The sequence below is a fragment of the Streptomyces sp. cg40 genome (genome assembly GCF_050320165.1).
In the GTDB taxonomy this organism is placed as follows: Bacteria; Actinomycetota; Actinomycetes; order Streptomycetales; family Streptomycetaceae; genus Streptomyces; species Streptomyces hokutonensis.
Map to the genome: position 1 here is coordinate 7609991 of NZ_CP190128.1, position 113840 is coordinate 7723830.

General features: G+C 70.6%; 108 protein-coding genes and 1 riboswitch (2 of these 109 running past the window's edge). Of the genes, 51 read left to right on the plus strand and 57 right to left on the minus strand.

Features of this window, described 5'->3' with window-relative positions:
- From pulA to ACQHII_RS34245, 3 genes are all read left to right on the plus strand, one after another.
- Positions 1–3133, plus strand: partial view of a pullulanase-type alpha-1,6-glucosidase gene (pulA, locus tag ACQHII_RS34235; RefSeq protein ID WP_427922907.1) — the 3' portion only. Its footprint begins 2273 nt before the window's first position; only the last 3133 of its 5406 coding nucleotides appear in the window; its start codon lies beyond the left edge, outside the window; the stop codon is at positions 3131–3133.
- Between the two features lie 75 nt (positions 3134–3208).
- Positions 3209–4831: a SpoIIE family protein phosphatase gene (locus ACQHII_RS34240; protein ID WP_427922908.1), complete on the plus strand. Its 1623-nt coding sequence runs from the start codon at positions 3209–3211 to the stop codon at positions 4829–4831.
- A 34-nt stretch (positions 4832–4865) separates the two neighbouring features.
- Positions 4866–5222, plus strand: a complete 357-nt coding sequence (locus ACQHII_RS34245; RefSeq protein ID WP_093625919.1) for a 5-carboxymethyl-2-hydroxymuconate Delta-isomerase — start codon at positions 4866–4868, stop codon at positions 5220–5222.
- Between the two features lie 13 nt (positions 5223–5235).
- On the opposite strand, the gene ACQHII_RS34250 is transcribed toward ACQHII_RS34245, so the two are convergent.
- The 5 genes from ACQHII_RS34250 to ACQHII_RS34270 all read right to left on the minus strand — a co-directional run bounded on the left by ACQHII_RS34250 (position 5236) and on the right by ACQHII_RS34270 (position 10451).
- Positions 5236–5925 carry a TetR/AcrR family transcriptional regulator gene (locus ACQHII_RS34250; RefSeq protein ID WP_427922909.1) on the minus strand — a complete coding sequence of 230 codons (690 nt, stop codon included), beginning with the start codon at positions 5923–5925 and terminating at the stop codon, positions 5236–5238.
- A 69-nt stretch (positions 5926–5994) separates the two neighbouring features.
- A complete protein-coding gene (locus ACQHII_RS34255; protein ID WP_427922910.1) occupies positions 5995–7023 on the minus strand; it encodes a PDR/VanB family oxidoreductase in 1029 nt (342 codons plus the stop codon).
- Positions 7023–7892: a metal-dependent hydrolase gene (locus ACQHII_RS34260; RefSeq protein ID WP_427922911.1), complete on the minus strand. Its 870-nt coding sequence runs from the start codon at positions 7890–7892 to the stop codon at positions 7023–7025. Before ACQHII_RS34260 ends, ACQHII_RS34255 begins: the two co-directional genes overlap by 1 nt.
- Before the next feature lie 89 nt (positions 7893–7981).
- Positions 7982–9901 carry a hypothetical protein gene (locus tag ACQHII_RS34265; RefSeq protein WP_427922912.1) on the minus strand — a complete coding sequence of 640 codons (1920 nt, stop codon included), beginning with the start codon at positions 9899–9901 and terminating at the stop codon, positions 7982–7984.
- A 49-nt stretch (positions 9902–9950) separates the two neighbouring features.
- On the minus strand, positions 9951–10451 hold the full coding sequence (locus tag ACQHII_RS34270; protein ID WP_427922913.1) for a tetratricopeptide repeat protein: 501 nt from the start codon (positions 10449–10451) through the stop codon (positions 9951–9953).
- Positions 10452–10590: 139 nt separating this feature from the next.
- On the opposite strand from ACQHII_RS34270, the gene ACQHII_RS34275 reads away from it, so the two are divergent.
- Positions 10591–10992, plus strand: a complete 402-nt coding sequence (locus ACQHII_RS34275) for a hypothetical protein (RefSeq protein WP_427922914.1) — start codon at positions 10591–10593, stop codon at positions 10990–10992.
- A gap of 125 nt (positions 10993–11117) precedes the next feature.
- Here ACQHII_RS34275 and ACQHII_RS34280 read toward each other — a convergent pair whose 3' ends face one another.
- The 8 genes from ACQHII_RS34280 to ACQHII_RS34315 all read right to left on the minus strand — a co-directional run bounded on the left by ACQHII_RS34280 (position 11118) and on the right by ACQHII_RS34315 (position 19309).
- Positions 11118–12668, minus strand: coding sequence for a DUF1996 domain-containing protein (locus ACQHII_RS34280; RefSeq protein WP_427922915.1), 1551 nt, complete (start codon positions 12666–12668; stop codon positions 11118–11120).
- 183 nt (positions 12669–12851) lie between these two features.
- Positions 12852–13505 (minus strand): response regulator transcription factor, encoded by a 654-nt coding sequence (locus tag ACQHII_RS34285; RefSeq protein ID WP_359616215.1) that lies wholly within the window; start codon positions 13503–13505, stop codon positions 12852–12854.
- Entirely contained in the window at positions 13490–14707 is a 1218-nt protein-coding gene (locus ACQHII_RS34290) for a histidine kinase (protein ID WP_427922916.1), read from the minus strand. The genes ACQHII_RS34285 and ACQHII_RS34290 overlap by 16 nt, the downstream gene beginning before the upstream one ends.
- A 173-nt stretch (positions 14708–14880) precedes the next feature.
- Positions 14881–15879, minus strand: a complete 999-nt coding sequence (locus tag ACQHII_RS34295; protein ID WP_427922917.1) for an NAD-dependent epimerase/dehydratase family protein — start codon at positions 15877–15879, stop codon at positions 14881–14883.
- Positions 15880–15939: 60 nt separating this feature from the next.
- Complete coding sequence (locus tag ACQHII_RS34300; protein WP_427922918.1) at positions 15940–16557, minus strand: winged helix-turn-helix domain-containing protein; 618 nt, start codon at positions 16555–16557, stop codon at positions 15940–15942.
- 293 nt (positions 16558–16850) lie between these two features.
- A complete protein-coding gene (locus tag ACQHII_RS34305; protein ID WP_427922919.1) occupies positions 16851–17792 on the minus strand; it encodes a DUF6891 domain-containing protein in 942 nt (313 codons plus the stop codon).
- 85 nt (positions 17793–17877) lie between these two features.
- Positions 17878–18906, minus strand: coding sequence for a glutamine synthetase (glnII, locus tag ACQHII_RS34310; protein ID WP_399116841.1), 1029 nt, complete (start codon positions 18904–18906; stop codon positions 17878–17880).
- A gap of 235 nt (positions 18907–19141) precedes the next feature.
- On the minus strand, positions 19142–19309 hold the full coding sequence (locus tag ACQHII_RS34315; RefSeq protein ID WP_427922920.1) for a hypothetical protein: 168 nt from the start codon (positions 19307–19309) through the stop codon (positions 19142–19144).
- Between the two features lie 96 nt (positions 19310–19405).
- Here ACQHII_RS34315 and ACQHII_RS34320 point away from each other — a divergent pair, with 96 nt between their 5' ends.
- Positions 19406–20293 (plus strand): alpha/beta fold hydrolase, encoded by an 888-nt coding sequence (locus ACQHII_RS34320; RefSeq protein ID WP_427922921.1) that lies wholly within the window; start codon positions 19406–19408, stop codon positions 20291–20293.
- Positions 20294–20296: 3 nt separating this feature from the next.
- On the opposite strand, the gene ACQHII_RS34325 is transcribed toward ACQHII_RS34320, so the two are convergent.
- Together ACQHII_RS34325 and ACQHII_RS34330 are read right to left on the minus strand one after the other, a co-directional pair.
- Positions 20297–20983, minus strand: coding sequence for a hypothetical protein (locus tag ACQHII_RS34325; RefSeq protein ID WP_427922922.1), 687 nt, complete (start codon positions 20981–20983; stop codon positions 20297–20299).
- A gap of 142 nt (positions 20984–21125) precedes the next feature.
- Positions 21126–21485, minus strand: a complete 360-nt coding sequence (locus ACQHII_RS34330) for an arsenate reductase family protein (RefSeq protein WP_427922923.1) — start codon at positions 21483–21485, stop codon at positions 21126–21128.
- Between the two features lie 164 nt (positions 21486–21649).
- Here ACQHII_RS34330 and ACQHII_RS34335 point away from each other — a divergent pair, with 164 nt between their 5' ends.
- Entirely contained in the window at positions 21650–21964 is a 315-nt protein-coding gene (locus ACQHII_RS34335; protein WP_026179521.1) for a hypothetical protein, read from the plus strand.
- A 68-nt stretch (positions 21965–22032) separates the two neighbouring features.
- On the opposite strand, the gene ACQHII_RS34340 is transcribed toward ACQHII_RS34335, so the two are convergent.
- Positions 22033–23217: a winged helix DNA-binding domain-containing protein gene (locus tag ACQHII_RS34340; RefSeq protein WP_427922924.1), complete on the minus strand. Its 1185-nt coding sequence runs from the start codon at positions 23215–23217 to the stop codon at positions 22033–22035.
- Between the two features lie 182 nt (positions 23218–23399).
- On the opposite strand from ACQHII_RS34340, the gene ACQHII_RS34345 reads away from it, so the two are divergent.
- Entirely contained in the window at positions 23400–24740 is a 1341-nt protein-coding gene (locus ACQHII_RS34345) for a DUF2252 domain-containing protein (protein WP_427922925.1), read from the plus strand.
- Between the two features lie 7 nt (positions 24741–24747).
- On the opposite strand, the gene ACQHII_RS34350 is transcribed toward ACQHII_RS34345, so the two are convergent.
- The gene (locus ACQHII_RS34350) at positions 24748–25254 is read right to left on the minus strand and encodes a DUF1269 domain-containing protein (protein WP_427922926.1); all 507 of its coding nucleotides are present in this window, start codon (positions 25252–25254) and stop codon (positions 24748–24750) included.
- A gap of 262 nt (positions 25255–25516) precedes the next feature.
- Here ACQHII_RS34350 and ACQHII_RS34355 point away from each other — a divergent pair, with 262 nt between their 5' ends.
- Positions 25517–25813 carry a hypothetical protein gene (locus ACQHII_RS34355; protein WP_427922927.1) on the plus strand — a complete coding sequence of 99 codons (297 nt, stop codon included), beginning with the start codon at positions 25517–25519 and terminating at the stop codon, positions 25811–25813.
- A gap of 19 nt (positions 25814–25832) precedes the next feature.
- Here ACQHII_RS34355 and pspAB read toward each other — a convergent pair whose 3' ends face one another.
- From pspAB to glnA, 5 genes are all read right to left on the minus strand, one after another.
- On the minus strand, positions 25833–26417 hold the full coding sequence (pspAB, locus tag ACQHII_RS34360) for a PspA-associated protein PspAB (RefSeq protein ID WP_427922928.1): 585 nt from the start codon (positions 26415–26417) through the stop codon (positions 25833–25835).
- 2 nt (positions 26418–26419) lie between these two features.
- The gene (htpX, locus tag ACQHII_RS34365; protein WP_427922929.1) at positions 26420–27343 is read right to left on the minus strand and encodes a zinc metalloprotease HtpX; all 924 of its coding nucleotides are present in this window, start codon (positions 27341–27343) and stop codon (positions 26420–26422) included.
- 122 nt (positions 27344–27465) lie between these two features.
- Positions 27466–28659, minus strand: coding sequence for a hypothetical protein (locus ACQHII_RS34370; RefSeq protein ID WP_427922930.1), 1194 nt, complete (start codon positions 28657–28659; stop codon positions 27466–27468).
- A 5-nt stretch (positions 28660–28664) separates the two neighbouring features.
- Entirely contained in the window at positions 28665–28919 is a 255-nt protein-coding gene (locus ACQHII_RS34375) for a hypothetical protein (RefSeq protein WP_427922931.1), read from the minus strand.
- 99 nt (positions 28920–29018) lie between these two features.
- The gene (gene glnA / locus ACQHII_RS34380) at positions 29019–30428 is read right to left on the minus strand and encodes a type I glutamate--ammonia ligase (RefSeq protein ID WP_200715351.1); all 1410 of its coding nucleotides are present in this window, start codon (positions 30426–30428) and stop codon (positions 29019–29021) included.
- A 198-nt stretch (positions 30429–30626) separates the two neighbouring features.
- Between glnA and ACQHII_RS34385 the strand changes: the two genes are divergently transcribed.
- From ACQHII_RS34385 to ACQHII_RS34395, 3 genes are all read left to right on the plus strand, one after another.
- Entirely contained in the window at positions 30627–31097 is a 471-nt protein-coding gene (locus ACQHII_RS34385; RefSeq protein WP_427922932.1) for an RDD family protein, read from the plus strand.
- Positions 31098–31255: 158 nt separating this feature from the next.
- Positions 31256–32425 (plus strand): acyl-CoA dehydrogenase family protein, encoded by a 1170-nt coding sequence (locus ACQHII_RS34390; protein WP_427922933.1) that lies wholly within the window; start codon positions 31256–31258, stop codon positions 32423–32425.
- A gap of 164 nt (positions 32426–32589) precedes the next feature.
- Positions 32590–33096, plus strand: a complete 507-nt coding sequence (locus ACQHII_RS34395) for a flavin reductase family protein (protein ID WP_427922934.1) — start codon at positions 32590–32592, stop codon at positions 33094–33096.
- Between the two features lie 31 nt (positions 33097–33127).
- On the opposite strand, the gene ACQHII_RS34400 is transcribed toward ACQHII_RS34395, so the two are convergent.
- The 4 genes from ACQHII_RS34400 to lipB all read right to left on the minus strand — a co-directional run bounded on the left by ACQHII_RS34400 (position 33128) and on the right by lipB (position 36201).
- Positions 33128–33832: a DUF4191 domain-containing protein gene (locus tag ACQHII_RS34400; protein ID WP_019075887.1), complete on the minus strand. Its 705-nt coding sequence runs from the start codon at positions 33830–33832 to the stop codon at positions 33128–33130.
- A gap of 59 nt (positions 33833–33891) precedes the next feature.
- A complete protein-coding gene (locus ACQHII_RS34405; RefSeq protein WP_019075886.1) occupies positions 33892–34092 on the minus strand; it encodes a hypothetical protein in 201 nt (66 codons plus the stop codon).
- Between the two features lie 240 nt (positions 34093–34332).
- On the minus strand, positions 34333–35298 hold the full coding sequence (gene lipA / locus ACQHII_RS34410; RefSeq protein ID WP_427922935.1) for a lipoyl synthase: 966 nt from the start codon (positions 35296–35298) through the stop codon (positions 34333–34335).
- A gap of 105 nt (positions 35299–35403) precedes the next feature.
- On the minus strand, positions 35404–36201 hold the full coding sequence (lipB, locus tag ACQHII_RS34415) for a lipoyl(octanoyl) transferase LipB (protein WP_427922936.1): 798 nt from the start codon (positions 36199–36201) through the stop codon (positions 35404–35406).
- 282 nt (positions 36202–36483) lie between these two features.
- On the opposite strand from lipB, the gene ACQHII_RS34420 reads away from it, so the two are divergent.
- On the plus strand, positions 36484–37920 hold the full coding sequence (locus ACQHII_RS34420) for a regulator (protein ID WP_427922937.1): 1437 nt from the start codon (positions 36484–36486) through the stop codon (positions 37918–37920).
- A gap of 105 nt (positions 37921–38025) precedes the next feature.
- Here ACQHII_RS34420 and ACQHII_RS34425 read toward each other — a convergent pair whose 3' ends face one another.
- On the minus strand, positions 38026–39519 hold the full coding sequence (locus ACQHII_RS34425; protein ID WP_427922938.1) for an NAD(P)/FAD-dependent oxidoreductase: 1494 nt from the start codon (positions 39517–39519) through the stop codon (positions 38026–38028).
- Positions 39520–39710: 191 nt separating this feature from the next.
- The gene (locus ACQHII_RS34430) at positions 39711–40607 is read right to left on the minus strand and encodes a TIGR01777 family oxidoreductase (protein WP_427922939.1); all 897 of its coding nucleotides are present in this window, start codon (positions 40605–40607) and stop codon (positions 39711–39713) included.
- A 73-nt stretch (positions 40608–40680) separates the two neighbouring features.
- Between ACQHII_RS34430 and ACQHII_RS34435 the strand changes: the two genes are divergently transcribed.
- Positions 40681–41169, plus strand: a complete 489-nt coding sequence (locus ACQHII_RS34435; RefSeq protein WP_427922940.1) for an N-acetyltransferase family protein — start codon at positions 40681–40683, stop codon at positions 41167–41169.
- Positions 41170–41178: 9 nt separating this feature from the next.
- Here ACQHII_RS34435 and ACQHII_RS34440 read toward each other — a convergent pair whose 3' ends face one another.
- Positions 41179–42363: a MarP family serine protease gene (locus tag ACQHII_RS34440; RefSeq protein WP_427922941.1), complete on the minus strand. Its 1185-nt coding sequence runs from the start codon at positions 42361–42363 to the stop codon at positions 41179–41181.
- 257 nt (positions 42364–42620) lie between these two features.
- On the opposite strand from ACQHII_RS34440, the gene ACQHII_RS34445 reads away from it, so the two are divergent.
- A complete protein-coding gene (locus ACQHII_RS34445; RefSeq protein ID WP_427925473.1) occupies positions 42621–43361 on the plus strand; it encodes a peptidoglycan recognition protein family protein in 741 nt (246 codons plus the stop codon).
- 151 nt (positions 43362–43512) lie between these two features.
- Here ACQHII_RS34445 and ACQHII_RS34450 read toward each other — a convergent pair whose 3' ends face one another.
- The gene (locus tag ACQHII_RS34450; RefSeq protein ID WP_427922942.1) at positions 43513–44643 is read right to left on the minus strand and encodes a lipid II:glycine glycyltransferase FemX; all 1131 of its coding nucleotides are present in this window, start codon (positions 44641–44643) and stop codon (positions 43513–43515) included.
- 190 nt (positions 44644–44833) lie between these two features.
- On the opposite strand from ACQHII_RS34450, the gene ACQHII_RS34455 reads away from it, so the two are divergent.
- Positions 44834–45064 (plus strand): hypothetical protein, encoded by a 231-nt coding sequence (locus ACQHII_RS34455; RefSeq protein WP_019075876.1) that lies wholly within the window; start codon positions 44834–44836, stop codon positions 45062–45064.
- A gap of 24 nt (positions 45065–45088) precedes the next feature.
- On the opposite strand, the gene ACQHII_RS34460 is transcribed toward ACQHII_RS34455, so the two are convergent.
- A complete protein-coding gene (locus ACQHII_RS34460; protein WP_427922943.1) occupies positions 45089–45793 on the minus strand; it encodes an SDR family oxidoreductase in 705 nt (234 codons plus the stop codon).
- Between ACQHII_RS34460 and ACQHII_RS34465 the strand changes: the two genes are divergently transcribed.
- A complete protein-coding gene (locus tag ACQHII_RS34465; RefSeq protein ID WP_427922944.1) occupies positions 45792–46598 on the plus strand; it encodes a helix-turn-helix transcriptional regulator in 807 nt (268 codons plus the stop codon). The genes ACQHII_RS34460 and ACQHII_RS34465 overlap by 2 nt on opposite strands.
- Positions 46599–46694: 96 nt before the next feature.
- Here the strand turns inward: ACQHII_RS34465 and ACQHII_RS34470 are convergent, their stop codons facing one another.
- From ACQHII_RS34470 to ACQHII_RS34505, 8 genes are all read right to left on the minus strand, one after another.
- Positions 46695–47147 (minus strand): carboxymuconolactone decarboxylase family protein, encoded by a 453-nt coding sequence (locus tag ACQHII_RS34470; protein ID WP_427922945.1) that lies wholly within the window; start codon positions 47145–47147, stop codon positions 46695–46697.
- Positions 47148–47289: 142 nt separating this feature from the next.
- Positions 47290–47811 carry a DUF4240 domain-containing protein gene (locus tag ACQHII_RS34475; protein WP_200716902.1) on the minus strand — a complete coding sequence of 174 codons (522 nt, stop codon included), beginning with the start codon at positions 47809–47811 and terminating at the stop codon, positions 47290–47292.
- A 185-nt stretch (positions 47812–47996) separates the two neighbouring features.
- Complete coding sequence (locus ACQHII_RS34480) at positions 47997–48983, minus strand: helix-turn-helix transcriptional regulator (RefSeq protein ID WP_427922946.1); 987 nt, start codon at positions 48981–48983, stop codon at positions 47997–47999.
- 191 nt (positions 48984–49174) lie between these two features.
- Positions 49175–51877 (minus strand): pyruvate dehydrogenase (acetyl-transferring), homodimeric type, encoded by a 2703-nt coding sequence (gene aceE, locus ACQHII_RS34485; RefSeq protein ID WP_427922947.1) that lies wholly within the window; start codon positions 51875–51877, stop codon positions 49175–49177.
- 298 nt (positions 51878–52175) lie between these two features.
- On the minus strand, positions 52176–52799 hold the full coding sequence (locus ACQHII_RS34490) for a GntR family transcriptional regulator (protein ID WP_427922948.1): 624 nt from the start codon (positions 52797–52799) through the stop codon (positions 52176–52178).
- Positions 52800–53618: 819 nt separating this feature from the next.
- Positions 53619–55415 (minus strand): 2-oxoglutarate dehydrogenase, E2 component, dihydrolipoamide succinyltransferase, encoded by a 1797-nt coding sequence (sucB, locus tag ACQHII_RS34495; RefSeq protein ID WP_427922949.1) that lies wholly within the window; start codon positions 55413–55415, stop codon positions 53619–53621.
- Between the two features lie 57 nt (positions 55416–55472).
- Positions 55473–56861: a dihydrolipoyl dehydrogenase gene (lpdA, locus tag ACQHII_RS34500; RefSeq protein WP_019075829.1), complete on the minus strand. Its 1389-nt coding sequence runs from the start codon at positions 56859–56861 to the stop codon at positions 55473–55475.
- Between the two features lie 302 nt (positions 56862–57163).
- On the minus strand, positions 57164–58681 hold the full coding sequence (locus ACQHII_RS34505) for a leucyl aminopeptidase (protein WP_427922950.1): 1518 nt from the start codon (positions 58679–58681) through the stop codon (positions 57164–57166).
- A 245-nt stretch (positions 58682–58926) separates the two neighbouring features.
- Between ACQHII_RS34505 and ACQHII_RS34510 the strand changes: the two genes are divergently transcribed.
- On the plus strand, positions 58927–59715 hold the full coding sequence (locus tag ACQHII_RS34510; protein WP_427922951.1) for an endo alpha-1,4 polygalactosaminidase: 789 nt from the start codon (positions 58927–58929) through the stop codon (positions 59713–59715).
- A gap of 90 nt (positions 59716–59805) precedes the next feature.
- Here the strand turns inward: ACQHII_RS34510 and ACQHII_RS34515 are convergent, their stop codons facing one another.
- Positions 59806–60591, minus strand: a complete 786-nt coding sequence (locus ACQHII_RS34515; protein ID WP_427922952.1) for an adenosylcobinamide-GDP ribazoletransferase — start codon at positions 60589–60591, stop codon at positions 59806–59808.
- Between the two features lie 60 nt (positions 60592–60651).
- Between ACQHII_RS34515 and ACQHII_RS34520 the strand changes: the two genes are divergently transcribed.
- A complete protein-coding gene (locus ACQHII_RS34520; protein WP_427922953.1) occupies positions 60652–61419 on the plus strand; it encodes a hypothetical protein in 768 nt (255 codons plus the stop codon).
- A gap of 839 nt (positions 61420–62258) precedes the next feature.
- On the opposite strand, the gene ACQHII_RS34525 is transcribed toward ACQHII_RS34520, so the two are convergent.
- The 3 genes from ACQHII_RS34525 to cobT form a co-directional block, all read right to left on the minus strand.
- Positions 62259–62921, minus strand: coding sequence for a hypothetical protein (locus ACQHII_RS34525; protein WP_427922954.1), 663 nt, complete (start codon positions 62919–62921; stop codon positions 62259–62261).
- A complete protein-coding gene (locus ACQHII_RS34530) occupies positions 62918–64684 on the minus strand; it encodes a phosphatidylglycerol lysyltransferase domain-containing protein (protein WP_427922955.1) in 1767 nt (588 codons plus the stop codon). Before ACQHII_RS34530 ends, ACQHII_RS34525 begins: the two co-directional genes overlap by 4 nt.
- 69 nt (positions 64685–64753) lie before the next feature.
- Positions 64754–65845, minus strand: coding sequence for a nicotinate-nucleotide--dimethylbenzimidazole phosphoribosyltransferase (cobT, locus tag ACQHII_RS34535; RefSeq protein WP_427922956.1), 1092 nt, complete (start codon positions 65843–65845; stop codon positions 64754–64756).
- Positions 65846–65982: 137 nt separating this feature from the next.
- Here cobT and ACQHII_RS34540 point away from each other — a divergent pair, with 137 nt between their 5' ends.
- Complete coding sequence (locus ACQHII_RS34540) at positions 65983–66507, plus strand: methyltransferase domain-containing protein (protein ID WP_427922957.1); 525 nt, start codon at positions 65983–65985, stop codon at positions 66505–66507.
- On the opposite strand, the gene ACQHII_RS34545 is transcribed toward ACQHII_RS34540, so the two are convergent.
- Entirely contained in the window at positions 66496–67698 is a 1203-nt protein-coding gene (locus ACQHII_RS34545) for a bifunctional adenosylcobinamide kinase/adenosylcobinamide-phosphate guanylyltransferase (protein WP_427922958.1), read from the minus strand. The two genes, ACQHII_RS34540 and ACQHII_RS34545, sit on opposite strands and share 12 nt — an antisense overlap.
- Positions 67699–67811: 113 nt before the next feature.
- On the opposite strand from ACQHII_RS34545, the gene ACQHII_RS34550 reads away from it, so the two are divergent.
- Positions 67812–68024, plus strand: coding sequence for a hypothetical protein (locus ACQHII_RS34550; protein ID WP_019075820.1), 213 nt, complete (start codon positions 67812–67814; stop codon positions 68022–68024).
- Positions 68025–68069: 45 nt separating this feature from the next.
- Here ACQHII_RS34550 and ACQHII_RS34555 read toward each other — a convergent pair whose 3' ends face one another.
- The 3 genes from ACQHII_RS34555 to ACQHII_RS34565 all read right to left on the minus strand — a co-directional run bounded on the left by ACQHII_RS34555 (position 68070) and on the right by ACQHII_RS34565 (position 70616).
- Positions 68070–69152, minus strand: a complete 1083-nt coding sequence (locus ACQHII_RS34555) for a S1C family serine protease (protein WP_427922959.1) — start codon at positions 69150–69152, stop codon at positions 68070–68072.
- A gap of 76 nt (positions 69153–69228) precedes the next feature.
- Complete coding sequence (locus ACQHII_RS34560; protein WP_427922960.1) at positions 69229–69930, minus strand: class I SAM-dependent methyltransferase; 702 nt, start codon at positions 69928–69930, stop codon at positions 69229–69231.
- 83 nt (positions 69931–70013) lie between these two features.
- Positions 70014–70616 carry a DUF3043 domain-containing protein gene (locus tag ACQHII_RS34565; protein WP_427922961.1) on the minus strand — a complete coding sequence of 201 codons (603 nt, stop codon included), beginning with the start codon at positions 70614–70616 and terminating at the stop codon, positions 70014–70016.
- A gap of 287 nt (positions 70617–70903) precedes the next feature.
- On the opposite strand from ACQHII_RS34565, the gene ACQHII_RS34570 reads away from it, so the two are divergent.
- The 4 genes from ACQHII_RS34570 (at position 70904) to ACQHII_RS34585 (ending at position 74054) form a co-directional block, all read left to right on the plus strand.
- A complete protein-coding gene (locus tag ACQHII_RS34570) occupies positions 70904–71704 on the plus strand; it encodes a PspA/IM30 family protein (protein ID WP_019075815.1) in 801 nt (266 codons plus the stop codon).
- A gap of 34 nt (positions 71705–71738) precedes the next feature.
- The gene (pspAA, locus tag ACQHII_RS34575; RefSeq protein ID WP_427922962.1) at positions 71739–72017 is read left to right on the plus strand and encodes a PspA-associated protein PspAA; all 279 of its coding nucleotides are present in this window, start codon (positions 71739–71741) and stop codon (positions 72015–72017) included.
- Between the two features lie 136 nt (positions 72018–72153).
- The gene (locus ACQHII_RS34580) at positions 72154–73374 is read left to right on the plus strand and encodes a sensor histidine kinase (RefSeq protein ID WP_427922963.1); all 1221 of its coding nucleotides are present in this window, start codon (positions 72154–72156) and stop codon (positions 73372–73374) included.
- The gene (locus ACQHII_RS34585) at positions 73371–74054 is read left to right on the plus strand and encodes a response regulator (RefSeq protein WP_019075812.1); all 684 of its coding nucleotides are present in this window, start codon (positions 73371–73373) and stop codon (positions 74052–74054) included. The genes ACQHII_RS34580 and ACQHII_RS34585 overlap by 4 nt, the downstream gene beginning before the upstream one ends.
- Before the next feature lie 10 nt (positions 74055–74064).
- On the opposite strand, the gene nadA is transcribed toward ACQHII_RS34585, so the two are convergent.
- Complete coding sequence (gene nadA, locus ACQHII_RS34590; protein WP_093625820.1) at positions 74065–75249, minus strand: quinolinate synthase NadA; 1185 nt, start codon at positions 75247–75249, stop codon at positions 74065–74067.
- A gap of 277 nt (positions 75250–75526) precedes the next feature.
- Between nadA and ACQHII_RS34595 the strand changes: the two genes are divergently transcribed.
- Entirely contained in the window at positions 75527–75883 is a 357-nt protein-coding gene (locus ACQHII_RS34595; protein WP_019075810.1) for an iron-sulfur cluster assembly accessory protein, read from the plus strand.
- An 88-nt stretch (positions 75884–75971) separates the two neighbouring features.
- Here ACQHII_RS34595 and ACQHII_RS34600 read toward each other — a convergent pair whose 3' ends face one another.
- Complete coding sequence (locus tag ACQHII_RS34600) at positions 75972–77798, minus strand: hypothetical protein (RefSeq protein ID WP_427922964.1); 1827 nt, start codon at positions 77796–77798, stop codon at positions 75972–75974.
- Positions 77799–77968: 170 nt separating this feature from the next.
- Entirely contained in the window at positions 77969–78190 is a 222-nt protein-coding gene (locus ACQHII_RS34605) for a hypothetical protein (protein ID WP_427922965.1), read from the minus strand.
- 131 nt (positions 78191–78321) lie between these two features.
- Between ACQHII_RS34605 and ACQHII_RS34610 the strand changes: the two genes are divergently transcribed.
- On the plus strand, positions 78322–79296 hold the full coding sequence (locus ACQHII_RS34610; RefSeq protein WP_427922966.1) for a carbohydrate kinase family protein: 975 nt from the start codon (positions 78322–78324) through the stop codon (positions 79294–79296).
- Between the two features lie 61 nt (positions 79297–79357).
- Here ACQHII_RS34610 and ACQHII_RS34615 read toward each other — a convergent pair whose 3' ends face one another.
- A complete protein-coding gene (locus tag ACQHII_RS34615) occupies positions 79358–80725 on the minus strand; it encodes a cysteine desulfurase/sulfurtransferase TusA family protein (RefSeq protein WP_427922967.1) in 1368 nt (455 codons plus the stop codon).
- Positions 80726–81010: 285 nt separating this feature from the next.
- On the opposite strand from ACQHII_RS34615, the gene coxB reads away from it, so the two are divergent.
- From coxB to ACQHII_RS34635, 4 genes are all read left to right on the plus strand, one after another.
- The gene (coxB, locus tag ACQHII_RS34620; protein WP_019075805.1) at positions 81011–81970 is read left to right on the plus strand and encodes an aa3-type cytochrome oxidase subunit II; all 960 of its coding nucleotides are present in this window, start codon (positions 81011–81013) and stop codon (positions 81968–81970) included.
- A complete protein-coding gene (gene ctaD / locus ACQHII_RS34625) occupies positions 81967–83703 on the plus strand; it encodes an aa3-type cytochrome oxidase subunit I (protein WP_359604843.1) in 1737 nt (578 codons plus the stop codon). Before coxB ends, ctaD begins: the two co-directional genes overlap by 4 nt.
- On the plus strand, positions 83700–84098 hold the full coding sequence (locus tag ACQHII_RS34630; protein ID WP_427922968.1) for a cytochrome c oxidase subunit 4: 399 nt from the start codon (positions 83700–83702) through the stop codon (positions 84096–84098). The genes ctaD and ACQHII_RS34630 overlap by 4 nt, the downstream gene beginning before the upstream one ends.
- 129 nt (positions 84099–84227) lie before the next feature.
- A complete protein-coding gene (locus ACQHII_RS34635; protein WP_427922969.1) occupies positions 84228–85586 on the plus strand; it encodes an Ig-like domain-containing protein in 1359 nt (452 codons plus the stop codon).
- Between the two features lie 107 nt (positions 85587–85693).
- Here ACQHII_RS34635 and ACQHII_RS34640 read toward each other — a convergent pair whose 3' ends face one another.
- On the minus strand, positions 85694–86095 hold the full coding sequence (locus ACQHII_RS34640; RefSeq protein ID WP_427922970.1) for a hypothetical protein: 402 nt from the start codon (positions 86093–86095) through the stop codon (positions 85694–85696).
- Positions 86096–86273: 178 nt separating this feature from the next.
- On the opposite strand from ACQHII_RS34640, the gene ACQHII_RS34645 reads away from it, so the two are divergent.
- The 7 genes from ACQHII_RS34645 to ACQHII_RS34675 all read left to right on the plus strand — a co-directional run bounded on the left by ACQHII_RS34645 (position 86274) and on the right by ACQHII_RS34675 (position 93712).
- On the plus strand, positions 86274–86894 hold the full coding sequence (locus ACQHII_RS34645; protein ID WP_019067823.1) for an aa3-type cytochrome oxidase subunit III: 621 nt from the start codon (positions 86274–86276) through the stop codon (positions 86892–86894).
- Between the two features lie 80 nt (positions 86895–86974).
- The gene (locus ACQHII_RS34650) at positions 86975–87784 is read left to right on the plus strand and encodes a c-type cytochrome (protein WP_427922971.1); all 810 of its coding nucleotides are present in this window, start codon (positions 86975–86977) and stop codon (positions 87782–87784) included.
- Complete coding sequence (locus ACQHII_RS34655) at positions 87781–88836, plus strand: cytochrome bc1 complex Rieske iron-sulfur subunit (RefSeq protein ID WP_026178409.1); 1056 nt, start codon at positions 87781–87783, stop codon at positions 88834–88836. The genes ACQHII_RS34650 and ACQHII_RS34655 overlap by 4 nt, the downstream gene beginning before the upstream one ends.
- Positions 88833–90464 (plus strand): cytochrome b, encoded by a 1632-nt coding sequence (locus ACQHII_RS34660; protein WP_427922972.1) that lies wholly within the window; start codon positions 88833–88835, stop codon positions 90462–90464. Before ACQHII_RS34655 ends, ACQHII_RS34660 begins: the two co-directional genes overlap by 4 nt.
- Positions 90465–90597: 133 nt before the next feature.
- Positions 90598–91662, plus strand: coding sequence for an anthranilate phosphoribosyltransferase (gene trpD, locus ACQHII_RS34665; RefSeq protein WP_427922973.1), 1065 nt, complete (start codon positions 90598–90600; stop codon positions 91660–91662).
- 80 nt (positions 91663–91742) lie between these two features.
- A riboswitch (SAM riboswitch) is annotated at positions 91743–91859 on the plus strand.
- Between the two features lie 166 nt (positions 91860–92025).
- Positions 92026–93387 (plus strand): aminotransferase class V-fold PLP-dependent enzyme, encoded by a 1362-nt coding sequence (locus ACQHII_RS34670; protein ID WP_427922974.1) that lies wholly within the window; start codon positions 92026–92028, stop codon positions 93385–93387.
- Positions 93388–93397: 10 nt separating this feature from the next.
- A complete protein-coding gene (locus tag ACQHII_RS34675; protein ID WP_427922975.1) occupies positions 93398–93712 on the plus strand; it encodes a hypothetical protein in 315 nt (104 codons plus the stop codon).
- A 243-nt stretch (positions 93713–93955) separates the two neighbouring features.
- Here ACQHII_RS34675 and ACQHII_RS34680 read toward each other — a convergent pair whose 3' ends face one another.
- Together ACQHII_RS34680 and ACQHII_RS34685 are read right to left on the minus strand one after the other, a co-directional pair.
- Positions 93956–94237, minus strand: coding sequence for an Lrp/AsnC family transcriptional regulator (locus tag ACQHII_RS34680; RefSeq protein ID WP_019062383.1), 282 nt, complete (start codon positions 94235–94237; stop codon positions 93956–93958).
- Entirely contained in the window at positions 94234–94968 is a 735-nt protein-coding gene (locus tag ACQHII_RS34685) for a rhomboid family intramembrane serine protease (RefSeq protein ID WP_427922976.1), read from the minus strand. Before ACQHII_RS34685 ends, ACQHII_RS34680 begins: the two co-directional genes overlap by 4 nt.
- Positions 94969–95129: 161 nt before the next feature.
- On the opposite strand from ACQHII_RS34685, the gene ACQHII_RS34690 reads away from it, so the two are divergent.
- The 5 genes from ACQHII_RS34690 to ACQHII_RS34710 all read left to right on the plus strand — a co-directional run bounded on the left by ACQHII_RS34690 (position 95130) and on the right by ACQHII_RS34710 (position 100473).
- Entirely contained in the window at positions 95130–95369 is a 240-nt protein-coding gene (locus ACQHII_RS34690; RefSeq protein WP_019067815.1) for a hypothetical protein, read from the plus strand.
- A 37-nt stretch (positions 95370–95406) separates the two neighbouring features.
- The gene (locus ACQHII_RS34695) at positions 95407–96750 is read left to right on the plus strand and encodes an NYN domain-containing protein (protein WP_427922977.1); all 1344 of its coding nucleotides are present in this window, start codon (positions 95407–95409) and stop codon (positions 96748–96750) included.
- Positions 96751–96974: 224 nt separating this feature from the next.
- Positions 96975–98009 carry an NlpC/P60 family protein gene (locus ACQHII_RS34700; protein ID WP_427922978.1) on the plus strand — a complete coding sequence of 345 codons (1035 nt, stop codon included), beginning with the start codon at positions 96975–96977 and terminating at the stop codon, positions 98007–98009.
- A gap of 220 nt (positions 98010–98229) precedes the next feature.
- Positions 98230–99252 (plus strand): NlpC/P60 family protein, encoded by a 1023-nt coding sequence (locus ACQHII_RS34705; RefSeq protein WP_427922979.1) that lies wholly within the window; start codon positions 98230–98232, stop codon positions 99250–99252.
- Positions 99253–99282: 30 nt separating this feature from the next.
- On the plus strand, positions 99283–100473 hold the full coding sequence (locus ACQHII_RS34710) for a hypothetical protein (RefSeq protein ID WP_427922980.1): 1191 nt from the start codon (positions 99283–99285) through the stop codon (positions 100471–100473).
- On the opposite strand, the gene ACQHII_RS34715 is transcribed toward ACQHII_RS34710, so the two are convergent.
- Complete coding sequence (locus tag ACQHII_RS34715; RefSeq protein WP_427922981.1) at positions 100461–100991, minus strand: PadR family transcriptional regulator; 531 nt, start codon at positions 100989–100991, stop codon at positions 100461–100463. The genes ACQHII_RS34710 and ACQHII_RS34715 overlap by 13 nt on opposite strands.
- A 105-nt stretch (positions 100992–101096) precedes the next feature.
- On the opposite strand from ACQHII_RS34715, the gene ACQHII_RS34720 reads away from it, so the two are divergent.
- A complete protein-coding gene (locus ACQHII_RS34720; protein WP_427922982.1) occupies positions 101097–102902 on the plus strand; it encodes an MATE family efflux transporter in 1806 nt (601 codons plus the stop codon).
- 83 nt (positions 102903–102985) lie between these two features.
- Here ACQHII_RS34720 and ACQHII_RS34725 read toward each other — a convergent pair whose 3' ends face one another.
- Positions 102986–104221 carry a glycosyltransferase 87 family protein gene (locus tag ACQHII_RS34725; protein WP_427925474.1) on the minus strand — a complete coding sequence of 412 codons (1236 nt, stop codon included), beginning with the start codon at positions 104219–104221 and terminating at the stop codon, positions 102986–102988.
- A 123-nt stretch (positions 104222–104344) separates the two neighbouring features.
- On the opposite strand from ACQHII_RS34725, the gene ACQHII_RS34730 reads away from it, so the two are divergent.
- The gene (locus ACQHII_RS34730; RefSeq protein WP_427922983.1) at positions 104345–105487 is read left to right on the plus strand and encodes a glycosyltransferase family 4 protein; all 1143 of its coding nucleotides are present in this window, start codon (positions 104345–104347) and stop codon (positions 105485–105487) included.
- A gap of 140 nt (positions 105488–105627) precedes the next feature.
- On the plus strand, positions 105628–107208 hold the full coding sequence (locus ACQHII_RS34735) for a GMC oxidoreductase (protein WP_427925475.1): 1581 nt from the start codon (positions 105628–105630) through the stop codon (positions 107206–107208).
- A gap of 22 nt (positions 107209–107230) precedes the next feature.
- On the opposite strand, the gene ACQHII_RS34740 is transcribed toward ACQHII_RS34735, so the two are convergent.
- Positions 107231–109027: an AMP-dependent synthetase/ligase gene (locus ACQHII_RS34740; protein WP_019067804.1), complete on the minus strand. Its 1797-nt coding sequence runs from the start codon at positions 109025–109027 to the stop codon at positions 107231–107233.
- 338 nt (positions 109028–109365) lie between these two features.
- Between ACQHII_RS34740 and ACQHII_RS34745 the strand changes: the two genes are divergently transcribed.
- From ACQHII_RS34745 to ACQHII_RS34770, 6 genes are all read left to right on the plus strand, one after another.
- The gene (locus ACQHII_RS34745) at positions 109366–110121 is read left to right on the plus strand and encodes a metallophosphoesterase family protein (protein WP_201055725.1); all 756 of its coding nucleotides are present in this window, start codon (positions 109366–109368) and stop codon (positions 110119–110121) included.
- Positions 110122–110242: 121 nt separating this feature from the next.
- Positions 110243–110686, plus strand: a complete 444-nt coding sequence (locus tag ACQHII_RS34750; protein ID WP_427922984.1) for an SRPBCC family protein — start codon at positions 110243–110245, stop codon at positions 110684–110686.
- Between the two features lie 183 nt (positions 110687–110869).
- Positions 110870–112048: an ArsA family ATPase gene (locus ACQHII_RS34755; protein ID WP_427922985.1), complete on the plus strand. Its 1179-nt coding sequence runs from the start codon at positions 110870–110872 to the stop codon at positions 112046–112048.
- A gap of 81 nt (positions 112049–112129) precedes the next feature.
- Positions 112130–112615: a DUF5304 domain-containing protein gene (locus ACQHII_RS34760; RefSeq protein ID WP_427922986.1), complete on the plus strand. Its 486-nt coding sequence runs from the start codon at positions 112130–112132 to the stop codon at positions 112613–112615.
- Positions 112616–112719: 104 nt separating this feature from the next.
- On the plus strand, positions 112720–113673 hold the full coding sequence (locus tag ACQHII_RS34765) for an ROK family glucokinase (protein ID WP_400973498.1): 954 nt from the start codon (positions 112720–112722) through the stop codon (positions 113671–113673).
- Positions 113674–113817: 144 nt separating this feature from the next.
- Positions 113818–113840, plus strand: partial view of an endonuclease/exonuclease/phosphatase family protein gene (locus ACQHII_RS34770; protein ID WP_427922987.1) — the start only. 727 nt of this gene lie beyond the right edge of the window; 23 of the gene's 750 nt are visible here — the first part of the coding sequence; its start codon is at positions 113818–113820; its stop codon lies beyond the right edge, outside the window.

Consider the following 113840-nt stretch of genomic DNA (forward strand, 5'->3'; position numbering starts at 1 on the left):
CGGCGAGGCGACGACCTGGCCGGCCAGTCACCCGTTCGTCGGGCGGGATGCCTACGGCGCCTTCGCCTACGTCAAGTTGAAGCCCGGGGCGACGAACGTCGGCTTCCTGGTGATCGACAAGGACGGCAACAAGGATGTCGCCGCCGACCGTTCGATCGACGTCACCAAGACCGGCGAGGTCTGGATCGAGCAGGGCAAGGAAGCCGTACAGACGGAAAACCCCGACTCTCCGGCGCAGGACACCACCAAGGCCGTCATCCACTACCACCGCGCCGACGGCGACTACAGCGGCTGGGGCCTGCACGTCTGGACGGGTGCCGCGAACCCCACCGACTGGTCGAGCCCGCTCCAGCCGGTGCGGACCGACTCCTACGGCGCCGTCTTCGAGGTGCCGCTCAACTCCGGTGCCACCAGTCTCAGTTACATCATCCACAAGGGCGACGAGAAGGACCTCTCCGCGGACCAGTCGCTCGACCTCAAGTCCAACGGGTACGAGGTGTGGCTGCTGAACGGCCAGGAGAAGTACCTCCTGCCGCAGCCCGCCGGCAGCGCGGCGGCCCTCGACCTGACCACCTCCAAGGCGGTCTGGATCGACCGGAACACGGTCGCCTGGAACGGCTCCGAGGCTGCTGCCTCCACCCAACTCCTGTACTCCCAGGACGGTTCGATCGCCGTGAAGGACGGCACTCTGACGAGCGACGACGAGCGCTGGCTGCGGCTGTCGAAGACCACGCTCACCGATGCGCAGAAGGCCAAGTTCCCCTACCTGAAGGACTACACGGCCTGGTCCGTCGACCCGCGTGACCGGGGCCGGGTGCGGGAGGCCCTGACCGGTCAGCTCGTCGCCTCCCAACGGGCCGTCAACGGGGCCGTGTTGGCTGCGACCGGCGTACAGATCGCCGGTGTCCTCGACGACGTGTACGCCACCGCGACCAAGGCGGACCTCGGTCCGACCTTCCACAAGGGCCGTCCCACGCTGGCCGTTTGGGCCCCGACCGCGCAGAACGTGTCCCTCGACCTCGACGGCTCGCTCAAGCAGATGAGCCGAGACGCCACCACCGGCGTCTGGTCCGTCACCGGTCCGGCCTCCTGGACTGACAAGCCGTACCGGTACGTCGTGAAGGTGTGGGCGCCGACCGTCCGGAAGGTCGTCACCAACCAGGTCACCGACCCCTACTCGGTCGCCCTCACCGCCGACTCCGAGCGCAGCCTCGTCGTCGACCTCGACGCCAAGTCCCTTGCCCCGAGCGGCTGGTCGAGCCTGAAGAAGCCCAAGGCGGTGCCGCTGAAGGACGCCGAGATCCAGGAACTGCACATCCGGGACTTCTCCGTCGCGGACAGGACCGTCCCCGCGCAGGACCAGGGGACGTATCTCGCCTTCACCGACAGGAACAGCGACGGCTCGAAGCACCTGCGCGAACTGGCCAAGTCCGGGACGTCGTACGTGCACTTGCTGCCCGCCTTCGACATCGCCACCATCCCGGAGAAGAAGTCCGAGCAGTCGACCACCGACTGCGACCTCGCCTCCTACCCGGCCGACTCGGAGCAGCAGCAGGCCTGCGTGGCGGCCGTCGCCGCGAAGGACGCCTACAACTGGGGTTACGACCCGTACCACTTCACGGTTCCGGAGGGTTCGTACGCGACCGATCCGGACGGCACCGGCCGCACCGTCGAGTTCCGCAAGATGGTCAAGTCGCTGAACGAGGACGGCCTGCGGGTCGTCATGGACGTGGTCTACAACCACACGGCGGCCAGCGGTCAGGCGGACTACTCGGTGCTCGACAAGATCGTGCCCGGCTACTACCAGCGACTGCTGGCCGACGGCAGCGTGGCCACCTCCACCTGCTGCGCCAACACGGCCACCGAGAACGCCATGATGGGCAAGCTCGTCGTGGACTCCGTGGTCACCTGGGCCAAGGAGTACAAGGTCGACGGCTTCCGCTTCGACCTCATGGGCCACCAGCCGAAGGCCAACATCCTCGCCGTACGCAAGGCGCTGGACGCGCTGACGCTCGCGAAGGACGGCGTCGACGGCAAGAAGATCATCATGTACGGCGAGGGGTGGAACTTCGGCGAGGTCGCCGACGACGCCCGTTTCGTGCAGGCCACGCAGAAGAACATGGCGGGCACGGGCATCGCGACCTTCTCCGACCGGGCCCGGGACGCGGTGCGCGGCGGCAGCCCCTTCGACGCGGACCCGGGTGTGCAGGGCTTCGCGTCCGGGCTGTACACCGACCCCAACTCCTCGACGGCGAACGGCACTTCGGCCGAGCAGAAGGCGCGCCTCCTGCACTACCAGGACCTCATCAAGGTCGGCCTGAGCGGCAACCTCGCCAAGTACCGCTTCACCGACACGGACGGGAAGGAGGTGACCGGCTCCGAGGTCGACTACAACGGCACGGCCGCCGGCTACGCGGACGCGCCCGGCGACGCCCTCGCCTATGTCGACGCGCACGACAACGAGTCGCTGTTCGACGCGCTGACGTACAAGCTGCCCGCCGGGACGAGCGCCGCCGACCGGGCCCGGGCGCAGGTCCTCGCGATGGCCACCGCCGCCCTCTCGCAGGGGCCGTCCCTCTCCCAGGCCGGTACCGATCTGCTGCGCTCCAAGTCCCTGGACCGCAACTCCTTCGACAGCGGGGACTGGTTCAACGCGATCCACTGGAACTGCGCGGACGGCAACGGCTTCGGGCGGGGGCTGCCGATGGCGGCCGACAACGCGTCCAAGTGGCCGTACGCGAAAGGCCTGTTGACGTCGGTGAAGGTCGGCTGCGGGCAGATCGAGGGGGCCTCGGCCGCGTACCAGGATCTGCTGAGGATCCGTACGACGGAGGGTGTCTTCTCGCTCGACACGGCCGGGCAGGTGCAGGCGAAGCTGTCGTTCCCGCTGTCCGGGAAGGACGAGACGCCCGGGGTGATCACCATGGAACTCGGTGATCTTGTCGTCGTGTTCAACGCGACGCCGAGCGGGCAGGAGCAGCGGGTCGAGGCCCTGGCCGGTACCGGCTACCGGCTGCACCCGGTGCAGGCGGCGGGCGCGGACGCCGTCGTGAAGTCCGCCTCCTACGACAAGGGGACCGGCACCTTCGTGGTTCCTGAACGCACTGTGGCGGTATTCACCCGGACATCCTGAAAGCGCATTATCGTGGTGGGGCGGGCTGTGACATCGGCCTGCCCCACCGGTGTGTCAAAGGGCCAGGGCTGACCAATGGACGTCAATGGCAAGCTGACGCACGCGACCGTGCTGCTCGTGGACGACGAGCCCGCGAGCCGGTTCGCGGTCGAGAGTGTGCTGAGCAGGGCCGGTCATCGGGTCCTCGCGGTCGGCAGCGGCGGCGAGGCGCTCGCCGAGCTCGATGTGCGGCTGCGCAAGGGGAATCTGCCCGACGTGGCGCTGATCGACGTGCACCTGCCGGACATGAGCGGGTTCGAGCTGTGCCGGCTGCTCAAGGAACGGCCGCGCATGGCGGGCCTGCCGGTCGTGCACGTCTCCGCCCTGGCCGTCCCGCCGAGCGACCGCTGCCCGGCGCTCGACGCGGGCGACGAGGCCTATCTGACGGTGCCCGCCGAGCCCGAGGAGATCGAGGCGGCCGTCCGGGCCGCGGTGCGGGCGGCCCGGCTGCGCGCCGACGACCAGGCGCTCGTCAAACGGCTGACCCTGCTGTCCGAGATGATCGTCACCATCCAGGCGGCACGCTCCCTCCAGGAACTCGTCGACGTCGCCGCCGACGGCACCGCGCGCCTCACCAACACCCCCGCCGCCGTGTTCGTCCTCGACCGCGACGACGAGTTGTACCGCGGCCTGCCCAGGGACCGCACCTCGGTCGCGCTCCCGGCCCCGGGCGCCGACCGGGCCGTGGCCCGGCTGCTGCGGCGGCTCTCCCAGGGACAGTCCGGCGTGCAGATCACCACCGTGCCCGCGCCGCTGTGGCCCACCGGCTACTTCCGGCCCGGCGTGGAACACGACGCCCGGCTCGCGCTGGTCCTCACCCAGGAGGGCCGGGCCCCGGTCTGCCTCGCCGCCCCCACCCGAGGGCTGCGCCGCGTGGGCCCCGAGGCCGAGGCGCTGCTCGCACAGCTCGCCCAGGCCACCGCGCTCGCCGCCGAGCCCCTCCTCATGTACCAGGTCGAACGGCATGTCGCTCTCACCCTCCAGCGCAGCTTCCTGCCCAAACCGGACCAGCTGCCCGAACTCCCGGGCGTCGACGCCGCCGTACGGTACGTGCCCGCCTCCCAGGACGCCGAGATCGGCGGCGACTTCTACGCCGTCCTGCGGGCGGCCGGCGGGGGAGTGCTCTTCGCCGTCGGTGACGTCGTCGGGCACTCGCTGGAGGCGGCCACCGTCATGGTGGAGATACGGCACGCGCTGCGCGCCTACTGCGTCGACGAGAGCGACCCGAGCGTGCTCGCCGAGCGGCTGGACCGGATGCTGCGGCACTACCACCCCGAGACCACGGCCACCATGTGCCTGGCGCTCGTCGACCCCGACACCGGGCGCACCCTCATCTCCAACTCGGGCCACATCCCGCCGCTGATCGTCCGGGACTCCGGCACCGCGGACTACGCCAAGGCGGCGGGCCCGCTGCTCGGCGTGGGCCTGTCCCACCCGCCGCCCACCGAGCTGTTCCTCGAACCCACCGACCGGCTCCTGATGATCACCGACGGCCTGATCGAGACCCGCGGCACGGACATCTCGGCGTCCATGGAACACCTGCGCGCCGCCGCCTCCGGTGCCCTGCCCGGCCTGGACGCGCTGTGCGACACCCTCCTCGACTGCTTCGGCGTCGACCGGGGAGACGACATCGCGATGCTGGCGCTGCGGCTAGGGTGAGCCCGTCATTGGCTGAGAACAACAGGGGAACCCCATGCCGCAGATCACCGTCGACCACTCCCACACGATCTCCTTCGACCAGGACGGTTTCGCCCGTGCGCTGCACGAGGCGGTGGTCCAGATCGCGGCCGCGAAGCCGGAGGCGTGCAAGACCCAGTTCCGCCCGGCCGAGTACACGGCCTTCGGGTACGAGGGTCTCGACGAGCTGGGACACACCGTCGTCCACGTCACCCTCGGTCTGCTCGCCGGCCGCACCGAGGAGACCAAGGCGAAGCTGACCGAGAAGGTCCTGGAACTCCTCCGCGAGTACATCGACGAGGACGGCTCCGTGCTGCACGCCTCCGCGGAGGTACGCGAACTCGACGCGTCCTACCGGAAGTTCGAGCGCTAGACCCTCTTCTGTCCTACGACGCCAGGGCGACGAGCCGGACGACGAGGTCGGTGAACGGCCCGTCGCCCGGCTCGTTCCTGAGGGACTCGCGCAGCAGCGCGGCCAGTTCGTCGTCGTAGGCCGCGCTCACCGCCGCCAACGCCCCGAAGTCGTGCACGAGTTGGCGTTCCAGGTCGGAGCGCGGGATACGCCGGCCGTCCAGCCAGATCAGTGCCGTCGACTCGACCAGCGAGATCCACGAGCGGATCATCAACTCCAGCCGGGCGGGCGGCTGTTCGACCTTCATGTGGGAGAGGATCTGGAGGTACGCGGCCTGCCGCACCTCGTCCACGAGCGCGTTGGTCGTGGACGAGCCGACCGCCGGACCACCGCGCATCAGCGCCGCGAAACCGGGCCCGTGGTCGTCCACGAAGTCGAAGAACCGGCCCATCGCCCGCAGCAGCCGTCCCCCCAGCGAGCCCTCCTCGGGGACCACGAACCGCCCGGCGAGATCGTCCGAGGCGCGCTGCAACGCGGCCTCGTACAGGCTGAGTTTGCCGGGGAAGTAGTGGTAGACGAGCGGTCGCGAGATGCCCGCGGCGGCGGCTATCTCGTCGATGGAGACCTCGTCGGGCGAGCGATGGCTGAACAGGTCGAGAGCGACGCCGATCAACTGCTGCCGCCGTTCCTCGACTCCCATCCTGCGGCGAACCCCGGTACTCATGCGAACACCTTACCGATCTGATCCGGCCCCGAACGGACCGGACCGACCAGGGTTGCTCACATCACCCCATCACAGATCCAACACCAGACGCACACTTCTGGCCCGGGACACGCAGATCAGCATCGAGTCGGCCCGCTCGGCGTCCGTCAGCAACTCGTCCCGGTGCTCAACTTCCCCTTCCAGTACGCGTTGTTGACAGGTTCCGCAGAATCCCTGCTCGCAGGAGTAGAGGGTGTTCGGCAGCTCTGCGCGGACTGCGGCGAGCGCGGTGGAGTCGGCCGGTACGGTCAACGTCCGTCCGCTGCGCCGGAGTTCGAGCTCGAAGGCGGTGTCGCCGCCCAACGGGGCCTGGGGCGCGAAGCGTTCGAGCCGCACCTCCGGGAAACGCTCCGCGACGGCCGCCATGAGCCCCTCCGGCCCACAGCAGTAGACGACGGTCCCCTCCGGTACGTCCGCCAACTCCCCGTCCAGATCGGGCAGTCCGGCCACGACGGTCACCCGGTCCGCGCCGAACTCCTCGACCTCCGGCAGGAACGGCATCGACTCCCGCGTCCGACCGGCGTACAGCAGCCGCCAGTCGGCACCTTCGGGCAGCGCCCGCAGCATCGACAGGATCGGCGTGATCCCGATCCCGCCGGCCACGAAGACGTACCCGGGCGCCTTGACGAGCGGGAACCTGTTGCGCGGCCCCCGCACCTCCAACTCCGCGCCCACCCGCACCTGTTCGTGCACCTCGCGCGATCCGCCCCGCCCGTCCTCGACCAGTCGCGTGGCGACCGTGTACGACGAGCTGTCCGACGGATCCCCGCACAGCGAGTACTGCCGCACCAGCCCCGAGGGCAGCACCAGATCGATGTGCGCCCCCGGCTCCCAGCCCGGCAAGTCCCGCCCTTCCAGGCGCAGTTGTACGACGCCGTCGGCGACCGTCTCCTTCGCGGCGACCCGCAGCCGCAGTGCCCGGGTGCGCGGCCGGCCGGAGGTGGGCGGGTCCAGCGCGGGCAGCGGCCACAGCGGTGAGTCCCGCACCCGGCGCCGCAGCGCGCGCCGGGTCAGCAGCGCGGCACCGGCCAGCACCGCGACGGTGAGCGGCTTCGGCACTACTCCGCCCTCTTCTCGGCGGCCAGTGCCGCGGGCGAGGAGGCGAGATAGGCGACGGCCTGCTCGGTGCTGCCCTCCTGCGAGGGGTGGTAGGCGCGGCTCAGATAGCGGGGTATGGACCTGAGCATGTCGCCGGTCGCGGGCAGGGTGCCGCGCCGGCCCGCGACGTAGAAGTCCTTGAAGCTCGCGCGGCGGTCGACGAGGGTCGGGTCGTTCGCCATGAAGAAGCGGGCGCCGCGCTGCCACAGGAACATCAGCGCGGCGAACGCGGTGGCCCAGGTGCGGGCGCGCCGCCGGTAGCCGCCGTCGACGTGCATGAAGAGATCGAAGGCGACGGACCGGTGCTCGACCTCCTCGGCGCCGTGCCAGCGCAGCAGGTCCAGCATGGTCGGATCGGCGCCGCGGCGGTCCAGCTCCTCGGCGTTCAGCACCCAGTCGCCGAGGAACGCCGTGTAGTGCTCGATCGCCGCGATGAGGGCGACCCGCTCCAGCAGCCACCACCGGCGGGCCCGGCCCGGGGGCAGGGTGCGGTCGCCGAGCAGCTTCTCGAAGAACCAGTCGACCTGCGCGGTGTACGGGGTCGGGTCGAGCCCCAACTCCCGCAGATGCGGGAGGACTTCGTCGTGGGCCTGGGAGTGCATCGCCTCCTGGCCGATGAACCCGATCACGTCCTCGCGCAGCCGCTCGTCCCGGATGAGGGGCAGCACCTGCTTGTAGACGTGCACGAACCACCGCTCACCGGCGGGCAGCAGCAGATGCAGCACGTTGATCGTGTGCGTGGTGAACGGATCGCCGGGCACCCAGTGCAGCGGGGTGCCCTCCCAGGAGAAGGACACCTTTCGGGCCTTGAGCGGCTGCTTGTTGGACATGGCGTCAATGTACTGACGGGTAAGTCCGGGGGGAACCCTTGTGCGGGGACTTGTTGACGCGAGTGTCAGCTAGCGGGGCCGGGCGGTGGCTAACGGAGGCCGGTGATCGTCCCGCCGTCGGCCAGCGTGCCGTTCAGCTCGGCCTGGGCGCCCTGCTGCGTCTTCACGGCCAGCAGGGCGCCCTGCGCCGAGCCGGTCACCCCGCCGGTCGCCCTGACCGACTTCGTGTCCTTCCCGCCCGCGGCCAGCAGATACCAGGTCCCCGCCGCCGACTTCCACAGCACTCCGGCCAGCACCTGCGGGTCGCGCGCCCCGCACGCGGCCACGTCCTGCGCCTTGGCGGCGACCGCGCCGTAGGTCCCGCCCGGCGTGCGGAACTGGGCCAGCACCCGCTCGCCGCCGCCCCGCCAGGTCTCGGCCCGGGTGCACACCCAGGCCGCCGTGCCGCTCGCGTCGGGCAGCGGCTGCGCGGCGTACTGCCAGGCGTTCACGGACCGTACGCCGAGCGAGCGCATCGCGCCGAGGGAGCAGGCGAAGGGGGCCCAGGCGCGCTGGGTCTCCGCGCCGGACACCTCGTGGGGCGCGCCGGGCCGACCGGTGGTGAGGTGCGCGGGGACCAGCTCGCCGAGGTCGCTCATGAGGCGGGTGCCGGTGTCGTCGGTCAGCTGGAGCACGTTCCACGACGTGCACGCGCCGGTCTCCTGGGCGGGGGACGCGAGCGGCGAGGTGACGCCGTCGGTGAGGGTCATGGGCAGGGCGCCGGCGCTCGGCTTCAGCAGGTCCCGCTCGGCGACCTTCTTCACCCAAGGGGCCGTCAGATAGCGGACGTTGCCGTCGGCCCGGTCCAGGACCACCGCGTTGGCCTCGGTGCCGGTCGCGCCGTCGACCCGCGCGAAGTCCAGCGCCGCGCCCTTGGTGCCGTCCTTCGGCTCGGCGTAGCGGGCGATGCGCAGACCGTCGTAGAGGATCACCACGCGGGCGTTGTCGACCGTTCCCGCGTACAGGAGCTGGGGCGGTCCCGCCGGGCCGCCGGAGGGGGTGCCGGGGGTCGCCGAGACCTGGACGGACTCGCCGGGGCGGGCCCAGACGGCGAGGGCGCGCCGCAGCAGGGCGGTGTCCTTGGTGAGGTCGCCGCGGGCGGGCCAGACGGAGAAGTCCTTACGCGTGGCGGACTCCCAGGCGGTGGGCACGACCCTCGTCAACTTGCCGGGGTCCAGCGCGGCTTGGGCCGCCGGGTTCTCCGCGTACGCGGGTGCGGCGGCGCCGTCCGGGCCCCAGCCGCTGCCCGGCAGCGCGAGCAGCGCACCGCACACGGCGACGGCCGCCGCGGCAGCGAGCGCGGCCCTGCCGTGCTGGCGGCGGCGCATCAGATCGGTGGGCCGCGCGTGCAGCGAACAGGGGTCGAACTCCGGGGAGTCGAGCAGCGGGTACTGCGCGGGCGCCTCGTCGGCCTCGCGCAGCGCCGCGTCCACGTCGTCGACTCCGGCCGCGGCCAGCACCCGGCGTACGTCGCCGTCGGGCAGCTTCTCCAGGCCGCGCAGCGCGTACACCGCGCGGGCCGGGCCCGACAGGGCCGACAGCCGCTGGTCCAGGGCGAGTTCGTCGGCGCCGCCCGAGCGCGGGAAGAGCCGCAGGCCCCACACCTGGGGGAGCAGCGGCGGGAGTTGGGAGCGCTTGGGCCACGCCCGGAACGACAGCGGGAGGCCCGCCTCCAGCGCCGTACGCACGACCTGGAGGCGCACGAAGGCGTAGCCCGGGTCGACGTCCCGCCCTGTCGACTGGGCCGGGATCGCGGACGCCGACGCGCGGCCCCTGGGCAGGGCGCGCTGGGTGAGGGCGTGCGCGGTCAGGACGCGCCGGTTGCGGCCGAGGCTCGGGGGGAGCACCAGATAGGCGAGCCGGACGAGCCGTGGATAGTGCTCGACGAGCGCGGCCTCGGCCTGTTCGACATCGACGACCGGGGCGGTGGGTGAAGCTGCGGGGCGCCCCGCGACATCCTGTGTCTGCACGTTCAGCAAAACGAGCGAATCGTGAGTTGGTCACCGCCACCCGGGCGACTCAGTCCTCCGGTTCGACCAGCGCCCGTGCGTAGTTCGCCATCGACCGCTGGTAGCGCGGCAGATGGGGCGCCAGCGCGCCCAGCACGAGGGACAGGCCTTCGCGGTCGCGGCCCAGGCTGGACAGACACAGGGCGAGACAGCCGCGTACCGCGTCGTCCAACTCGTCCGAGGGACCGTCGAGTTCGGGTGTGAGCAGCTTGACGCCCTCCTCCGCCTGTCCGATGTTCCGCAGCGAACTGGAGAGTTGGATCTTCGCGCGGCGACCCTTGTAGCCGTCCAGCCCACGTGCCAGCGCCTCCCGGTACAGCGGAACGGCCTTCTCCGAGTGCCCGGTCGAGTCCCAGGCGCAGGCCCGCTCGAAGGGGCCGAGCGGGCTGCCGTCCGGCAGCTCGGCGACGAGGGCGTCGATCACGGCCCGGAAGTCGGCGGCTTGTTCCTCCGGATGGTCGTCGAAGGTTGCCCAGGCGGCGGTCACGCGGTCTTCCCAGTCCTTGTTCACGGGCGCCACCTTCGCAGATGTGCACAGCCGGGTGCCAGGGATTTGAGTGCGGGGCCCGTTGTGTCCGTATCGAAGGAGAAGGCCCCTCGTCGGGGCCGTCTGCGGCATGCTGCTGACCGGACTACCGGAGGAACGACAGATGAGGCTGACCCGACCGATGCTCGCGGTGGCCGGCGCCACGGCGGCGCTGGCGCTGGTGGGCTGCGGCGCCGACACCAAGGCCGCGACCATACCTCCGGCGGCCACCGGCAGCCTGGAGAGCCTGGCGGCCAAGGTGAAGTGCACGCCCGACATCCAGACCGACGCCGACGAACTCCGGCAGGCCATCTGCACGATGAGCTACGGCAAGTTCGTCCTCGCGACCTTCGCCACCGACCGCGGCCAGCGCGAGTGGATCAACGACGCCAAGGACTACGGCGGTTTCTACCTCGTCGGCCGCAAGTGGGTCGCCGTCGGCACCGACAAGATCGTCAAGAAGCTGCAGACGACGCTCGGCGGCGACGAGGAGATCGGCACCGACCACTCGAAGCACACCAGCTGAAAACTGTGTCACCGGTTCACACCCCTCAGAGGGCCCACACCGGTTAGCCCAGGACACACACGAAAGCGGGCGGTGGGAGAGTCCCACCGCCCGCTTTCGTACTAGCTACCGCTACCGGCTACTGCTCACTGGCACTTCTTGCCGGTGTTGATGCAGTTGGCGATCGTCGCCGCCAGGTTGTTCTTGGTGACGCTGATGAAGTCGTCGTGGTCGGTCGACGCCTTGTGCAACTGCTCCGGGAAGCCGTCCACCGCGTAGGCGTTCTTGACCACGCCGTTCTGGATGGTCGGCGGCGTGACCTTGTAGACCAGACGCATCGTCAGCTGGGGGATGGCCTTGAAGCCGTTCCCGCAGACACCGCTCGCCGGGTCCGCGAAGGCCACGTGCGTACGGTGGTTGGCGCTGTCGATGTTCACGCCGTCCCAGCAGCTCTGGAAGGCGAAGGTGCGCACCACGTTGCTGCCCTGCGGGCAGATCGGGTACTGCTCCGTCAGCTGAACCTTGTTCTCGAAGCCGGTGCAGCTCCAGTGCGCGTTGGCGTTGGCCAGACCGTTGGTGAGGGTCTTGGCGTCACCGGTGATGATGCGCAGGAACTGCGGCATCGCGACGACCTTGCTGGCCGGCGAACCGACGTACTTGATCTGCGCCGACTGCGCGGTCAGGATCTTGCCGACGTTGCCTTCCAGGCCACCGCCCTGCGCGTTGGCGTCGAACTCCTTCGTGCCGTCCTGCACACGCAGCACCGGCCAGTAGTACGAGGAGAGGTCACTCTGGTTCTGGCAGCTGGAGGGGGCGGCCAGCAGCGAGTCGTTCGTGGAGAACGCGTTGACCTTCTGGTTGCCGACGTAGTCGTGCTCGTGGTGCGCGCCGTTGGTCACACCGGGAGCCACGATGACGTTGTCGGTGTTGTGGTTCTTGTTGGCGTTGACACCGCACCTGGTGGTGAAGGAGCCCGTCGAGGCCTGAGCCTGCTTCTGGGGCTTCGCCTGGACGTTCGCGGCCACCTTGGTGATGTCCACGAAGTCCGCGGCCGTCGGACCGTTGCCGGCCTGACCACCGTTGTTGGCGGCGGGCGCGGAGGCGCTGGCGCTGGCACTCGGAGCGGCCGTGTTGCCGTTGTTCTGGCCGCCGTTGTTGTTCTGCCCGCCGTTGTTGTTGCCACCGCCGTTGTTGTTCTGACCACCGGCGGTGGTGGTGTTGGCGGCCTGCGTGGTGCACGCGGCGAGCTGCGCCAGCGCGGTGGCGTTGACGGTGCCGCCCACTCGCTGGATGTCGATGCGGATGCGGTCGATCGTCGCGGCCCGCTTCTCCTTGAGGGGGCCGACGATCGCGTTCTGCACGAAGCTCGCGTCGTTGGCCTGAGCCTGGCGCGTCGAGGCGAGCCGGGCGTAGGCCTCGGTGATCTGCTTGTCCAGGTTCGCCAACTCGGTGGCGACGCCCTGCTTGGCCTTCTCCGGCACGCTCGTCAGCTGCTGGCCGACGTCCGGGCAGGCGATCGTCGCGACGGCACTGGCCGCGGCGGCCTTGGTCGTGTTCTGGCCCGATGAGTTGGACTCATGCGCCGATGCGTTCATCTGTGCCCAGAGCAGCCCGCCCCCACCGAGCGCTAGGGCAGCCGATGCGGCAATGGCCTTGGTGGCCAGCGGCGTACGGCGTTTACGATCATTGCGTCCCATGGAACTCCTCTGACTTCCTTGCGGGGCAGCGAGGCGCCCGACAGGAGTGAAGCGGCTCCCATTGATACGCAGGGGGTCCCAGGAGTGTTCAGCGGTCTCATAAATTTATGAGAGGTTCCTGGGTAAGTCCCCTATCAACTGCCCGTTAAACACCGGTAGTTGTGATCGACTCACAGCTAGTGCTCAGCGTCCCTGGTCCAAATAGGCCAATACCGCCAGCACGCGGCGATTGTCGTCGTCGGAGACTTCCAGCCCCAGTTTGGCGAAAATATTGGACGTGTGCTTCCCGATCGCCCGTTCCGTGACGACGAGTTGCCCCGCGATCGCCGCGTTCGACCGCCCCTGCGCCATCAGTTCGAGGACCTCGACCTCCCGGGGCGTGAGCCGCCCCAGCGGCCGGTCGTCGGCCGCCCGCCGCGCCAGCAACTGCTGGATCACCTGCGGATCCATCACCGTCCCGCCGCCCGCCACCCGCCGTACGGCGTCCACGAACTGCTCCGCGTCGAACACCCGGTCCTTCAGCAGATAACCCACCCCGCCGCTCCCGTCGGCGAGCAACTCCCGCGCGTACAACTGCTCCACGTGCTGCGACAGCACCAGCACCGGAAACCCGGGCCGCTCCCGCCGCGCCCGCAACGCGCACTGCAACCCCTCGTCGGTGTGCGTGGGCGGCAGCCGTACGTCGACCACGGCCACGTCCGGCGCCAACTCGGCCAGCGCCTTCGTGAGTTCGGGCCCGCTCTCCACAGCCGCGGCGATCTCGAAGTCGTAGGCCTCCAACAGCCGCACCAGCCCGTCCCGCAGCAGAAACAGGTCTTCGGCTAGGACAACACGCACGGAATCTCCATGGTCACCACGGTGGGACCGCCCGCGGGGCTGCTGACGGCCAGGACGCCGTCGAATGTACCCAGTCGCCGCCCGACTCCGGAGAGTCCCGACCCCGCCCCGACCACGGCGCCGCCCCCACCGTTGTCGGTGACCGACATCCGCAGCATCCCCTCCGCGTGGTGGAGGTCGACCCAGATCCGGTCGGCACCGGAGTGCTTGACGGCGTTGGTCAGCACCTCGCTCACCGCGAAGTACGCGGCCGACTCGACCGGCGCGTCCGCCCGCCCGCTCCCGAAGTCCACGCCCACCTCCGTCGGCACCGGCATCCGCAGCGCCAACGCCCTTACAGCATCCCCGAGTCCACGCTCCGCCAGCACCGGCGGATGAATCCCGCGCACCAGATCACGCAACTCGCCCAGCGCCTCGGCGGAGGACTGCCGCGCCCGGGCCAGCAACTCCTTGGCCTTCGCCGGATTCTTCTCGATCAGCGCCTCGATCGTCCCGAGATCCATTCCCATCGCCACCAGCCGGGCCTGAGCGCCATCGTGCAGATCGCGCTCGATCCGCCGCAGCTCGGCCGCCGAGGAGTCCACGGCGTCCCGCCGGGTCTCGGTCAACACCCTTACCCGCTCGGCGAGTTCACCCTGCCCCGGAGCGAGCACAGAACGCGTCAGCAGGAAATGGACCCGCAGCAGCGCGGGCGTGAGGAAGTAGGAGGCGACGAGCAGCGCGACCCCCAGCAGCCCCGCGAGCAGCGCACTGCCCTGCCCGCTCACCGGCACGAACCCGTACCACCACCCCACATACGTTCCGTCCGTGAACACCCTCCACAGCCCGAAGGCCAGCGCGAACCCCTCCAGCGGATAGAACACGAGAGCCGCGGGCACCAGCGCGGTGACGAACCCGGCGGTCATGTCGACGAACAGCCAGCCGAGCAACCGGAAGGTGACCTTCCAGGACTTCGCCCCGCTCGGCTCCACCGGAATCCGCACCCCGCACCACTCCACGGCGAACAGCCGCCGCCGGTCCGCGTGCGCGCGCACAGCGGCCAGCACCCAGGGCGTGGTGATCAGCCCGATTCCCACAGGGACGAGCGCGAGGGAGACGAGCGTGAGAACGAAGAGGACGAGCGACCCGTAGAGGGAGAGCAGAGCGAGCCCGAGCCCACGCAGCCCGGCCGTGACGACGGTACGGGCCCTGTTCATGTCCATACGCCCAGTCTCACGGAGCACGGCGACAAGGTCACGGGGCCCGCGCACCGTGATGGGGGTGTCGCTACCAACACCGGTTCTTTCGGTTTTTAGGGGCGCGGGGCTGTGTCGATTTGCGGCTCCGCCGCGCGGGCGCGACCAGCCCCCACCGGCCCGCAGCCAACAAACCACCGCTACAACGCCACCCCAAGCACCTTCGCCTCCACAGCAGGGTCAAGCCCCACCCCCGGCCGATCGGGACGCTGCGGCGCAACCCCACCAATACCCTGCAACCACCCCCACGTATCAGCCACCGTCTCCTCCACAGGACGACAGCTCAGCCCAGTAGCCACCGCCCGGGACACATCCGCACTGTGCAGCGCGTCATGCTCCTCACTACCGGGCGGCACCCACACCGGCAATTGCGTCCACGGTGCGATCCCGGCCGCGAGCACGACCTCCGGCTCGGTCCAGCGCAGCGACGCCGCCCCACCGGTGACCCGCACACACGCGTCCAAGAAGGACCCCATCGTCGCGTGCCCCTGCGGCGAGATCAGGTTGTACGCCCCGCTCAGCTCCCGCTCCACCGCCCCGAGCACCCACTCCGCGAGGTCCCGCACATCCACGTACTGAAGGGCAAGCTCCCCCGGCCCCGGCGCCAGCACCGGCCCACCTCGCGCGACCCGGTTCAGCCACCACGGCAGCCGCCCGATGTTCTCGTACGGCCCGAGGATCAGCCCCGCCCGCACGAACACCGACCGCTCCGCCCCGAACGCGTCAAGCGCGGCCAGTTCCCCGCCCCGCTTGTCGCGCGCGTAGTCCGTCCTGTCGGCGTCGGGCTCCGCGCCCTCGACGACGGGCGCGTCCTCGGTGTACCCGGCGGGCGGCGCCCACTCGTACACCGAGCAGCTGGACACATACACGTACCGCCCCGCCCGCCCGGCGAGCAGCCGCGCGGCGTCGTGCACCGCGCGGGGCGCCGCCGACCAGGTGTCGACGACGGCGTCCCACTCGCCCTCGGCCAGCGCGGCGAGCCCACCGGGCGCGGTGCGGTCGCCCCGCAGCGCCCGGACCCCGGGCAGGGCCTCGTGCCGGCCCCGGTTGAGGACGGTCACCTCCCAGCCCCGCCCGAGGGCCGCCTCCACGACGGCCCGTCCCGCGAACTCCGTACCGCCCAGCACCAGAAGTCTCATGCCGACGACTCTGCCCGCGCGGCCCGCGGAACGGAACGCGAATCTGCCGTCAGCAGACGATCAACGCCCGGTCGGCGGCGTGTACTTGTACCCGACCCGGCGCACCGTCTGGATCGCCTTGCGGTGCTCGACGCCCAGCTTGCGGCGCAGCCGGGCGATGTGGACGTCGACGGTACGGCCGTCGCCCACGTGCCCGTAGCCCCACACCGTGGTGACCAGCTGGTCGCGCGTGTGCACCCGGTTGGGGTGGGCCACCAGGTGGGCCAGGAGCTCGAACTCCAGGTACGTGAGGTCGAGTTCCTCGCCCTTGAGCTGCGCGGTGCGCTGCACGGTGTCGATGCGGACGAGCGGTTCGGCGTCGGCGGTGAGGCCAGTGGTGATGTCGGCGGTGATGTCGGGTCCGCCGTCGGGCAGCACGTCGGGGTGTCCGGTCCGGGCGAGGTGCGGGCTGTCGGCCGGGATGAGGACGAGGTACCCGACCATCGGCGGCTGCCCCGGCAGGGTGGGCAGCGTGTGCGGCGGCGCCGGCAGCCAGGTGGCACCCGGCGGCAGGAACTCCGCGACGTCGATCACCTCGTCCCGGTCGACGGCACGCAGATGGTTCCGCGTGCCGGTCGGGGCGGGGGAGGGCGCCGGGGCGTCGAGGGTGGCGGAGGACAGAGAACGGATGATCGCCATGAGAGGTCAGCTCTTTCGCGCGAGAGGTTCGTCGAGGGACGTACGTCGAGTCGCGCAGGCCGGAGGCCGAGGGTGTACGGCTTTAGAGGGCCGGCGCGTTCATCGCGCGACAACACACCCGGTCGAAGTCATGGTGCTGACGGGAAGGCCAGAAGGGCTCAAGGTCATGGCGACCCGTCGCTCCGCACTTCTGGTAGTTGCCCATGGGCCCATTGAAGCAGACACACGCCCGCAACAGGACCCTCCTCTCACAGCTTGGACGCCCCCTTGGCGGGAAATTGACGTCCGGCCCCTCAGCCCACCAGCCGTCTGTGCCAGGTCAGCGGCTTGACGTCGATCGCTGTGTCCAGATCTCCGTCCCAGTCGGCGGACAGCCCGGCGGCCCGGAGCGCGGCCAGGATCTCGTACCCGACGGCTGTCGCGGTCTCGTCCGAGCCGTCGAACCCGCCGTAGTGCAGAGCGAGTCCGGACCCCTCGGCGGCGCGCTCCGTGTCCTGCTCGTGGAAGAAGACGAAACCCCGCGCACCCTCCCGCTCCGCGCCCATCTCCGCGAGGCCGCAGCCCCGGCAGCAGGCGAAGTTCTCCCGGGCGGTGATGCCGTTCGCGTCCAGCGCCTCGAAGGCGCGGGTGAGCCGGTCCGGGTCGGTGACGCCCTCCCAGGCCGCCTGCTCGGTCACGCGCTCCACCCACAGCCGGTCCACGAGCCGCGCGGCCTGCGCGCGGGACACCGGCCGCTCGTCGCCCTTGACCAGGTAGTCCTCGGCGATCTCGGTCAGCGTCCTCCTGTCGTCGTAGCCGCAGCGCAGTCGTGTCCTGACCCGCTCCTCGACCTTCTCCCGCACCTCGTCCGGGAGTTCGGGCACCTCTTCCCGGGGGCCCAGGTCGACCGGCTCCCAGTCGAGGCCCGCGTCCCAGCCGGCCGTCTGCCGTGCCCAGCCGGTGAGCAGCTCCGCCACGCGCACGGGATCCGTGAGGTTCGTGCCGTAGAACTCGGCCTCGCTCAGGCGGTGTTCGAGGCGGTGGTCGCCGCCCTTCTCGTGCCACACCTGGGCGAACACGTCAGGGAGGTCGGGTATCCGCTGCACGATCAGGAAACGGTCGCGGGCGCCCCCGATGCGCGCCACCAGCTCCCGCAGTTGTACCGCCGAAGTCCGCGGGTACGTCTGCCCGTTCTCCGTCTCGACCTTGATGTCGAGACCCTCGTCGATGCCCTTGAGGCCCCCGTCGATGTCCATGGATCAACACTCGCACGCGCCACTGACAACGCGAGGGGGCGCCCACCGTGACAGTGGGCGCCCCCTCGCGCAGGTGCGGGGCGGATCAGACCTGGCCGGCCTTCTCCAGGGCGGAGCAGCACGTGTCGACGATCAGGCGGGTGACGACGTACGGGTCGACGTTGGCGTTCGGACGGCGGTCCTCGATGTAGCCCTTGCCGTCCTTCTCGACCTGCCACGGGATACGGACCGAGGCACCGCGGTTGGAGACGCCGTAGGAGTACTCGTTCCACGGGGCGGTCTCGTGCAGGCCCGTCAGGCGGTCGTCGATGCCGGCGCCGTAGTTCTTGACGTGGTCGAGGGGCTTGGAGCCCTCGCCGAGGGACTCGCACGCGGTGATGATCGCGTCGTAGCCCTCGCGCATCGCCTTGGTGGAGAAGTTGGTGTGCGCGCCGGCGCCGTTCCAGTCGCCCTTGACCGGCTTGGGGTCGAGGGTCGCGGAGACGCCGAAGTCCTCGGCGGTGCGGTAGAGCAGCCAGCGGGCGATCCACAGGTGGTCGGAGACCTCCAGCGGGGAGACCGGGCCGACCTGGAACTCCCACTGGCCGGGCATGACCTCGGCGTTGATGCCGGAGATCGCGAGACCGGCCTTGAGGCAGTTCTCCAGGTGGGCCTCGACGATCTCGCGGCCGAAGATCTCGTCGGCGCCGACACCGCAGTAGTAGCCGCCCTGGGGGGCCGGGAAGCCGCCCTCGGGGAAGCCCAGCGGGCGGGAGCCGTCGAAGAAGGTGTACTCCTGCTCGATGCCGAAGATCGGCTCCTGAGCGGCGAACTTGTCCGAGACCTCGGTGAGCGCGGCACGCGTGTTGGACTCGTGCGGCGTCATGTCGATGTCGAGGACCTCGCACATCACGAGGATGTCGTCGCCGCCGCGGATCGGGTCCGGGAAGCTGGCGACCGGCTTGAGCACGCGGTCCGAGGAGTGCCCCTCGGCCTGGTTCGTGGACGACCCGTCGAAGCCCCAGATCGGGAGCTCGGCGCCCTTGGCGTCGTCGGCCAGAATCTTCGTCTTGGAACGGAGCTTGGCCGTCGGCTGGGTGCCGTCGATCCAGATGTACTCAGCCTTGAAGGTCACGGGCCACATCCTTCGGGGGTGGGTCTTTCGTCGCACTTGCGGGTGCTGCGGCGCAGCGGCACTGGAGCGCCGCGATTCATGCCGGGCAGCCTGTCAACATGCGATTTCCCGATCATTGCCCAAGTGTGAACCCCGTGTTACCTGGCCATGCTGTGGCGCGATTCACGCCACCAGGGCCCGCCTCGCTGTTCGCAGTCGCAGACGGGGGTGGCCGGGCGGCTCGTATGCGATGGGGTTAGCCCTCGGCGGCGGCCTCGCGGCCCCCGGCCAGGAAGCCCCGGATCGCGGCCAGTTCCCGTTCGTCGTACCCCTGGAGCAGTGCCACCGAGCTCCCGATGAGCGGACCGAAGAACGACTGCCCGAGGTCGACCGCCCGCTGGTTCACTTCGAGCGTCCGGTGCATGCCGTTCCGGTTCGCGAACCGGGCGCTGTGCAGGCCGCGTTCGACCGCGACGGCCCGGGAACAATGAAGGGAGAAGGGGAGGGAGAGGTGAACCGCATGGGCATCCGCGGTGGGGCGTACGACACGGGCGGCTTCGACAGCGACCGCTTCCGGTCCGCCTACGACAAGGTCATGGCGAAGTGGCCCGACGAGCGGGAGGCGGTGAGCGTCCCGACGCCGTTCGGCGAGACGTACGTGAATGTGTGCGGGCCCGTCGGCGGGCGCCCGCTCGTCCTGCTCCCCGGCGGCGGGGGAGCGACCTCGGCGTCCTGGTACGCCCAGGCCGGCGAGCTCGCCCGGTCCGGTCACCGCGTCCACGCCGTCGACCTGATCGGCTTCCCCGGCCGGAGCGTCCCGGCGCCCGGCCGTCGCCCGCGCACGGTGGCCGACCTGATGACCTGGCTGGACGCGGTGTTCGACGGGCTGGGCGTGACGCCGGCCGCCGACCTCGGTGGTCATTCCTACGGCGGCTGGATCGCCCTGCACTACGCGCTGCACGCGCCCGACCGGATACGCCGCCTGTTCCTCCTCGACCCGACCCAGTGCTTCGCCGGGTTCGAGACGGCGTATCTGCTGCACGCGCTGCCGATGCTGCTACGGCCCACTCCGCGCCGGGTCCGCGCGTTCCTGGAGTGGGAGACCGGGGGAGCGGCGCTGGAGCCCGACTGGCTGCGCCTCCAGGAGGCGGGCGCGGGGTTCCCGTCCGCGAAACCGGTGACCGGTCCCCGCCCGGCGCCGGACGTGCTGCGCGGGCTCAACGCGTCGGTCCTGCTGCTTCTGGCCGGAAGCAGCAGGACCTATGACACGCACCTGGTGGCGACCCGGGCGGCGAGCCTGCTGCCGCACGTGGAGACCGACATCCTCGCGAACGTCTCTCATCACGCGCTGCCGCAGTCCGCGCCTGAGCGACTGGGCCGTCACCTCACCGGTTTTCTCGGACCCTGAGCGTCACCCCACCTTCTGGATCAGAGCACGGCGGATGAGGAACTTGCCGGGCTCACGGACCTGTTCGAATGCGGCGTTGTTCAGCAGGACGCAGCTGCCGGAGACCGAAGTCACCTTCACCGTCGTGGACTTGTTGTTGTCCAGGTTGGTGACCTTCAGCGTCGTCCCCGCCGGGAACTGGTTGCTGGAGGCGGCAGGCGCACCGGCCTCGCCGGAGAGCGTGACGGTCGAGCCGTTGCACACCTGGCTGCCCGCGGCGGCGCCGGCACCGGTGTTGCCGGTGTTGCCCGCCGGAGGGGTCGCCTTGGAGGTCGCCGTGGCCGCGGGTGCGGACTGCGCGGGCTGTGCGGCCTGGGAGCCCTGAGCCGACTCCCCAACCGTGCAACCGGACGCCTTCTGCTGCACCTTGATCTGCGCGATGACCGCCTCGCGGTTGGCGATCCGCGCCGCCGACTGTGCGTCGGGACTGGCCTTCTGGCCGGCGATGAAACTCTGGTTGTTGCCGAGGGCGGTGGCGAGCCCCTGGCAGACCGTCGAGTTCGGGGCGGACAGCGTCTTGGCGTTCGTCGTGTTCGTCTGCGAAGCGTTCGACGTGGTGGCCAGGGCGAAGGCCCCGCCTCCGGCGACCGCGGCGGCGGTGACCAGCAACGCCAGCTTCTTCTTCGTACTGGCAGTTCTCCTGCGCGACATGCGCGGCTCCTGTGGGGTAGGGGACCGTACGCCGCTATGTACGGGATACCGAACGATGTAACTCATCCGACACAGAAGTCACTGAAGTGACGTACGCCACATGGGAGTTGTGGATCATGCGCCGCGCACCCGCTACCGGGAGCTACCGGGACAGCGCCTCCCGCACGGCCTCGTCACTGCGCGCGACCACCGCCGTACCGTCGTCCGCCGTGATGATCGGCCGCTGGATCAGCTTCGGATGCGCGGCCAGCGCCGACACCCACCGCTCCCTCGAACTCGCGTCCCGCGCCCACTCCTTGAGCCCCAGCTCCTTCGCCACGGCCTCCTGGGTGCGGGTGATGTCCCACGGTTCGAGCCCGAGCCGCTCCAGTACGTCCCTGATCTCGGCCTCGCTCGGCACGTCCTCCAGATAGCGGCGGACGGTGTACTCGGCGCCCTCCGCGTCGAGCAGGCTCACGGCGCTTCGGCACTTGGAACAGGCCGGGTTGATCCAGATCTCCATGGGGCCCACGGTACGCGAAAACCCGTCTTCCACCTGCGTCACAGCACCCTCAACAGCCGTTGTGGCCAGGGCGTTTGTCAGTGGCGGGCAGTAGAATAGAAGCAGTGTTCGAGGGTGTCGCCGGGGGGTCCGGACGGCGCCCTGACCGCGACAGGAGGATGTCCGTGCCCGCTGCCGCACTGAAGCCGAAGCCGCTGCCGACCCAGTCCACCGCGAAGCGCTCCGTCCAACTCGACCTGCCCTACGTCCCCGTGGCCAAGCGCCCGCTGCCGCCCGGCCGCCCGCGCGAGTGGTACGTCACGCACAACCGCCGCCTCAAGGCGATGCGACTGGCCATCGCCCTGCTCGACTCGGGCGTCTACGTCCCGAACCAGGCCCGCAACGAGACGATCCGCACCACCGCCGAACTGATCGGCGTCCACGCACCGTCGGACACGACGTGTCACATGGTGCGGGCGCTGATGCGGTACTCGCGCTGAGCCTCGCGCCGGGCGCCCCGCGGTCTCGCGGGGCGCCCGGCGCTGGTGTCCGGCCACGCTGAAAAGGCCTACGCCGACAACTCCTTCTCCACCGGCGTCCGGAACCTCGGAGTCACCCGAGTCGCCCCCACCCACCCCCGCAACCGCTCCGCAGCCTCCCCGATCGCGGCCTCCGCCTCCCGGCCGACGTCCGTCCGGTCGAGGACGCGCCAGGCGATCTCGCCGTCCGGACGCTGGGCCCAACTGCCCACCACCCGGCCGTTCCACCACACCGTGGGGCCCACGTTGCCGCTGTAGTCGAACAGCGCGGGGCGCAACTCCGGTGCCAGGTACCAGTCCCGGTGCTGCCAGCCCATCGCCGTCGGATCGAGCGCGGGCAGCAGGGCCGCCCAGGGTTCGGCGGGGCCGGCCGGCGGATCGAGTTCCCCGGCGGCGACGTACCCCGTGCCCTCGTCCAGGGACACCTGCTCCGCACCGATCGCCGCCAGCGCCCGGCGGACCTCCGTCACCTTCCACCCCGTCCACCACTTCAGATCGGCCTCGGTGGCCGGGCCGCAGGCCGTGAGCCAGCGGCGCAGCAGGGCCGACTGGGCCTCGGCGACGTCCAGTTCGGGATGTTCCGGCGCCACCGCCCAGCGCAGCTGGCTCGACGTCCAGCCACCGAGCGGACGGCCCCGTACGACCTTTCCCTCGACCCCCAGCACCCTCAGCAGCCGGGTCGACAGGGTGTGGACGCCCTCGTAGTTCTTCCCGGCCGCGTACACCCACTGCTGCCTCAACCTCGGTTCGTCCTCGGCGAGTTCGGCCGCCGTCGCCTGTCCGCGCCGGGCCAGCGCGGCGAGCGTCGCGTCCTCGACCTCCTTCAGCCAGACCGCGTCCGGCGCCCCCGCCTGCGCCATGTCCTTGACCAGGGAGGCCCGTTCACGCGCGGCGACGACGAGCCCGGTCGACGCGTGCACGACGGCGGTCAGGTCGGTCGGGAACACGAACACCGTGTGCCGCATGCCGTGCATACGGAGGAGGGTGCGGTCGTCGTAGAGGGCTCGGGCGGTCTCGGACACGGTGCCGGCCGGGTCGGCGAGGCGCGCGCCGACGGCCAGGAACACCGTCGCCGGGTCCGAGCCGTGCAGGGCGACGAGGGAGTCGGCGACGTCCTCGGGGGTCGCGGCGCGGGTACTCGGGGCGAGGCGGTGGCGGAGGGCGAGGCGGGCACGGCGTTCGGCGTGTCCGATGTGACGCGGGGCGACGGTCATCCGGCCTCCACTTGAGGGGTCCACTTCCCGACCGAGGGTAAACGGCCGGGTGGGCGGGCGAACAAGAACGGGAGTTCACCCGGTCGCCGCGCTCGGCATGCGCTCACCCCGGCGCCCGCTTTCACTGCGTAGCAACAGCGCGGTGAAACCCCGGGAGGCGACGGCATGCAAAGACACGGCACATGACCACACCGGCCGACCGGGCCGACCGTGGCCGCGCCGCGCGCAAACGCGTCGCCCGTTCCGCGCACGCCGGCTGGATCCCCTCCGTGGACCGCCCCGACCCCGTCGCCGTACTGGAACGCCAGGGCCGCGACCGGCTCCCGGAACTCCTCCCGATCCGCTACGGCCGGATGGCCGCCTCCCCCTTCGCCTTCCTGCGCGGCTCGGCCGCCGTGATGGCCGCCGACCTCGTGTCCCAGCCGCACACCGGCCTCACCGTGCAGCTCTGCGGCGACGCGCACCTGCTCAACTTCGGCCTGTACGCGTCCCCGGAACGTGCCCTGCTCTTCGACCTCAACGACTTCGACGAGACGTTCCCGGGCCCCTTCGAGTGGGACGTCAAACGCCTCGCCGCCAGCATCGCCGTGGCCGCCCGCGAGAACGGCCACGGCGACACCAAGGCCCACCGTGCCGCACTGGAGGCGACCGCCACGTACCGTAAGGCGCTGCGTTCGCTGGCCCGCAAGGGCGAACTCGCCGTCTGGTACGACCGGATCGACGCCGACAGCCTGCTGCCACTGGTCCGCTCGGCCCGCAACCGCCGCCGCGTCGAGTCCAGCCTCACCCGCGCCCGCCGCCGCACCAGCCTGCACGCCGTCGGCAAGCTCACCGAGACCGTCGACGGCCGCCGCCGTATCGTCCAGGACCCGCCCCTCCTGGAACCGGCCGGCGCCTCGGACATGGCCGCCGTACGCAAGATCTTCAGCGACTACCGCTCCACCCTCTCCGAGGAACGCCGCCTGCTGCTCGACCGCTACCGCTTCGTCGACGCCGCCCGCAAGGTCGTCGGCGTCGGCAGCGTCGGCACCCGCTGCTTCATCGTGCTGCTCGCCGGCCGCGACCAGGACGACCCGCTGTTCCTCCAGATCAAGGAGGCGCGGAAGTCCGTACTGGAGGAGCATCTGCCGAGCGGACCGTACGTCCACCCCGGGCACCGTGTCGTCGCGGGCCAGCGCCTGCTCCAGGCCGCCAGCGACATCTTCCTCGGCTGGATGACCGGACCCCAGGGCCGCGCCTTCTACTGGCGCCAGCTGCGCGACATGAAGGGCTCCGCGGACGTCGCCGGCATGCGCCCGGCCGAACTCCTCGCCTACGGCCGCCTGTGCGGCACCGCCCTGGCCCGCGCCCACGCCCGCTCCGGCGACCGCGTCGCCATCGCCGCGTACCTGGGCGGCACCGCCACCTTCGAACACGCCGTGGCCGACTTCGCCTCGGCCTACGCCACCCAGACCACCGCCGACCACGCCGCGCTGGAGGCGGCGGTGGCGGCGGGCGTGGTGACGGCGGCACCGGGGATCTGACGCACGGTCAGGAAGCCGACTCCGCGTCCCGTGCCGCGGCGATCGCCTCCCGCAGATGGTCCTCGTCGGCCTTGCTCAGCGAGGTCTGCACCAACTGGCCGCCGAACGGCGTGAGTTGGGGGATCACCTTGTCCTGTGCCGCCTGCTTGACCAGGACGAAGAGGGCCGCGGCGCCCGGGCGCAGGTTCTGGCTGAGGTCCTTCATGAAGTTGTCGTTGATGCCCGTGTCCGTGAACGAACCCCCGGCCGCGCCGGCCGCCGCCCCCACCGCCGCACCGAGCAGCGGCGCCAGGAAGAGCAACCCGATCACCCCGCCCCACAGGGCACCCCCGGCCGCGCCCACGGCCGTGTGGTTGACGGCCTGGTGCAGCTTGATCCGGCCGTCCTCGCGCCGTTCCACGACCACGGCGTCCTCCAGCTCGACGAGATGCCCCTTGGACAGCTCGAACAGCTTCTCGCGGACCTGGTTGGCGGTGGCGAGGTCGTCGTAAGCGACGACGAAGAGATCACTCATCCCGATTCACCCCTTTTGTGGCGATTCGAACAGATGGGGTCGACTCTAGGCCGCCCAAAAAGGAGATGCACGCCGAGTGATCGCGCCCCTACGCTGGACACACGTTGCGGAGCTGCCCACCACCGCTTACGGCAGGACAGGCACCACCCCGCGGACTCGGGGCTACTCTCTACGCACCGACGGCCGGACGCCCTCCCCCAGCGCCCCGTCGCGTCCACAACAGATCACCGCTCGTACACACCCACGCCCACGGAGGCCCGTCATGGGCACCATCGTCATATCCGGGACCGTCGTCCTGGTCGTCTTCGGCTTCGGCAACCACGTCTGGTGGCTGGCCGCGGTCGCCGTCCTCTTCCTGTACGTGCAGTACGGCCGGGACTCCTCGTCCTCTTCCTCGGCGTCGTCCTCGTCGGCCTCGGGCTCCTCCTCGGGAGGCGGAGCCGCACCGTCGAGCTACCGCGCGTACCGCGACCGCCGGGACAAGCAGGCCAAGTGGGAGCGCCGCTACCAGCGCGAACGCCCCCTGGAGTCGCGTCGGCAGGCACGGGAGAAGAGCTAGCAGTACACGGGGGCGCCTCTCACAACCCGGGGGCGCCCCACACCGGGAACCACCGGCTCAGATCCTGCTCGATCCGCAGGTCGTTGCCGAGCATCGACTTGACCTGCAGTTCCAGTGAGCTGTCGCGCCGCTGTCCGGTACCGGCCAGCGGCGCGAACGGGAAGAACGTCCCGCGCTTGTAGAGATAGACGAGCGCGAGCCGCCGCCCCGCGTCGTCCTCGAACCCGGCCAATGAGCACAGCAGTTGGGGCCCGAAGCCGTTGACCTCCATCGCGCTGTTGACCGCGTGCAGATCGTTCACCAGCGCGGAGAGCTCGTCGGGGGCCCGGTGCGAGACCAGCCAGGAGTAGCCGTAGGAGTCCTGGGTCAACTCGACCGGGGGACCGGTGCGTTCGGCGTCCGCGTCCAGCAGTGCCTGGACCTCCCGGTGCGTCTGCTCGAACGCCCCGCCCTCCACCGTGGCGAAGCACACCGCACCGCGCCCGGTCGCCGTGAAGCCGGCCGCCGCCTCCAGCGTCACCGCCGCCGAGGGCAGCGCGAACAGCTGGTCGAGATCGGGTGCGACCGGTTTCGTACGGCCGAGCAGGATGTCCAGCAACCCCATACTCAGCCCGCCTTGTCGATGCCGGGCACCGCCGCCTCACCCAACTCGGCGGAGATCCGCCCCAGTTGGTCGAGCCGCTGCTCCAGGCTCGGGTGCGTCGAGAAGTACTTGCCGATGCCGGGCTCCTTGCCGGTCGCCGGCGTGAAGTAGAAGGCGTTGAAGGCCTGCGCGGTCCGCAGGTCCTTGGTCGGGATCCGGGCGATGTCCCCGTCGACCTTGGTGAGTGCGGAGGCCAGCGCCGAAGGCCGACCGGTGAGCAGCGCCGCCGCCCGGTCCGCCGCGAGTTCCCGGTACCGGGACAGCGCCCTGATCAGCAGGAAGCTGATCGCGTACACGGCCGCGGAGATCCCCATGATTCCCGCGAAGACGGCCAGGGTGTTCTGGTCCTTCCTGCCCCGGAAGATCTGCGAGTAGAACGCGAACCGCACCATCAGCCCGGCGAGCACCCCGAGGAACGACGCGATCGTGATCACGGCCACGTCCTTGTGCGCCACGTGCGACAGCTCGTGCGCGAGCACACCCTCCAGCTCGGCCGGCTCCAGCCGCCGCAGCAGCCCGGTGGTCACACAGATCACGGCGTTGTCGGCGTTGCGCCCGGTCGCGAACGCGTTCGGCATGTCGATGTCCGACACGGCGACGACGGGCTTGGGCATGTCGGCGACGGCACACAGCCGGTCGATCACGCCGTGCAGATCGGGATACTCCTCCCGCTCCACGATCCGCCCCTTCATCGCGTACAGCGCGATCCGGTCGGAGAACCAGTACTGCGCGACGAGCAGCCCGCCGGCCAGCACCACGACCAGCACCCAGGACTTCAGCAACACGATCAGCGCGGCCACGAACGCCACGTACAACAGCCCGAGCAGGAACAGCGTCAGACCCATACGTATGGTCAACCGCCGGTCGCTCCGGAAGCGGCTCTGCATCTGCCATCACCCCGCAGTCAGGCACTCGTCCCACCGCCCAGTGTGCACCCGCGCCTTCCCATGAAGTGGTCCCGATCGGCCCTAGGCGGAGCAAAAGGTCCCTGTGAATACGGGTCCGGTCCTCACCCCCGCTTTACGGCGTGCTCGGCCCACCCGCGCAGCTTCACGTCCGGATCGTCCGACAGCGCCTCGGCCACCTCCCGCCGTACGCCCCCGCCCCGCGCGTCGAGCAGCCGGAACGCGGCGACCCGCACCGGCCGGGGCCACCGTGCCCCAAGCCTTTCCGTCAGCCACTCCTCGGGCACCAGCTCCGCGGACGGCAGCAGCGCCGCGGTCACCTCGCGCACGACCCCGGCCACCGGATCGTCCAGCAGCGGCCGCAACCGTCGTACGTCCGCCGCGTCCAGCACCCGCAGTCCGGCCACGGCCTGGGCCCGTACCGCGCCCGCCGGATGGCCGACGAGTGTCCACAGCAGCTCGGCGTCCGCCCGCCCACCGCACTCCGCCAGCCCGATCACGGCCCCCGGCACCGGCTCCGGCGCCGCGCACCACGCCCGGTACAACGGCAGCGGATCGACCCCGTCCCGCCGTACGACATACCGCGCACAGGCCCGTACGACCGGCGCCCGGTCGGCCAGGAAACCCACCGCGAGATCGGTCCGCCCGGCCGGCCGCAGCACGGTGACCCCGACCGACCGGACCCGCGGACTCCGCGCCCCGAGCAGCGGCCCGAACACCTCGTCGTACGCCCCGCCCCGCGCCACGGCGGCCAGCGCGGCGTCGGCGCACAGCGTCTGTACGACGGTGTCGGTGTCCCGGGCGGCGGCGCGGGCGAGTTCGGCGGGGGAGAGGAGACCCCTCTCGGCGGCGAGCCGGTAGACATGCCGACGCACGGCGCGGTCGCTGTCGGCGAGGAGCGGAGCGAGCTGTTCCAGGGAGGCCCGGCGCAGCACCGTGTCGAGCAGTTCGACGGCGAACGCACCCCGCCACCGCCGCCCGGACAGCAGAATCAGCGGCGCGAGCGCCACACCGGTCTCCACGTCGAGCGCCTCGGCCAGCAACTCCCGTGCCCGCTCCCGCACTTGCCCGACCCAGTCGGCACACCGGACGACGACCAGCGGCAACAACGCCCGGTACCCGACGGCCTGTTGGAGCGCCGCCTCCCTGATCCTGCCGTCACGGTGGCACAGCGCGATCGCGAGTTCGGGCTCGGCGAGCCCGGCGGGCGCATACGGCTCATGCCGCAACGCCTCGTCCAGCCACAGCCACGCGAGGGGATCACCGAGGTCGAACTTCTCGCCGCGCTCCTGGTCCATCTCCCTTACGGCGCCCGGAAGTTGACGTACCCCAGCAACACGATGACCGCGGCGACACTTCCCAGCACGAGCACCGTCGACACCCACGACGACCGCCGCGGCCCCACCCCCTCGGGCTCACCCCGGAACGGCACCGGTCCCGGCGGGTTCTCCTTCCAGCGGGCCGCGAGCATCCGGGCCCGCGCGGAGGGCTCCTTGTGCTCGGCACTGTCGGCCCACTTGATGTCGAACTCGCGCTCTTCGCCGTCCTGTTGTCCCATCCCCGTTGCCCCTCCCGGAAAACACGGTGTGTGTACGACGGTGCCCCCGCCTCTCCGAAGAGAGACGGGGGCACCCGGCGATCGGTTCGATCGGTTGGATCACACGTCGTAGTACAGCTCGAACTCGTGCGGGTGCGGGCGCAGCTGGAGCGGCGCGATCTCGTTCGTGCGCTTGAAGTCGATCCACGTCTCGATCAGGTCGGACGTGAAGACGTCGCCCGCGAGGAGGAACTCGTGGTCGGCCTCAAGGCGGTCGAGGACGGCCGGGAGGGAGGTCGGGACCTGGGCGACGCCCGCGTGCTCCTCGGGGGCCAGCTCGTAGAGGTCCTTGTCGATCGGCTCGGCCGGCTCGATCTTGTTCTTGATGCCGTCCAGGCCCGCGAGGAGCAGGGCGGAGAAGGCGAGGTACGGGTTGCCGGAGGAGTCGGGCGCGCGGAACTCGACGCGCTTGGCCTTCGGGTTGGAGCCCGTGATCGGGATGCGCATCGCGGCGGAGCGGTTGCGCTGCGAGTAGACCAGGTTGACCGGGGCCTCGAAGCCGGGGACCAGGCGGTGGTACGAGTTCACCGTCGGGTTGGTGAACGCGAGCAGCGACGGGGCGTGCTTGAGGATGCCGCCGATGTAGTAGCGGGCGATGTCCGACAGACCCGCGTAGCCGGCCTCGTCGTAGAAGAGCGGGGAGCCGCCCGCCCACAGCGACGAGTGGACGTGCATGCCCGAGCCGTTGTCGCCGAAGATCGGCTTCGGCATGAAGGTCGCGGTCTTGCCGTTGCGCCAGGCGACGTTCTTCACGATGTACTTGAAGAGCTGGAGGTCGTCGGCCGCGGCGAGCAGCGTGTTGAACTTGTAGTTGATCTCGGCCTGGCCGGCGGTGCCCACCTCGTGGTGCTGGCGCTCGACCTGGAGGCCGGACGCGGCCAGCTCCAGCGAGATCTCCGCACGCAGGTCGGCGAAGTGGTCGACCGGCGGGGTCGGGAAGTAGCCGCCCTTGTAGCGGACCTTGTAACCGCGGTTGTCCTCGACCGCACCGGTGTTCCAGGCGCCGGCCTCGGAGTCGATGTGGTAGAAGGCCTCGTTCGACTTGGTGTCGAAGCGCACGCTGTCGAAGACGTAGAACTCGGCCTCGGGACCGAAGTACGCGGTGTCGGCGATGCCGGTGGAGGCGAGGTACGCCTCGGCCTTCTTCGCCACGTTGCGCGGGTCACGGGAGTACTGCTCGCCCGTGATCGGGTCGTGGATGAAGAAGTTGATGTTGACCGTCTTGTCGCGGCGGAAGGGGTCCACGCGCGCGGTCGACAGGTCGGCGCGGAGCGCCATGTCGGACTCGTGGATGGCCTGGAAGCCGCGGATCGAGGAGCCGTCGAAGGCGAGTTCCTCGTCCGGGTCGAAGGCCGTCGCCGGCAGCGTGAAGTGCTGCATCACACCCGGCAGATCGCAGAATCGGACGTCGACGAACTTGACGTCCTCGTCCGCGATGAACTTCTTGGCCTCGTCGGCGTTCTGGAACATCCAGCTCCTCCTACTCCCGACCGTCCGTGCCGGGGTGGTAGTTCGTTCGTGCGGCCAGTGCGGTGGCACACGCTGGACCCGACCTTAGGGACGGGGGATTTCTCAGGCGTGACCCATTTGTTTCGCCCAAGTTAACCGGTCTTGAGCCGCCTGGCCCCTCCTGTCCGCATGGCAGAACGGGGGCAGTACCGTGGACGGGTGGACAACAGGGATGCAATCGGCTCATGGCTCTCCGGGCCCCGGGAAGCCGCGGAGCGGGCAGGTGTCGACTTCGGCTACCGCGGCGAGCAGCTCGGCCTGCCCGAGCACGGCCCCGGCTCCATCGCCCGCCCCGGCCGCCGCCTCGGCGCCCTCGCCGTCGACTGGGCCCTGTGCCTGTTGATCGCATACGGCCTGCTCACCCACGGCTACAAGCCGGAGGCGACAGGCAACTGGGCTCTCCTCGTCTTCTTCGTCCTGAGCCTCCTCACCGTCGGCACCATCGGCTTCACCCCGGGCAAGCGCCTTTTCGGCCTCCGCGTCTACGCCCTCGACACCGGCCGCCCCAGTCCCCTCCGCGCCCTGCTCCGCTCCGCCCTGCTCTGCATCGCGATCCCGGCCCTGATCTGGGACCGCGACGGCCGCGGCCTCCACGACCGGCTGGCGCGCACGGTGGAAGTACGGATCTAGCAGTAGTCGTACGACGGAGGGGGCGCCCCGGAAGGACCCGGGCCGCCCCCTTTGGCGTGCCGGGCGGGTGACCGTCGGCCGGTCTCGGCCCGGGGTGCGCTCCGTGACCGGCCGTGACCGGGACACTGTCGCCGTTCCCGACGGAAGTGGTGGGCAGGATGGCAGCAGGCGACAAGTCGACGGTCGTGGCCGGGGCGCCGATGGTCGCGGAGATCGCGGCCCGGTACGCGGACGAGGCGGAGAGTGCCCGCAGGCTCTCGCCGCAGGTGGTCGAGGCGGTGCGGGACGCGGGCTTCGCCCGGCACTTCGTACCGCGGGCCCACGGCGGCGAAGCCGGTGGTTTCGCCGAGGTGACCTCCGCGGTCGGCCTGGTGGGGGAGGGCTGCACGTCGGCCGCCTGGGCCGCCTCGCTGGCCGCCTACGCCGGGCGGTACGGGGCGTTCCTGCCCGAGGAGGGGCAGGCCGACATCTGGGCGGACGGCCCCGACGCCCTGCTCGCCGGCGCACTGATGCCGTCCGGCAAGGCGGAACCGGTCGCGGGCGGCTGGCGGCTCAGCGGTGAGTGGAAGTACATCAGCGGGGTGCACTTCGCCGACTGGGCACTCGCCTGCGCGGCCGTACCCGGTGAGGGTCCCGTCGACCCGGACGCACGCCCCGAAGTGAGGTTCTTCGCCGTACCCCGGGCCGACTTCGCCATCGAGGACAGCTGGTTCACCGTGGGGATGCGCGGCACCGGCAGCGACACCCTGCTGCTGACCGACGCCTTCGTGCCCGAGCACCGGACGCTGGCCCGGTCGGCGGTCCACGCCGGACGGGCGCCCGCGTCGGACGCGCGCTGCCACCTCGTCCCGATGTACGCCGTGAGCGCGCTGCCGTTCGCCGCCCCGCTGGTCGGCGCCGCCCGGGGCGCGCTGCGGGCCTGGATCGCCCGGACCGGGGTGCGCGTCGACCGCCGGGGGCAGGCGGTCGGCGAGAAGCCCTCGACCCAGGTCGCCCTGGCCCGCTCGGCGGCCGAGGTGGACGCCGCCGAACTGCTCATCCTGCGTACGGCGGCGGTCGCCGACGGCACGGAACACGTCCCGGACGGCGAGGCGGCGGTCCGCGGCGCCCGCGACCTCGCCCTGGCGGTGGAGCTCCTGGTCTCGGCGGTCGACCGCGTCTTCCGCGCGGGCGGCACCTCCGGCCAGTCCTCCTCCGACCCCGTGCAGCGCTTCTGGCGCGACGTGAACAGCGCCGCCTCCCATGTCGCGCTCTCCTTCGAGACGACGGGCGCGGCGTACGGCGCGTGGGCACTGGCGGGAGGGGAGGGGGCGGGGGCCGTGCGCTGAGGCGGTCCCGGTTGCCGGTCGGGAGTGGTGACCGCATAGTCGATCTGGAGCCGGGTGACGATTTCGATCACCGTCGGTGAGCCGTGTCCGAGGCCGTCCCGAGGCCACTGAACTCGCGGCGGCCTCCACGAAGGCCAGCAGAGGCCAACAGGTGGTGCACCGCCATGACGGAGCGTCAGGAAGTACTGGAAGCCGAAGCCGCCGTGGAGCCCGAGGACTTCCGGGCCGCGATGGCCCGCTTCCCCTCGGGCGTAGTGGTGGTCACCACCCGCTGCGGGGACGGCACCCCCCGCGGATTCACCGCCAGCTCCTTCTGCTCGGTCTCGCTGGAGCCGCCGATGGTGCTCGTGTGCCTGGCCAACTCGGCCGACTCGGCGCCGTCGTTCGAGTGCTGCGACCGCTTCGCGGTGAGCGTGCTGGCTCCGGCCCACCGCCCGCTCGCCCTGCGCTTCGCCACGAAGGGCACCGACAAGTTCGCGTCCGAGGGCCTCGGCCTCAGCCCGGACGGCCTGCCGACGGTCGAACGCGCCCTGACCGAACTGGACTGCGCCGCACACGCACGACACCCGGCCGGGGACCATACGGTCCTGATCGGCCGGGTGACGGGTGTGCGACTGGGGGAGGGCTCCCCGATGGTGTATTACGACCGCGGGTTCAGGACGCTGGCCTGAACCTCGGCGGCCCGGGGTTCAGGCCCGGGGTTCAGCGGGCCTTGCCGCCGCCCTTCGGGAGCTTCATGCCCTTCGGCATCGGGCCCTTCGGCAACGGCATGTTGCTCATCAGGTCGCCCATCGCGCGCAGGCGGTCGTTGGTCGCCGTCACCTGCGGGCCGGTCAGGACGCGCGGGAGCTTCAGCATCGTCGTACGGACCTTCTTCAGCGGGATCTGACCCTCGCCGGTGCCCACCATCACATCGTGCACCGGGACGTCCGCGACGATGCGGTTCATCTTCTTCTTCTCGGCGGCCAGCAGGGACTTCACCCGGTTCGGGTTGCCCTCGGCCACCAGCACGATGCCGGCCTTGCCGACCGCGCGGTGCACCACGTCCTGGCTGCGGTTCATCGCCACCGCCGGAGTCGTCGTCCAGCCCCGGCCGATGTTGTCCAGTACCGCGGCGGCGGCGCCCGGCTGACCCTCCATCTGCCCGAAGGCGGCCCGCTCGGCACGTCGTCCGAAGACGATCGCCGTCGCGAGGAAGGCGAGCAGCAGGCCGAGAATGCCCAGATAGATGGGGTGACCGAGCAAGAAGCCGATCGCGAGGAAGACACCGAAGGTGACAATTCCGACAGCCGCGAGTACAAGACCGATCGTCTTGTCGGCCTTGCGCGTCATCTTGTACGTCAGGACGATCTGCTTGAGTCGTCCGGGGTTCGCAGCGTTGTCCGCTGTCGTGTCCTTCCTCGCCATGCCACGAGTCTACGTGGCTCCCGGAGCGCCGACGACGGCGGTGTCCGGGGCGAGGGGATTCAGGAGTGCGAGGTGAGGGACTGCTCCAGGACGAGCTGTGCCTCGACGCGGTCCTTGGCGCGGCGGCGGTCTTCCAGCACGGAGGTCCAGGCGTTGCGGCGGGCGGTGCGCTGGCCGCCGCTCATCAGCAGCGACTCGACGGCGCGCAGGGCGTCGGTGACGGACGGGATGGCGGTGGCGCGGACGGGTGCGGCCTGCATCGTGGAGGTCCCCCCTCGGAACGGCTCTGGGTACGGGGCTACGTGCTGTAAGTCGAGTGTCACTGTTTGGTGTTACCAGGGCGTGACCGACCGGTCAAACGCCAATGAAGCCTTGATGCGGAGGGTCGAAACACTGACGCGACCCTGATGTACGCCCTCAACTGGGAGGACGGTCGGGGCCGCGCCGGTGCGGATGCTACTGGCGGGTAGCTGCTTGTGCGCGAATTCACACGGTCTTGCTCAGACCGCCTGCGAGGCCACGTACGCGCCGCGCTTCTCGACCGCCATCTGGTAGAGGCGGCCGGCACGGTACGAAGAGCGCACCAGCGGACCGGACATGACACCGGAGAAGCCGATCTGCTCGGCCTCCTCCTTGAGTTCGACGAACTCGTGCGGCTTCACCCAGCGCTCCACGGGGTGGTGACGCACCGAAGGCCGCAGATACTGCGTGATCGTGACCAACTCGCAGCCCGCCTCGTGCAGTTGGCGCAGCGCCTCGCTGACCTCCTCGCGGGTCTCGCCCATGCCGAGGATCAGGTTCGACTTGGTGACCAGGCCGTAGTCGCGGGCCTCGGTGATGACCTTGAGGGAGCGGTCGTAGCGGAAGCCGGGGCGGATGCGCTTGAAGATGCGCGGGACCGTCTCGACGTTGTGCGCGAAGACCTCGGGGCGGGAGGAGAAGACCTCGGCGAGCTGCTCGGGCACCGCGTTGAAGTCGGGGGCGAGCAGTTCGACCTTCGTGCGGCCGCCCTCGCGGGACTCCGTCTGCTGGTGGATCTGGCGGACCGTCTCGGCGTACAGCCAGGCGCCGCCGTCCTCCAGGTCGTCGCGGGCGACGCCGGTGATCGTGGCGTAGTTCAGGTCCATCGTGACCACGGACTCGCCCACGCGGCGCGGCTCGTCGCGGTCGAGGGCCTCGGGCTTGCCGGTGTCGATCTGGCAGAAGTCGCAGCGCCGGGTGCACTGGTCGCCGCCGATGAGGAAGGTCGCCTCGCGGTCCTCCCAGCACTCGTAGATGTTCGGGCAGCCGGCTTCCTGGCAGACCGTGTGCAAGCCCTCGCTCTTCACGAGCGCCTGCATCTTCGTGTACTCGGGACCCATTTTCGCCCGGGTCTTGATCCACTCGGGCTTGCGCTCGATGGGGGTCTGGGCGTTCCGGACCTCCAGGCGCAGCATCTTGCGTCCGTCTGGGGTGACTGCGGACACATCGGCTCCCTGTAGCTTCGATTCTTCGGCGTACACCAGGGTACGCCCGTGATTTCAGGCCCCCGCCCTGAGGCCAACCCCAGGGCGGAAAGTCGCATTCCCGGGTCAGGCGGTCGCCTTCTCGATCTCCCGCGGTTTCAGGTCCGCGTGCTCCAGTACGTCCTTCAGGTGACGCTCGACCACCGGAAGGACCTCGTCGATCGTGACGTCCCGGCCCAGCTCGGCCGCGAGCGAGGCCACGCCCGCGTCGCGGATGCCGCACGGGATGATGCGGTCGAACCAGCGGTTGTCCGGGTTCACGTTCAGCGCGAAGCCGTGCATCGTGACGCCCTTGGCCACCCGGATGCCGATCGCGGCGATCTTGCGGTCCTCGCGGCGCTGGCCGGCGTTCGACGGCGCGTACTCCGGGCCGTTCATCCGCGGGTCGAACTCCTCGTCCTGGAGTCGCGGGTCGAAGTCGAGGGACAGCCCGCCGATCGACGGCCGCTGGTCCACCGGATCGCCCAGCACCCACACCCCGCTGCGGCCCTCGACCCGGCTGGTCTCCACGCCGAACTCCGCGCACACCCGGATCAGCGCCTCCTCCAGGCGCCGTACGTGCGCGACGACGTCCACCGGGCGGGGCAGCTTCTGGATCGGGTAGCCGACGAGCTGGCCCGGGCCGTGCCAGGTGATCTTGCCGCCGCGGTCGACGTCGACGACCGGGGTGCCGTCCAGCGGGCGCTCGTTGTCCTGCGTGCGGCGGCCCGCCGTATAGACCGGCGGGTGTTCGAGGAGCAGCACGGTGTCCGGGACCGCGTCCTCGAAGCGGGCCGCGTGCACCCGGCGCTGCTCGTCCCACGCCTCCTGGTACTCGACGGCGTCCGCGCCGAACCCCATCCGGACGAACCGCAACTCACCCACGGCAAGCGCCTCCCTCACAGCACCCACGAGTCGTAAGGCACGAAACATGCCTACGCCACTGTACGACCGACCGCTGACACCCCACCGGGCGGCCGGGACCGTCAGCCCTACGACCAATCCTCACACGATCGGATGAATGCACGTCGGAATGTGCGACGAGCCGCTTACGCTCCGCTACATTCGCGCCGTTCACGAGGCCAAAAGGGCTGCTCACAGGCAATCCGGGCAGCAGGGGTCGCATCGGCCGCTGTGAGGCCCGAAAGGCAGGAGACCGCACCGCAGATGACGGAACGACCCGCGCAGCGCACTCCCAACCGTCAGCTCGCCGCGCTCATCGCAGAAGCGGGGTTCTCCAACGCAGGTCTCGCCCGTCGCGTGGACCAGCTCGGTCTTGAGCACGGACTCGACCTGAGATACGACAAGACGTCCGTCACCCGATGGCTGCGCGGCCAGCAGCCCAGAGGCACCACCCCCGCCCTCATCGCCGAGGTCTTCACCCGCCGGCTCGGGCGCCGGCTCACCGCCCAGGACCTCGGCCTCGACGCCTGCGCGCCGGTGTACGCCGGGCTCGAGTTCGCCGCGACCCCCGAGGAGGCCGTCGACATCGTCAGCGGGCTGTGGCGCAAGGACTCCGGCAGCCACGCCGAGCTGCGCAAGATCGCCTTCACCCCGGCCGGTCTCGTCGTGCCCAGCCGGGACTGGCTGATCGGCCGCGCCGACGACCGGGTCGGCCGCGCCGAACCCGCCAACCGGGTGCCCCCGCAGGGCCGCCCCGCCGTACCCCGGCAGCGCGGGGCGGGCGAGCGCGGCCCCGGCCAGAAGGTCACCGGCGGCGACATCTCCGCGCTCCGCTCGGTCGGCGAACTCTTCCGCACCCTCGACAACGCCTACGGCGGCGGCCACGCCCGCCAGGCCCTCGTGCGCTACCTGGAGCACGAGACCGAGCCGATGCTGCGCGGCACCTACGGCGAACAGACCGGCCGCCGCCTGTTCGCCGCGGCGGCCGACCTCACCCGGCTCGCCGGCTGGACCTCGTACGACATCGCCGCGCACGGGCTCGCGCAGCGGTACTTCGTGCAGGCGCTGCGGCTCTCCCAGGCGGCCGGGGACCGGGCCTACGGCTCGTACGTCCTCATGACCATGAGCAGGCAGGCCGTGTACCTCGGGCACGGGCGCGAGGCCGTGCAGCTCGCACGCGTGGCGCAGCAGGGGGTCGGGACCAGCGCGCCCCCTGTCGTGCAGGCGCTGCTGCACTCCGTGGAGGCGCGGGCGCACGGGGTGCTCGGGGAGGTGCGGGCGTGCACCTCCGCGCTCGTGCGGGCCGAGCGCGCCCTCGAAGCGGCGCGGGCCGGCGACGAAGTGCCGTACTGGGCCCGGTTCTTCGACGAGGCGCAGCTCGCCGACGAGTTCGGGCACGCGCACCGGGACCTTCAGCAGTTCCGGGCCGCGGCGCAGCACGCGGAGCGCTCACTGCAACTGCGGGCGCCCGCGTTCGCCCGCAGCCGGCTGTTCTGCCGGGTCGTGCTCGCCTCCGCGCGGCTCGGGCTCGGCGAGCTCGACCAGGCGTGCGCGCTGGGGGCGGAGGCGGCGGGGCAGGCTGCGGAGATGCGGTCGGTGCGGGCGATCGAGTACGTGCGGGACTTCGAGCGGCGGCTCGAGCCGTACAAGGACGCTGCGCCGGTGCGGGGGTATCGCGACAAGGTCGCCGCGTTCGGGTGAGGTGGGCTGGGGGCGGCGGGACTGTGCGGCTCCGTTGTGGCTGGTCGCGCCCACGCGGCGGAGCCGCATATCGACACAGTCCCGCGCCCCTAAAGACAAAAGACTTCAGGCGGCCTGTGTTGTCTGGATCTGTTCCGCCCTGTGCATCGAGCCTGTCGCGCTCATGTCCCTCAGGATCGCCTTCGCCGCCCGGTGACCCGAATGCAGCGCTCCCTGCACCGTGCTCGTGTCCCGGTGGTCGCCGCACACGTACAGGCCGGCCAACAGCCGTACCGGACGCCGTAGATCGTGCGGTGGGCGCATGGCCGGGACGGCCGTGGCGGTGTGGTGGACGGCGAGGGTCTCCCAGCGGGCGGTCGAGGCGCCGTAGAGGCGCGAGAGATGTGTGCGTACGGCGGTCTCGACGTCCGGCGGGGGAGGGCCGAGGACCGTCGAGGAGACGAGGGCGCGGCCGGCGGGTGCGCGGCTCGGGTCGACCTCGCTGACGATCGCGGTGTGGGCGACCGGGCCGCCGCGGTCGGAGTCGACGAGCAGGGCGGCTCCGGTGGCGGGCGGGTCGTCGGTCGTGTGGTGCACGACGGTCACCTGGTGGAAGTCGGGTACCCGCAGGCCGGGCAGGAGTTCGGCCGCCGCGCGCGCGTCCGTCGCGACGAGGACGGCCCGGCAGCGGATCTCGCCGTGTTCGGCGGTGGTCACCGATGTCGTCGATACGGCGGTCGCGCGTACGCCGGTGTGCACGGTGCCCGGCGGCAGCGCGGCGGCCAGCACCTCGGGCAGCATCTCCGCGCCGCCCTCCGGCAGACACAGCCGCCCGCCCGCGAAGGCGCGCAGCGCGAGGTCGGCGCACCGGCTGGAGGTGGTCAGCTCCGGGTCGCACAGCAGCGCGGCGAGCAGCGGGCGCAGAAACCCGTCGATGGTGCGGGCCGGCACCCCGCGCGCGGCGAGGGCCTGTCCGGCGGGCAACTCGGGGCGGTTCAGGAGCCGTTCGACCGGTGTCGCCGCGAGGCGGGTGAGTGCGGCCCCGAGCCGGGCCTGGTCGACGGGGCCGCCGAGCGGGGCGCCGGTGCGTGGCCTGGGTACGGCGGCGGCCCTCCGGGTGTCCACGGGGCGGTCCTTGAGCGTGGGGCCGCCCCAGGAGGAGTCCGTACGGTCCCTGAGTGTCGCCCCTCGTCCGGGGGTGCCCGCCCCGCCCCGTACGGACCCCGTCCGCACCCGCGGTACCGCCCCCACCCTGGGGGCGCTCGCCAGGGCGCGTACCGCGTGGAGTGCGCCCCATGCGCTCCCTCCGGGCGCCGGGGTGCCCGCGCGGTGGTGGCGGCCGTCGCTGTGGAGGAGGACGCCCGGGGCGAAGGGGCGCAGGACCAGGGCGTCGAGGCCCGGGGTGAGGCGTAGTTCGGGGTATGAGGTGGACAGGAGCTGTCCGATCCGGTCGAGCCGGAAACCGTCGACCTTCTCGGTCGACATACGGCCGCCGACGTAAGGGGCGGCCTCCAGGACTGCGGTCGTTACTCCTGCGCTGATCAGCCGATGCGCCGCGGCGAGTCCGGCGACCCCGGCCCCCACGACGACGACGTCCGCCTGGTACGCGTGCTCAAGCACGTGCCCCTCCTCAGGGTTGCGCGGCCGGTGGAAGCGTCATGCCCCCAACAGCCTCCAGGGATACCCGAGTTCGGGTCGAGGTTAGGGCCGTGATCGGTCAAGGGAAGTCGCGCATACGCAGGGCACGGTCGCACGGCGGTCGCATACGGTCGCCGTGCGTCACCATGCGGGCAGAGTCAGGTCCTGGACGGTCACAGCGCCGCCCGGATCGCCCCCTCGATCTCGGGGAACGCGAAGGTGAACCCCGACTCCAACAGCCGTTTCGGCAGCACCCGTTGACTCCCCAGCACATCGCCCGACATCTCGCCGAGCACCAGCTTCAGCGCGGGCGCCGGCACCGGGAAGAGGGACGGGCGGCGCAGGACGCGGCCCATCGCCGCCGTGATCTCACGGTTCGTCAGCGGGTTCGGGGCGGTGAGGTTGAACGGTCCCGACAGGCCCTCGGTGTCGATGAGATGCCGGATCGCCGCGACCTCGTCGTGCAGCGCGACGAACGACCAGTACTGCCGCCCGTCGCCGAACCGCCCGCCGACCCCCGCCTTGAACAGGGGGAACAGCTTGGCCCACGCCCCGCCGTCCTTCGCCACGACCAGACCGGTCCGCGCGAACACCGTCCGCACGCCCGCCTCCTGCACGGGCGCCGTCGCCTCCTCCCACTCCACGCACAGCGAGGGCAGGAAACCGTCACCCGGAGGCGCGTCCTCGTCCACCGCGCGGTTGCCCGTCTCGCCGTAGAAGCCGATCGCGCTGCCGTTCACCCACACCCGCGGCGGCCGGTCCAGCGCGGCCACCGCCTCCGCGAGCGCCGCCGTGCCGAGCACCCGGCTGTCGCGGACCGTCTTCTTGTAGGCGTCCGTCCACCGGTGGTCGCCGACTCCGGCACCGGCCAGGTTGACCACGGCGTCGCAGCCGTCGAGCGCCGCCGCGTCGACGTACTCGCCCTCGGGGTCCCAGCACACCTCGTCGGCGCTCCGGGCGGCCCGCCGCACCAGGCGCACCACCTCGTGACCGTCAGCGGTCAGGGACCGCACCAGTGCGCTGCCGATCAGACCGGAGGCGCCGGTCACCGCGATTCGCGAGCGTTCCATGGCGCCCATCCTGCCTCGTAGATCCATAAAAGCCCCATGAGGACGGCACCGCCCCCGCCGTAGTCTGGCTCATATGTCCGAGCCGTACATACGCATCGCCCTGCCCGACGACGACGAGGAACTCGGCGCCCTGGACCGCGCGACCTGGTCGCACCTGCACGCGGTCATGCCGCGCCCGCAGCCGCCGTACGGCCCCTTCTTCGACGAGCGGCACGCGCCCGGGGACCATCTGGTCGCCGAACTCGACCGCCGGATCGTCGGCTACATCCGGCTGGCCTTCGCCACCCCGCTCGCCTGCAACACGCACGTCCGGCAGATCCAGGGCCTCGCCGTCGCCGAGGACGCGCGCGGGCACGGGGTCGCCCGGGCGCTGGTCCGGGCCGCCGTCGAGGAAGCCCGGCGGCGCGGTGCCCGGCGGCTCACCCTGCGCGTGCTCGGCCACAACACCCCGGCACGGAAGCTCTACGCGGCCGAGGGCTTCGCGGTCGAGGGCGTACTGCCGGAGGAGTTCCTGCTCGACGGGGAGTACGTCGACGATGTGCTCATGGGCCGGTCTCTGTGACCCGGTGGTTCATGACGTGACCAGGTCGCCCGTGTCGACCTCCGCCGTCGCGGTCGCCGCCCGCTGCGCGTCCCCGGAGACCTCGTCGGCCGTCAGCACGTACCCCGTCTCGTCGTCCGAGGTGGAGCGCGCGAAGACCACGCCGTAGACCTTGCCGCCGGTCGTCAGGAGCGGGCCGCCGGAGTTGCCGGGGCGGACCGTGGAGCGGATCGAGTAGATCTCGCGGGTGACGGTCCCGTCGTTGTAGATGTTCTGCCCGGTCGCGTTGACCCGGTTGGCGACCGTCGCGGCCTGGAGGTTCAGGTCGCCGTCCTGCGGATAGCCCGCGACCACGGCCGAGTCGCCGCGCGAGGCGCTGTCGTCGAAGCGCAGGACAGGCGCCTTCAGCCCGGGCACGTACAGCACGGCGACGTCCTTGTTCGGGTCGAAGAGGACGACCCGTGCCTCGTACGACCGGCCGACCCCGCCGATGCGGACGGTCGGCTCGTCGATGCCCGCCACCACGTGCGCGTTGGTCATCACGTGCTGCGGCGCGTACACGAAGCCGCTGCCCTCGCGGCCCTGGGTGCCCGAGGAGCCCTCGATCTTGACCGTGCTGCGCTTGGCGGCGTTCGTCGCGCTCGCCGTCACGCTGTCGCCGGTGGGCTTGGCGACCTCGGCCGTCGACTCGTTCTCGAACGGGTTGAAGACCTGTGGGAAGCCCGCCTCGGTGAGCGCGGAGGTCGCCCGTGAGAACCACGTGGGCGTCGTGTCCGGCATCAGCTTCTGCACACTGCCCAGCAGCGTCGAGTCCCGGATCGCCGTAGTGACCAGCGCGGACGAGGAGGCGCCCAGCACGCTCGCGGCCACCCACGCCACGATCATCACCGCCACCGAGTTCGCCGCCGCCCCGCCGATCCCGTCGGCCACCCGCAGCGGCCCCCGGTCCAGCTCCTTGCGCAGCTTCAGCGCGAGCCGCCCCGCCAGTTCGTACCCCACCACCGCCGGCACCAGCACGGTGAGCACGGCGGTCACCGTCGCCGCCGTCGTCCCCGGTGTCACCAGGTCCATCACCCACGGCAGCACCCACACGCCGACGATCGCACCGCCCACGAACCCGGCGAGCGACACACATCCGGCGACGAGGCCGCGCCGGTACCCGGACGCCGCGTAGGCGAGGATCACCAGCAACAACAGCAGGTCGAGCAGGTCCACGGAGCCGCCTTTCTCTCGGAACCCTTAGTACGCGAGGAACGGGCCCACTGATCAGTCACGCGCGCGTGGCCCACGGGAAGCCGCCACGCGTGCGTGTACCCCCAGAAACGTGCCGGACCAGGACGATGGTTCCACCGGGTGGCACAGCACACATCGCGGGCGGGCCGTTTCCGGCCGAGAGTGTGATCATGCGTGTTCCGAGAAGAACGCCGGGTGCGCGAGGACGGCGGCGGGTGCGAATACCCCGCCCGGTGCTCGTGCTGCTGGCCTGCCTCCCCGGCCTCGCCGCCGTCCTGGTGCTGGCGCTGTGCGCGAACGGCATCGGCCGCCGTGCCACCGCCGCCGCGCACGTCCCCGTCGCCGCCCGCCCCGCGGCGCTCCGGCACACCGCGCCCCAGCCGCGCATCGTGCCCCGCTCGGCCTGGCTCGACGCGCTCTCCCGGCACGCTCAGCCGCCGCCGCGCTACGACGACAAGGTCGTCGCCGTCTTCGTCCACCACACGGATTCGCCCAACGGGTACGACTGCGCGGACGCGCCCCGCATCATCCGGTACCTGTACGCCGGTCAGACCGGGGTCCGGGACTGGGACGACATCGGGTACAACTTCCTCGTCGACCGGTGCGGCACGATCTACGAGGGGCGGGCGGGGGGTGTCGACCGGGCGGTCACCGGGGCGCACACGCAGGGGTTCAACCACCGTACGGCCGGGATCGCGGCGATCGGGACGTTCACGTCCGGGATGGCGGTGCCGAAGGCCATGACGGATGCCATCGCCGCGTTGGCCGCGTGGAAGCTGGGGCTCGCGGATGTCGATCCGCGTGGCAGGGCGCGGCTGGTGTCGAGCAACAGTCTCAGTCGGTACCGGTCCGGTACGACCGCGGTCCTGCCCGCTCTCGCGGGGCACAAGGACGGGTACATGACCAGTTGTCCGGGGGCGGCGTTGTCGGGGCGGCTTCCGGGGGTTCGGGAGTTGGCTGCGCGGTTGCAGGGGCGGTGATCTCGCCCCCGCCGCCCCTACCCGTCCCGTCCCCCGGGGGCTGCGCCCCCGGACCCCCGCTTGGTCGGATGTCGGGTGCGGGTTCGTTGTGGCTGGGCGCGCAGTTCCCCGCGCCCCTGGAGGGCGGGCTTCGCCCTCGCCCTCCAAAGGCCTATCTGCGGCCCAGATAGACCGCCAGCGCCCTTTGCAGCATCTTCCCCTGGGTGCCCACCGGGCGTTCCCATTCGCCCAGGTACTCCACTGCCTGGCCGCCTGCGCCCGTCTTGAAGAGGAGGCGGCCCACCAGGCGGTCCTCGGCGATGAGGGACGGGGTGATGGAGCGCAGATCGTAGGTGTCGGCGCCGGAGTCCAGGGCCTCGCAGAGCATGCGCCACAGGAGGATGCTGCTGGGGCGGAGTTCGCGGCCCCGGCGGCCGGAGGCGGGGTAGGAGTGCCAGACGCGGGGGCCGACGCCGATCATGAGCGCGGAGGACAGGACCTCGTCGTCGTACTCGGCGAGGTAGATCCGCATCCGGTCGGACTCCTCGGCGTTGAGCGCCTGCCACATGCGCCGGAAGTAGTCGAGGGGACGGGCCTTGAAGCCGTCCCGTTCGGCGGTGGCCCGGTACAGGCGGTGGAAGGCCGGCAGGTCGTCGGCCGAGCCCCAGAAGACCCCGACACCGCCCCCCTCGGCGGTCTGGAGGGCCTGTAGCCAGTGCGGGGCGAGGCCGCGGCGGAGTTCGTCGACGGACCGGCCGGTCAAGGGAATCCGACAGCCGTAGCGGGGCTGCCCGAGTCCGAAGCCGCTGTTCTCGTTCTCCTTGCAGCGTCGCCAGCCGAGACGTTCGAGACGGTCCGCCGCGTCCAGCGCGTAGCCGTCGATCCCGTCGGTCGGCAGATCCCGCAGATGCCGTACGGCGGGGTCGGCGACGCCCGCCGCGACCGTGGCCGGGTCCCAGTGGCGGACCACCAGCGGCGGGCCGATGCGGACCGAGAACGCGCCCTCCTTCTCCAGGTGCGCGAGGAGCGGGTCCAGCCAGCGTTCGAGGCGCTGGCTCCGCCAGTCGATCGCGGGGCCGTCGGGGAGGTAGGCGAGGGAGCGCCCGGTCCCCGGGAATGCCCGGTACAGCACGAGGGCCACGGCGACCAGCGCGTCCCCCTCGAACCAGCCGACGCTCTCCGCGGTCCAGTCGGGCTTCACGTCGGCCCACTCGGGGATCTGGAGATGGCTCGCGTCAGGGTGCACCCGGAGATGCGCGAGGTGTTCCTCGCGGGTGATCCCCTTCACGTACGGGCTGGTCATGGGCACGGCGCTCCTGTTCGGCGGCGGCCACCGTAAGCCGGACCTCACGGCACGGGTCAAGACCTCAAGTCTGTGAACTGCGCGAACACTTGGCCGCGCCGCGCTCACAGGTTTCTCGCAGGCAACTCACCGGGTCCCCCGAGGCGCGCTCCCTATCGTCATGCACACGCACTGACTGGAGGTGGGGAAAATGAACAGCAGTCACACCAACACCACGGAGAAGTCGGCCGGTTGGACCAAGTCCGCCCGCGGCCCGTGGGCCGTCGTCTGCGCGGTCGCGACCGTGATCCTCGGCCCGGCCGCCGTCACGGCCTCCGCGCTCGACCAGGCCAACGCGGCCCCGATGCACCACGCGGTACGGGCCGACCAGAACCAGGCCTACATCCCGACGGACACGACCCGTCGCCGCAGCGCCGCCTAGCACGCCCGGAGCGGAACCGCCTTCTCAGACCTGGTCGGTGGGGCGGATGACGATCTCGGCGACGGCCCGGCGGCGCGGGCTGGTGACGACGTACTCGACGGTCTCGGCGACGTCGTCGGCACGCAGCTTCTCGACGTCGGCGAACCTGGCCGCCATGCGCTCCTGGACGGCCTGCTGCTGGTGGCCGAACAACTCGGTCTCGGTGAGGCCCGGTTCGACCACGGAGAAGCGGACGTTGCGCCGCGCGTACTCCTGCCGCCAGGCCTCGGTGGCGGCGGTGACACCGAACTTGGTCGCGTTGTAGACCGCGCCCGCGGGGACGGCGAAGCGGCCGGCGATCGAGCTGACGTTGACCACGTCGGCGACCTGACGCGGACTCGTGGCGGCGGCCTCGCTCAGGTGCGGCAGGGCGGCCTTGGTGACGTACAGCAGTCCCTTGACGTTGATGTCGACCATCTGCTCCCACTCGCGCAGCGGGGCCCGGGCCGAGTCCCCGGTGAACATGACGCCGGCCGCGTCGGCGTCGGTCAGATCTGCGGTCGACGCGACCGCCCTGCCGTCGTGTCCCACGATCTCCTTGGCCAGTACCTTGATCCGGTCCTGACGGCGGGCGACCGGCACGACGGTGGCGCCCTCGGCCGCGAGCCGGCGGGCGGTGGCCTGCCCGATGCCGCTGCTGGCGCCCGTGACGAGCGCGACTGTCGACGTGAGGCTCACGGTGGGTTCCATGACGACGTCCCTCGAGGCCGTGGTGACACAGGCGGCCGATCAGCGGATCAGGCGGCGGGAGCTGTCGTCCTTCCTGCGCAGCAGGCGGGAGCGCATCTCGCCCGAGCAGGCCGGGCTGCCGGCCACGGGCCGCCGGCGCACCCCGGGGCTGCGCCGCGAGGAGGTCGCGCAGCTCGCGGGCGTGGGCGTGACCTGGTACACGTGGCTGGAGCAGGGCAGGGACATCAACGTCTCCGAGCAGGTACTGGCCGCGATCGCGCGCACGCTGCGCCTCGACCCGTACGAGCGCGTCCACCTCTACACACTGGCCGGACATCCCGAGCCGCCGATGGACCGCGACGGCAGGGCCGTCCCGGGCGCCGTGACGGTGATGATGCGCCAACCGGAGCCGATCCCGGCCGCCGTGATCAACGCCCGGTTCGATCTGCTCGCCTACAACCGCACCTACGAGCGGATGGTGGGCGGACTTGCGCACCTGCCGTTCGAGGACCGCAACCAACTGCTGCTGGTGTTCACCTCGCCGAGGTGGCGGACCGCCACCCTCGACTGGAAGGACTCCGCCGCCCGCCTGGCCGGACGCTTCCGCGCCGGCATGGCGACGCACGCCGCCGAGCCCGGCTGGAAGAACCTCCTCACCCGGCTGCGGCGGGAGTCACCGGACTTCGAGCGCCTGTGGGACCAGCACGACGTCCGGGCGCCGGAGAACTTCACCAAGCGCTACTTGCACCCCGAGGTCGGTCTGCTGACGCTGGACTACACGCAGTTGTGGTTCGGCGAGCGTTCGGAGATCAAGCTCACCACGTAAACCCCTGTGGACGAGGGGACTTGGGCGGGAGTGCGGCAGTTGCAGCAGGACATGCTCGAAGGGTGAGGGCGACTCGGCCGGGGCCGTCCGGTCCGCTCAGCGCCGGCCCAGTTCCCAGTACTGCTCGCCGACCGGGTCGATGTCCACGCCCAGGCCGTTCAACACCCCGGCGAGCATCGTGTAGTAGCCGACCGTCGTGATCAGCTCGACAACCTGACGGTCCGTCAAATGCTTGCGCAGCGAGCCCAATGTGCCGTCGGTGAGGGTGTGCCGGGCCAACAGCTCCTCCGTCGCGGTCAGCAGCGCCGACTCGGCCGCGTCGAACTCGCCGTCCTCCGCCCGGAGTTCGACGACGGCGTCCAGCTGCTCGGCCGTCACCCCCGCGCGCAGCGCGATCGGGCGGTGCTGCACGACCCCGTACGCGCAGTCCGTACGCGCCGCCACCGCCACGATCACCAGCTCGCGCAACCGCACCGGCAACGACGACCCGAGCACCGCCATCCCCAGGTCGATCGCCGGACCCGTCAGTTCCGGGGCGTGGGACAGCATGCGGAAAGCGTTCAGTGGGGTGGGGAGCTTGTCGAGGGCTTCGGCGGAACGCTCCGGGAACGGTATTCGAGCCACGGTGACCTCACAGGGATCCGGTCGGACGGCGGACGGGGCATCATCGCCGTACCCCGTTCACCCGGGCTCACTCCTGGCGGAACCTCTCCCGCAGTTTCGGGAAGCGTTCCGCGAGCACGGCCTCGTTCTCCAGGTCGAGCGGCGCCCCGAGCGGCTCGGCGGGCGCCGGCGGAATGCCCAGGTCGGGGGCGACGGTACCGGTGAGCTGCTCGTACGCCTCGTCGGCCGCGTACCCCAGCTCCTCGCCGTCGCCGTCGATCTCGTCGTCGAAGTCGTCGATGAGGTCGGCCAGCGCGTCGGCATCGTGCACGGCGCCCTCGTAGACCTCGCGGCCCTGGCCGATCAGCCAGCACCGGAAGAAGTCGAAGGCGTCGTCGCTCGCCCCGTCGAGGAGCACCCACGCGGCACCCCACAGGTCCCAGGTGTAGGCGCGGTTGTAGCGGGCCTCGAAATGACGGGCGAAGTCCAGCACCAGCTCCGGATCCAGCAGGAGCAGCCGGTCCACGAGCAGGTCCGCCTGCTCCTCGGGGTCGCCCTCGGCGGCCTCGCGGGTGGCGTCCACCAGCTCCCAGAACTCCGTCTCGTCCATCACGGGTCAAGCATCGGTCCTGGACGGGTGGTGCGCACGTGGAGTACGGCGGATTGTCACCAGGAGAGGGGCAGATCGTTATGGGCGGTACAGCGCCGCCGGCCGCGTCGCGTCCTGCGCGAACCGCGCCCGCGGATCCTCCCGGCGAGGATCACGGCGCCGGGTACCTGGAGCGCAGCACGTGGTCATGTTCCGTACAGCGCGCCCAGTCGCGCCGCGTCGCGCACGAAGCGCGCCCGCAGACTCGCCGGCGCCAGTACCTCCACCTCGGGCCCCAGTCCCGCGAGCTGGCCGTGGGCCACCTCCTCGGACTCGACCGGCAGAGTCACCGTCACCCACCCGTCCACGTCGCCGTCCGGTGCGTCCGCGAGCTCCAGTGCCTCCCGCGCGGCAGCCGGATCGACGGCGTACGGCAGTCTTCGCGCGCCCTCGGGGGAGACCCGTACCACCACCTCGGCCCGCAGGATCGACCGCGCGAACCGCTCCGCCCGGTCCTCCCAGAACGCCGGGAGGTCGAAGTCCTCCCGCCGTGTGAAGCGCTCGTCGGACGCCGTCGGGTCGACCGCCGTGAAACGGTCGATCCGGTACACCCGGAAGGAATCGTGGTCCGCCACCCGCGCGCACAGGTACCAGACGCCCGCTTTGAGTACGAGGCCGTACGGCTCCAGTTCCCGTTCCACGTCGGAGTCCCCGCGCCGGTACCGGGCCACCACGCGCCGGTCGTCCCACACCGCGTCCGCGACGGCGGGCAGCAGTTCGGGGGTCTTGGGTTCCGTGAACCAGCTGGGCGCGTCGAGGTGGAACCGTTGAGCCGCCGCCCGGGAGGCGTCCGACAGGGACGGGAGCAGGGCCGCGGACACCTTCAGGCGGGCCGCCGACGCGGCGTCCTCCAGGCCCATCTCGCGGAGCGCGCCGGGCACGCCGCTCAGGAACAGCGCCTCCGCCTCGCCCCGGGCCAGCCCGGTCAGCCGCGTCCGGTACCCGCCGACGAGTCGGTACCCACCAGCGCGTCCCCGCTCCGCGTACACGGGGACCCCCGCCTCGGACAGTGCCTGCGCGTCCCGGGTCACCGTCCGCTCGGACACCTCCAGCTCGCGCGCCAGTTCGGCTGCGGTCATGGAGGGGCGGGACTGGAGCAGCAGCACCATTTTGATGAGCCGGGCAGCGCGCATGCCTTCATGATGAGGGATCGCCCCCGCCGCCCCTACCCGTCCCGTCCCTGGGGGCTGCCGCCCCCAGACCCTCGTCCTCAAACGCCGGACGGGCTGAAAATCAGCCCCTCCGGCGTTTGAGGAGCGGGGTCTGGGGCGGAGCCCCAGGAGGATGGGACGGGTAGGGGCGGCGGGGGCGAAGAAACTACCCCCTACAGCCCGTAGCGCTCCCGCGCCTCCTTAACCGCCGTTGCCTTCACTTCACCCCGCCGCGCCAGCTGCGCCAGCGCCGCCACGACGATCGACTCCGCGTCGACGCCGAAGTAACGGCGGGCCGCGTCACGGGTGTCGGAGAGGCCGAAGCCGTCCGCGCCGAGCGAGGAGTAGTCCTGCTCCACCCACTGCGCGATCTGGTCGGGAACCTGCCGCATGTAGTCGGAGACCGCGAGCACGGGACCTTCCGCACCGTGCAGCGCCTGCCGCACGTACGGCACCCGCTCCTCACCCCGCAGCAGCGCCGCGTCCGCCTCCAGCGCGTCCCGCCGCAACTCGGTCCAGGTCGTCGCCGACCACACGTCGGCCGCGACACCCCAGTCCTCGGCGAGCAGCTGCTGCGCCTTCAGCGCCCAGTGGATCGCCGTACCGGAACCGAGAAGCTGGATCCGCGCCGCGTTGGCCGCGGGCGAAAGCCCCGCCGACTCCGCCGTGTTGAAGCGGTACAGGCCCTTGACGATGCCCTCGTCGATGCCCAGCCCGGAGGGCTTCGCGGGCTGCGGGATCGGCTCGTTGTAGACGGTGAGGTAGTAGAAGACGTTCGGGTCCTCACCCTGGGCCGTCTCGCCGTACATCCGGCGGATGCCGTCCTTCACGATCGCCGCGACCTCGTACGCGAACGCCGGGTCGTACGACAGCGCCGCCGGGTTCGTCGCCGCGATCACCGGCGAGTGACCGTCCGCGTGCTGGAGGCCCTCGCCCGTCAGCGTCGTACGGCCCGCCGTCGCGCCGACCAGGAAGCCGCGGCCGAGCTGGTCGCCGAGCTGCCACATCTGGTCGGCCGTGCGCTGCCAGCCGAACATCGAGTAGAAGATGTAGAAGGGGATCATCGCTTCGCCGTGCGTCGCGTACGACGTCGACGCGGCGATGAAGTCCGCCATCGAACCGGCCTCGGTGATCCCCTCGTTGAGGATCTGGCCGTTCTTGGCTTCCTTGTAGTACATGAGCTGGTCGCGGTCGACGGGCTCGTACGTCTGGCCCTTCGGGGAGTAGATCCCCAGCGACGGGAACAGGCTCTCCATGCCGAACGTGCGCGCCTCGTCCGGCACGATCGGTACCCAGCGCCTGCCCGTCTCCTTGTCGCGGACCAGGTCCTTGACGAGCCGTACGAAGGCCATCGTCGTCGCCACGTTCTGCGAGCCCGAGCCCTTGTCGAAGGACGCGAACGCCTTCTCCGAAGCGGACGGCAGCGGAGCGATCGCGTGCGTACGGCGGGCCGGGGCCGGACCGCCGAGGGCCGCGCGGCGCTCCTGGAGGTAGCGGACCTCGGGGGAGTCGGCGCCGGGGTGGCCGTAGGGCACGACCCCGTCGACGAAGTCGCTGTCCTTGATGGGGAGTTCGAGCAGGTCACGCATCTGCTTGAACTCGTCCGTCGACAGCTTCTTCATCTGGTGGTTGGCGTTCTTCGACGCGAAGCCCTCGCCGAGGGTGTGGCCCTTGACGGTCTGGGCCAGGATGACGGTCGGGCCGCCCTTGTGGTCCAGGGCCGCCTTGTAGGCCGCGTACACCTTGCGGGACTCGTGACCGCCGCGCGAGAGGTGGAAGCACTCCAGGATCTTGTCGTCGCTCAGCAGCTTCGCGAGCTCGACGAGCGCCGGGTCCTTGCCGAAGAAGTCCTCGCGGATGTAGGCCGCGTCGCGCGTCTGGTACGTCTGCACCTGGGCGTCGGGCACCTCGCGCAGCCGGCGTACGAGCGCGCCCGTGGTGTCGAGCTGGAACAGCTCGTCCCAGGCGTTGCCCCACAGCGACTTGACGACGTTCCAGCCGGCGCCGCGGAACTGGGCCTCCAGCTCCTGCACGATCTTGAAGTTCGCGCGGACCGGACCGTCGAGGCGCTGGAGGTTGCAGTTGATGACGAAGGTCAGGTTGTCCAGACCCTCGCGGCTCGCCAGTGCGAGTGCGGCCGTCGACTCCGGCTCGTCCATCTCGCCGTCGCCGAGGAAGGCCCAGACGTGGGACTGGGAGACGTCCTTGATGCCGCGCGCGGTCAGGTAGCGGTTGAAGCGCGCCTGGTAGATCGCGGACAGCGGGCCGAGGCCCATCGACACCGTCGGGAACTCCCACAGCCAGGGCAGCCGGCGCGGGTGCGGGTACGACGGGAGGCCGGTGCCGCCTGCCTCCTGGCGGAAGTTGTCGAGGTGCGCCTCGGTGAGGCGGCCGTCGAGGAAGGCGCGGGCGTAGATGCCGGGGGAGGCGTGGCCCTGGATGTAGAGCTGGTCGCCGGAGCCGTCCGCCTCCTTGCCCTTGAAGAAGTGGTTGAAGCCGGTCTCGTACAGCCAGGCCGCGGAGGCGAAGGTGGCGATGTGGCCGCCGACGCCGTGCTTCGCGCCCCGGGTCACCATCGCCGCCGCGTTCCAGCGGTTCCACGCGGTGATCCGGCGCTCCAGCGCCTCGTCGCCGGGCGCGGCCGGCTCGGCGGCGGTCGGGATGGTGTTGACGTAGTCGGTCTCAAGGAGCTTGGGCAGCGCGATGCCGTTGCCCTCCGCGCGCTCCAGCGTGCGGCGCATCAGATACGCGGCGCGGTGCGGGCCGGCAGCCTTCGCGACGGCGTCCAGGGAGGCCTGCCATTCGGCGGTCTCCTCGGGGTCGCGGTCCGGGAGCTGGTCGAGCTCGCTCGGCTGGATGGCGTAGGGGTCGGTCATAACGCCGCCTTCCTCAGTCGAAGGGGGGTTCCCTCGTCGGCAAGGGGATGTCGGGGGTGCCCTTGGTCTTTGGCAGGACAGGGCGGCGGGCCCTTGTGCTGTGACACTTTGCGGCTTCCGCCGCGGGCCCGTCGGTGACTGTAACTCCCTGATCGATGATCGATCAAAGGTTCCCGGGCAAAATATCTTGATTACGAGAAAGTCGGCACGGGGTGCCTTTTGCGGGGGCACCCGGTGCCGTGATTTTCGCCGATTTCCGGGGAGTTTTCGCAGGTGAGCATGGCTGCGCTCGGGTGCGTCACGGGCGCGGGGCGCAGCCCAGGACGTGTGCCTTCACCAGCTCCGCGATCCGCGGATCCCGGCGCCGGAACGCGGCCACCAACTCCTCGTGCTCCTCCGCGTACGACTGCTGCACGGTCCCCAGCCAGCGGATGGACAGGGCGGTGAACACCTCGATGCCGAGGCCCTCCCAGGTGTGCAGCAGCACCGAGTTGCCGGCCGCCCGGACCAGCTCCCGGTGGAAGCCGACCGTGTGCCGCACCTGGCCCGTCCCGTCCGCCTCGCGGTCCGCCTCGTACAGCGCGGCGACATGCGGTTCGAGCGCCGAGCAGTCCTCGGCCAGCTTCCCGGCCGCCAGCTCCGCCGCGATCGCCTCCAGGCCGGCCCGCACGGGGTAGCTCTCCTCCAGGTCGGCCGCGGTCAGATTCCGCACCCGTACGCCCTTGTTCGGCGCCGACTCGATCAGCCGCAGCGACTCCAGCTCGCGCAACGCCTCCCGCACCGGCGTCTGGCTGACCTCCAGCTCGGTCGCGATCCGACGCTCCACGATCCGCTCGCCCGGCTTCCAGCGCCCGCTGACGATCCCCTCCACGATGTGCTCGCGGATCTGTTCGCGCAGCGAGTGGACGACGGGCGCGGTCATGAGAGCTCCTTAGGGCGTTTGACGTTTAGACAATAAGGCCGCACGCCCGCTCGGGAGGGGCGCACGGGGGCGCTTTCATGCAGGTGAGACGAGACTTACACGCTGCCGGGAAGGTGTGCCGCGCAAAGACTCGTCCGGGGCCGACACGGAGCCGCGGAGGCTCGCGCAGGTGGGCTTGGAGCCACTGACCACGGGGTCACCGGGTGCCGGCGGGCGCGTTCGCAGCGGCGGGGTTGCGCGGACACGCGGGAGTGCGGCGGCGACGTCGACGCCTGGCACCCGACGGGATCGTACGCCCGGATGCCGGGGGAGGTGCTGAGACCTCGCGGGGGTGACCGGGTGTCGGCGGGTGGGTTCGCAGGTGGTGGGGGTGCGCGGGGCTGCGGGCGTGCGGCGGCGACACCGGTACTCGGTACTCGGCACTCGGCGGGACCGTACGGCCGGACGGCGGGAGGTGCTGAGACCTCGCGGGGGTGACTGGGTGTCGGCGGGTGGGTTCGCAGGTGGTGGGGGTGCGCGGGGCTGCGGGCGTGCGGCGGCGACACCGGTACTCGGTACTCGGCACTCGGTACTCGGCGGGACCGTACGGCCGGACGGCGGGGGGTGCTGAGATCTCGCGGGGGTGACCGGGTGTCGGCCGGCGCGCTCGCATGCGGCGGGGCGCGCGGAGCTGCGGGCGTGCGGCGGTGACATTGGCGTCCGGCATTCGGCGGGACCGTACGCCCGGATGCCGGGCGAAGTGCCGAGGTCCCGTGGGGGAAACGCACTGCGCCCCCGCCCGGAGGGTTCCGGGTGGGGGCGCTGTACGAACGGGGTGGGTTACAGGCCGAGCTCGACCTCGAACTCGCCCGCCTCCAGGATCGCCTTGACGGCCGTCAGGTAACGGGCCGCGTCGGCGCCGTCGACCAGGCGGTGGTCGTAGGAGAGGGTCAGGTACGTCATGTCGCGGACGCCGATGACCGTGCCCTCCTCCGTCTCGATGACGGCCGGGCGCTTGACCGTGGCGCCGATGCCGAGGATCGCGACCTGGTTCGGGGGCACGATGATCGTGTCGAACAGCGCGCCGCGCGAACCGGTGTTGGAGATGGTGAAGGTCGCGCCGGACAGCTCGTCCGGGGTGATCTTGTTCGCCCGGACCTTGCCCGCGAGCTCGGCGGTGGCCTTGGCGATACCGGCGATGTTCAGGTCGCCCGCGTGCTTGATGACCGGGGTCATCAGGCCCTTCTCGGAGTCCACCGCGATACCGACGTTCTCGGTGTCGAAGTAGGTGATCGTGCCCTCTTCGACGTTGATCCGGGCGTTGATGGCCGGGTGGGCCTTCAGTGCCTGGGCCGCCGCCTTCACGAAGAACGGCATCGGGGAGAGCTTGACGCCCTCACGGGCCGCGAAGGAGTCCTTCGCCTGGCCGCGCAGCCGCATCAGGCGCGTGACGTCGACCTCGACGACCGAGGACAGCTGCGCCTGCTCGTGCAGCGCCTTGACCATGTTGTCGCCGATGACCTTGCGGATGCGGGGCATCTTGACGGTCTGGCCGCGGAGGGGAGAGGCCTCCAGGGTCGGCGTCTTCTTCGCGGCGACGGCGGCCGGAGCGGCGGCGGCGACGGGCGCCGGAGCCGCGGCGGCGGCCTTCGCGGCCTCGGCGGCGGCGAGGACGTCCTGCTTGCGGACACGGCCGCCGACGCCGGTGCCCTTGACGGTGGACAGGTCGACGCCGTTCTCGGCGGCGAGCTTGCGCACCAGCGGGGTGACGTAGGCGCCGTCGTCCGTGGCCTGCGCGGCGGCGGGCGCCGGAGCGGGAGCGGCCTTGGCCACCGGAGCCGGAGCAGCGACCGGCGCGGGGGCCGGGGCGGCGGGGGCGACCGGAGCCGGTGCGGCGACCGGGGCGGGCGGCGCGACCGGAGCCGCGGGAGCCACCGGCGCGGGGGCGGGCGCCGGAGCGGCAGCCACCGGAGCCGGGGCCGGAGCGGCCGGAGCCGGGGCAGCCGCCGGAGCGGCACCTGCGGCGCCGACGACGGCGAGCCTGGCGCCGACCTCGGCGGTCTCGTCCTCGCCGACCAGGATCTCCAGCAGCACGCCGGCGACCGGCGAGGGGATCTCGGTGTCGACCTTGTCGGTGGAGACCTCGAGGAGGGGCTCGTCCTCCGCGACCTCCTCGCCGACCTGCTTCAGCCAGCGGGTGACGGTGCCCTCGGTGACCGACTCGCCCAGTGCGGGCAGCACGACGTCGGTACCGGAGGCGCCGGCCGCCGGAGCGGCGGCAGCGGGGGCGGGTGCGGCCGGTGCGGGCGCCGGAGCCGCGGGGGCCTCGGCGACGGGCGCCGGAGCGGCCACGGGAGCCGGCTCCGCGGCCGGGGCGGGGGCAGCGGCGGGCGCGCCGGTGCCGTCGTCGATCACGGCCAGCTCGGCGCCGACCTCGACGGTCTCGTCCTCGGCCACCTTGATGGAGGCCAGGACACCGGCGACGGGCGAGGGGATCTCGGTGTCGACCTTGTCGGTCGACACCTCCAGCAGCGGCTCGTCGGCCTCGACGCGCTCGCCCTCGGCCTTCAGCCAGCGGGTGACAGTGCCCTCGGTGACGCTTTCACCGAGCGCCGGAAGGGTTACGGAAACCGCCATGGTTTCGGTTGCTCCTTACGAATTGCGGAAGTCTGTGTCGTCGTCCGACCGAGGGGGTCAGTCGTGGGAGTGGAGAGGCTTGCCGGCCAGTGCCAGGTGGGCCTCGCCGAGCGCCTCGTTCTGCGTCGGGTGGGCGTGGATGAGCTGCGCGACCTCGGCGGGCAGCGCCTCCCAGTTGTAGATCAGCTGGGCTTCGCCGACCTGCTCGCCCATGCGGTCGCCGACCATGTGGACGCCGACCACGGCACCGTCCTTCACCTGGACGAGCTTGATCTCGCCGGAGGTGTTGAGGATCTTGCTCTTGCCGTTGCCCGCGAGGTTGTACTTCAGAGCGACGACCTTGTCCGCGCCGTAGATCTCCTTGGCCTTGGCCTCGGTGATGCCCACGGAGGCGACCTCGGGGTGGCAGTACGTCACCCGGGGGACACCGTCGTAGTCGATCGGGACGGCCTTCAGACCGGCCAGCCGCTCCGCCACCAGGATGCCCTCGGCGAAGCCGACGTGCGCGAGCTGGAGGGTCGGGACGAGGTCGCCGACGGCGGAGATGGTCGGGACGTTCGTCCGCATGTACTCGTCGACCAGGACGTAGCCGCGGTCCATCGCGACGCCCTGCTCCTCGTAGCCGAGACCGGCGGAGACGGGGCCGCGGCCGACGGCGACGAGCAGCAGCTCGGCCTCGAACTCCTTGCCGTCGGCGAGGGTGACCTTGACGCCGGACTCGGTGTACTCGGCCTTCGAGAAGAAGGTGCCCAGGTTGAACTTGATGCCGCGCTTGCGGAACGCGCGCTCAAGAAGCTTGGAGGAGTTCTCGTCCTCGAGGGGGGCGAGGTGCTTGAGGCCCTCGATGATCGTCACGTCGGCGCCGAAGGACTTCCACGCGGAGGCGAACTCCACGCCGATGACACCGCCGCCCAGGATGATCGCGGACTGCGGCACGCGGTCCAGGACGAGGGCGTGGTCCGAGGAGATGATCCGGTTGCCGTCGATCTCCAGGCCCGGCAGCGACTTCGGCACGGAGCCGGTCGCCAGCAGGACGTGGCGGCCCTGGATGCGCTGGCCGTTCACATCGACGGAGGTGGGGGAGGAGAGCCTGCCCTCACCCTCGATGTAGTGCACCTTGCGGGACGCGATCAGACCCTGGAGTCCCTTGTACAGGCCGGAGATGACACCGTCCTTGTACTTGTGGACGGCCGGTACGTCGATGCCCTCGAAGGTGGCCTTGACGCCGAACTGCTCGCTCTCGCGGGCCTGGTCGGCGATCTCGCCCGCGTGGAGCAGAGCCTTGGTGGGGATGCATCCCCGGTGCAGGCAGGTGCCGCCGACCTTGTCCTTCTCGATCAGGGCGACGTCCAGTCCCAGCTGGGCCCCGCGCAGCGCCGCGGCGTAACCGCCACTACCACCGCCGAGGATCACTAGGTCGAAAACGGTGCTGGCGTCGTTCGCCACGTCACGTCCTCCATGCATGTGCGCCGTACGCCGGTCGTCAGTGACCGGGCGGCGGCTGGTGTCCGGCCGCTCTTTCTTCGGCCCTGTGGTGGGGGCCCTGTCCTGCCGAGCCCATCTTCGCACTTGTCGGGCCCGTTCGAGACGCCGGGCCCGGGTGTGAGACGCCACACGCTCACATGAGAGACGTTGAATTGGTGAGACACCTGGGTGCGACACCCTAGGGGCGCGGGGAACTGCGCGACCGGCCACAACCGACCCGCAGTCGCCCACGCACCTAAAGGCATCGAGCTATTGGGCGAACCTCAGCCCAGGTCACCCGCAGCAGTCAGCTCCGCAAGCCGCACGAGCGTCCGCACCGCAGACCCGGTCCCACCCTTGGGCGTGTAACCGAACGGCCCGCCCTCGTTGAACGCCGGCCCCGCGATGTCGAGGTGCGCCCAGGTGATCCCCTCACCCACGAACTCCCGCAGGAACAGGCCCGCGACCAGTCCGCCACCCATCCGCTCACCCATGTTGGCGATGTCGGCGGTGGGGGAGTCCATCCCCTTGCGCAGGTGGTCGGGCAGCGGCATCGGCCAGGACGGCTCGCCGACCTCCTCCGCCGCGTCGACGATCGCGGCACGGAAGGCGTCGTCGTTGGCCATGACCCCGAAGGTCCGGCTTCCGAGAGCCAGCACCATCGCCCCGGTCAGCGTCGCCACGTCCACGATCGCGTCCGGCTTCTCCGCCGACGCCGCCCACAGCGCGTCGGCGAGGACCAGCCGGCCCTCGGCGTCGGTGTTGAGGACCTCGACGGTCTTGCCGCTGTACATGCGCAGCACGTCACCGGGACGGGTCGCGGAACCGGACGGCATGTTCTCGGCGAGCGCCAGCCAGCCGGTGACGTTGACCTCGAGGCCCAGCCGGGCGGCGGAGACCACGGCCGCGAAGACCGCCGCGGCGCCGCTCATGTCGCACTTCATCGTCTCGTTGTGCCCGGCCGGCTTGAGCGAGATGCCGCCCGAGTCGTAGGTGATGCCCTTGCCGACGAACGCGAGGTGCTTGGTGGCGCCGGCGTGCGTGTACGACAGCTTCACCAGGCGCGGACCGGCCGCGGACCCGGCGCCGACGCCGAGGATGCCGCCGTAGCCGCCCTTCTCCAGGGCCTTCTCGTCGAGCACCTCCACCTTGATGCCGTGCTCCTTCGCCGCGGTCTGCGCGACGGCGGCGAAGGCCTCGGGGTCGAGGTCGTTCGGCGGGGTGTTGATGAGGTCGCGGGCGCGGTTCAGCTCCTCGGTGACCGCGAGAGCACGCTCCACGGCCGCCTTGTACTCCTTGTCGCGCGGCTTGCCACCGAGCAGGGCGACCTCGCCGAGCGGGCCCTTGCCCTTGGCGTCCTTGCCGCTGTCCTTGTACGCGTCGAAGGAGTACGCGCCGAGCAGCGCGCCCTCGGCGATCGCGCCGGCGACGGCCGCGTCCGCGAGGGGCAGTGCGAAGGCGGCCTTCTTGGCACCGGTCAGGGCACGGGCGGCGACGCCGGCGGCCCGGCGCAGCGCCTCGGCGTCGTACGCGTCGCCGTCCTTGGGCTCCGCGCCGAGGCCCACCGCGAGCACGAGCGGCGCCTTGAAGCCGGCCGGGGCGGGCAGCTTCGTGATCTCGCCTTCGGCACCGGAGGCGCCCAGGGTCTCCAGGACGCCGGCGAGTCTGCCGTCGTACGCCTTGTCCACGGCGTCGGCGCCCGGTGCGACGACCGGGCCCTTGCCGCCCTTGCCGACACCGATCACGATCGCGTCGGCCCGCAGGCCGGGCGCCGCGGCGGTGCTGAGAGTGAGAGCAGTCACAGTGGTGAATTCTCGCTTCCGATGTGAAGTTTCCGCGGTCGAACGGGGTGGGTCGACCGGGCCCGACAACCGACCCTATTTCCGACCTGCGGCGGCGGTGGACACAGGGGCTGGTGACGGCCCAGAACGGAGCCTACGCGCGTGTGCGCGACGGGGCGTTCGCGCGGGGGCCTCGGTGTGCGGCGCGGTACCGCACATGGGAGATCATCCTTGGGGTCCCCGCCCCACACCCTGGAGCCCGCCCCGTGAGACGCCCCACCGCACTGTTCCCCCTGCTCCTCCTCCTGCTCCTCGCGGGCTGCACCGCCACCCCCGACGACAAGCCGGAGTCGGGGAAACGGTGGCAGCCCCGCCCGGGCGTGGCCTGGCAGTGGCAGCTCAGCGGGCGCCTGGACACCTCCGTCGACGTCCCGGTCTACGACATCGACGGCTTCGACCAGTCCAAGGCCACGGTGGCCGCGCTGCACGCCAAGGGCCGCAAGGTCATCTGCTACATCTCCACCGGTGCCTGGGAGGACTTCCGCCCCGACGCGAAGAAGTTCCCCAAGTCGGTGCTGGGCAAGGGCAACGGCTGGAAGGGCGAACGCTGGCTGGACATCCGCCGTACGGCCGTCCTCGAACCCCTGATGGCGACCCGCCTCGACATGTGCCGTGCGAAGGGCTTCGACGCGGTGGAGCCCGACAACATGGACGGCTACCGCAACGACACCGGCTTCCCGCTGAAGGCCGCCGACCAGCTCCGCTACAACCGCCTCATCGCGAAGCTGGCCCACGACCGCGGAATGGCGGTCGGCCTCAAGAACGACCTCGACCAAATCCCCGCCCTGGTGGGCGACTTCGACTTCGCGGTCAACGAACAGTGCGCCCAGTACGGCGAATGCGACACCCTGAAGCCTTTCATCAAGGCCGACAAGGCGGTCTTCCACGTCGAGTACGAACTCCCGACGTCCAAGTTCTGCGCGAACTCCCGCCGCCTGAAGCTGAGTTCACTGGAGAAGAAGTACGAACTGGGGGCGTGGCGCCGGTCCTGCTGAACAAGTCTCGGGGCAACTCCCTTAGGGGCGCGGGACTGTGACATGTGCGGCTCCGCCGCGCGGGCGCGCCCAGCCCCAATGCACCCGCACTCACCCACCCAGCGCAAGCACCACAAGCGCAGCCGTAGCCGCAGTCTCCGCAAGCCCCCCGAACACGTCCCCCGTGATTCCACCGAACCGCCGCCGACAGTGCCGCAGAAGAATCTCGGCGACAACCAGCGCCACGACAACGGCCACAACCCCTCGCACCCTCCCCTGCCCTCCGAAGAACGGCCCGAGCGCCGCAGAGATCACCAGGCAGGACAGGGTCACAGCCACCGCACCCCCAACCGGCACAACCCCCGCGACCGCGGCCCCCAGCCCCTCCGGCCGAGCCGCAGGCACCCCCGTACGGGCGGCCCAGGTCAACGCGAGCCGCGCAGCGGCCGCGGACACGATCGCCGCAGCCGCCCCCCGCCCCCACGAGTCGCCGTAGAGCTGCGCCAGCACAGCCACCTGGGCCAGCAGGACGAAGACAAGGCTGAGCACCCCGAACGGCCCGATGTCCGACTGCTTCATGATCCGCAGCGCGTCCTCCGCGGGCTTCCCGCTGCCGAGCCCATCCGCTGTGTCCGCGAGCCCGTCGAGATGCAGCCCACGGGTGAGCACGGCGGGCACGGCGACCGTGGCGACAGCCGCGAGCAGCGCGCCCGCGCCGAGGAACAGCAGCAACAGTCCGAGCCCGGCCGCGCACCCGCCGACGACCACCCCGACAACCGGCGCCGCCATCATCCCGGCGCGCGCGGCCTCCCGGTCCCAGCGAGTCACCGTGACCGGGAGAACGGTCAGCGTGCCGAACGCGAAGCGGAGGCCGTCGAGAGGCGGGGTCTTGGACACCGGCGAAGGTTACCCGGCGGTCAACGGGGCGGCTCCGAAACCCGTCGCTAAAGTGCCCATATGGGACATTGGTTGCACCGCAACATCGTCGAGCCGGGCAAACTCCCCCTGCTCCTCGCGCTCACCGCCTTCGTCCTGACGTTCGTCATCACCCGTGTCATCACCCGGCTGATCCGCGCGGGAAAGGGCCCGTTCGGCAACATCAAGGCGGGTGACGTGCACATCCACCACGTCGTCCCGGGCGTGGTCCTCTCCGTGCTCGGCGGTTTCGGCGCGGTGGCCAGCACGCGCTACGGCGTCGGGTCGGCCCTGTTCGCGATCGTCTTCGGGATCGGTGCGGGCCTGGTGCTGGACGAGTTCGCGCTGATCCTCTACCTCGACGACGTGTACTGGACCGAGGCGGGCCGCAAGAGCGTCGAGGCGGTGGTGCTCACGGCGGCCCTGGTCGGCTTCGTCCTCGCCGGCTTCTCGCCCTTCGGCGTCAACGACCTCTCCGCCGCCGAACTCCACGACCGCGCAGGCGTGATCGTCAGCGTCGGAGTCAACTTCCTCTTCTCCCTCATCGCCCTGAGCAAGGGCAAGGCCCGCACGGCCGTCTTCGGTGTCCTCGTCCCGCTGGTCGCCCTCGTCGGCGCGATCCGGCTGGCCCGCCCGGGTTCCCCCTGGGCCAAGCGCTTCTACCGCAAGCGCCGCCACCGGGCCAGGGCCCGCTCGACCCTCCGCGCGTACCACCACGACCGCCGCTGGGCGGGCCCGCGCCGTGCCTTCCAGGACTGGATCGGCGGCAAGCCGGACCCGGTACCGGCGCGCATCCCGGGCCGGCAGTGAGCGAGCCCCGCCCGGAGCCCGCGCGGATTCCCGGTCGCCGTTGGCAGAGCCCTGCCGCGCCTGTCGCACGCGCAGCCGCCGGGCCTGGGTCTGCTCTGCGCTCCGCGCGTACCACCACGACCGCCGCTGGGCGGGCCCGCGCCGTGCCTTCCAGGACTGGATCGGCGGCAAGCCGGACCCGGTACCGGCGCGCATCCCTGGTCGGCAGTGAGCGAGCCCCGCCCGGAGCCCGCGCGGATTCCCGGTCGCCGTTGGCAGAGCCCTGCCGCGCCTGTCGCACGCGCAGCCGCCGGGCCTGGGTCTGCTCTGCGCTCCGCGCCTACCACCACGACCGCCGCTGGGCGGGCCCGCGCCGTGCCTTCCAGGACTGGATCGGCGGCAAGCCGGACCCGGTACCGGCGCGCATCCCTGGTCGGCAGTGAGCGAGCCCCGCCCGGAGCCCGCGCGGATTCCCGGCCGGCAGTGTGCGAGCTCCACCCGGAGCCCGCACGGATCCGGGTCCGACAGTGAGCGAGCCCCACCCGGTACCGGCGCGCATCCCGGGCCGGCAGTGACCGAGCCTCGCCCGGAGCCCGCGCGGATCTCGGGCCGACAGTGAGCGAGCCCCACCTGGTACCGGCGCGCATCCCGGGCCGGCAGTGACCGAGCCTCGCCCGGAGCCCGCGCGGATCTCGGGCCGACAGTGAGCGAGCCCCACCTGGTACCGGCGCGCATCCCGGGCCGGCAGTGACCGAGCCTCGCCCGGGGCCCGCGCGGATTCCCGGCCGGCAGTGTGCGAGCTCCACTCGGAGCCTGCACAGATCCCCAGCCGCCGCTGACAGCACCCCGCCCCGCCCCGCCTACCGAACCCGCAGCCGCCGGTGTCGTAGCGCCGAGGCCAGGCACAGCAGTCCCACCGCGATGATCGCCGCCAGGTGTTCCTTGCCCGCGAGGTTGCCCTTCAGCATGACCTCGATGGCCATCGCGCCGGTCACCGCGAGTGCCGTCGCGTACGCGCCGTAGCGCCACGCGACGAAGACCGCGAGGCCGACCACCGCGGCCGAGGGGCCCGTGTCCACGACGAGGCGGTCCGAGCCGGGCAGCCCGAAGGGGTTGTCGAAGCCGAGCCAGATGCCTAGGCGGGCGTAGAGCGTGCCGGCGAGGGTCGCGGCGTAGGCGATGACCAGGGTGCGCCGGCGGCCGATGCAGATCTCCGCGATGCCGAAGACGAACAGGATCTGGGCCAGGGCGCCCCACACGGGGAGGTCCAGGGCCGGGACGAAGAGGGAGAGCGGGGTGCGCAGGAGGGCCAGCCACAGCGGGTCCTCGGCCCGGACCGCGCCCGCGTCCTGCACGAACTGGTAGCCCCAGGACTGGTTCTGGACGAATTGCAGGGCCGCCGTCAGCAGCACCGCCCCGATCGTCATCGGGATCGCCCGCCAGCGCTGCTTCAGCAGGGGCTCGCGCACGGTGACGTAGAGCAGTCCCCATTCGGCGCGGGCCCAGCGGGCGAGGCGGTTCATCTGTGCGTCTCCAGGTGCTTGCGGTGCAGCCACTTCGGCAGTCCCGGCGCCTCCAGGAACCCCTCGGCACGCGCCGACGCGAGGCCGATGCGCAGCAGGTCCGCGCTCTTCTCGAAGAGCAGGAACCGGGGTTCCCAGATGGGCCGGTACTTGGCGTTGGCGCGGTACAGCGACTCGATCTGCCACCACCGGGAGAAGAAGCTGAGGAGTGACCTCCACAGCCGCAGCACCGGTCCGGCGCCGATCCGCGCCCCCCTTTCGAAGACCGAACGGAACATGGCGAAGTTGAGCGAAACCTGGGTGATTCCGATCTCCTGGGCGCGGCGCAGGAGTTCGATCACCATGAACTCCATGAGCCCGTTGTCGGAGTCCCGGTCGCGGCGCATCAGGTCGAGGGACAGCCCGTGCGGGCCCCACGGCACGAAGGACAGCACCGCTCTCAACTCGTCTTCCCCGTCCGTGCATTCGAGCATCACGCACTGCCCGTCGTCGGGGTCCCCGAGCCGCCCCAGCGCCATGCTGAACCCGCGCTCGGTGGCCCCGTCCCGCCAGTCGTCGGCCCGCTTCAGCAGGTACGCCATCTCCTCGGCCGGAATGTCCTCGTGGCGGCGGATGCGGACCGTGTACCCGGCCCGCTTCACCCGGTTGTAGGCCTGCCGCACGGTCCGCATGGCGCGGCCCTCAAGGGTGAAGTCGGCGACCTCGACGAGGGCTTCGTCACCGAGTTCGAGGGCGTCGAGCCCGTGCCGCGCGTAGACGGTGCCGGCCTCCTCGCTCGCGCCCATGACGGCCGGAATCCATCCGTGAACGCGGGCTTCCGCGAGCCAGGGCTCGATCGCGCCGGGCCAGGCCTCGGGGTCGCCGATCGGGTCGCCGGAGGCCAGCGACACCCCGCCGACGACCCGGTAGGCGACGGCCGCCTTGCCGGTCGGCGACCACACCACGCTCTTCTCCCGGCGCAGCGCGAAGTACCCGAGCGAGTCCCGCTCGCCCTGCCGCTCCAGCAGCGCCCGCAGCTTCTTCTCGTCGTCCTCGGTGAGCGGGTCGACGGCGCGCCGGGAGCGGAACGCGGCGTAGAAGACCGCGAGGACCAGGACGGTGCTGAGCACGTTGATGGCGACGTTGGCCCAGTTCGGGGTCCAGATGCCGGGGAAGCGGTTCTCCGGGGCGGCGATGGACACCAGCCGGAACGAGCCGTAGTGCCAGCGCTCCAGGAACGTCGAACGGGACGCGTCGTGCGCCTTGTTGGTGACCGTCACCAGCAGCGCGGCCAGCAGCGAGGCGGCCAGCGTGCCGCCGACGGCGACGACGGCGGCGAGCCGGGGGTTGGACCGGTCGCCCTTCGCGTAGAACTCCCGGCGCCCCACCAGCAGTGCGGCGACGAACGCGGCGGTCAGGCCCAGGGAGATCCAGTTCTGCGCGTACTGGCGGATCTCCTGGAACGACATCGCGAACCCGAACAGCGCCAGGAACAGCCCGCTGACCACCAGGTTCAGGATCCACGCGGCGCGTTTGCGGCGCCGCATGGTGATGGCGAGGAACGCCGTGAAGACGCCGGACGCGAAGCCGGCGGTCAGCAGATACGGCGTGAAGAAGTTCTCCTGGTTGTGCCGTCGTACGTCCTGCCCCAGCGAAACCCACGCCGCGCTGAGGAAGTTGATGAACGCGACGGCCCGCAGATACCAGACGGCGAAGGCCGCGGCCCGCCGCGAGGTACCTGTGCTGTGACGTTCCTGAACGGGCCCGACCCGGACATCTCCCATGAAGGAGGATCATATGGGTGTTGTTGCGGCGAACGTTTCTTTTCCGTCGCCGCAACGATCACACTCGGATCACTCCTCGGGCTTCTCCGCCTCGACCGGCTCCTCCGGCTCCTCCTCCGGCTTGAGCGGGAGTTCGGCCGCGAGTGCCGCCGCGGCCTGCACCAACGGCAGCGCGAGCAGCGCGCCCGCGCCCTCGCCGACGGTCACCCCGTGGTCGAGCAGCGGCTCCAGCGCCATCCGGTCCAGCGCCTTCGCCTGCCCCGGCTCCCCGCTGTTCTGCCCGGCCAGCCACCAGTCCGGCGCCCGGAACGCGACCCGCTGACCCACCAGCGCACAGGCGGCGGCCACGACTCCGTCCAGGATCACCGGCAGCTTCCGTACGGCGCTCTGGAGCAGGAACCCGGTCATCGCGGCGAGGTCGGCGCCGCCCACCGTCGCCAGCAGCTGCAACTGGTCGCCCAGCACCGGCCGGGCCCGGCGCAGCGCGTCCCGGATCGCCGCGCACTTGCGCATCCACGCCAGGTCGTCGATCGCGAGCCCGCCCCGCCCCGTGACCACGGACGCGTCGGTGCCGCACAGCGCGGCGATCAGTACGGAGGCCGGGGTCGTACCGCCGACGCTCACATCGCCGAGCACCACCAGATCCGTACCGGAGTCGGCCTCGTCGTTCGCCACGGCGACACCCGCCTCGAACGCGGCCGTCGCCTCCTCCAGGGTCAGCGCGTCCTCGATGTCGATCCGCCCGCTGCCCCGCCGTACGCGATGCTTCACGACCTCGTCGGGCAGCGAGTCCGGCTCGCAGTCCAGGGCCATGTCCACGATCCGCACCGGCACCCCGAGCCGCCGGGCGAGCACCGCCGCCGGGCTGCCGCCCTCCAGCACCGACCGCACCAACTCCCCGGCGCTGCCCGCGGGTCGGGCCGACACACCGAGTTCGGCGACCCCGTGGTCGCCCGCGAACAGCACCACCCGCGGCCGTTCGACCGGCCGCACCGGCACGGAGGACTGCGCCGCCGCCAGCCACTCACCCAGGTCGTCGAGTCGGCCCAGCGCCCCTGGCGGCACGATCTGACGTTCACGCCGCGCCTCGGCGTCACGGCGCACACCACCGTCGGGGCGCTCGATCAGATCGGTGAAGTCGTCGAGATTAAGCGAGCTCATTCGCCGAACAGTACCGGCAGCGATCGCGCGCGACAGAGCCACATGGCCACCACGCGCCCCGGACGTCCTTGCCTCCAAGATCCGTATCCCGTACGTATCGTTTTGCACCGTTTTGCCGTACGTCCCCGGGAGCCGCCATGAACAGCCTGCGCACCCGCGTCAGCGCCCTCGACGAGCGACGCCGTCACCGGACCCTGGCCCGCGCGATCCTGCGCCTGCTCCCCGAACCCGAGAGCTGGCTCGACGTCGGCACGGGCGACGCCCACTTCCCCGAGACCGCGAAGGAACTCTTCCCGTACACCTCCTTCGACGGCCTCGACCCCACTCCCCGGGCCGTCCGCGCCCGCGCCGCCGAACGCATCGAGGAGGCCTACGCCGGCCACCTCACCGACCCGCACATCACCTCCGCCCTGCACGCCCGCTACGACGTCGTCACCCTCCTCCGCGACCGCACCCCCGCCCCCGACCCCGCCGCCGAACTCCACGCGGCCCTCACGGTCCTGCGCCCCGGCGGCCTCCTCCTCATGGAAGGACGCCCGGACGGCCTGCGCGCCCAACTGGAGCCCCACGACTGCGAGATCGTCCCGGAACCCCGCCGCCTCCCGGACCGGCTCCCGGCCCCGCAGCGACTGATCGTGCGCCGGAAGCCGTCAGCCCCGTAGCGCGAGAGCCTGCCCGGCAACCACCAACAACACGTGCTCGCACTCACCGGCGATCGCCGCGTTCAACCGCCCGAGCTCGTCGCGGTACCGGCGCCCGGACGCGGTCGCCGGCACGATCCCCGAGCCGACCTCGTTCGACACGGCGACCAGGGTCCGCCGGGTGGCCCGCACGGCGGCGGTCAACTCCCGTACCCGCTCCCGGAGTTGCTTCTCCCCGCCGTCCCCCCACTCCGTGTCGTCCCACGCCCCCACGGAGTCCATCGCGTCCGTCAGCCACAGCGACAGACAGTCGATCAGCAACGGCGGCCCGTCCTGCGCCAGCAACGGCACCAGGTCACAGGTCTCCGCCGTACGCCACGACCCCGGCCGCCGCTCCCGGTGCGCGGAGACCCGCGAGGCCCACTCGGTGTCCCCGTTGCGCGAGCCGCCGGTGGCGACGTACAGCACATCGGGGAACGCCTCCAGCCGCCGCTCCGCCTCCACCGACTTCCCGGACCGCGCCCCGCCCAGCACGAGCGTCCGCCGCGGCACATCGGGCACGTCCTCGTACACCCCCACGGTCAGCGTCGACCCGTCCGGCACGGCCCGCGCCCCCACGGCGGCCAGTCGCCGCGTCAGCTCCGCGCCCGGCGGCACATCGTGGTCGAGATGCACGGCGATCACATCGGTCGCGGGCCCCATCGCCCCCACCGCCCGCAGCTTGGCCAGCGCGTCCGGCCGCCCCACGACATCGGCGAGCACCATGTCGTACGACTCGACGACCCCCTCCTCCAGCCCGGCCGGCGCGGCCCCGGGCGGCAGATACAGCACCCGCTGTCCGTCCGGCCCCGTGACGGCGTACCCGGTACCCGGCGCGTCCATCGCCACTGCCCGCACCCGGTGCCCCGTCAGCAGCGCCAGCTCCCGCCCGTCCGGCACCCGCCCCGGCTGCGGCAGCCCCACCGGCACCTCCACGGCGGGCCCGTCGTGCGGATGCGACAACAGCACCTGCCGCACACCCCCCAGCGAATGCCCGGCCCGCGCCGCCGCGAACGCGGCCCCCGGTGTCAGATCCAGCAACAGCGTCCCGTCCACGAGCACGGCGGTGGCAGCCCGGGCATCGACACCCAGCGACACGGCACAGGCCGCACAGGGACAGTCGGGGCGGGGGAGTCCCGCGGGGGCACCGGTACCGAGCAGAGTGAGTTCCACGGTGTTGATTTTCGCGCGCCTGACCAGGTGTTGCGCATCAGACTAGGCTTCTCGGAGAAGCCGGACCAAGATCCGGCTTCTGCTCTGCATGCGCTGAGACCTTGGAGGCGTACATGGCGGCATGGATCTGGCGGTTCGAGAAGTCCGACGGGACCGAGGTCGAACCCGCGGTCCCGCCGGAGGAGTTCACCACGCAGGGGGACGCGGAGTCCTGGCTCGGCGAGGTGTGGAAGGACCTCGTCGCGGGTGGCGCGGACCAGGTGCGGCTGTTCGAGGACTCCACGGAGATCTACGGCCCGATGAGCCTGCACGCCGAGGAGGCGTAACCGGGGGAGAGGGGGCGGCCGGAGAAAGACCGGCCGCCCCCTCCCTCACTGCTCGCCCAGCGTCACATCGACCTTCTTCGACGCGCCGTTGCGCGTGTACGTCACCGTCGTCCGCTGCCCCGGCCTGTCGGAAGCCAGCGCCTCCGACAGCGAGGTGATCGTGCTGATCCCCGTGTCGCCGAGCTTCGTGATGATGTCGCCGGCCCGGATGCCGGCCCTGTCCGCGGCCCCGCCGCTCTTCACCGCGACCACGGCGACCCCGGCGGCCTGGTAGCTGTCGTCAACGACCGTACGGCCGGTGATGCCGAGCGCGGCCCGCCCGGAGTCGGTCACCTTGCCGTCCTTGATGATCTGGTCGGCGACCGTCTTCACCATCGAGGACGGGATCGCGAACCCGATCCCGGGCGCGGCACCGCCCCCGAAGGCCGGGTCGGTCGCCGCGAGCGTCGGGATACCGATGACCTGCCCGTTCAGGTTGACGAGCGCGCCCCCGCTGTTGCCGGGGTTGATCGCCGCCGAGGTCTGCACCATGTTGGCGATGGTCGCGCCCGTACCCCCGCCGCTGCTCCCCTCGCTGACGGTCCGTCCGGTCGCCGACACGATGCCCTGCGTCACGCTGGACGACAGTCCCAGCGGCGAGCCCATGGCGAGGACGATCTGCCCGACCTCGACCTTGGCGGAGTCGGCGAAGGTCGCCGCCTTCAGCCCGTCCGGCACCTTGTCCAGCTTGACGACGGCCAGGTCCTGCTCGGGATACGAGTAGACGAGCTTCGCGGTGAGCACGTCCTCGCTGTTCGCGGTGGTCACCTTGAAGGTCTTCTCGTTCCCGACGACGTGCGCGTTGGTGACGATGTGCCCCTGGCCGTCGTACACGACCCCCGACCCCAGATCACTGCTGGCCTGGATCTGCACGACCGACGGCAGGACCTCCTTGATCACCTTCTGGTAGTCGCTCTGGAGATCGTCGCTCGCCATCGGCACGGCGGCCTGGGCGGCCTGCGCGGTCGAGGTGTCCTTCTTCGAGGAGGACCCGGAGCCGCCGCATCCGGCGACCAGCGCGAGCGAACAGACGAGCAGAGCCATGGGCCGCAGGGCACGGACACGGGTACGGGCAGGGGAAGAGTCCATACGCCGAGTGTCTCTTTGGGGTGAATGCCCGGCTTGTGCTGCTGACCCGAACGGGCCCCTGGACCGTGGGCTGCGATCAGCCCCGCACACCGCACAGATGCAGCAGCGCGGCCACCGCCCGATACGGGTCGGTCCGCCCGGCCCGCTCCTCGGCGGCCAGCAGCGGTTCGACGTCGTCCGGGATCTCGACGCCCTCCGGAGCCGTGTCGGTGAAGACCCGCACGCCGTACCAGGCCTGAAGCGGCGCCCCGATCCCCGCCAGCGTCGCCGTCAGGGTGTCCAGCCGGTCGGCCCGCACATCCAGGCCCAGCCGGTTTCGGTACGCGGTCGAGTCGAACGCGGTCAGCGCGGTCGCCCAGTCCCAGGACAGCCCGGGCCGCATCGCCAGCGCGTCGGCGTTCCGCACGAGCAGGGACAGCAGTCCGCCCGGCGCCAGCATCCGGGCAAGGCCCGCGAGCAGCGGATCGGGCTCGGAAACGTACATGAGTACGCCATGACAGAGCACGACGTCGAAACTGCCCGGCAGGAAGTGCACGCCCGTGTCCCGGCCGTCGCCCTCGATGATGCGCACCCGCTCCCGGATGCCCTCGGGCTCACCGGACAGCGCCGCACGCGCCGCGGCGATCATCGTCGGTTCCTGTTCGAGCCCGGTCACCTGATGCCCGGCCCGGGCCAGCCGCAGCGCCTGCGTGCCCTGGCCCATCCCGACGTCGAGCACCCGCAGCCGCTGCCCGACCGGATACCGGCCGGCTATCTGCTCGTCGAGCTGCCGGGCCACCAGCTCCTGGCGTACGACGTCCCGCAGCCCGCCCAGCCTCGCCAGCCAGGCTTCCGCCGCGCCCCCGGAGAAGGAGTCCGCGCTCAGGGCCGCTCTCCGCGCTTGACCTGCGGCTTCGGCAGCCGGAGTCGACGCATCTGGAGGGAGCGCATCAGCGAGTACCAGACCGTGCCCTTGGTGTCCTGGCCCGGGAAGCGCTCGGCGAGCTGCTTGCGGATCCGGAACACGTTCAGGAACGAGTCGACCACGATCAGGATGATGATCACGAGCCACAGCAGCAGCGCGATGTTCTGCAGCGCGGGCACCTGCACCACGCTGAGCACCAGGATCACCACGGCCATCGGCAGGAAGAACTCGGCGACGTTGAAGCGCGCGTCGATGTAGTCACGCGCGAACTTGCGGATCGGACCCCGGTCACGGAGCGGCAGATCCCGCTCGTTGCCACGGCCGGCCAGCGCCTGGCGCTGCTTCTCCAGCTGCACCCGCCGCTCGTCGCGCTGGCGCTTGGAGGCGTCCTTGCGCGTCAGCGTGGTGTTGGCCACGCTGCGGCGCTGGGTCTGGGCCTCATTGCGCTTGGGCGTGGGCCGACCCTTGGGGGCCTGCGGGTCTCGGGGCTGCTTGGAGTCGGTCGGCGAGGCCTGGTCGGCGGTCGCGGCCTTCTCATCCTTGGCACGGCTACGGAACACAAAACCCAAGCTTACGGGGTGGATGCGGTTGGACCACAGTCCGGTGGGGAACGATCCGGCAACACCAGTCGTCTGTAGGGGGACAAGAGAGACGTCGCAGACGGTCGGCTCCGGGTTGTTACCCGGGGAACACCTACTCCTTACGCCGGAGCGGGACCGTAGGCAGTCGTCCTTGGGGATGAGCGCATCCGTCCCCGAACAGTGCGGTAATGGATGCAGGGCCCGTACTGTGGGTTCTGTTGCAGTCGCTGGAGCTGGAGTCCGTCAGAAGGGGGCGCGCGAAGCCCATGAGCGGTGTCATGAAGCGTATGGGGATGATCTTCCGCGCGAAGGCGAACAAGGCCCTTGACCGGGCCGAGGACCCGCGCGAAACCCTCGATTACTCGTACCAGAAGCAGCTGGAGCTGCTTCAGAAGGTACGCCGGGGTGTGGCCGACGTCGCCACGTCACGCAAGCGTCTGGAGCTCCAGCTCAACCAGTTGCAGTCGCAGTCCTCGAAGCTGGAGGACCAGGGCCGCAAGGCGCTCGCGCTGGGCCGTGAGGACCTGGCCCGCGAGGCGCTCTCGCGCCGGGCCGCGCTCCAGCAGCAGGTGACCGACCTGGAGACCCAGCACACCACCCTCCAGGGCGAGGAGGAGAAGCTCACCCTCGCGGCCCAGCGCCTCCAGGCCAAGGTGGACGCCTTCCGTACGAAGAAGGAGACCATCAAGGCCACGTACACGGCGGCCCAGGCACAGACCCGGATCGGCGAGGCCTTCAGCGGCATCTCCGAGGAGATGGGCGATGTCGGGCTTGCCATCCAGCGCGCCGAGGACAAGACCCAGCAGCTCCAGGCCCGCGCCGGCGCCATCGACGAACTGCTCGCCTCCGGAGCCCTGGACGACCCGACCGGCATGGCCAAAGACGACATCCAGGCCGAGCTGGAACGGCTGTCGGGTGGTACGGATGTAGAGCTGGAACTCCAGCGGATGAAGGCGGAGCTGGCCGGAGGTTCGGCCTCGCAGCAGGCGATCGAGGGCGGCAAGGACCAGTCCCAGTCGCAGTCGTCGGCCCAGCCGCAGGACACCCCGCGCTTCGACAAGCAGTGACGTGATGTGACGGCCCACGCCTGAGGAGGGCGACATGATCGTACGGATCATGGGGGAGGGGCAGGTGAGGCTGGCCGACGGCCACCTCACCGAACTCGACAAGCTGGACGACGTACTCCTGAGGGAAGTGCAGAACGGCGACGGCCCCGCCTTCCGCGAGACCCTCCAGGCCCTCCTGGCCAAGGTCCGCGAACTGGGCGAGCCACTGCCGGACGACTCCCTGGAGCCGTCCGAACTCATCCTCCCGTCCCCGGACGCGACGCTGGAGGAGGTCCGCGACCTGCTGAGCGACGACGGCTTGATCCCGGGGTGAGGGCGGGTTTTCGCGGTTTGCGTTTTCAACGCCGGTCACTTCTCAGCCCGTCCGGCGTTTGAGGACGAGGCCCCTTCAGGGCCGAAGTGGGGGTCTGGGGGCGCAGCCCCCAGGAGGGACGCCGTACGGTGCCAGCATGAGCGTTCTCGACCGGGCCCGCTGCCAAGCGAAGGCACACCCCTCCGCGCTGGACGCGGTGCTCGCCGCCGCGGTGCTGGTGTGCATGGTGGCCGGGTCGTTCGTGGATCCGCACGGAGGGCACGGCGTCAGCTGGGGCATCCGCACCCCTGACCCCCTCAGCCTGATCCTGATGGCGGTCGGCGCCGCCGCGCTCGTCTGCCGCCGCCGCGCCCCGATGATGGTCCTCGCCGTCACCGCCACCGCCTCCCTCGTAGAGAGCGTCACCAGCGACCCGCGCGCCCCGGTCGCGATGTGTGCCGTGGTCGCCCTGTTCACCGTCGCCGTCACCACCGACCGCTCCACCACCTGGCGCGTCGGCCTCCTCACGATGACCGTGCTGACCGGCGCCGCGATGCTCGGCGGCCCGCTCCCGTGGTACGCGCAGGAGAACTTGGGCATCTTCGCCTGGACCGGCATGGCCGCCGCCGCCGGGGACGCCGTACGCAGCCGCAAGGAATTCGTGCACGCCATACGCGAGCGCGCCGAGCGGGCCGAACGCACCCGCGAGGAGGAGGCCCGCCGCCGGGTCGCCGAGGAACGCCTGCGCATCGCCCGCGACCTGCACGACGTGGTCGCCCACCACATCGCCCTGGTCAACGTCCAGGCCGGAGTCGCCGCGCACGTCATGGACAAGCGCCCCGACCAGGCCAAGGAAGCCCTCGCCCACGTACGCGAGGCCAGCCGCTCCGCGCTCAACGAACTCCGCGCCACCGTCGGCCTGTTGCGCCAGTCCGGCGACCCCGAGGCCCCCACCGAACCGGCCCCCGGCCTCGACCGCCTCGAAGAGCTCGCCGGCACCTTCCGCAGCGCGGGCCTCCAGGTCCTGGTCGCCCGCGCGGACAACGGCACCACGCTCCCCGCAGCCGTGGACCTCGCCGCGTACCGGGTGATCCAGGAGGCCCTCACCAACGTGCAGAAGCACGCGGGCATCGAGGCGAAGGCCGAGGTGAGCGTCGTACGGGTCGGCCCGAACGTGGAGGTCACCGTCCTCGACAACGGCTCCGGCGAGGACCACGACCCCGACTCCGGCGGCGGTCACGGCCTGCTCGGCATGCGCGAGCGCGTCACCGCCCTGCGCGGCACCCTCACCACCGGTCCCCGGTACGGAGGCGGCTTCCGCGTCCATGCGATCCTGCCGGTCAAGACCCGCCCACGCGCCTCGGGGGACCCCGTATGACGACGATCCGTGTCCTGCTCGCCGACGACCAGGCCCTGCTGCGCAGCGCCTTCCGCGTACTCGTCGACTCCGAGCCCGACATGGAGGTCGTGGGAGAGGCCTCGGACGGCGCACAGGCCGTACGGCTGGCGAAGGAGGAGCGGGCCGACGTCGTGCTGATGGACATCCGGATGCCCGGCACCGACGGCCTCGCCGCCACCCGCATGATCAGCGCCGACCCGTCCCTCGCCCATGTCCGGGTGGTCATCCTGACGACCTTCGAGGTCGACGACTACGTGGTGCAGTCGCTGCGCGCGGGCGCCTCCGGCTTCCTCGGCAAGGGATCCGAGCCCGAGGAACTGCTGAGCGCGATCAGGGTCGCCGCGGCGGGAGAGGCACTTCTCTCCCCAGTCGCGACCAAGGGCCTGATCGCCCGCTTCCTCGCCCAGGGCGACCTGGACGAGGACCGCGACCCGGCCCGCGCCGAACGCCTCGAAGCCCTCACCGTGCGCGAACGCGAGGTCCTCGTCCAGGTCGCGGGCGGCCACTCCAACGACGAGATCGCCGAACGCCTGGAGGTCAGCCCCCTGACGGTGAAGACCCACGTCAACCGCGCCATGGCCAAACTCGGCGCCCGCGACCGGGCCCAACTCGTCGTCATCGCCTACGAGTCGGGCCTGGTCCGGCCGCGAGTGGAATGACCCGGCAGCCCTACGGCAGCGCCAGCATCCGCTCCAGCGCCAGCTTGGCGAACGCCTCCGTCTCCTTGTCCACCTCGATGCGGTTGACCAGGTTGCCCTCGGCGAGGGACTCCAGGGTCCACACCAGGTGGGGGAGGTCGATGCGGTTCATCGTCGAGCAGAAGCAGACGGTCTTGTCGAGGAAGACGATCTCCTTGCCCTCGGGCGCGAAACGGTTCGCGAGCCGGCGTACGAGATTCAGCTCGGTGCCGATGGCCCACTTCGAACCGGCCGGGGCCGCCTCAAGTGCCTTGATGATGTACTCCGTCGAGCCGACGTAGTCGGCCGCGGCCACGACCTCGTTCTTGCACTCGGGGTGGACCAGGACGTTGACACCGGGGATGCGGGCGCGCACGTCCTCCACCGACTCCAGCGAGAAGCGGCCGTGCACCGAGCAGTGGCCGCGCCACAGGATCATCTTCGCGGACCTCAACTGGTCCACGGTGAGGCCCCCGTTGGGCTTGTGAGGGTTGTAGACCACGCAGTCGTCGAGGCTCATGCCCAGGTCGCGGACGGCCGTGTTGCGGCCGAGGTGCTGGTCCGGCAGGAACAGCACCTGCTCGCCCTGCTCGAAGGCCCACTCCAGCGCGCGCTGCGCGTTCGACGAGGTGCAGATCGTGCCGCCGTGCTTGCCCGTGAACGCCTTGATGTCCGCGGAGGAGTTCATGTACGAGACGGGGACGACCCGCTCGGCTATGCCGGCCTCGGTCAGCGCGTCCCAGCACTCGGCGACCTGCTCGGCGGTGGCCATGTCGGCCATCGAGCAGCCGGCCGCGAGGTCGGGCAGGACGACCTTCTGGTCGTCGCCGGTCAGGATGTCCGCGGACTCCGCCATGAAGTGCACACCGCAGAACACGATGTACTCGGCCTCGGGGCGCGCGGCGGCGTCCCGGGCCAGCTTGAAGGAGTCGCCCGTGACGTCGGCGAACTGGATGACCTCGTCGCGCTGGTAGTGGTGGCCGAGCACGAAGACCTTGTCGCCGAGCTTCTCCTTGGCCGCGCGGGCCCGCTCGACCAGGTCCGGGTCGGACGGCGAGGGCAGGTCACCGGGGCACTCGACACCGCGCTCGCTCCTCGGGTCGGCCTCCCGGCCGAGCAGCAGCAGGGCGAGGGGCGTCGGCTGGACGTCGAGCTCCTGGGTCTGGGCGGTGGTCACGACACACACCCTTTCTGTTCTGCGAGACATACCTTTTCGTCGAATTGACGCTATCTATCATAACTGCTTCACGTCAGTTTGACGATGGCCATAGCGTCGATGTGACATCAATCCCGGTGGATGCTCGATACGCGCTCAGCGGGGGACCTTGCGGGGGTGTGCGAGCATGGAGAGAGGTGCCGGGGGAAAGACACCGGGCACGGCCCGGAATGAATCCACGGCCCCGGCGGTTGACATCGTCGGCAAGCAGTCTCCGTACAACCCGGGAGAGATGTAGATGTCCGTATCGGACGAGACCAGCACCGTCACCGACGGCATCCTTCTGTCCGACGCCGCCGCGGCGAAGGTCAAGGCCCTGCTCGACCAGGAAGGCCGGGACGACCTGGCCCTGCGCGTCGCCGTCCAGCCCGGTGGCTGCTCCGGCCTGCGCTACCAGCTCTTCTTCGACGAGCGCTCCCTCGACGGCGATGTCGTCAAGGACTTCGGCGGCGTCAAGGTCGTCACCGACCGCATGAGCGCCCCGTACCTGGGCGGCGCCTCCATCGACTTCGTCGACACCATCGAGAAGCAGGGCTTCACGATCGACAACCCGAACGCGACGGGCTCCTGCGCCTGCGGCGACTCGTTCAGCTAAGCCCCAAAAGCAGTCGTAGTACGGCGAAGGCGGCGGCCCCCTCCGACAGGGCCGCCGCCTTCGGGCTTTTCCGGTGCCCGTGTGCCGGTTACCGGGCCAGCGAGGGCTCCGCGCCCGCCGTCGGCCGGGTGCTCTTCTCCACGGGGATCGCCTTGCCGTCCGCCCCCACGACCTTCCGGTCGCCGAGCGGGGCCTTCAGCTCCACGTTCTGGTGGTAGATCTTGGCGATCATGATGCAGATCTTGTTCGGCCAGGGCGTCGCGGTCACCGTGACGGTCACCTTGTCCGAAGTCTCCACGGCCGTCGTCCTGTAGTCGGCGCACACCCCACCGGTGAAGGCCACGGTGAGGGTCTTCCCGTCGGCCGAGTACCCGTCCGCCTTCACATCGTGCGGAGCCGCGGTCGCCGTGGAAGTCGGCGTCGGCGTGGGCGTACCGGCCGAGGCCAGATACTTCGGATCGATCGCCGGGTACGTCACCGTGAAGCTGTCCTGCGTGCCCGACTGCCGCACCTCGAACAGCCAGGACGGCACCAGCGCCGGCTTCCCGGCCACGGAGTGCGCGGCCAGCCCGAACACCGCGTGCTCGACGACGGCGGCAGCCTGCGCGGGAGTGGCGGAGCCGGCGGTCGACGATCCGCAGGGCGCCTCCAGCCGGTCCTTCAGCGGTACGGGACTGGCGCAGCCGCCGATGCCCATGCGGTGGTCGGTCCCCGGCGCCGCGTTCAGCAGCGCCAGGGTCTTCTGCGCGCTCAGCACCGGATAGACGTCACCCTTCATCGGCGCCGCCAACTGCCCGCTCCCGCCGACCACTTCACCCTGGGCGCTGACCGTCAGCCCGGTCGTCCAGCCGTGCGTGGGCAGCCCACCGACCAACGGTTCCGCGTTCACCACCCGCTGCGCGCCCATGAGTTGACTCGCGTCCACCTTCGCGTCGTCCTGGCCGACGGCCTTGAGGATCGGTGCGGCGGCCTGCTTCGCTACCGCGACACTCACCGGGTCGGTGGCCGAAGTACCGGGATCCTGCGCGCACTTGAGGGTGTCGGTGCAGTTGTCGGTACCGGGCGCGTAGCGGTTGAACGTCCACAGGCCGGGTGCCGCCTTGTTCACCTGAAGACTCGGCCCGCTGCCGTCCTGCCCGCCGACCTTCCAGTACTGCCCCTCGGCCACCGGTGTCCCCACGACACCGAGCGCCTTCGCGAGCCGGGCCACATCGTCCTTGGCGACCTGGCCCTCCGCCGCATACACGGCCGCGGAGCCGGGTCCGCCGGGCAGGGTGCCCTGGGCCTTGTAGGTCTCGCCGTACGGATTCGGCTCCCCGGACGCGATCCCGCTCGTACCGCCCGTCGCGTACCCGTCGAGTGCGAGCGCCGGGGGAGTGCCGTCGGCACCGGAGGCCGCGGATCCGGTCCCGTCCCCCGAACCGCCGGAGGACGAGGAGGACGCGAGGTACGCGCCGCCGCCTCCGACGAGGAGTACGGCGGCGGCCACTGAGGCGATGACGAGGGGGGACCGGGACCGTGATCGCGACGGATGCCCGTCGTCGGTGTGGTCGGAATGGCCCGAGTGGTGGTCGTGCGGGCGGACGGCTTCGGAGGGCTCGGAGGGTTCGGCCGCTTCCGGAAGGTCGGCCTGCGGTTCGGATGTCACCGGGGCGAGCTGTTCCGAGGGAGCGGGCGCTACGTCGGTCGCTTCGGGCTCCGTCTTCTCGGGCCCTGCCGCTCCGGGTTCCGTCCCCTCCGGCCGGTCGGCCTCCTCGGAAACGGCAGCCTCATCCGTTTCCTCGGCCACTTCTCCATCGGCCCCGGTGTCCTCGACCTCGGGCCCCTCCACGGCGCCCTTCACGGCGTCCCCCACGCCCGGCACATCATCGGAGGCGCCGTTCGCGTCCTCGTTGTCGGGTCGCTCGGTGTTCACCGCATCGCTCCTTCGGCTGCGCAACTGTCCCATGACCCTGACCAGCCCCTGTCAAAGAGGCAGGCGAAAGGGTCGTATCCCGCATCCCCTTTACGGGGGACAGCGATGGGACGCAGCGGGGGAGCGCACGGTTCCCCCGAGCGCGCCGACGGAGCCGACCGGCTTCGAACTCAGTCGCCGTATTCGCCCATGGCGTCCAGCAGCCGGGCCGACTTCGACGGTACCGACACGCCGTGGATGAGGGACGGGGACACCGGAAGCGCAACGATCCGGTCGGGAACCGTCCAGTGGGGAGCCATCCGGGCGCAGTCGCCGCGCAGCGCCGCGAGGTCCGTCTCACCTTCGCCTTCGCGGTGGACCGGAACGGGACCGTCGACCTTGAGGTTCGTCATAGCGGCACCGTACGCACGCTTTACCTCGCGAAGAAAGATCTACTATCGGGTAGTTTTGGCCGCTTCAGAGCCGCCGGGCCGACCGGGTAGCGTGAACTGTCAACGCAGCCTCCCTCAGGAGAGTCCTCGCCGTGCGCATCGCAGTCACCGGCTCCATCGCCACCGACCACCTCATGACCTTCCCCGGCCGCTTCGCCGACCAACTGGTCGCGGACCAGCTGCACACGGTGTCGCTCTCCTTCCTGGTCGACAACCTCGACGTACGCCGGGGCGGCGTCGGCGCCAACATCGCCTTCGGCATGGGCCAGCTCGGCACCGCGCCGATCCTCGTCGGCGCCGCCGGCTCCGACTTCGCCGAGTACCGCGACTGGCTCGACCGCCACGGCGTCGACACCGGCTCGGTCCGCATCTCGGAGACCCTGCACACCGCCCGCTTCGTGTGCACCACCGACTCCGACCACAACCAGATCGGCTCCTTCTACACCGGTGCCATGAGCGAGGCCCGGCAGATCGAGCTGAAGACCGTCGCCGACCGCGTGGGCGGTCTCGACCTGGTCCTGATCGGCGCGGACGACCCCGAGGCGATGCTTCGTCACACGGAGGAGTGCCGTACCCGGTCCATCCCCTTCGCCGCGGACTTCTCCCAGCAGATCGCGCGCATGGGCGGCGACGACATCCGCATCCTGCTGGAGGGCTCGGCGTACCTCTTCTCGAACGAGTACGAGAAGGGACTCATCGAGTCCAAGACCGGCTGGAGCGACGAGGAGATCCTGGCGAAGGTCGGCCACCGCGTCACCACGCTCGGCTCGCGCGGCGTCCGTATCGAGCGCGTCGGCGAGGACCCGATCGAGGTCGGCTGCGCGGAGGAGGAGCGCAAGGCCGACCCCACGGGTGTCGGCGACGCGTTCCGCGCGGGGTTCCTCTCGGGGCTGGCGTGGGGTGTCTCGCTGGAGCGGGCGGCGCAGGTCGGGTGCATGCTCGCGACTCTTGTCATCGAGACGGTCGGTACGCAGGAGTACCAGGTGTCTCGGGGGCACTTCATGGAGCGGTTCACGAAGGCGTATGGGGATGAGGCGGCGGTCGAAGTACGTAAGCACCTCGGCTGATTCGTTGTCTGCGGGTGCGTGGGGGCTGGTCGCGCAGTTCCCCGCGCCCCTTAAAGGCGCGTCAGCTGGTCCGGCGGACTACGTACGCCGGGCCTTCCTCCTCGCCCACGTACTCCTGCCCCCGCATCTCGCACCACGCCGGGATGTCCAGCCGTGCCGCCTCGTCGTCGGACAGGACCCGGACCGTGCCGCCGATCGGTACGTCGCCGATGACCTTTGCCAGCTCGATCACGGGGATCGGGCAGCGTTTCCCGAGGGCGTCCACGACGAGCGAGTCCTCCTTTACGGCGGCCATGGGCGCCGTCGCCCCCAGCTTCTCCCGCACCCCCGCCACCGCCCCCGGCAGCACAGCGAGGAACTGCTCGACGTCCTCCTCCGTCGTCCCGTTCGGCAACGACACCCGCACGTTTCCCTCACTCAGCACGCCCATCGCCTTCAGCACATGGCTGGGCGTCAGTGTGCTGCTCGTGCAGGACGATCCGGACGAGACGGAGAAACCGGCGCGGTCCAGTTCGTGCAGGAGGGTCTCTCCGTCGACATAGAGACAGGAGAAGGTGACGATCCCGGGCAGCCGCCGTACCGGATCGCCGACCACGTCCACGTCCGGCACCAGCTGTGGCACCCGCGCCCGGATCCGCTCCGTCAGCTCCCGCAGCCGTAGCGCCTCCTCGGCCGCCTCCGTGCGGACCGCGCGCAGGGCCGCTGCCGCGGCCACGATCGCCGGGATGTTCTCGAAGCCGGGGGAGCGGCCCGACTCCCGTTCGTCGACGGGGCCTTGGGTCGCGAAGCGCACGCCCTTGCGTACCGCCAGCAGTCCGACCCCGGCCGGCCCGCCCCACTTGTGCGCGCTCGCCGTGAGCAGCGACCACGCGCCCTCGACCGGTCCCCACCCCAGCGACTGCGCCGCGTCGACCAGCAACGGCACCCCGGCCGCCCGGCACACCTCGGCCACCTCGGCGACCGGCTGCACGGTCCCCACCTCGTGGTTGGCCGACTGGAGACAGGCCAGCGCGGTGTCCGGGCGCAGCGCCTCGCCGTAGGCCCGTGCACTCACCGCCCCCGTCCGGTCCACCGGTACCTGGGTCGCCGAACCGCCCGCCGCCACCAGGCTCTCGGCCGAATGGAGCACGGAAGAGTGTTCAACCGCTGACACGATCAGGTGACGTCCGACGCGCCGCCGCCCTGCCAGAGCGCCGGCAATTCCCGTGTGCACGGCCCGAGTACCCGAGGTGGTGAACACCAGCTCGTCAGGCCGGCACCCGACGGCTTCGGCAGCGACCTCCCGCCCGGCATCCAGCAGCATCCGTGCCTTGCGCCCTTCTCTATAGAGCCGAGCCGGATCCGCCCACCCGTCATCGAGAGCGGCCAACAGCGCCTGCCGGGCGACGGGATGAAGGGGAGCGGAGGAGGCGGCATCGAAGTAGGACACACGGCAACGTTAAAACGAGGGCGAGCAAAAGAGGGGCGCGGGGAACTGCGCGAGCAACCACAACGCACGCCGCACCCGCCCAAACCACCTGAACCCCCGAGCTATTAGGCGCAAGGAGTAACCCGCCGCGCGTATGCCACCCTCCCGCTGAACCCCCGGAGGGCGTCGGCTAGGGTTTGGTCCGCATAAACATCCAAACCCCTGCCCGACGCAGGGCGGCGACCGACCCGCGTGAAGGCAGGCCGCAGCCAATCCGCGCGGGCGAGACTCTCGGGAAGGCGCTACGTGAGTCCCAACGGCTCCGACCGCTCGCCGCGGCGCCCGATGCGGCGGAAGCTGCTGCAGGCAATGACTGCGGGCCTGGTCCTGGCGACCGCGACCGGTTGCACATCCAAGGACTTCCCTCGCCTTGGTTTCCCCACCCCGACCACGGAGGAGGGTCCGCGGATCCTCTCCCTGTGGCAGGGATCCTGGGCTGCCGCGCTCGCCGTCGGCGTCCTGGTGTGGGCCCTGATCATGTGGAGCGTCGTGTTCCACAGGCGCAGCCGCACCAAGGTCGAGATCCCCCCGCAGACCCGGTACAACATGCCCATCGAGGCGCTGTACACGGTTGTTCCGCTCATCATCGTCTCGGTGCTGTTCTACTTCACGGCCCGCGATGAGACGAAGCTCCTGAGCCTCGACAAGAAGCCCGATGTGACGGTCAACGTCGTGGGTTTCCAGTGGAGCTGGGGCTTCAACTACATCGAGAACGTCGACGGTGTCAGTGGTGACGCGACGACCGACAAGAACCTGGCCGCCATCCCGGACCGGTTCAAGAAGGACTTCCCGGCGAACGCCGGCGGTGTCTACGACGTCGGTACGCCCGCCACGAAGAACCCGCAGACCGGCAACCCGGGTCCGACCCTCTGGCTCCCCAAGGGCGAGACGGTCCGCTTCGTCCTCACCTCGCGTGACGTCATCCACGACTTCTGGGTGGTGCCGTTCCTCATGAAGATGGACGTCGTCCCGGGTCACACCAACGCCTTCCAGGTGACCCCCACCAAGGAGGGCACCTACCTCGGCAAGTGCGCCGAGCTCTGCGGCGTCGACCACTCCCGGATGCTGTTCAACGTGAAGGTCGTCTCGCCGGAGCGTTACCAGCAGCACCTCAAGGACCTCGCCAAGAAGGGGCAGACCGGTTACATCCCCGCTGGCATCGCGCAGACGAGCCACGAGAAGAACCGGGAGACGAACAACCTGTGAGCATCCTCAACGAACCTCAGGGTGCCGCGGCAGCAGAGTCCCACTACGCGGACGAGCTGCCGGTAAGGCGCAAGCAACCCGGTAACGTCGTGATCAAGTGGCTCACCACCACCGACCACAAGACGATCGGCACGCTGTATCTGGTCACGTCCTTCGCGTTCTTCCTGATCGGCGGCGTCATGGCGCTGCTGATGCGCGCCGAGCTGGCGCGGCCGGGTCTGCAGATCCTGTCGAGCGAGCAGTTCAACCAGGCGTTCACGATGCACGGCACGATCATGCTGCTGATGTTCGCGACGCCGCTGTTCGCCGGTTTCACGAACTGGATCATGCCGCTCCAGATCGGCGCGCCCGACGTGGCGTTCCCGCGGCTGAACATGTTCGCCTACTGGCTCTACCTGTTCGGCTCGACCATCGCGGTGGGCGGCTTCCTCACCCCGCAGGGTGCGGCCGACTTCGGCTGGTTCGCCTACAGCCCGCTGTCGGACGCGGTCCGCTCGCCGGGTATCGGCGCCGACATGTGGATCATGGGTCTGGCCTTCTCCGGCTTCGGCACGATCCTCGGTGCGGTCAACTTCATCACCACGATCATCTGCATGCGCGCACCGGGCATGACGATGTTCCGCATGCCGATCTTCGTGTGGAACGTGCTGCTGACCGCCGTGCTGGTCCTGCTCGCCTTCCCCGTGCTCGCCGCCGCGCTGTTCGCGCTGGAGGCGGACCGAAAATTCGGGGCACATGTATTTGATGCCGCGAACGGCGGTGCGCTGCTGTGGCAGCACCTCTTCTGGTTCTTCGGCCATCCAGAGGTGTACATCATCGCGCTGCCGTTCTTCGGCATCATCTCCGAGGTCATCCCGGTCTTCTCGCGCAAGCCGATGTTCGGCTACATGGGACTGGTCGCCGCGACCATCTCCATCGCCGGCCTCTCGGTGACCGTGTGGGCCCACCACATGTACGTCACCGGCGGTGTGCTGCTGCCGTTCTTCTCCTTCATGACGTTCCTCATCGCCGTGCCGACGGGCGTGAAGTTCTTCAACTGGATCGGAACGATGTGGAAGGGGTCCCTGTCCTTCGAGACCCCGATGCTCTGGGCCACCGGCTTCCTGATCACCTTCACCTTCGGTGGTCTGACCGGTGTCATCCTGGCCTCGCCGCCGATGGACTTCCACGTCTCGGACTCGTACTTCGTGGTGGCGCACTTCCACTACGTCGTCTTCGGCACGGTCGTGTTCGCGATGTTCTCCGGCTTCCACTTCTGGTGGCCGAAGATGACCGGCAAGATGCTCGACGAGCGCCTCGGCAAGATCACCTTCTGGACGCTGTTCATCGGCTTCCACGGCACCTTCCTGGTCCAGCACTGGCTGGGTGCCGAGGGCATGCCCCGTCGTTACGCGGACTATCTCGCGGCCGACGGCTTCACCGCTCTGAACACGATCTCGACGATCAGCTCGTTCCTGCTCGGCCTGTCGATCCTGCCGTTCCTCTACAACGTGTGGAAGACGGCCAAGTACGGCAAGAAGGTCGAGGTCGACGACCCGTGGGGCTACGGCCGTTCGCTCGAATGGGCGACGTCCTGCCCGCCGCCGCGGCACAACTTCCTCACCCTGCCCCGCATCCGCAGCGAATCCCCGGCGTTCGACCTGCACCACCCGGAGATCGCCGCTCTCGACCAGCTCGAGAACGCGCACCACGCTGACAAGGCCCTCGCCGGCGGCAAGGAGGCGGGCAAGTGAAGGTCCAGGGCTGGATGTTCATGTGGCTGAGCGCCTTCGTGCTCGCCATGGCGGTTGTCTACGGCCTCTGGTCCAAGGAGGCGGCCGGTACCACGGCCCTCTTCATGGCCTTCGGCCTCTGCGTCATGATCGGCTTCTACCTGGGCTTCACCGCCCGGCGGGTCGACACGCTGGCGCAGGACAACAAGGAGGCCGACGTCGCGGACGAGGCCGGCGAGGTGGGCTTCTTCAGCCCGCACAGCTGGCAGCCCCTCGCCCTCGGCATCGGTGGCGCGCTGGCCTTCCTCGGCGTGGCCATCGGCTGGTGGCTGCTGTACTTCTCGGCGCCGCTCATCATGCTCGGCCTGTTCGGCTGGGTCTTCGAGTACTACCGCGGTGAGAACCGCACGCAGTAGCACACACCGATCGCCCACGAGCCCGGACACTCCGTCAGGAGGTCCGGGCTCGTGCTTTTGCCGCACGGCCGGTCCCTCGTCCGAGTGACCCACCGCGCCGTCGCTGACGAACCTTCATAGCCTCGGCTCATGAACCACACAGCGTTCTTTCGGGGCGCAAAAGCCGGTGTCGAGAGGGCGACCGTGCTCACCCCTTCGGGCCTCCGCGCGCTCGCCCTCTCGACACCGGCGCGCCCGCGCATCCGCACCGTCGTCAGCTGCACCCTGCTGGTGATCTCCGTCGGCGCGGGCGCCGCCGCCTGCGGGTCCGGCGGCGGCAACCCGCTGTCGGACAAGCCGTACGACGCGGCGGGGCAGATCTCCTTCAACGGCCCGTCCGGCAAGGGCAAGAAGGCCGACCCAGACAAGCCCCTGGAGGTCACCACCTCCGAGGACGACGGACGGATCACGGACGTCACGGCCACGGACGCCACGGGTCGCTACGTCACGGGCGAACTCAACGCCGACGGCACCCGCTGGCGCAGTACCTCCCCGCTGGCCGCCAACGCCCACTACACGGTGCGGGTGAGCACGGAGGACGAGGACGGCGCCCCCGGCCGCAAGGTCCTCACCTTCGACACCACCAAACCGACCTCGAAGAAGAGCCTGACCGTGAAGTTCGGTCCGGACGCGGGCACCTACGGCGTCGGCCAGCCGGTCACCGCCCAACTGAACATGCCCGTCAAGGACAAGGCGCAGCGGGCCGTCGTGGAACGCGCCCTCAGGGTGGACTCCACGCCCGCCGTGGAGGGCGCCTGGCACTGGGTGGACGACAAGGAGCTCCACTACCGCCCCAAGGAGTACTGGCCCGCCCACGCCACCATCCAGGTCCACAGCGACCTCGACGGCGTGAAGATCAGCGACCGCCTGTGGGGCGGCAGGTCCAAGGGGCTGAAACTCACCACCGGCGACAAGATCATCGCCGTGACGGACGCCGCGTCCCACGAGATGACGGTCTACAAGAACGGCGAGGAGATCAACGAGATCCCCGTCACCACCGGCAAGCCCGGCTTCGAGACCCGAAACGGCGTCAAGGTCGTACTGGGCAAGGAGTACTTCGTACGGATGCGCGGTACCACCGTCGGCATCTCCGAGGGCTCCTCGGACTCGTACGACCTCCCCGTGTACTACGCCACCCGCGTCACCTGGAGCGGCGAGTACGTCCACGCCGCCCCCTGGTCCGTGGGCTCCCAGGGCTCCGAGAACGTCAGCCACGGCTGCACCGGCATGAGCACCAGCAACGCCGAGTGGTTCTTCGACACCATCCACGAGGGCGACGTCGTCAAGGTCGTCAACTCCAACGGCGACGACATGGAGCCCTTCGGCAACGGCTTCGGCGACTGGAACGTCGGCTGGAAGAAGTGGCGGGGCGGCAGCGCGCTGGTCGGGGGGACACCGGACGGCCCGAGGCCGGAGGACACGGCGCGGCTCCGTCCTGAGTCCGTGTGAGAAGCGCCCCAAAGGGGCGCGGGGCTGTGACATATGCGGCTCCGCCGCGTGGGCGCGAGCAACCACGACCGGCCCGCAGCCGCAAAGCTACGGGCCGCCCCACCCCACTAGGCGCTCAAAGCCCGCTTCTCACGCAACAAAGAGGCCAGCGAGGCAGCGAACTCAACAGGGTCGACAGGCAACGTCACAGCCGCGTCCGCCCGGCTCCACGTGGCGAGCCACGCATCCTGCGGCCGTCCGATAAGGACAAGTACCGGCGGGCAGTTGAAGATCTCGTCCTTCACCTGACGGCACAGCCCCATGCCACCCATCGGCACGGACTCCCCGTCGAAGACACAGACGTCGATCCCACCCCGGTCCAGCTCCTTCAGGGCCGCCGCAGGCGTCGCGCACTCCAGGAACTCGACCAACGGCGCGTCCGGAGCAGGCCGGCGCCCGGCGGCCAGCCGGACTTGCTCGCGGGTGTTGGAGTCGTCGCTGTAGACGAGCACCGTGGCAGTCGGCTGCATTGTTCCTCCGCGTCGTGGATCGGGAACTCCAGGTACCGATGCGGCGGATGCTACTCCCTTGAACACCCCGTCAACACCTGTTGGAACACCCCTGCGATGGGCCATACGGGCAGTACACACGCTGCGAACACTCCGAACGGCACCCCCCGGAGTGAGGGCGGGATAAGCGACCGACATAATGTCGGTCGTGGCGACAGCAACGACAGTAGAAACCGGGCACGCGCACCCGTCGGTCAACCGGCCGAACCTCACCAGCGTCGGAACCATCATCTGGCTGAGTTCCGAGCTGATGTTCTTCGCGGCCCTCTTCGCGATGTACTTCACCCTGCGATCGGTGACCGGTCCGGATCACTGGAAGGAGATGGCGAGCCATCTCAACCTTCCGTTCTCCGCGACCAACACCACGATCCTGGTGCTCTCCTCCCTCACCTGCCAGCTCGGCGTGTTCGCCGCCGAGCGCGGGGACGTGAAGAAGCTCAGGGGCTGGTTCATCATCACGTTCGTGATGGGTGCGATCTTCATCGGCGGTCAGATCTTCGAGTACACGGAGCTGGTGAAGAAGGACGGCCTGTCGCTGTCCTCCGACCCGTACGGCTCGGTGTTCTATCTGACCACCGGCTTCCACGGCATGCACGTGACGGGCGGCCTCATCGCCTTCCTGTTCGTCCTCGGCCGCACCTACGCGGCGAAGAGGTTCACCCACGAACAGGCGACCGCGGCCATCGTCGTGTCCTACTACTGGCACTTCGTCGATGTCGTCTGGATCGGCCTCTTCGCCACGATCTACTTGATCAAGTAGTCGGGCCCGATCCCGCGCGCAGCCAAGAAGCGCACATTCCAGAAGCATCGACGCAGAAGATCCTGACACCGGGGTAATCCGTGAAAAAGCTCTCCACACGACGACGCCATCCGCTGGCGGCGGTCGTCGTACTACTCCTCGCGCTGGCGGCAGCCGGGGGGGCGTTCAGCCTGCTCGCGCCCGCGAGCAAGGCGCAGGCCGACGAGTCAGCTCAGTCCCTCTCCATCGACGAGGGCAAGAAGCTCTTCGCCGTCGGTTGTGCCAGCTGCCACGGCACCGGCGGTCAGGGCTCCTCGGACGGGCCGAGCCTCGTGGGCGTCGGCGCCGCGGCGGTCGACTTCCAGGTGGGCACCGGCCGTATGCCGGCCCAGCAGCCCGGCGCTCAGATCCCGGCCAAGAAGGTCATCTACTCCCAGGCCGAGATCGACCAGCTCGCGGCGTACATCGCCTCGCTGGGCGCCGGTCCGGCCATCCCGACGAAGAACGAGTACGGGCCGGAGGGGTCGGACATCGCCAAGGGCGGCGAGCTGTTCCGCACCAACTGCGCCCAGTGCCACAACTTCACCGGCAAGGGCGGCGCGCTGACGCACGGCAAGTTCGCGCCGAGCCTCGAAGGCGTTGCCCCGAAGCACATCTACGAGGCCATGCAGACCGGCCCGCAGAACATGCCTTCCTTCCCCGACACCACGCTGTCGTCGAAGAACAAGAAGGACATCATCGCGTACCTCAACGCGGTCAACGGCGACAACACCGAGAGCCCCGGCGGTCTTGAGCTGGGCGGTCTCGGTCCGGTCAGTGAGGGTCTCTTCGCCTGGATCTTCGGTCTGGGCGCGCTGATCGCGGTAGCCGTCTGGGTCGCCGCTCGGACCGCAAAGGCCAAGAAGTCATGAGTAGCCAAGACATTCCAGAAGAGAACCTGCCCGCTGAGCAGGACGCGCACGGCGCGGTGTCGGTCGCGGACGAGCAGAACCCGTTCGCCGACCCGGGACTTCCGCCGCACGAGCACCGGGTGCAGGACATCGACGAGCGGGCCGCCAAGCGGTCCGAGCGCGTCGTCGCCTTCCTGTTCACGGTCTCGATGCTCGCCACCGTCGGCTTCATCGCCTCGTACGTGGGCATCCCGCACAACAAGGCGATCTTCGTCTTCCCGATCGGTCACATCAACGCGCTCAACTTCGCGCTCGGTCTGACCCTCGGTACGGCGCTCTTCACCATCGGCGCGGGCGCGGTCCACTGGGCCCGCACCCTGATGTCCGACGTGGAGATCGCCGACGAGCGGCACGCGATCGAGGCGCCCCCCGAGGTCAAGGCCAAGGTTCTGGCCGACTTCAAGCAGGGTGCCAAGGAGTCGGCGCTCGGCCGTCGCAAGCTGATCCGCAACACGATGTTCGGCGCGCTGGCCCTGTTCCCGCTCTCCGGCGTCATGCTGCTGCGCGACCTGGGCCCGCTGCCGGGGACGAAGCTCCGCCACACGCTGTGGTCCAAGGGCAAGCTGCTCGTCAACATGAACACGAACCTGCCGCTGCGTCCCTCGGACGTGGCCGTCGGCTCGCTCACCTTCGCCAAGCCCGAGGGCCTGGAGGAGACCGACGAGGAGTTCCAGACCGAGATCGCCAAGTCGGCGCTGATGATCGTCCGGCTCCAGCCGGAGAACATCAAGGACAAGCGCGAACTGGAGTGGGCGCACGAGGGCATCGTCGCCTTCTCGAAGATCTGCACCCACGTGGGCTGCCCGATCTCCCTGTACGAGCAGCAGACGCACCACGTGCTGTGCCCGTGCCACCAGTCCACCTTCGACCTCTCCGACGGTGCCCGAGTGATCTTCGGCCCGGCCGGTCACGCCCTGCCGCAGCTGCGCATCGGCGTGAGCGACGAGGGTTACCTCGAAGCGCTCGGCGACTTCGAGGAGCCCGTCGGTCCTGCATTCTGGGAGCGCGGATGAGCACCAACGAGAACAACGAGCGGCGCGACAAAGCACCGGCCGGCGAGCGAGTCGCCGACTGGGCGGACGGACGCCTGGGGATCTACTCCCTGGCCAAGTCCAACATGCGCAAGATCTTCCCCGACCACTGGTCGTTCATGCTGGGCGAGGTCTGCCTCTACAGCTTCATCATCATCATCCTCACGGGTGTGTATCTGACGCTGTTCTTCCACCCGTCGATGAACGAGGTGACGTACCACGGCAGCTATGTCCCGCTCCAGGGGCAGCTGATGTCGGAGGCGTTCAACTCGACGATGCACATCTCCTTCGATGTGCGCGGCGGTCTGCTGATCCGTCAGATCCACCACTGGGCGGCGCTGATCTTCCTCGCCGCCATGTTCGTGCACATGATGCGCGTGTTCTTCACGGGTGCGTTCCGCAAGCCGCGTGAGGTCAACTGGCTGTTCGGCTTCCTGCTGTTCGTCCTGGGCATGTTCACCGGCTTCACCGGTTACTCGCTCCCGGACGACCTGCTCTCCGGCACCGGTGTCCGCTTCATGGAGGGCGCGGTCCTGTCCGTGCCGATCGTCGGCACGTACCTGTCGTTCTTCCTCTTCGGCGGAGAGTTCCCGGGCGGCGACTTCGTCGCGCGGTTCTACTCGATCCACATCCTGCTGCTGCCGGGCATCATGCTCGGGCTGGTGGTCGGCCACCTGATCCTGGTCTTCTACCACAAGCACACGCAGTTCGCGGGTCCCGGAAAGACGAACAACAACGTCGTCGGCATGCCGCTGCTGCCGGTCTACATGGCCAAGGCCGGAGGCTTCTTCTTCCTGGTCTTCGGTGTCATCGCGGCCGTCGCGGCGATCGCCTCGATCAACCCGATCTGGGCCATGGGCCCCTACCGTCCGGACATGGTCTCCACAGGCGCCCAGCCCGACTGGTACATGGGCTTCTCCGAGGGCCTGATCCGTGTCATGCCGGGCTGGGAGATCAACTTCTGGGGTCACACGCTCGTCCTGGGCGTGTTCATCCCGCTGGTGATCTTCCCGCTGGTCCTGGTCGCGATCGCGGTCTACCCGTTCATCGAGTCCTGGGTCACCGGCGACAAGAGCGAGCACCACATCCTGGACCGCCCGCGCAACGTCCCGACCCGTACGGCCTTCGGTGCCGCGTGGATCTCGTGGTACTTCGTCCTGCTCGTCGGTGGCGGCAACGACATCTGGGCCACGCACTTCCACCTGTCGATCAACTCGATCACCTGGTTCGTGCGCGTCGGCTTCTTCGTCGTGCCGGTGCTGGTCTTCCTCGCCACCAAGCGGGTCTGCCTCGGCCTCCAGCGCCGCGACAAGGACAAGGTGCTGCACGGCCGCGAGTCCGGCATCATCAAGCGCCTGCCGCACGGTGAGTTCGTCGAGATCCACGAGCCGCTCAGCCAGGACGCGCTGCACACGCTCACCGCGCACGAGCAGTACGTGCCGGCCGCGATCGGCGCGACGGTCGACGAGAACGGTGTCGAGCGCAAGGTCAAGGGCACCGAGAAGCTGCGCGCCAAGCTGAGCGAGGCGTACTACGGCGAGGAGTCCCAGATCGCCAAGCCCACCGTCGAGGAGTACAAGGAGATCACGAGCGGCCACGGCCACCACTGATCGCTGAGGCGTCGCCACGCCACAGTCGAAGGGCCCCGTCCGAACACCGGACGGGGCCCTTCGCCGTGCCGTGAGCTGGATAGGGTGGGGACGCCTATTTAAACCAAGTTCTACGACACTCAGGAGCGGCCGTATGAGCGCTGTGACCCCCGCTGGAGGCGACACCGCGGCGGCCCGTTCCTGGCCCGACGTACTGAGCGCGCTGCTGGCCGGACAGGACCTGAGCACTGCCGACACGGCGTGGTCGATGGACCGCATCATGAGCGGTGAGGCCGCGGACGCGCAGATCGCGGGCTTCCTGGTGGCGCTGCGGGCCAAGGGCGAGACGGTCGAGGAGATCACCGGGCTCGTGGAGACGATGTACGCCCACGCGAAGCCGCTGGACATCCCGGGTCCCGCCGTCGACATCGTCGGTACGGGCGGCGACCGGGCCAAGACGGTCAACATCTCGACGATGTCCGCGATCGTGATCGCCGGTACGGGTGCGAAGGTCGTCAAGCACGGCAACCGGGCCGCGTCCTCGGCGAGCGGCTCCTCCGACGTGCTGGAGAAGCTCGGCATCAATCTGAACCTGCCGACCGAGCAGGTGGCGCGGGTGGCGGCGGAGGCCGGGATCACCTTCTGCTTCGCGGCCAAGTTCCACCCGTCGATGCGGTTCGTCGGCGCGGTCCGGGGCGCGCTGGGGATTCCGACCGCGTTCAACCTGCTCGGCCCGCTCACCAACCCGGCGAAGGTCACCTCGTCGGCGGTCGGCTGCTTCGACACCCGTATGGCCGGGCTCATCGCGGGCGTGCTCGCCGAACGCGGCTCCTCCGCGCTGGTGTTCCGCGGCGACGACGGCCTCGACGAGCTGACGACCACGGCGACCTCACGGGTGTGGATCGTCCGCGACGGCAAAGTCACCGAGGAGTCCTTCGACCCCCGCGACGTCGGCCTCGAACTCGTCCCCGTGGAGGCCCTGCGCGGCGCCGACCCCGACTACAACGCGGGTGTCGCCCGCCGTCTCCTGGACGGCGAGCAGGGCCCGGTGCGGGACGCCGTACTCCTGAACTCGGCGGCCGCCCTGGTGGCGCTGGAGCGGGGGGACGGGCCGTTGGCGGACCGGATCCGGGCCGGGATGGAGAAGGCGGCGGAGTCGATCGACTCGGGCGCCGCCAAGCGGACCCTGGAGCGCTGGGCGGCTGCCACCAACGCGTAGCCGTTTCTGCGGCGGTCGTCGTCCCGCGATCCGGACACGGGTTGCGGGGCGGCGATCACTTCACGTAGGTTTTTGGACCAGGTCATGAGTGACAGTCATGAGGCCCCGGCCGACTGTCCGGCAACCCTCCGTCCGTGGCGGGGTGCCCCGGGTGAAGACCAGGCCGCAGGCAGCGAGGTCTGCGGCAAGCGCGGGCCCCTCGAAAGACACCAGGGGTCCTGGTCATCGAGGGAGCCCTCTGTGAGCAAGCGAATGCGATAGGGCGTCGAGCCCCGCCTCCGCATACCCCCTTTCAGTCTCCTCCGTGCTTGAGCCCTGCTCGCTCGCACGGCGGAACCGCCTTGCCTCTCACAGGAGTTCGCCATGTCTGTCTCCACCGTTGCCGTCGCTGCGACCATTTGTGCCCCGCTGCCCGTTCTCGGCCGGGATGTCACCGTCCCGCTCGTCACGGGCGGCGAGGTCACCTACGCGGCGCTCGACTACGCGGCCAGCGCCCCCGCCCTCCAGCGCGTCTGGGACGACGTGGCGGCCTACGCCCCGTACTACGGCAGCGTCCACCGCGGCGCCGGCTACCTCTCCCAGCTGTCTACGGACCTCTTCGAGAGCGCGCGGAAGACGGTCGAGGAGTTCCTGGACTGCCGGCCCGACGACCAGCTGATCTTCACCCGCTCGACCACGGACTCCCTCAACCTCCTCGCCGCCGCGCTCCCCGCCGACTGCCAGGTCTTCGTCTTCGAGACCGAGCACCACGCCTCGCTGCTGCCCTGGAAGGACGCCCGGGTCACCTACCTCAACGCTCCGCGCACCCCGGCCCGGGCCGTCGAGACCCTGGAGCAGGCCCTCGCGGCCCGGGACCCCTTCGGTCCGGCCCTGGTCTGTGTCACCGGCGCCTCGAACGTCACCGGCGAGCTGTGGCCGGTCCGCGAACTCGCCGCCGCCGCGCACGCCCACGGCGCCCGGATCGTCCTCGACGCCGCCCAACTCGCCCCGCACCACCCGGTCTCCGTCCAGGACCTCGACGTCGACTGGATCGCCTTCTCCGGACACAAGCTCTACGCCCCCTTCGGCTCCGGCGTCCTCGCCGGCCGCGCCGACTGGCTCCGGGCCGCCGACCCCTACCTCGCGGGCGGCGGCGCCAGCCGCAAGGTGACTCGGCGTGAGGACGGGGGAGTCGACGTCGAGTGGCACGACAGCGCCGCCCGCCACGAAGCAGGCTCCCCGAACGTCATCGGCGCCTACTCCATCGCCTCGGCCTGCAAGGCGCTCACCGAGGCCGGCTTCGACACGCTGGTCGCGCGCGAGCAGTACCTGATCGAAAAGGTGCGGACGGGCCTGGCCGAGGTTCCGGCGGTCCGCGTCCTGTCCCTCTTCGGCGACGACGCCCCGCGCGTCGGTGTCATCTCCTTCGTCGTCGAGGGCTGGAACAGCTCGCACTTCGCCGCCGCCCTCTCCGCCGAGTACGGCATCGGCGTCCGCGACGGCCTCTTCTGCGCCCACCCGCTGGTCCGCACCCTGCTCGGCACCGACCCGGGGACCCAGGGCGAGTGCGGCGCCCCCGAGGCCGCCACGGGCGAGAAGTCCCTCAACGCCATCCGCGTGAGCTTCGGCGCGGGCACCCCCGACGAGCACGTCGACCGCTTCGTGACGGCCGTACGGGAACTCGTGACCGACGGCGCGAAGTGGAACTACCGCACGCAGGACGGCCGTTGCGTGCCGGCCGTGTGACGATCCAGGGGTGGGAACTCCGACGGAACTGGGCGAGCCGCTGATCGAGGCGGTCGTACGGCGTACGCCGCGACTGCTCGGCGGCAGGCTCGTCCAGCTGTACGAGGAGGGGTTCGTACGCGGTGCGCGGGTCCGTCGTTGGACGGACGTGACGCACTGGCGGTCCACCGTGGACGTGACTTTCCGGCGCAACGCGCAGCACGGCATCGCCTGGTACGCGTCGGCGGAGTCAAACAAGAGTTCGTCGTCGACCACGTCCAATGGATCGCCTCGGTGGGGGAACTCCGGTCGAAGATGTCGAGCGCTTCGGCACGGCGGTACGTGAACCGGTGATTGGCGGCGCGAAGTCGACGTGCCTGACAGAGGGTGGCCGTTGTGTTTCCGCAGTCGGCAGATGTTGTTCAGGGCTGCGGAATTGACGGTCGGGACACGGCTGTTGTGTCCCCGCGGTCACGGGTGAGGGGGCTCAGGGGCAGCCCACCCAGGGGCGCGGGGAACTGCGCGACCAGCCACGAACGGCCGTCAGTCGCAAACGATCCGTGGGTCCCATCCCATCAGGCGCTCAACCTCACGAGTCCAGCCCGATCGCGAACGCCGCCTCCAGGTCGTGCTGGGAGTACGTCCGGAACGCCACGTGCGTGTCCGTGCCCTCGACGCCCGGGATCTTGCTGATCCGGCCGGGGATGACCTCGGCCAGGTCCTCGTGCTGGCGGACCCGCACCATCGCGATCAGGTCGTACGTACCGGTGACGGAGAAGACCTCGCTCACGGATTCGAGCGCGGCGATCGACTCGGCGATCTCCGGAATCCGGTCCACGCTGGTCTTGATGAGGACGATCGCGGTGATCACGGCTGGTTCTCTCCCTCGGGGACCGTTGCTGGGGCGGCCCTCACTCTAGTCGTACGGCCGAATCTGACCCACGCGTAACCGAAGCCCAGCGTGAAGCCGACCAGGTGGGCGAGGTACGCCACCCCCGGTCCCTGCGCCGCCTGCCCCGCCGCCAGCCATTGGAGGGCCGCCCAGAACGGGAGGACGACCCAGGCGGGGAAGCGCAGCGGCAGAAAGAAGAGGAAGGGGAGGAGGCTCGTCACGCGGGCCCGGGGGAAGAGGTACAGGAACGCCCCGAGGACCGCCGAGATCGCCCCGGACGCGCCGACCAGTGACTGCGCGGAGCCGGCGTTGGCCAGCGCGTAGCCCAGCAGCGCCAGGTAGCCGCAGACCACGTAGAACAGCGTGAACTCGACCCGGCCCAGCCGTTCCTCGGTCATCGCTCCGAAGACGTAGAGGAAGAGCATGTTGCCGAGGAGATGGACCCAACTCCCGTGGATGAAGAGGGCGGTGACCGGAGTCAGCGCCTCCCGGGCGGGGGCGGCGAACAGGTCGGCCGGCACCACGCCCCAGTGCCGGAAGTACGTCCGCTGCGCCACGAGCAGCGCGTCCCCGGTGCCGTAGGACGGGACGAAGCCCGAGGCCGGGCCGAGGACGAAGATCAGGCAGCACAGGGCGATCAGGGCGTAGGTCATCGGTGCCGAGGTGTTCCGGAGGGCTCTGACGGCCGCTGTCGCCCAGTTGCTGATCATGGCTACAGAGCATGGCGTAACGGGACGTACCGGGACAGGGTGCCTCGCCGCTGTGGACGACCGAGCGGCGAGTACCCGCCAGGCCGTAGGGTTACGAGCCACGATCGGCGGGGAAACCGGCGATCACGGAAACTGGAACAAGAAGGAAGCGGACAGCCACGATGACGGTACCCCTGCCGACCGCCTCGACGCGGTGGCGCTGCACCCTCTGCGGCAACCTCACGCGCTTCGACGTGACGCGTTCGTCGAAGGTCGTGGAGTACCTCCACCTGGACCTGGCGGGTGAGCCGAAGGTGGAGGAGCGCGAGGTGGTCAGTGAGACCATCGAGTCGGTGCGCTGCCGCTGGTGCAACGCCGTGGACCAGGTGGAACTCGTGGACAGGCCGGGCGCCGGCTCCTGAGAGGGAGCGGCCCCGCACACGTATAGGGGTGTGAGGGATGGTGGAGAACTCAGGCGGGGGGCCGGGCGACGGCGCCGCCGAGGTGCTCGACCGCCCGCTGCCCGACGGGGTGCGGAGAAGGGTCGTACAGATCGTCTCCGACGGCTTCGGCGGGCTCACCGTCGCCGAACTGCCCGCGCAGCTACGACAGTACGCCCGCTTCGCCCCCAACCGGCGGGCCAAGTTCGCCGGCAACGCCATGGCCGCCGCGCTGGAGACCGATCCGCTGTTCCGGCAGCGGATCGGGGAGAAGCTGAGAGAGGTCCAGCCGGAGCTGACCGGCGCGCTCGACTCCGGCTCGCCGCCCCCGGCCGCGGATCCGCTCGACGTGGCGGCCGCGGCCTATGTGCTGCGCCCCACCGGCTGGGTCAAGCTGGTGACCGCCGCCGGCGAGGAGGCGCTGCGCGCCGACGCCGAGCGCGCCGACGAGGAGAGCCGGGCCGAACTGGAGCGGCTGCGCGAGGAGTTGGCGCAGGCGCGGGACGCCACCCGGACCGAGACCGAGCGGCTGCGCACCGAGCTGGACGCGGCGAAGAAGGAAGCGGAATCGCTTCACCGAAAGCTGCGGTCCGCGCACAGTGACATCAAGCGCGGCGAGGCCGCCCTGCGCAAGCTGCGGGCCGAGACGGACACCGCGCGCGCCGAGGGCCAGGCGCAGCTGTCCGCGGCCGAGAGCGAGGGCCGGCGGCTCAAGGCCCGGCTCGCCGAGGCGGAGGCGGCCCTGGAGGCCACCCGCAAGGCGGCCCGGGAGGGGCGCAGCGTCGAGGACATGCGGGTACGGCTGCTGCTCGACACCGTGCTGGACGCGGCCCAGGGGCTGCGCCGCGAACTGGCGCTGCCGCCCGTCTCCGTGCGGCCCGCCGAGACCGTCGACGCGGTCGAACCGGGACGAATGACCCCGAAAGACATCGCGGCGCGGGCGCTGTCCGAGAACGACCCCGCGATCCTGGACCAGTTGCTCGCGCTCCCGCAGGCCCACCTGGTCGTCGACGGCTACAACGTCACCAAGACCGGCTATCCCCAAATGCCCCTGGAGAAGCAGCGGTTGAGGCTGCTGGGGCAGCTCTCCCAGCTGGCCGCGCAGACCGGGGCCGAGGTCACCTGTGTCTTCGACGGGGCCGAGCTGGCCGCGCCGGTGCTGCTCGCGCCGCCGCGCGGAGTGCGGGTGCTGTTCTCCAAACCGGGCGTCACCGCCGACGAGTTGATCCGCCAGCTGGTGCGCGCGGAGCCGCCGGGCCGGCCGGTCATCGTCGCGTCGACCGACCGCGAGGTGGCCGACGGCATCGCGAAGGCGGGCGCGCGGCCCGTCGCTTCCGCGGTACTCCTCAAACGACTGTCGTGAAGCAACTGTCGTGATGGTCAACGTACAGGTTTAATGCCGGAATTGACCGATCGGTCACGCAACGTAGCGTCAATCGGCCATCACTGCATGTTGGTTATGTGCAAAGAATGCTTTGAGTGACGGCATTTTTTCGTGTGAGGATTTGAACTGATCACAGGAACGTCACTAGGGTCATGCCTCGAACCTCCGAACGGGTGATCACTCAATAGAAGGAGCTCGACTCCGTGGCGTCCCATCGTCGACCGAAGCAGCCGAGCCGCACGCGTGTGACTGTGCTGACCACCGCAGCCGCAGCCGCCGTTGCCTTCAGTGCTCAGGCCGCCAATGCCGCGCCGAGCGAGAAGCCCAGCAAGGACGAGGTCAAGTCGAAGGTCGACGCCCTCTACGAGCAGGCCGAGCAGGCCACCGAGAAGCTCGACGGGGCCCAGGAGAAGCAGGAGAAGCTCCAGAAGGAGATCTCCACCATCCAGGACAACGTGGCCCGCGGCCAGGAGGAGCTCAACAAGCTCCGGGACGGCCTCGGCACGATGGCCAGCGCGCAGTACCGCACCGGCGGCATCGACCCGTCGATCCAGCTCTTCCTCTCCTCGGACCCGAGCGACTACCTCGACAAGGCGTCCACCATGGACCAGTTGAGCGCTCAGCAGGTCGAGGCGCTCACGAAGATCCAGAGCAAGCAGCGCGAACTCGCCCAGGAGCGCGCGGAGGCGAGCACCAAGCTCAAGGACCTCTCCGCCACCCGCACCGAGCTCAAGAAGAAGAAGGACGAGGTCAAGGCCAAGCTGGCCGCGGCCCAGAAGCTCCTCAACACCCTGACGGCGGCGGAGAAGGCCGCCCTCGACAAGGAGCAGGCGCAGGCCGCCAGCCGTTCCACCTCGCGCGTGAACCTCGGCAGTACCGGTTCCGCCTCCAGCCGCGCCGCCGCCGCCTTCGCCGCCGCCCAGTCGGTGCTCGGCTCCCCGTACGTCTACGGCGCCTCCGGCCCCTCCTCCTTCGACTGCTCCGGTCTCACCTCCTGGGCCTACGCGCAGGCGGGCGTCTCCATCCCCCGCACGTCCGAGGCCCAGGCCAACGCCGGCACCCGGATCTACAGCGAGAGCGACCTCAAGGTCGGCGACCTGGTCATCTTCTACGGCGACTACCACCACGTCGGCCTCTACGCGGGCAACGGCCAGGTGCTGCACGCCCCGCACACCGGTGCTGTGGTGCGCTACGAGGCGATCAGCAACATGACCTTCGAGTTCGGCGTCCGGATCTGATCCCGTCCGTATCCGGTCGTTACGGACCGCCCGAACGGGCGAATTACGACACTCCAGGCTGACCCCGCGCCCCGCCCATGACCTGCGTCATAGGCGGGGCGTCACGTTGTGTGCCCGCGGAGGTCTTTGGCCCGCACCCCTTCACAGAGCTACTGTCTGGCGCGTTTCCCCGCATCGGGGGAGCGGTCCGTGTCCGCCAGCGGAAGGAGTGCGGCTTCCCGTGGGATCCCGTCGTCGCCAAGCACCGTCCGGGTTCGACCGAGGCGCCAGCGCCGCGGTCTGTGTGATGTCCGCTGCCGCGGCCGCCCTCGGCGCCCTTCCGGCCGGCTCCGCCGTGGCCGCGCCGCAGGGCGACGCCCGGGCCGAGGTGGACCGGCTCTACCAGGAGGCCGAGAAGGCGACCCAGGCCTACGACAAGGCCGACGAGCGCGCCGGCCAGCTGCACCGGCAGGTGAGCGACGCCCAGGACCGGATCGCCCGGCAGCAGCAGCGCATCAACACCATGCGGGACGCGCTGGGTTCACTCGCGGGCGCCCAGTACCGCTCCGGCGGCATCGACCCCACCGTCGCGCTGCTGTTCTCCGACGACCCGGCCGACTACCTCGACAAGGCCTCCGTCCTCGACCGCATCACCACCGAGCAGGCGGGCGAGCTCAAGGACCTCCAGGACGCCATGCGCGAACTCGCGCAGGAGCGCAGCGAGGCCACCGGACACCTCGCCGAACTGGAGCGCAGCCGCAAGGCCGTCGCCAGTCACAAGAAGACCGTCGAGAGCAAGCTCGCCAAGGCCCGGCAGATTCTCAACGGGATGCCGCTCGCCGACCGCGCCGCCTTCGACCGGGCCTCCCGCTCCTCCCGCCAGGACCTCCCCGACCTCGGCGCCGACGTCCCGTCCTCGGGCCGCGCCGCGGCCGCGGTGGCCGCCGCCCGGTCCGCACTCGGCAAGCCCTACGTCTGGGGCGCCACCGGCCCCGGCGGCTTCGACTGCTCCGGCCTGATGCAGTGGTCGTACGCCCGGGCGGGCGTCCACCTCCCGCGCACCTCGCAGGAACAGCGCTACGCCGGCCACCGGATCCCGCTCTCCCAGGCCCAGCCCGGCGATCTGGTCGTCTACCGCGCCGACGCCAGCCATGTCGCGATGTACGTGGGCAACGGCCAGGTCATCCACGCCCCCTACCCCGGCGCGCCGGTGCGCTACGACCCGGTCGGCATGATGCCCGTCTCGTCGGTCACGAGGGTCTGAACCGGCGCGAAAGGGTCGTACGATCGGGAAGTGACTGGTCGTAGGCGGGCGTCGCGCTCCGGAGTGCTCGCGCTGTGTCTGCTGTTCGGCTCGCTGGTGGCGTGCGGCGGGCAGCCGGCGGGGGACAGCGCGACGGCGGTGGTGCAGCGGCTGCTGGACACCCGGGCGGCGGCCGTACTGCACCACGACGAGACGGCGTACGCCCGCACCGGCGCGCGCACCGCGTACGAGAACCTGAGCGCCGTACCGCTGGCGTCCTGGTCCTACCGGCTCACTTCGCTGCACCGCACCGGCGCCACCGCGACCGCCGACGCCGACCTCAGCTACCGCGTCCGGGGCTACGACACCTCACCCGTCACCGTCGGCCGGGCGCTCACGCTCCGCCTCACCGCGGACGGGCAGTGGTACGTCGACTCCGACCGGCCCGCGAAGAAGTCGGGCCAGCAGCTGTGGGACCAGGGGAAGGTGAGCGTCGTCAAGGGCGCGCACAGTCTGGTCATGGGGGTCGGGCAGTCCGCCGCCGGTCTGCGCGAGTACCGCACGCTCGCCGACCACGCCGTACCGGCCGTGTCGGGCGCCTGGGGCACCGACTGGACCCGGCACGTCGTCGTGCTGGTCCCCGGTTCCCTGGACGGCATGGCGGGGCTCCTGGGCGCACCCGCCGCGTCCTACCGGGGCATCGCCGCGGTGACGACGGGGGAGGCGGGCGGTTCGGGCGACGCCCCGGCGGACCGGATCATCGTCAACCCGGACGCGTACGCCATGCTCGGCTCGGTCGGCAAGCAGGTCGTGCTCACCCACGAGACGACCCATGTCGCCACCCGCGCCCACACCACCCCCGCGACCCCCCTCTGGCTCTCGGAGGGCTACGCCGACTGGATCGGCTACCGGGGCACCGGCCGCACCCCCGCGCAGGCCGCGCCCGAGCTCTACCGCGCGGTCGAGGACGGCCGGCTCCCGACCGCCCTCCCCGCCGACAAGGACTTCGGCTTCAGCAGCGAGGCCGGCGAACTGGCGCAGGCCTACGAGGGCGGCTGGCTGGCCTGCCGGATGATCGAGGACCGGTGGGGAGTGGTCCAACTGGGCAAGTTCTACAGGGCGGTTGGCGCCCACAAGAAGCGGGCCGGTGCGGTGGAGGACGCGATGAAGAAGGTCCTTGGGGTGAGTCTGGACGACTTCACCGCGCAGTGGCGGGACTATCTCAAGGCTCAACTCGGCTGATCCAGTTGGGCGATGGCCTCCGTGAGCCACTCCCGCTCCGCCGCGCCCGTCGCCCGCGCGACCCTCAACATGCCCTGCCGGAAAAGGTCTTGGGCCTCCTCCGCCCGTACCGGCTCGCCGTCCCGGTAGAAGAAACTCGCGGGGGTCCGAAGGAAGTCCAGTCGGCGGCGCAGCACGTCCGCCTGCTCCTTCCGCTCCGGCAGGTGCCGTAGGAAGGCCAGGACCGTGTTGAAGCGGACGTGGTCGGTGATCTCGGTCTGCTTGGGGTGGCGGAGGCGTTCCAGGAGGTCCGCGCGGCCCGCCTCGGTGAGGGACAGGACCCGGCGCGGGGCCGCGCTCGTGCCGTCCTCCGTGTGCTGGTCGAGCTTGCCGGCGGTGACCAGGCGGGTGATCGCCGGGTAGAGCGCGCCGTCGCTGACCGGGCGGACATGGCCGCTGAGCGCCTTGATCCGCTCCTTCAACTCATAGCCGTGCAGCGGCTGTTCGGCGAGGAAGCCGAGGATCGAGAGCTCCAGCATGTGTCCTCCTTGCGGGCGCGATGGGTCCATGGTACCTCTTATCGAGCTACCTCGTTTAGAGGTAGCTCGTATCGAGATAGCTTGTATCGAGGGGGTCATGTCGTCGTGAACAGTCACCGCAAGCAGCTCATATCGCTCGCCCACCCCGTCTACCTCTCGCTCCTCGCCTCCGTAGCCGCCGGGATCATCAACACCGTCTGGGTCGCCCGGCTCGGCGGCCCCGCCGTCGCCGCGGTGGCCGTCGCGACCGGCACCGAGAACGTGCTGCTGGGCATCGCCCTGGTCTTCGCCTCCGGTACGACCGTGCTGGTCGCCCACGCGAGGGGAGCCCGCGACCCGGCGGCGCTGCGCTCGGCGGTACGCGGCGGCTGGGCCCTGTGCGCCCTGGTCACCCCGGCGGTCGTGGCGTCCGGTTTCCTGCTCCGCGCCCCGCTGTCCCGCCTGCTCCTCGGCGGCACCGGGCCCGAACTCCCGCTCGCGGTCGCCTACTTCACGATCTCCCTGCCGGGCATCGCCGTCTTCTACGTCCAGCAACTCGTCGACGGCATCCTCAAGGGCACCGGCGACACCAGGACCCCGATGCGCCTGGCCCTCCTGGCCAACGGCCTGATCCTGGTCTGCGACCCGTTCCTCATCCACCTCTACGGCGTCCGGGGCGCCGCCGCGTCGACCGTGCTGTGCCGGGTGCTCGCACTGGGGGTGGGACTGCGCGCCCTGCGCCGCAACGCCCTGCTGCGAACGACGACCGTCCCGGCCGAGTGCACTCCCCCCGGACCTGCTTCCGAAGGGGCCGCTTCCGTCGAGTCTGCTCCCGCCGGACCGGTTTCCGATCGGTCCGCTGTCGACGGGCCCGGTCCTGAGGTGTCCGTCATGGCCCGGCCTGCACCTGCCGAAGCGGTTTCCGGTGAGTCTGCTGCTGTCGGGCGCGGTTCTTCGGAGGTTGTCCTCGGGCGGCCCGCGTCTACCGGGTCCGTGTCTGGTCGGTCTGTGTCTGGTCGGCCCGTGTCTGGTCGGCCCGTGTCTGGTCGGTCGGCGCCCGTCGAGTGCGCGTCCGCTGAAGCGGTTTCCGGTGAGTCCGTTGCCGTCGGGCCCGGCTCTCCAGAGGTCGTCCTCGCTCGACCAGTGTCCACCGGGTCCGCATCTGCTCCGCCCGCGCCCACTCGGCCCGCCCCCGGAGAGCCGGCGCCCGCCGACCCCCTCTCCGTCGCCCTGCGTCGGACCTTCACCACCGGTCTGCCCATGGCCGCCGACTTCACCGTGCGGCAGGGCGGGGCGCTGGTGCTGGTCGCGATCGTGGCGCGGCTCGGGGTGTCGGCGGTGGCCGCGTACGCCATCGGCTACAAGGTGCTGTACGTCGCGACGATGGCCTTCTACTCCGTGCGGCAGGCCGCCTCCATCCACACCGCGCATCTGCGGGGGACGGGCGAGGATGCGCGGCGGGAGATCGGACGGGAGGCCATGTTCGTGTCCGGCGCGGTCGGCGTGGTGGCGGCCGTCCTGCTCTGCGTCACCGCCCCCTGGATCATGGCCGCCTTCGGCACCGGCCCCCAAGTCGCCCACCAGGGCGCCCTGTTCCTGCGCTGCGTCGGCCCCTACTTGCTGCTGATGGCCTGCTTCATCGCGCTCGGCGGGGTCTTCGAGGGCAGTGGGGGAGCTCCGGCGCTGCTCCGCGTCACCGTGCTCGGCACGGCAGTCCAACTCCCGCTGGCGTACGGCCTGTCGGGGCTCGGGCTGCCCGGTGTGTGCCTGGCGATGGCGCTCTCGATGGGCGTGCAGTGTGGGGTGGTGGCGGTGCTGTTCCGGCGGGGCGGTGCCCGTTCGGCGGACCGGAGTGCCGGGGAGGGGCGGCGCCCCGTCGAAGCCGATGAGTGGGGGGCGGTGCGTGCGGCCGTACGGCGGGGGAGTGCGTGACTTCGGCGGCGGAACGCGTGTCGGGCTCCGCCGACCGCCGACCGCCGACCGCCCGCCGCGTGACCGGGAGGACGGGCCCCGCGTCAGGAGGAAGCCGACGTCGCCTTCGAGCGCGTCGCCTGACTGGGCAGTGGGGGCACGTCCGCCCAGGTGACCGACGCCCGCCACAGTTCGCGGGCTGCGATGAGCGCCGCCGCGACCAGCAGGCCGTTGCGGAGGAGCAGGAGGACGATGCCGAGGTTGTCGCTGGCGACCACGTCGGCGAACCAGATCGGGAACTCCAGGACCGTCACGAAGGCCGCCGCCAGGACCAGGCCGACCGGGAGTTTCATGCGGCTGGCGCGGAAGCAGGAGCAGACGGCCGCGAGGCCGATCAGCCAGACGACGTACTGGGGGCTGATCACCCGGCTGGTGACCGTGAACATCAGCACCGCCACGAAGGCCGCGTCCGCGAGGGTGTGCGGGAGGAAGCGGGCCGCCATCAGCCGCCAGAGCATCAGCCAGCCGAACGCGATCGCGGTGAGGCCGAGCGCGGCCGTGCTGACCCAGTTGACGTAGGGGCCGACGAACTCGACCGAGCCGTAGTTCAGGAGCACCTGGCCCTGCCAGCCGAAGTGCCGGGCCACGTGGAAGACCAGGGAGCCCAGCGACTCCACCTCCGTGCCCCGTGCGCGCTGGAAGGTCAGGAAGGCGAACGCGCCCGGCATCGACACCGCGAAGACACCCGCGACCACCACGACCGTCACCGCCGCCGCTCCCCACGCCCGGCGCTTGACCGCGCCCAGCAGGAGCAGCGCCGGCCACACCTTCAGCAGGGCGCCGAAGCCCACCAGCGCGCCCATCACGCGCGGGTGCCGGGCGCCGGCGAGCAGCGCGGCCACGGCGACCGCGGTCACCATCACGTCGTAGCGCGCGTACACGGTCGGGCCCAGCAGCGGGACGCCCGCCACCCACACCCAGGCGCCGCGGAGCGTCCGGCCCGGGCGCAGGCCGGTGTAGAGCAGGAGTGCCAGGACCGCCAGGTCGGCCATGCAGGCGAGGACGAAGAACGCCGACGCGTAGTCCAGGAAGCCCAGCAGGGCGGGGGAGAGGATCGGGAGGGCGGCGGCGGGCGGGTACTGCCAGGTGACGTCGTCCAGCGGGAAGCTGCCGTGCCGCAGGGTCTCGTACCAGCCCTGGTAGATCACCGACACGTCACTGGTGACGTCCGGGCCGGGGAACACGAACACCTTGAAGACGAACAGCAGCAGAACGATCCGGGTCAGGCCCCAGGTCCCCAGCAGCGCTGCCAGCCGACGTCTCGCGCCCGCGATCTCCACCTGAGCCCCTGTTCCGTGCCGTGCCTGCCGGGTGTGGGCCACATGTTCTCCCGAGCCGCTGTGCGATGGCCATGAAGCGCGGCCGTGCCGAGCTGTGAACCCACCCCGGGTAAGGTCGGCCGCGTGCGCAAGACCCTGATCGTGACCAATGACTTTCCGCCCCGGCCCGGGGGCATCCAGGCCTTCCTGCACAACATGGCGCTGCGCCTCGATCCCGAGCGACTCGTCGTCTACGCCTCGACCTGGAAGCGCGGCCGGGAGGGCGCCGAGGCGACCGCCGCCTTCGACGCCGAGCAGCCCTTCAAGGTCGTACGGGACTCCACGACCATGCTGCTGCCGACGCCCGCCGCGACCCGCACGGCCGTCGATCTGCTGCGCGAACACGGGTGTACGGCGGTGTGGTTCGGGGCGGCGGCGCCGCTCGGGCTGATGGCGCCCGCGCTGCGGAAGGCCGGTGCCGAGCGGCTGGTGGCGACGACCCACGGTCACGAGGCCGGGTGGGCGCAGCTGCCCGCCTCGCGTCAACTCCTGCACCGCATCGGGGAGTCGACGGACACCATCACCTACCTCGGGGAGTACACGCGGTCACGGATCGCCGGTGCGCTGAGCCCGGAGGCGGCGGCCCGGATGGTCCAACTGCCGCCGGGCGTGGACGAGAAGGTCTTCCACCCCGGGTCGGGCGGTGCCGAGATCCGGGCGCGGCTCGGGCTGACCGACCGGCCCGTCGTCGTGTGTGTCTCGCGGCTCGTGCCGCGCAAGGGGCAGGACACGCTGATCCTCGCCATGCCGCGCATCCTGGCCCGGCAGCCCGACGCCGTGCTGCTGATCGTGGGTGGCGGGCCGTACGAGAAGGACCTGCTGCGGCTCGTGCGGGAGACGGGTGTCGGCGACTCCGTGCGGTTCACGGGGGCCGTGCCCTGGGCCGAGCTGCCCGCGCACTACGGCGCCGGTGACGTCTTCGCGATGCCGTGCCGGACCCGGCGCGGCGGGCTCGACGTCGAGGGGCTCGGGATCGTCTACCTGGAGGCGTCGGCCACGGGGCTGCCCGTCGTCGCCGGTGACTCGGGCGGCGCGCCCGACGCGGTGCTCGACGGAGAGACCGGGTGGGTGGTGCGCGGCGGGTCCCCGGAGGAGGCCGCCGACCGGATCGTAGCGCTGCTCGCGGACCCGGAACTGCGCCGCAACATGGGGGAACGGGGCCGGAGTTGGGTCGAGGAGAAGTGGCGCTGGGATCTGCTCGCGGAGCGGCTCCGGGCGCTGCTGTAGAAGCCGTCTGTCAAAAGCTGGGCCAAAGGTCCGATCCATACTGGGCAGTACCTCTAGGCGGAACCGGATAATCCGCAGATGCTGCGCGCATGACAGCAAAACTGACGCAGCATCAGCTGACGAGACGTCAAATACTGGGCATGATCGCCCTCCAGACCGCCGCAGCGGCCGGTCTCACCCGAATCGGCCTCCAGTCGGCCCAGGCCGTCGAACCCGCGGCCGTCGAAACCGTCCCCGCGATCGTCGTCGGCTCCGGCTACGGCGGCGCGGTCGCCGCCCTCCGCCTCGGCCAGGCCGGCATCACCACGCTCGTCCTGGAGATGGGCAGACTCTGGAACACCCCCGGCTCCGACGGCAAGATCTTCTGCAACACCGCCAACCCGGACCAGCGCTCGATGTGGTTCAAGACCCGCACCGAGGCCCCGCTCGCGAGCTTCCTCTGGCTGGACGTCGTCAACAAGGACATCACCCCGTACCCGGGCGTCCTGGACCGCGTGCACTACGACGCCATGTCCGTCTACGTCGGCCGGGGCGTCGGCGGCGGTTCCCTGGTCAACGGCGGGATGGCGGTCACCCCGCGCCAGTCGTACTTCACCGAGCAGTTCCCCACCGTGGACGCCACCTCGATGTACAACACGTACTTCCCGCGCGCCCGCACCATGCTCGGCGTCAACACCGTCGACCCGACGTGGTTCGAGTCGACCGAGTGGTACCAGTTCACCCGCACCTCGCGGAAGGCCGCCACGAACACCGGCCTGACGACCACCTTCGTGCCCAACGTCTACGACTTCGACTACATGGAGCAGGAGGCGGCCGGCACCGCCACCAAGTCCGCGCTCGCCCAGGAGGTCATCTACGGCAACAACTACGGCAAGAAGAGCCTCGACAAGACCTACCTCGCCTCCGCGCTCGGCACCGGCAAGGTCACCATCCACACCCTGGAGAAGGTGCGGGCGGTCACGCGGGCGAGCGACGGGTCGTACCAGCTGACCGTCGACCGGATCGACAACACCGGAGCGGTCGTCGAGACCAAGCAGTACAGCTGCACCTATCTGTTCCTCGGCGGCGGGAGCCTCGGCACCACCGAACTCCTCGTCCGCGCCCGGGACACCGGCACGCTGCCCGCGCTGGACGCCACGGTCGGGGCGGGCTGGGGGCCCAACGGCAACACCATGGTGGGCCGCGCCAACCACATCTGGGACACCACCGGGGCCAACCAGTCGACCATGCCGGTCATGGGCATCGACGACTGGTCCAACACCGACAACCCGGTCTTCGCGGAGATCGCCCCGCTGCCCATCGGGTTCGAGACCTGGGTGAGCCTCTACCTGGCGATCACCAAGAACCCCCAACGGGCCTCGTTCACCTACGACTCGGCGAGCGGCACGGTGAAACTGGGCTGGACCGCGGCCCAGAGCGCGGTCTCGGTCGCCATGGCCAAGAAACTGTTCGACCGGATCAACTCGGCCAACGCGACGGTCTACCGCTCCGACCTGTTCGGCACGCCCAGCAAGATCTTCGCGGACGACTTCTGCTACCACCCGCTGGGCGGCTGCGTGTTGGGCAAGGCAACCGACAACTACGGCCGGGTGAAGGGGTATTCGAAGCTGTACATCACGGACGGCTCGCTGGTGCCCGGCAACATCGGCGTGAACCCGTTCGTCACGATCACCGCGCTCGCCGAGCGCACGCTGGAACGGGTCCTCGCCGAGGACTTCTGAGCCGAAAGTCCCAACTACCCCTCTACTTCTGGTAGATGGCCTCGATCTCGTCCGCGTAGTCCCTCGCCACCACATTCCGCTTGAGCTTCAGGGACGGCGTCAGGTGGCCCGACTCCTCCGTGAACTGGGAGGACAGAATGCGGAACTTCCGCACCGATTCCGCTTTCGACACCGCGGCGTTGCCGTCGTCGACGGCGTCCTGGATCGCCTGCACCAGATCCGGGTCGTCGCGCAGCGACGCCGCGGTGGAACCCGCCGGCTTGCCGTGCTCGGCCGCCCAGCGGCCCAGGAACTCGTCGTCGATGGTGACCAGCGCGCCCACGAAGGGACGCCCGTCCCCGACGACCATGCACTCCGCGACCAGCGCGTGCGCGCGGATGCGGTCCTCGATCACGGCCGGGGCGACGTTCTTGCCGCCCGCGGTGACGATGATCTCCTTCTTGCGGCCGGTGATCCTGAGGTAGCCGTCCTCGTCGAGGGTGCCGATGTCCCCCGTGTGGAACCAGCCATCGGCCAGCGCCTCGGCCGTGGCCGCCTCGTTGTTCCAGTAGCCCTTGAACAGGTGCTCGCCGTGCAGCAGCACCTCGCCGTCGTCCGCGATGCGCACGACCGAGCCCGGCAGCGGCTGCCCGACCGTACCGATCTTCGTCCGGTCCCAGGGGTTGAAGGCCGTGGCCGCACAGGACTCGGTCAGCCCGTAGCCCTCAAGGACCGTGAAGCCGATCCCCCGGAAGAAGTGCCCGAGCCGCTCGCCCAGCGGGGCGCCGCCGGAGATCGCGTACTCGCCCCGGCCGCCGAGGACGGCACGCAGCTTGCTGTAGACGAGCTTGTCGAAGGTCTTGTACTTGATCTTCAGCCCGAGGGACGGACCCGACGGCGTGTCCAGCGCGCGGCTGTACGCGATCGCGGTGTCGGCCGCCTTGTCGAAGATCTTGCCCTTGCCGTCCGCCTGCGCCTTGGCGCGCGCCGAGTTGTAGACCTTCTCGAAGACGCGCGGCACACCGAGGATCAACGTCGGCCGGAACGAGGCGAGTTCATCGGTGAGGTTCTTGATGTCCGGGACCAGGCCCAGCTTGATCGGCGCCATCATCGGCGCGATCTGCACCAGCCGCCCGAAGACGTGCGCGAGCGGCAGGAACAGCAGCACCGAGCACTCGCCGGTGCGGAACAGCGGGCGCAGCCGCTCCACGATGTTGCCGCACTCCGCGAAGAAGCTGCGGTGGGTCAGCACACAGCCCTTGGGGCGACCCGTAGTACCCGAGGTGTACACGATGGTCGCCGGGTCGTCGGCCTTCGCCTGCGAGCTGCGCTCCTCGACGGTCGCGTCCGAGACGCCCTTGCCCGCGCGGCCCAGCTCGTCGATCGCGCCGGCGTCGATCTGCCAGACGTGCTTGAGCGCGGGCAACTGGTCCCGCACCGACTCGACGGCGGCGGCGTGCCCGTCCTGCTCCACGACGAGCGCGGTGGCACCGGAGTCGCTGAGGATCCACTGCACCTGCTCCGGCGAGCTGGTCTCGTACACCGGCACGGTGATCCCGCCCGCGCACCAGATCGCGAAGTCGAGCAGCGTCCACTCGTACCGCGTGCGGGACATCAGCCCGACCCGGTCGCCGGGCTGGACACCGGAGGCGATGAGCCCCTTGGCGGCGGCGTGCACCTCGGCGAGGAAGACCGTGGCGGTCACGTCCTGCCAGCCGCCGTTCGCCTTGCGGGCGATGACGGCGACATCTGGGTGCTGCGCGGCGTTTCTGCGGACGATGTCGGTCAGGTTGCCGTCCGCAGGGACCTCGTACAAAGCCGGAAGGCTGAACTCGCGCAAGACTGCTGCTCCTCATAGGGCGCCGGCGCCACGACGTTGTGTGATGCGACGGTCCGGTCCAAGGCTCGGGCAGGTGCGTCAGGACCCGGTGGTTGAAATCCTGAGCACGACTGGACTGCCCGGACGTTACCCGCCGGTATGGCTCCTACGACAGGGGGGTCCGGCGAGATGTTCGCTGCGTCACACAGATTGGTGTTTCCTCGCGCACAGTAGTCCACCCCTTTCTTCACTGGCCAGTAACCGCGAGGGAGGCCGCCACTGTTCACGTTTGCCGCACACGCCTACGCTTGATCGTCATGGCACCCACACCGTCCGGAAACTCCAGGACACGCGTACATGTGGTCAGCGACGTGCACGGCAACGCCCGTGACCTGGCCGCCTCCGGCGAGGGTGCCGACGCCCTGATCTGCCTGGGCGACCTGGTCCTCTTCCTCGACTACGCCGACCACACGCGCGGGATCTTCCCCGAACTGTTCGGCGAGGCGAACGCCGACCGCCTGGTCGAGCTGCGCACCGCACGCCGCTTCGAGGAGGCCCGCGAACTCGGCGCCCGCCTCTGGAGCACGGTCGGCGGCGACCGCGCGGCCCTCATCGAGAAGGCGGTCCGCAAGCAGTACGCGGAGATGTTCGCCGCCTTCCCCACCCCGACGTACGCCACCTACGGCAACGTCGACATGCCGACCCTGTGGCCCGAGTACGCCGAACCCGGAACCACGGTGCTCGACGGCGAGCGCGTCGAGATCGGCGGCTGGACGTTCGGCTTCGTCGGCGGCGGCCTGCGCACCCCCATGCGCACCCCGTACGAGATCAGTGACGAGGAGTACGCCGCCAAGATCGAGGCCGTCGGCGAGGTCGACGTCCTGTGCACCCACATCCCGCCCGAGGTCCCCGAGCTGGTCTACGACACCGTCGCGCGCCGTTTCGAGCGCGGCAGCCGCGCCCTCCTGGACGCGATCCGCCGCACCCGGCCCCGCTATTCACTGTTCGGCCACGTCCACCAGCCGCTGGTGCGCAGGATGCGGATCGGGGCGACGGAGTGCGTGAACGTCGGCCACTTCGCGGGCAGTGGCAAGCCGTGGGCACTGGAATGGTGACCGCCCGCCGATGCCGCAGGTAGGGGGTGCGGTAAGGGGGTTGGCGGAGAGGTAGCCTTCACGCTGCACGCACAAGCGCACGACGACGCCCTGCCGGTCCGCATCTGGAGGAGCCACAGCGATGGCGGAACACACCAGTTCGAGCATCACGATCGAGGCGGCACCGGCCGACGTCATGGAGGTGATCTCCGACTTCGCCCGCTATCCGGACTGGACCGGCGAGGTGAAGGAGGCGGACGTCCTCAAGACCGACGACCGGGGCCGCGCCGAACAGGTCCGGCTCGTCATGGACGCCGGCGCGATCAAGGACGACCAGGTCCTCGCCTACACGTGGACCGGCGACAACGAGGTCTCCTGGACCCTCGTCAAGTCCCAGATGCTGCGCTCCCTGGACGGCTCCTACCTCCTCAAGCCCACGGCCGGGGGCGCCACGGAGGTCACGTACCTCCTCACCGTGGACGTCAAGATCCCCATGCTGGGCATGATCAAGCGCAAGGCGGAGAAGGTCATCATCGACCGGGCGCTGGCGGGGCTGAAGAAGCGGGTGGAGTCGGGGGAGAAGTAGGGGGCTCGCCTTCGCGGCGCGGGTCGGCGTGGTTCAGCCCGCCCGGCGACTCTTCGTCACGGGCCGCCATTGTCAGCCCGTCCGGCGTTTGAGGACGAGGCCCCTTCAGGGCCGACGGGGGTCCGGGGGCGGAGCCCCTGGCAGCGGCGCTCCACCCCCACCGACCGACTACCGTTCACAAACATGCGCACCCTCCTGATCACCGGCCCGGGCGGCAGCGGCCGCAGCACCATCGCCGCCGCCACCGCACAAGCCGCCGCAGGCACCCGCACCCGGACACTGCTCCTGGGAGCAGACCGGGCCGACACCCTCGGCGCGGCCCTGGGCGTGCCGACAGGAGCGGCCCCCGTACACGTCACCGAACACCTCACCGCCTGGCGCCCCGACGCCACGGAGTCGTTCCGCACCGACCTCACCGCCTTCCAGACCCGGGCCTCCTCCGCCCTCGAACTCCTGGGCGCGGCCCGCCTGGACGCGGAGGAACTCACCCCACTCCCCGGCGCCGAGGAACTGAACCTGCTCCGTGCCGTGCGCGACGCGGTCCTGTCGGAGGCCTACGACCTGCTCGTGGTCGACCTCCCGCCCACCCCCCAGGCCCTCGCCCTCCTCGCCCTCCCCGAGGAACTCCGCCGCTACCTCCGCCGCCTCCTCCCCGCGGAGCGCCAGGCGGCCCGCGCCCTGCGCCCGGTCCTCGGCCGCCTCGCCGGCGTCCCGATGCCGTCGGAGTGGCTCTACGACACGGCGGGCCGCTGGGACGTGGAACTGGCCGCGGTCGAGGCGGTCCTCGCCGACCGCAACACATCCGTACGCCTGGTCGCGGACCCCGGACCGGCAGGCGCCGACGCCGTCCGCGCGGCGACCCTCGCCCTCGCCCTGCGCGGCCTGCGCCCGGACGCGCTGATCGCCAACCGGGTGCTGCCCGAGTCCGTCGAGGACACCTGGCTCGCAGGCCTGGGCGTCCAGCAGCGCAAGACCCTGGACGAGTGGCAGGGCACGTACGACGTGCGGCACGTCCCGCACCTCGGCCACGACCCGCGCGGCACCGACGACCTCGCCGCGCTCACCGTGCCCGGTGTCAACGAGACCCGTTCCACTGTCGAGTGGCCCGTGACCGACGAGCCGGCCGAGGACGGCGGCGACAGGGTCCTCGTATGGCACATCTCGCTGCCCGGCGCGATACGGGACGAGCTGGACCTCGTCCGCCGCGGCGACGAACTGGTCGTCACCGTCGGTCAGTTCCGCCGTATCGTCCCCCTGCCCTCGGCCCTGCGCCGCTGCACCGTGGCCGGCGCCGCGCTGCGCGAGGGCGAGCTGCGCATCCGCTTCACGCCCGACCCGGGACTGTGGCCGCAGGGAAGGTGAGCATTGGTGCGTGCGGAGACGTGAAGCACGTACGCCCATTCGGGTAACGTCGTAGAGACGAACCGTAGTCAGGAGTCCGTCATGAGCGAAGAGCTCCCCCCGTACGAGGCCGGCAAGGAAGAGGCGCTCGACGAGGTGCGGGCGACCGACGCCGACGCCTGGGCGACGGCGGCCGCCGAAGACCTCGCGGCGGAGAAGGCCCGCCGCCGCACCCAGTACGGCCCGCCCCCGGGCTCGGCCGCCGAGGAACTGCGCAAGCTCGTCGACACCGTCGCGGACAAGCTGTCCGGCCTCCAGTCCCCGCTGCTCGGCCAGGTCGCGGGACCGGCCGCCCAGCAGGTGGTCAAGCAGGTCGTCCAGCAGGCCAAGGCCGCCGTCGAGCCCGTCATCGAACGCAACCCGGACGTCTTCGACCACCTCGCGGCGGCCGGAAACGAACTCCTCGCCGCGTACCGCTCCGCCGTCCAGGCCCAGGAACAGCGCTGGACGGCCCGCGACACCGAACTGAAGAACCTGCGCGACCCCGGGGACGACTCCGGCCCTGGAGAGCGCATCGACCTCGACTAGGCCCTGCTCCGGAGGGCCCGCTCTCCGGAACGACGTCGCTGATCCGACGCCGGACCCTCGGGTACGGTGGGCCGTAGCGGGGCTCGACCGAAACTGAGGGATTCATGGGACTCACCATCGGCGTCGACATCGGCGGCACCAAGATCGCGGCCGGCGTGGTCGATGAGGAAGGCAACATCCTGTCGACCCACCAGGTGCCCACCCCGGGCACGCCCGAGGGCATCGTCGACGCCATCGCCGCCGCCGTCGAGGGAGCGCGCGCCGGGCACGAGATCGTGGGCGTGGGCATCGGCGCGGCAGGGTACGTCAACCGCCAGCGCTCCACGGTCTACTTCGCGCCGAACATCGACTGGCGCCAGGAGCCGCTGAAGGACAAGGTCGAGGCCCGCGTCGGCCTCCCCGTCGTCGTGGAGAACGACGCGAACGCCGCGGCCTGGGGCGAGTACAAGTTCGGCGCCGGCAAGGGCCACCGCAACGTCATCTGCATCACCCTCGGCACCGGCCTCGGCGGCGGCATCATCATCGGCAACAAGCTGCGCCGCGGGCACTTCGGCGTGGCCGCCGAGTTCGGCCACATCCGCATGGTGCCGGACGGCCTGCTGTGCGGCTGCGGTTCACAGGGCTGCTGGGAGCAGTACGCCTCCGGCCGCGCCCTCGTCCGCTACGCCAAGCAGCGCGCCAACGCGACCCCCGAGGCCGCGGACGTCCTGCTCTCGCTCGGCGACGGCACCCCCGAGGGCATCGAGGGCAAGCACATCTCCATGGCCGCCCGGCAGGGCGACCCGGTCGCCGTCGACTCCTACCGCGAGCTGGCCCGCTGGGCCGGCGCCGGCCTCGCCGACCTGGCCTCCCTCTTCGACCCCTCCGCGTTCATCGTCGGCGGCGGCCTCTCGGACGAGGGCGAACTGGTTCTGGACCCGATCCGCAAGTCCTACAAGCGCTGGCTGGTGGGCGGCAACTGGCGCCCGGTGGCGGACGTTATCGCGGCGCAGCTGGGCAACAAGGCCGGGATGGTAGGCGCAGCGGACCTGGCGAGGGAACCCGACCCGATCATGTAGACATACGGCGACAGTGCTCACCCAGGGGCGCGGGGCGGTAGTCGATTTGCGGCTACCGCCGCGCGGGCGCGACCAGCCACATCGGACCGGCAGTCGCCCACGTACCCCGCGCCCCGAGCCGTCAGGCGGCGTAAATTGATCCACATGGCGCCGCTCCCCAACTCCCG

Bases quoted from the DNA above. Each gene is read 5' to 3' on its own strand.
- ACQHII_RS34240 (WP_427922908.1), top strand. From the start codon at position 3,209: ATGGACGTCAATGGCAAGCTGACGCACGCGACCGTGCTGCTCGTGGAC.
- ACQHII_RS34245 (WP_093625919.1), top strand. From the start codon at position 4,866: ATGCCGCAGATCACCGTCGACCACTCCCACACGATCTCCTTCGACCAG.
- ACQHII_RS34250 (WP_427922909.1), bottom strand. From the start codon at position 5,925: ATGAGTACCGGGGTTCGCCGCAGGATGGGAGTCGAGGAACGGCGGCAG.
- ACQHII_RS34260 (WP_427922911.1), bottom strand. From the start codon at position 7,892: ATGTCCAACAAGCAGCCGCTCAAGGCCCGAAAGGTGTCCTTCTCCTGG.
- ACQHII_RS34275 (WP_427922914.1), top strand. From the start codon at position 10,591: ATGAGGCTGACCCGACCGATGCTCGCGGTGGCCGGCGCCACGGCGGCG.
- ACQHII_RS34280 (WP_427922915.1), bottom strand. From the start codon at position 12,668: ATGGGACGCAATGATCGTAAACGCCGTACGCCGCTGGCCACCAAGGCC.
- ACQHII_RS34290 (WP_427922916.1), bottom strand. From the start codon at position 14,707: ATGGACATGAACAGGGCCCGTACCGTCGTCACGGCCGGGCTGCGTGGG.
- ACQHII_RS34295 (WP_427922917.1), bottom strand. From the start codon at position 15,879: ATGAGACTTCTGGTGCTGGGCGGTACGGAGTTCGCGGGACGGGCCGTC.
- ACQHII_RS34300 (WP_427922918.1), bottom strand. From the start codon at position 16,557: ATGGCGATCATCCGTTCTCTGTCCTCCGCCACCCTCGACGCCCCGGCG.
- ACQHII_RS34305 (WP_427922919.1), bottom strand. From the start codon at position 17,792: ATGGACATCGACGGGGGCCTCAAGGGCATCGACGAGGGTCTCGACATC.
- ACQHII_RS34315 (WP_427922920.1), bottom strand. From the start codon at position 19,309: ATGCACCGGACGCTCGAAGTGAACCAGCGGGCGGTCGACCTCGGGCAG.
- ACQHII_RS34320 (WP_427922921.1), top strand. From the start codon at position 19,406: ATGGGCATCCGCGGTGGGGCGTACGACACGGGCGGCTTCGACAGCGAC.
- ACQHII_RS34325 (WP_427922922.1), bottom strand. From the start codon at position 20,983: ATGTCGCGCAGGAGAACTGCCAGTACGAAGAAGAAGCTGGCGTTGCTG.
- ACQHII_RS34330 (WP_427922923.1), bottom strand. From the start codon at position 21,485: ATGGAGATCTGGATCAACCCGGCCTGTTCCAAGTGCCGAAGCGCCGTG.
- ACQHII_RS34340 (WP_427922924.1), bottom strand. From the start codon at position 23,217: ATGACCGTCGCCCCGCGTCACATCGGACACGCCGAACGCCGTGCCCGC.
- ACQHII_RS34345 (WP_427922925.1), top strand. From the start codon at position 23,400: ATGACCACACCGGCCGACCGGGCCGACCGTGGCCGCGCCGCGCGCAAA.
- ACQHII_RS34350 (WP_427922926.1), bottom strand. From the start codon at position 25,254: ATGAGTGATCTCTTCGTCGTCGCTTACGACGACCTCGCCACCGCCAAC.
- ACQHII_RS34355 (WP_427922927.1), top strand. From the start codon at position 25,517: ATGGGCACCATCGTCATATCCGGGACCGTCGTCCTGGTCGTCTTCGGC.
- pspAB (WP_427922928.1), bottom strand. From the start codon at position 26,417: ATGGGGTTGCTGGACATCCTGCTCGGCCGTACGAAACCGGTCGCACCC.
- htpX (WP_427922929.1), bottom strand. From the start codon at position 27,343: ATGCAGAGCCGCTTCCGGAGCGACCGGCGGTTGACCATACGTATGGGT.
- ACQHII_RS34370 (WP_427922930.1), bottom strand. From the start codon at position 28,659: ATGGACCAGGAGCGCGGCGAGAAGTTCGACCTCGGTGATCCCCTCGCG.
- ACQHII_RS34375 (WP_427922931.1), bottom strand. From the start codon at position 28,919: ATGGGACAACAGGACGGCGAAGAGCGCGAGTTCGACATCAAGTGGGCC.
- glnA (WP_200715351.1), bottom strand. From the start codon at position 30,428: ATGTTCCAGAACGCCGACGAGGCCAAGAAGTTCATCGCGGACGAGGAC.
- ACQHII_RS34390 (WP_427922933.1), top strand. From the start codon at position 31,256: ATGGCAGCAGGCGACAAGTCGACGGTCGTGGCCGGGGCGCCGATGGTC.
- ACQHII_RS34395 (WP_427922934.1), top strand. From the start codon at position 32,590: ATGACGGAGCGTCAGGAAGTACTGGAAGCCGAAGCCGCCGTGGAGCCC.
- ACQHII_RS34400 (WP_019075887.1), bottom strand. From the start codon at position 33,832: ATGGCGAGGAAGGACACGACAGCGGACAACGCTGCGAACCCCGGACGA.
- ACQHII_RS34405 (WP_019075886.1), bottom strand. From the start codon at position 34,092: ATGCAGGCCGCACCCGTCCGCGCCACCGCCATCCCGTCCGTCACCGAC.
- ACQHII_RS34420 (WP_427922937.1), top strand. From the start codon at position 36,484: ATGACGGAACGACCCGCGCAGCGCACTCCCAACCGTCAGCTCGCCGCG.
- ACQHII_RS34430 (WP_427922939.1), bottom strand. From the start codon at position 40,607: ATGGAACGCTCGCGAATCGCGGTGACCGGCGCCTCCGGTCTGATCGGC.
- ACQHII_RS34435 (WP_427922940.1), top strand. From the start codon at position 40,681: ATGTCCGAGCCGTACATACGCATCGCCCTGCCCGACGACGACGAGGAA.
- ACQHII_RS34450 (WP_427922942.1), bottom strand. From the start codon at position 44,643: ATGACCAGCCCGTACGTGAAGGGGATCACCCGCGAGGAACACCTCGCG.
- ACQHII_RS34455 (WP_019075876.1), top strand. From the start codon at position 44,834: ATGAACAGCAGTCACACCAACACCACGGAGAAGTCGGCCGGTTGGACC.
- ACQHII_RS34465 (WP_427922944.1), top strand. From the start codon at position 45,792: ATGACGACGTCCCTCGAGGCCGTGGTGACACAGGCGGCCGATCAGCGG.
- ACQHII_RS34460 (WP_427922943.1), bottom strand. From the start codon at position 45,793: ATGGAACCCACCGTGAGCCTCACGTCGACAGTCGCGCTCGTCACGGGC.
- ACQHII_RS34470 (WP_427922945.1), bottom strand. From the start codon at position 47,147: ATGCTGTCCCACGCCCCGGAACTGACGGGTCCGGCGATCGACCTGGGG.
- ACQHII_RS34475 (WP_200716902.1), bottom strand. From the start codon at position 47,811: ATGGACGAGACGGAGTTCTGGGAGCTGGTGGACGCCACCCGCGAGGCC.
- ACQHII_RS34480 (WP_427922946.1), bottom strand. From the start codon at position 48,983: ATGCGCGCTGCCCGGCTCATCAAAATGGTGCTGCTGCTCCAGTCCCGC.
- aceE (WP_427922947.1), bottom strand. From the start codon at position 51,877: ATGACCGACCCCTACGCCATCCAGCCGAGCGAGCTCGACCAGCTCCCG.
- ACQHII_RS34490 (WP_427922948.1), bottom strand. From the start codon at position 52,799: ATGACCGCGCCCGTCGTCCACTCGCTGCGCGAACAGATCCGCGAGCAC.
- sucB (WP_427922949.1), bottom strand. From the start codon at position 55,415: ATGGCGGTTTCCGTAACCCTTCCGGCGCTCGGTGAAAGCGTCACCGAG.
- ACQHII_RS34520 (WP_427922953.1), top strand. From the start codon at position 60,652: ATGGGACATTGGTTGCACCGCAACATCGTCGAGCCGGGCAAACTCCCC.
- ACQHII_RS34525 (WP_427922954.1), bottom strand. From the start codon at position 62,921: ATGAACCGCCTCGCCCGCTGGGCCCGCGCCGAATGGGGACTGCTCTAC.
- ACQHII_RS34530 (WP_427922955.1), bottom strand. From the start codon at position 64,684: ATGGGAGATGTCCGGGTCGGGCCCGTTCAGGAACGTCACAGCACAGGT.
- cobT (WP_427922956.1), bottom strand. From the start codon at position 65,845: ATGAGCTCGCTTAATCTCGACGACTTCACCGATCTGATCGAGCGCCCC.
- ACQHII_RS34540 (WP_427922957.1), top strand. From the start codon at position 65,983: ATGAACAGCCTGCGCACCCGCGTCAGCGCCCTCGACGAGCGACGCCGT.
- ACQHII_RS34550 (WP_019075820.1), top strand. From the start codon at position 67,812: ATGGCGGCATGGATCTGGCGGTTCGAGAAGTCCGACGGGACCGAGGTC.
- ACQHII_RS34555 (WP_427922959.1), bottom strand. From the start codon at position 69,152: ATGGACTCTTCCCCTGCCCGTACCCGTGTCCGTGCCCTGCGGCCCATG.
- ACQHII_RS34570 (WP_019075815.1), top strand. From the start codon at position 70,904: ATGAGCGGTGTCATGAAGCGTATGGGGATGATCTTCCGCGCGAAGGCG.
- pspAA (WP_427922962.1), top strand. From the start codon at position 71,739: ATGATCGTACGGATCATGGGGGAGGGGCAGGTGAGGCTGGCCGACGGC.
- ACQHII_RS34580 (WP_427922963.1), top strand. From the start codon at position 72,154: ATGAGCGTTCTCGACCGGGCCCGCTGCCAAGCGAAGGCACACCCCTCC.
- ACQHII_RS34585 (WP_019075812.1), top strand. From the start codon at position 73,371: ATGACGACGATCCGTGTCCTGCTCGCCGACGACCAGGCCCTGCTGCGC.
- ACQHII_RS34595 (WP_019075810.1), top strand. From the start codon at position 75,527: ATGTCCGTATCGGACGAGACCAGCACCGTCACCGACGGCATCCTTCTG.
- ACQHII_RS34605 (WP_427922965.1), bottom strand. From the start codon at position 78,190: ATGACGAACCTCAAGGTCGACGGTCCCGTTCCGGTCCACCGCGAAGGC.
- ACQHII_RS34635 (WP_427922969.1), top strand. From the start codon at position 84,228: ATGAACCACACAGCGTTCTTTCGGGGCGCAAAAGCCGGTGTCGAGAGG.
- ACQHII_RS34640 (WP_427922970.1), bottom strand. From the start codon at position 86,095: ATGCAGCCGACTGCCACGGTGCTCGTCTACAGCGACGACTCCAACACC.
- ACQHII_RS34645 (WP_019067823.1), top strand. From the start codon at position 86,274: ATGTCGGTCGTGGCGACAGCAACGACAGTAGAAACCGGGCACGCGCAC.
- ACQHII_RS34655 (WP_026178409.1), top strand. From the start codon at position 87,781: ATGAGTAGCCAAGACATTCCAGAAGAGAACCTGCCCGCTGAGCAGGAC.
- ACQHII_RS34660 (WP_427922972.1), top strand. From the start codon at position 88,833: ATGAGCACCAACGAGAACAACGAGCGGCGCGACAAAGCACCGGCCGGC.
- trpD (WP_427922973.1), top strand. From the start codon at position 90,598: ATGAGCGCTGTGACCCCCGCTGGAGGCGACACCGCGGCGGCCCGTTCC.
- ACQHII_RS34670 (WP_427922974.1), top strand. From the start codon at position 92,026: ATGTCTGTCTCCACCGTTGCCGTCGCTGCGACCATTTGTGCCCCGCTG.
- ACQHII_RS34685 (WP_427922976.1), bottom strand. From the start codon at position 94,968: ATGATCAGCAACTGGGCGACAGCGGCCGTCAGAGCCCTCCGGAACACC.
- ACQHII_RS34690 (WP_019067815.1), top strand. From the start codon at position 95,130: ATGACGGTACCCCTGCCGACCGCCTCGACGCGGTGGCGCTGCACCCTC.
- ACQHII_RS34695 (WP_427922977.1), top strand. From the start codon at position 95,407: ATGGTGGAGAACTCAGGCGGGGGGCCGGGCGACGGCGCCGCCGAGGTG.
- ACQHII_RS34715 (WP_427922981.1), bottom strand. From the start codon at position 100,991: ATGCTGGAGCTCTCGATCCTCGGCTTCCTCGCCGAACAGCCGCTGCAC.
- ACQHII_RS34735 (WP_427925475.1), top strand. From the start codon at position 105,628: ATGATCGCCCTCCAGACCGCCGCAGCGGCCGGTCTCACCCGAATCGGC.
- ACQHII_RS34750 (WP_427922984.1), top strand. From the start codon at position 110,243: ATGGCGGAACACACCAGTTCGAGCATCACGATCGAGGCGGCACCGGCC.
- ACQHII_RS34755 (WP_427922985.1), top strand. From the start codon at position 110,870: ATGCGCACCCTCCTGATCACCGGCCCGGGCGGCAGCGGCCGCAGCACC.
- ACQHII_RS34760 (WP_427922986.1), top strand. From the start codon at position 112,130: ATGAGCGAAGAGCTCCCCCCGTACGAGGCCGGCAAGGAAGAGGCGCTC.
- ACQHII_RS34765 (WP_400973498.1), top strand. From the start codon at position 112,720: ATGGGACTCACCATCGGCGTCGACATCGGCGGCACCAAGATCGCGGCC.